Source organism: Methanoculleus thermophilus (genome assembly GCF_001571405.1).
Taxonomy (GTDB): domain Archaea; phylum Halobacteriota; class Methanomicrobia; order Methanomicrobiales; family Methanoculleaceae; genus Methanoculleus; species Methanoculleus thermophilus.
This window is the reverse complement of sequence record NZ_BCNX01000008.1, coordinates 55826-163231: the sequence shown is the minus strand read 5'-3', so window position 1 is coordinate 163231 and position 107406 is coordinate 55826. Positions and strand designations below refer to the sequence as shown.

Here is a 107406-nt window from a genome sequence, read left to right as displayed (position 1 = left end):
ACTCTTCCTCGACAGCTGGGAGGAGACACGGTGGATCGGGGAGTTGATGAGCGCCGGGAAAGGGGAGTAAGGGCCGGGTACCGCAGGTCTTATATACACTCCATCGTATCCCGGATGCGCCTCATGCAGGGGAGAATGGTATGAGTGACCTGATAGCCATCGCCTACGAGGGCGAGGATACCGCGTTCCGTGTCAGAGACCGGCTTGCCGATCTCTCAAAGGAGCACATCATCGAACTGGAGGACCTGGTGGTCGTCGTCCACCACCGGGACGGCAAGACCGAGATCAAGCAGGCTACGAACCTTGCCGGTATGGGAGCACTCTCGGGGGCATTCTGGGGGCTTCTCATCGGTCTGATCTTCTTTGCCCCGATCTTCGGGCTTGCCATCGGCGCGATCGCCGGGGCGCTCGCCGGGCGGTTCTCCGACTACGGCATCGACGATAAATTCATCAAAGAAGTCGCCGAGAGCGTCAGGCCGGGCAACTCCGCGGTCTTTCTGCTCGTCAAGAAGATGACGCCGGACAAGGTGGTCGACGCCATCAAGGAGTACGGCGGACACGTCATCCGGACGTCACTCTCGGAGAAGGAGGAGGCGAACCTCCGCGAAGCTTTCGGCGCCGGCACACCGGCAAAAATGGAAGTTCCGCCACCTGCCGCGTGAGCGTCAACACCCCACACTTTTCTACTGATGGCGCCAGATATCCCGGGACAGATCTTCATCGCACCGTAATACAAATCCGGAGGAAAACACAGAAAATGCGGGAAGTCAGGGTCACAGAGACCGAACAGGACGGGGCACTCGAGATCGAATTCCGATTCAAATCGCTGGATCAACTTCTCGACCCGGATGACCCGTCTCCCCTCCCCACGCGGGAGATCACTGAGTTCGCCGAAGAGTACATCGTAAGTTACCTCAACGGGTACAACGTCAAAAAGATCGCCGCCATCACCATAGGCCTTCCGCGGGGGTCGCTCTCCCCGGGGGAGGCCAAACTCCTTCCTGAGGCGATCCGGCGGCACTTCTCATTCCGGCTGGCCGATCCCGACAACGATATGCGGGTCTCTCGCCGGGAAGGATGGACCAGCATCACCGTTGCCCTATTCACCGTGCCGGTCGCCCTGGTGATTGCCGGCTTCGCTGCCATGTACCTCACTGACGCCCCCTTGACCATGCTCACCGGCCTTACCACCATCCTGATCTGGGTGACCGTCTGGGATACCTACGAGTATTTCCTCTACGACTACCGACGCAAGATGGAGAGGCGCCGGATCTACGAAAAACTCTCGGAGATCGAGATCCGGGTCAGGGAGTGATAATAGAGCAGAAGGTGTTTACGGACCGCTGCCCAATACTCCTTTATGAAGAGACCCCTCGGTCTCTACCTCGCCTACCTTTTCCAGTTCCTCATCGCCGGAAACGTCCTCCTTGCGCTCTCGCTCGGTGAATACTCGCAGGTCTTTACCGGTGTTGTCGCGCTCGGCCTGACACTCGTCCCGACCGTCCTCACCCGCCGGTTGAGCCTCACGCTCCCCTGGGAGGTCAACCTTCTTATCGCCCTCTCACTCTACTTCCATATCGCCGGCGAGATCCGGGGGTTCTACGATATCTACTACCCCTACTACGACAAGATCGCCCACCTCGTCTCCGGTATAACCGTCTCGGTGCTTGCCTTCGTCATTGTCCTCCTCCTCGACCGGTTCAGCCGGCTCAACCTCTCGAGGTGGATGATCGTCGGGTTCATCATCATAGCCGCGATGGCGATGGAGGGGTTCTGGGAGATCTACGAGTGGACCTTCGATACAATCCTAGGGACAAACCTCCAGCACGGCCTCGATGATACCATGCTCGATATGATCTTCGTCCTCATCGGGTCGATCGTCGTCGCGCTTGCCGGGAACCGCTACCTCTCCCGGTACTCGAAAGAGGAGATCACAGGCAGGATGGTGACCCCGGGGGAGGGGCAGGCCGGGTGAGAACCGGAACCTTTTTCTGATGCAGCCCGGAGAGGGAGCGCCATGCTTGAACGGATGGAGACGGGTGCGGGAGGCATCGTCGGGTTCCGGTTCGACGGTGAGATGACGGAGACCGACTATACCGGGACGCTGATCCCGGCGCTTGAGAAGGCACGAAAAGACCATCCGACGCTCCGGATACTCTTCCAGATCGTTGATTTTCACGGCTGGAGGGCACACGGGTACTGGGAGGCCCTCAAGGACTGGCCGGGGATGAGGATAGTCGACCGGATCGCGATCGTCGGCGGGGAGAAGTGGGAGGAATGGATGAACCACCTGCCCGGGCTCTTTGTCGGTTTTACCGGAATCGATGTCCGCTACTTCACAAACGACCACCTTGACGCCGCCATCGACTGGCTGCGGGAACCTATCACCCTGGAGGCGGAATAGAAGCCGTTTAGCCGATTTCAGAGATCAGGCAATTCTTTTTCATCCCGGGCGACCAACCGATGATCGACAGAACAGCGATCCCATGCACTATTATAAAGATATTATATTCCAAAAACCCCAACCAGAAGAGATCCGGCGCCTTGGGCTTCTCCCTGTAGACCTCCACTTCCATACGCGGCATTCCGACTCACCCACCCGCGTCCGGGACGCGCTGAAACTCGCGGCCCGGCAGGGGATCGGGCTTGCGATCACCGACCACAACCAGGCAAGCGGTGTCGTCGAGGCAAGGAGGCAGGGGATCCGGGTCCCCCTCGTCCCGGGGATCGAGGTCAGCGCGAACGATGGTCCGCACCTCCTCTTCTACTTCTACTCAGTCGCCGATCTTTTAGACTTCTACCGGCGCCACATCGAGAAGAACCGGAGGAACGGTCCGTTCACCGCCATACGCCTCGACACCCCCGATATCCTCGATCGCCGGGAGGATTACTCCTGCATCGCCGTCGAGGCGCACCCCTGCGGCTACGCCTTCTTGAACCGCGGGGTCGAGCGGTGCGTCGCAGGCAGGTGCATCGGAGAGGAGGTCTTCTCCCGCCTCGACGCTCTTGAGGTGATCTGCGGCGGGATGGCCCGTTCCCATAACCTGAAGGCCGCCCGGCTCGCTCTCGCCCACGACCTCGGGCGGACCGGCGGGACCGACGGCCACCTCCTCCACGAGCTCGGCGGGGTCGTCACCTGTGCCGAGGCGGAGACGGTGGACGAACTTCTCGATGCCATCCGTAAGAGGGAGACGGTCGTCATCGGCCGTGAGCGGCCGCTCGTCGAGAAAGCCGTGATGGGGACTGCAGTCCTCCCGCACCACATCATCTACACCGTCCCGATTCTTCAGGCGCGCTGGGAGCAGAGTATCCCCCGGATCCGGAAGTTTGTCGAGGAGCAACTGAACCGGTGAACGCTCTCAGCCGAGGGGCGAAAAAAGACGGGATATCGACTCTTTCATCCGGACCCGGATGGACCGCGCCCGGTAGCGCTCCGGGGTGATCTCGGTGGAGATGACGAGATCCTCTTCGAATCTCCGCGCAAACTCGGCCCCTATCCTCGCGTCATAAAAGAAGGCGTTCGCCTCGAAGTTCAACTGGAAACTCCGGATATCCCAGTTCGCGCTCCCAATTGACCCTGCTTTTCTATCGACGACGATCGTCTTTGCATGCAAAAACCCGTCATCGTATGTGTAGGCCCGGACACCGGAATCAAGGAGATCGCCGATGAACGAGAGGGTCGCCCAGTAGACGAACGGGTGGTCGGGTTTGCAGGGGATCATGATCCGGACATCGACCCCGGAGAGAGCGGCGAGCCGCAGGGCATCCATGACGCTCTCGTCCGGTATGAAGTAGGGCGTCTGGATGTAGACCGACTCCCGGGCGGAGTTGATCAGTTTGATGTAGCCTTCTTTTATCGGATTCCACCGGGTGCCCGGGCACCCGGAGACGATCTGAACGGGGGTCGTGCCGGTGGAGGATCCCGGGTCAGGGAAGTAAAGAGGTCCGGGCTCTAGGCGCTCACCGGTTGTGTAGTTCCAGTCGAGGAGGAACCGGTACTGGAGCATCCTGACGGCATCTCCCACGATCCGGACGGCCGCGTCGCGCCAGGTGCCGAGCGGCCCTCTTCCGAGATACTCGTCCCCGATGTTGAACCCGCCGATGAAGCCGAGCGTCCCGTCGACGACGACAATCTTTCGATGGTTGCGGTAGTTGAACCGGTAGATCGCCGGAAGGAAGACACCGATCTTCCCGCCGGCCTCCGTAAGCTCCGAGAACGCGGCCCGGGACCCTCCCCCGGCCCGGACCCCCATAGCGTCGATGAGGAGGCGGACCTCGACGCCTTCCCGGGCCTTCTCTGCGAGGGCACGGATGACCGACCGACCGAGGTCGTCGTTGTTGACGATGAAGTATTCCAGGTGAATGTGGTGGCGCGCCCCCCTGATTGCAGCAAAGAGCGCCTCGAACATATCCTCGCCGCGGGTGTAGAGATCGAGGTGGTTCTTCTCGGTCAGGCACGCCCGGTCGTTGCGAAGGAGGAGAAGGATCGTCTCGCGAAACTCGTCTGCCTCTGGTCTGGTGAACCGGTGACGGGGATCGGAAAACGTGCGCTCCTGCGCAAGGAGGAGATCCCGGAGGAGGTCTCTTCCCTCCATCATAGCACAGATCCTCCGCCGGGTGTAGTTCTGGCCGAAGAAGAGATAGAGGACGAACCCTATCGGAGGAATGAGGAAGAGGGCCATCAGCCAGGCCACCGCCGCTATCGGGTTTCTCCGCTCGTAAAAGACGATGATGACGGCGAATACGACATTGATGACCAGGATGACCGCAAGTAAGAACTCAGGTCCCATCGTGCCACTGTCTCCCTGCCGGAACCGGGCGCTACCAGAGGAATACTCGTATAGGGATATATCAGTGTTCCTTGCCGGAACGACACCCCTATCCGGCAGAGGTTTTTTCTCTCTGGAAGTTATAGGAGGACCCATGCTTGACCGGATGAGAGAGAGTTCAGGACGTGTGATCGGGTTCCGGTTCGATGGAAAAATGAGTGAGAGTGATTACGCCACCATCCTGATACCTGAACTTACACGAGCAATGGAAGACCACGACAACGTCCGGATTCTCTTTAAGATCGAGGGTTTCCGCAGCTGGAGACCGGGGGAGGGCTGGGACGCCTTCAGGCAGTGGCCGGGGCTCAAGAGTGTCGATCGGATCGCCGTCGTCGGCGGGGAACGGTGGCGGGAATGGATGAATCGATTACCGAGTCTCTTCGTCGGTTTCGTCGACGTCGATGTCCGTTACTTCCCTGAGGGGCGTCTTCGGGATGCCTGGGGCTGGCTCAGGGAGGGGCTCGTGGTCGTGCCGCGGGCCGCGTGATACACCTATATGCTGCGGGCCCCAACAGAATCGTGTATGCACTGTCCCGTCTGCGGGCACGACTGCCTCACCGAGGCCCGCAAACTCCTTGCCGATCTGCCGGAACGCTTCGCCCCCTGCCCGGACTGCATGGGGCTCGTCTACGACAAACAAAGCCCGCCGCCCGGTATCGATCCGGCAGAACCCTGTCCCACCTGCGGGAAACGGTTCATCGACGAGGTCTTTGCCGAGATCTACCGGGTGATGGTCGATGAAGGGGATCTTGCCGGGACCGAACCCCTCGCCGCCGTCGGGACACCGCTCGTCCATCCCGGCTACGCCATGCGGAGGCCTCCCTATCTCCCGCCGCGATCGCTCGTCCTTCTCTCCAGGGCAATAGGAGAGCGGGCGGCAGCACGCCTGATCGATACGGTCCCGGAGGTTAAGGGTGTCGTCAAAGCAGGCCCAGGGACACCGGGGATCAACGATACCGACGCGGCGCCCACGACCCATACCCTGCTTGCGGGCTGCGACGTCCGGGCCGATATCTTTCCGACGCGGGCAGGACCGATCGCCGTCTACAAGCAGCAATCGGTCCTGCATATCGAGTTCCCCCGGAACCGTGACGAAAAGATCCTCTCCCTCGAACGCCAGATCAGGGAGCACCGGCCCCGGGTCTTCGTCGACGCGTGCTCGGGGGCCGGAACCCTCGGGCTAGCCGCCGCACGCATGGGTGTCCCGCGCGTCATCTGCAACGACGCCTGGTACGCGGCCGCCTACTGGACCGCCTGCAACCTCCACCTGAACCGCGAGTTCCTCAAGATCGGGGAGGTGACGATGCACCGGTCCTACGACGACCTCCGGCGCAACCCGGTCGCGCGCGATCCCATCCTGATCGCCGATACAGAGGAGGCGGCGGTCTATCAGGGAGATCTGAGGCTGCTTTCGACCGTTCTTCCGCCAGAAGTCGACCTTACCGCTCTGGACCTCTTCGAGAAGCGAGATGCCGGGAAGGTCGCGCGGATCACCCGGGCCTGGCAGTCTTCCGTGGGCGGAGTTATTTTTATCCCTTAGAGCCCATTGTATACGGGGACTAGCCCGGGTGGCTCGGCGTCACCTGTCACCCGAAACCGTCGTCACGCGGGGGGCGAAGTCCAAGGAAGGCCGCAGCGGCTTGCAGAATCCGCTGCGCCCCGACGGAGAAACCTCGTCCTATGAGGTCGACGGAGAGGGATCAAAGCCCCGGAGGGGGCGGCGACCTCTTGCCGCGGGTACCGGTTCAGGCCCGGAAGGGAGCAGACTTACCGTGGACGTTCGGCGCCCATGGGGTTGCGGGGTGGAGGAGGGGTGCAGTGGTGCATGTTTGCGCGCACGGTCGACTGCGGACGTGTCCCCAACGGCGATCTTCATGGCAAAAGTAACGATTCTTGGGGCTACAGGGAACGTCGGCTTGTTTGCTGCCCACACTATCTCCGAGATCCCGTACGTCAGCGATATGCTGCTTGTCGGGAGACCTGGGCGCGAAGACTTTCTTGCAGGCTGCTGCCGTGATCTCTCGGATTCGTTCGCCGCACGAGGCACCGATGTCCGGCTGTCATACAGCACCAGCCTTGCCGATGCAAGAGACTCGGATATTATTGTCTGTACAGCAGGGGTGCCCCGCAAGCCGGGCCAGGACCGAAACGACCTCGCCTTCGAGAACGCAAAGATTGTCGCAGAGACCGCCAGAACCATCGGCCAGGTATCGCCCGATGCTATTCTCTTTGTCATCACAAACCCGGTCGACGTCATGACCGCCGTTGCCCTGAAGTATTCGGGGCTTGAGCCGAGGCAGGTCTTCGGCCTCGGGACGCACCTCGACTCGATGCGCTTAAAATCCCTCATCGCGCACTACTTCCGGGTCCACGTCAGCGAGGTGCATACCCGTATCATCGGCGAGCACGGCAAGAGCATGGTCCCGCTCTGGTCGGCGACGACGATCGGCGGCATCCGGATCCAGAATCTGCCCACGTTCTCAGGACTTCCCACACAGGAGATGATCGAGACCGTCAGGACCAGCGGCGAAGCGATCATCAGAGACAAGGGCGCTACCGTCTATGGACCGGGTGAAGCGATTGCAACCCTTGTCCGGACGATTCTCGGAAACGAGAACAGGATCCTCACCGTCTCCAGTTACATCAAGAGCGAGATCCACGGGATCGGTGATGTCTGCATTGGTGTTCCCGCTCGCATCAACCGCGAAGGGGTCTTCCCGGTTGCGATCCGTCTTGAAGACGATGAGATCGCGGGATTCAGCAGATCGGTCGCCAAGATCCAGAAGATCACTGCTAAAGTGATGGAGCGGCTGGAAAAGACCCAATAGAACGGGAAAAAGTGGTGCGAATCCACCTTACACGAGGGTGGACTCGAGGATCTCCGCGCTGCCAACACCCTCAAGGTTCTGGAGCGCCTTCTCAACCTCGTCAGGAGCCCCGGCTTTATCGGGGACGACGGAAACAACCTTCAGTGCCACAAGGCCAAAGCCGATCGGCTCTTCCTTGATGTCGTCGACCGGGACAGCTGCCCGGATCGCTGCTTTGAGCGCCTCACGGTCGACATCGGGCGACTCGGGCATGACCTTGACGATAATGGCTACGTTACCCATGGCTTATGGCCCCTGGAACCCGCACTTCGGGCATGTATAGGCTATGCTCTGCTCCCTGCACCGATAGCATCTGTAGATCGTGTTCGCACAGACCGGGCACGGGAACCCGGTCGAGCCTTCAACCGCCAGTGTGGCGTTGCAGGAGGTACATCGCTCTTTGGCTGTCATTATCGCTTCCTCGAAAGTTAACCTATTATATTGCCCTCGCAGGAGTTAAAATCTCGGTTCGAGAAGAGTCCCCGTTACCGCCTCATCCCGGAGAGCTCCACGGACCCGATCCTCGTGCCTGCCGTTCACCACCCGGGCCCGGAGACCGTGCTCGAAGACAAATCGGATGAACGTGGGATCGACCTCGTCGGAGATGAGGGAGGGATCCTCGATGCGTGAAAGAAGCCTTCGGTGATGGTGAATGCCGTCGACCGATTTTAAGAGGAGGAGATCCAGAGAGAGCTCGCGTGCGACCCAGGCGGCGATGGTATCGGATGTGACATCCCAGGAATGGGGAAGCGGGTCGGCCCGCCGGAGGGCACAATAGGGAAGGAGGACCGTCACCTCCTCTGGGAGCGCGATCTCGGAGGTTGCCGGGACGCCGTGCGAGGCGATATACCATCCGAACTGTTCCATACCGGCGATGGCCATCCAGTGGGCCGCGTTATCGGAGACGTTGAGGCGCCGGACGAGGTCGGCGAACTTCCCGCCGCCGGGCACGATCAGCACCGGGCGCCCGATCTCCTGAAAGATATCGATCAGAGACGCTGTCCGGTCAAAGAGGCTTCCACCCACCTTGACGACCAGCGGAAGTGCAGGCGAAGTCATTTCGTCTTGCTATTAAACCGGGACCTAGATAATCCTGCGTATGCGCCGGATCGCCGCAGCCATCCTGCTCGTATGCCTCCTTGTTGCCGCCGTCGATGCTGTCCAGATCGTTGAGTTCTGTCCTGATCCCTATCTTGCCGGGGATCTCGACGAGTACCTGGTGATTGAGGGGAGGGGGGTGCTCGACGGCTACGTCTTCTCGGATGGAGAGGGCGGGTTTCGGTTCCCCCCGGGCACGCGGATAGACGGGCGGGTGGTGGTCGCAAGGAGCGGTCCGGCCTTCGAGCAGACCCACGGGTACCTGCCCGACTTCGAGATCGAGGGGAGGACGCCGGCGGTGCCGGACGTGATCCAGAGCGGGAACCTTCAGATGGCGAACCAGGGCGACGAACTCTTCATCTACCATGGAACCACGCTCGTCCAGAAGGTGGCCTGGCCCGGGGACGTCCGTCCCCGCGAAGGGCAGATCCACTACCTTGAGAATGGCATCTGGGACCCGCGTCCGCTCGGTATCGGCCAGTCACGCTTTGGTCCGGAAACGTTCGAAGGCGTTGAGGTGACTGCGTTCGTCGCCCCGGACTGTTCACAGGAGGCCTTCCTCTCGGCGGTCTCGAGCGCCGAGCGCGAGATTCTCGCAAACGTCTACGAGTTCACCGACCCTACGATCGCAGACGCCCTCATCGGCGCCCGCGAACGCGGTGTTGAGGTGACCGTCCTCCTTGAGGGCGGGCCGGTGGGCGGCATCTCACCGGAAGAGCGGGCCGTCGCGGGCGCCCTCAACCGGAGCGGGATTGTGGTCCTCGCGATGGAGACGACGGATCTGGCCCATGCGAAGTACCGCTACAACCACGCGAAGTACCTCGTCATCGATGGCGAGACGGTCCTCCTCGGGAGCGAGAACTTCAAGCCCGGCGGTTACCCGGCACCGGGTCTGCAGGGCAACCGCGGGTGGGTAGTCATCCTCGAGGACCCCGACCTTGCGGCCTACTTCCGGGAGGTCTTCCTCATCGATGCCGCGGGCGGGGATATCGTGCCCCTGGAGGGAACCGCAGCCGAACTCTACACGCCCTGGGCACCCACATACGCCGTGGAGTTTGGGCCCTGCCGCGCGGAGGATGCGCGGGTGACGGTGGTCCTCTCCCCCGATACGAGCGCGCTCATCCTCGACCTGATCGAGGGGGCAGAAGAGAGCATCGCGATCGAGCAGGCCTACATCACAAACGAGACCCGGTACGAACTCAATCCCTACCTTGCGGCCGCGATCAACGCATCCCGGCGGGGTGTCGTGGTACAGATCCTCCTCGACTCCGCCTGGTTCAACACCGAGGACGATGCGGACAACGACGAGATGGTCGCGGTCATCAACCGGATTGCCGCGGCCGAAGGGCTACCGCTTGAGGCCAGGCTTGCGGATATCGAGGCGAATAATCTTGCAAAGATCCATAACAAAGGCGTCATCGTCGATGGGCGCGCGGTCCTTGTCAGCAGCATCAACTGGAATGCCAACTCCCCGGCGTTCAACCGGGAAGCGGGCGTGATCATCGAGCATCCGGCGATCGCCGCTTATTACACCGCGGTCTTTCTCGACGACTGGAATGCCTCAAAAGGGAGCGGGGCTGGCGCTGCCCCGGGGCCGGACCGGCTCAAGATTATTCTAGCAGCATGCATCCTGGTCTGGCTCATTGGGCTCTACCTCTACCGCCGACGGCGCACATAGCTTCACCGGCGTTCCGGAAGACCGGCCGACCGGCAGACGTCGCAGATGGTGATCGTCCCTTCACCCGAAGCGACGGCGGAGACCCAGCGCTCGATGACCCTATCGAGGTCTTCGGAGAAGTCCTGCCCGGCAAACCCGCGTTTCCGGCTCATATACTGGGATATTGCGGCTCTACTGACTCCGAGGCGCTTGGAGGCCTCGCTCTGGGTGATCCCGCGTTCGTTCACCAGGCGGTAGACCATCTCGGCGCGCATCCGGGGAAGGAGCACCCGTGCGAGGTTGTCGCAGCGCATGATGTCGCAGGAGAAAGGCTCCGTCATTGTGCAGACACCATCTGGGGGTCTTTATACTCGTAGAGGATCTGCCGGGCGTCCCGGAAGTTGAACTTCTCTACGATCATATCGTTATCTTTGAGCCGTTTTAGGGCATAGCGGACGGTGCGGGGGGCCAGACTGCTGCGGCGGACGAGTTCCTTATGGGTAAGGGCGCCCCCATCCTCAAGCAGCATCAATATCTTTCTGGAAGACGGGGGAAGGTTCACATCATCCATATATAGTAGTTAACGCTGTTAACATATCAAACTGACGGATCTTATAGCCCCGGGAGTTCTACAGAGATTTATGCTGGAACGGGAGGAGAAGACAGCACTCGTTATGCTTGTAGGCGTCGTCGGGATCGTGCTTGCCGTCCACCTCCTCTTTGGCGCCGTCGGTCGGCCGCTTCTCGTGGAACCTTACTCGGAAGAGGTTCCCGACGGGGCGCTGGTCCTCCTTGAGGGGAGGATCGAGGAGATCAGAGAGACCTCGAGTGGGGGGCACCTTATTCTTTCCGTCAACGGCACTACCGTCTTTCTGCCGCAAAATGTGGCAGCGGGGCTTGAACTCCACGAGAACGAGAGCGTGACGCTGTATGGGGTTGTCCAGACCTATCGTGGGGCGCGGGAGGTGGTGGTCTCCTCCGCCGCCGATATCCGGGTGCTCGTGTGACCTATTTCGTCCCTGTGTAGAATATATCGGCGCTTTCGTCGCCAGCGAACCGGGGCCCCCTTATCCGGGACTTCTCGTGGCTCCCCATCTTTTCGACCTCCGGCATGGGCTCCCGGGAGGTAGGGGTCTGCTGCTCGTCGGGTCGCTTCTTTCGCCCCCCCTCGACACCAGCACCCGAGGGGAGGACACCGTCATTGATCCGCACGCTCGGCATACAGGAGATTCGTCCCACCGCTATATGAGACCTTGGATCTCTTCGCCGGATGATGGTGGGCGGTTTTGGGGTAAGAGCATCCGACGCGGTCTTTTCAGAAGACGATCCGAAATGGATTAGTGCTCTATGGCGAAACTGTAACCTATTGCAGGAGCAGCAGTAATTCGAAGCGGTCAAGGCGGCCAGATGACGGATCGCAGTAATGCAGAGGACTATCCGCTCTCCGCCGTTCCGGACGAGGACCGATCCGGGTTCTGGCCGATCACCCTGGTGCTGCTCGGGTTCACCTTCTTCTCCGCCACGATGTGGGGCGGCGCGGAGATCGGGGTCGCGTTCCGGTTCTGGCCTGATCTTGCCCTGATCATCCTTTCCGGGAGTGCGATTCTTTCACTCTACGTCGCCGGTCTCGGCTACATCGGCTACAAGAGCGGGCTATCCACCGTCCTCTCCGCCCGGTTCGCCTTCGGCGATGCAGGCAGCCGGTGGTCCGACGCCCTCCTCGGACTCACCCAGATCGGGTGGTATGCCTGGGGAGCCGCGACGATCGCGATCGTCCTTGTTCGCCTCCTGAATCTCGGCGCAGGATGGGAGATTCCCCTGATCATAATCTTTGGCCTCGGGTTCTGTCTGACGGCGTACGTCGGCTGCCGGGGGCTTGCAGCGCTCTCGAAGGTCGCGGTCCCGGCGATGCTCCTTCTTGTCGCGATAAGCGGCGCGGTTGCCGTAAGAGACGGCGGGGGTCTCGACGGTCTTCTCATGGCAGGGTCGGCGGGCACCCTCACGGTCGCCGAAGCCCTCACCATCGTCGTCGGCACCTTCGTCGCCGGCGGGACGCAGGTTGCCAACTGGACGCGATTTGTCGGCTCAACCCGGGCCGCCGTCGGCTCTACGCTCCTTGCCTTCTTCTTCGGGAACGGACTGATGATCGCCGCAGGGGCCGTCTGTGCCGCCGTTTACGGTCTCTCCGACATCGTCGAGGTTCTGGCCGTCCAGGGGCTTCTCTCCGCCGGCGTCCTGATGCTCTTTCTAAACATCTGGACAACCCAGGACAACACCATCTACAACTTCTCGGTGGCCGGGTGCCACTTCTTTCGGACCGAACGGCGAAGGCTGGTCACCTTCGCCGGCGCCGTTGCAGGGACCGTCCTTGCTTTGCTAGGGATGTATGATATGCTGATCCCCTATATGGTCATGATGGGGGTCTTCATCCCCCCGCTCGGCGGGGTGATCATGGCCGACTTCTTCATCCATCACAAGGGGCACTACCCCGCGCTCGAGGAGGCAGCCCTCCCCCGATTCAACCTGCAGGGGCTCGCCGCCTACGCCGCAGGCTCCCTTGCCGCTCTCGTGGTCCCGGGGATCCCCCCGGCAAACGGGATCGTCGCCGCGTTCCTTCTCTATGCGTTCCTTGACCTGCTTCACATGAACCGCTCGAACCTGTCACGGGAAACCCTGCAGATCGGGCAGAACTCAGGCGGCTCATTCCGGGCGCAGAGGTAGCCGCAGACCCGGCACCGCCAGACCGGGTACTTCAGGGTCTCCGAGACTACGGTATGCTCAGCTTTCTGCCGCTTGCGCTCTGCCGGAGGCGGCCGGCGTTCCGGGACGGGATCGGGAACGCGCGCTCCCGCCGCGACCTCGGCGGAGACGTAGAGGGCGCAGTAACAGGCGCCGTACTCGGCGAGATCGGGGTCCCGGTAGTCACAGGGGCAGATGATATCGAGATCGTCCTCCCGGTTCCCTGAGGCAAGCCGGCAGGGGCAGGAGATGTAGCCGTAGCGCTCCCTATTCGCAAGCAGTCCCCGGACAAGACCGCGGGTGAACTCCCGGTCGGGATTGAGATGATACCCGCCGGCCTCCGCCTCGAGCTCGAGATCGCGCATGAACCGGTCGACAATCTCGTCGCCTGGGCTTTCAGGCACCGATCGCCTCCCGGATCTCCTGCTCCCGGAACCCCACGACCACTTTCGAGTCGTTGACGACGATCGTCGGGAACGAGAGTTGCGGGTTCCAGTGCTCGACCTCACGGACCACGCGGTCCCGCTCCTCGCCCGTGAGGAGGTCGACGTAGATGTACGAGAATCCGACACCGAGATCGGTGAGGAGGTCCTTTGTCCGGGCACACCAGCCGCAGGTACTCAGGGCATAGAGGATCACCCTGCCGCGGTCAGCGCCGGGCACGTGCTGCATCGTCATTACGATCACCTAGAGTCCGGGTGCCCGGAATAAGTAGTTTGCCCTGGAGATCCGGGTCAGGTGGGGGCGGGGCGGAGGAGGAGGTGAAGCCCCGCCCCATCCTCCGGAACCGCAAGCACCGCTCCCGAGAGCCCTAACTTCCGCCGGTAGAACCGGAGCCTTCTTGCCGGGAGGGGGCCGGATCCGCGGATCAAGAGCCCGACCGCATCCCCGCTCCGCCGGAGCGTGAGCCTGATCTTCTGGGTGCCGGAAGCCACCATATCCTCAAGAACCCCGGCGACCTCGTCGGAGAAGCGTTCCCGGTCGATCATCGCCAATGGAAGGGTCCCCTCTGCCTCGACGGAGATATCGACGTCCTCAAAGAGCGGGAGGTAGGCGAGCCGGGAGACAAGTTCCGCCCGGTAGGCCTCCGGGTCGTCGGCGGCCTCGATGAACGCCTCGTCCGAGAACGGTGGGTTTGAGAGATCGTCGATGAGGCTGGAAAGGACCGCCGGAAGGTCTTCCGGGGAGAGGTGGGGGGTCTCACGGTAGCCGAGGATTGTCTTCATAAAATCGGTGAGCAGCCGGTCGGTCCGGCGCAGGAGCGATGCGTCGACGACGTGGTTGAGCCGGTCCCCTGCAAAGTGGGCCTCAATCCGCTGGATAACCTGGACTGCCTTGAGGACGAGCTGGACATCGATTTTGGTCCCCGCCCGAAACTCATCGGCGAACTGTGCAAAATCGGCCAGGAACTCGTCGATCCGGTCTGCCTCAAGAAGCGTCAGGTAACGCTGGGCCTCTTCGGTCTCACCAAGGTCCTCGAGACGGTAGGCGAGGGCGTAAAGCCGCCCGCCAATCACCGCAAAGGTCCGGTTGGCCTCCAACAGCAGGTCGACGGCGTGCTCCAGGGAGTCGGCGAGCCGTTCTCTGTTGAAGACGCCGATATCCGCCATCCTCTTTGCATCGGCCTCGAGCCGGTCGAGGAGCGGCGGCATTGCAGCGGCCGGGATGCTCCTGCCGTGGCCCGGGCAGCAGAGGGTCACGGGTTCGTGAGCGAGGATCCAGCGGACGCGCCTGACGGACTCAAGCAGCGCCGGCTGGTCCCACCCGGAAAGTCCCGCAACTCCTGGGTTCGCTGAGAAAAGGAAGTCACCGATGAAGAGGTATTCCCCAAGCTGGATGCAGATGCTGTCGGGGGAGTGCCCAGGGGTATGGTAGACAAAGAGGTGATCCCCGGATTGGAGCGGGATCCTCTGCCGGTAGAGGAGGGTGCCGCCGTCCATCTCCAGGGTCTCGCGATCGGCGGCAAAGAGGTGGAGATTGACCGGGAGCGGCTCAATCTCCCTTCCCATCAGATCCGCAATTGTCAGGACTGCATCACCGGCCTCAAGCACCCGGGCACCCTCCTCCTCTGCGGCGACGGTGAGCATCGGGAGGGACCGGAACCGTCGGTCCCGGATGGCCTGGTAGCAGTGATCGACATGGCAATGAGTGAGGAAGAGGAGGACCCCACGCGGGCCTTCCTGGAGGCTCTCCTCGATGAGGGCCAAAATTCGGTTCATCTGGTCGGCGTCCGCCCCGGTATCGATGAGAAGAATCTCATCGGGCATCCGGATGACGTAGGCGTTCGAGCACGTGACGTCCGGTTTCCGGAGGAAGGGATATATCTCGGCGCCGGAGGTCCCCGGCACCGGCTGCCACTGTTGGTCCTCAAGCATTCTCTACACCTGAAAAGGAATGGTAAAGAGTGTTCGGCCGTACACGAGAAAAACTCGGCGGATTTTGTCGTGGGATGGAGGTTTCCGCCGAGATCCCCGGCAGGGGCGGGAGGGGATATGTTTATCTGGCGCTGCGGGAAGAGGGGTGCAGGTGAAGATGAGGATGAAGACCAGAATGGTTCTTTTGACCGCTCTCGTGCTCGCGGCATTGGCCTGCAGTATTGCCGCCGCTCAAGAGGTGACCATCAACGAGATCGGGGACGTCGCTGTTGGCGAGACGGTCGTCATCAACGGGACGACGAACATCGAGCCGGGCAACAGTCTGCTTGTCAATATAGCAGCGATCGGGTTTGCGCCGTCGAACGCGTCCGCACCGGGCGGAGTGGAAGGCACGTCCGGGACGGCCATCGTCGAGGAAGGAAACGCTACCGCAAACATCTGGTCGTTTGAGGCCGACACAACCGGGTTTGAACCGGGTGAGTATATCGTGACCGTCGAGTGGGTCGAAGGCGACGCCGTCGCAAGCGCGACCTTCAACATCACCGAGGGAGAGACCGCCACCCCGGGAGAGACCGAGACGAGCCCGGCGGCCACCCCCACCACACCGGCTACAGCGACGACTGAGCCGAGCCCCACACCGACCACGGCAGGGCCGGCTGCGCCGTTTGCGGCAGTCTTTGCGGCGGCAGCTTTCGGTTATCTGCTGAAGAGAAGGTAGGGAGATCAGAGCGCCCAGGCAGGGAGATCCAGGGGGACTCCGATCGCCCAGAGGACCAGGGTGAAGAGGAGGACAGTCCAGAGCACGACCCCGATCATATTGAGCGCCCAACCCGACCGGAGGAGGTCTCTTGCGGAGATATAGCCGCTTCCATAGGCGACGGCGTTCGGCGGCGTGGCGACCGGGAGCATGAAGGCTATCGAGGCGCAGACCGCCGCGGTCATCATCAGATAGATCGGGTTGACTCCCACGCTGACGGCCGTGGCGGCCATGATCGGCATCATGACGGCGGCCATGGCGGTGTTCGAGGTGACCTCCGTCGCAAGCGAGACTCCCAGAGCCACGATGAGGATCAGGAGGACGATCGGGAGGGCGTGGATGAGGGTGAGGGACTCGACGATCGTCGCGGCAAGCCCGCTCTGAATGAACCCGTTAGAGAGGGCGATGCCGCCACCGAAGAGGAGCAGGATACCCCAGGGGATCTTCACCGCCCACTCCCAGTCCATCGTGAAGACTCCCTTCTTCGCATCGACCGGGAGGAGGAAGAGGAGGAGCGCTCCAAAAATCGCGATGGTCGAGTCCTTGATCCCGGGTACGAGCATATCGAGACCAGGGATGATGAACCCGCCGATCTCTTTTGTCTGGGCAAATATCCAGCCAAGAGCGGTCAGGGCAAAGACAATGAGCGTCCACCGCTCACCCGACGAGATCGGACCGAGTTTTTCAAGTTCTTCCTGGATGATCCCCTTTGCGCTCGGGAGGGTCGTCACCATCCGCCGGTAGGGGACCTGGGTGAGCCAGAGCCAGGCAAGAAGGATGAATACGGCGGCGAACGGGACGCCGAACTTCATCCAGGTGAAAAAGTCGATGGTGGGCGCGTCGGGAAAGAGCGTCGCAAGCTGGGAGATGAAGATCCCGTTCGGGGGCGTCCCGATGATCGTGGCAATCCCCCCGATGCTTGCCGCATACGGGATGGAGATGATCAGGCACTTTGCAAGCGCTGCCTCCTTTCCTTCGAGGTTCTCGAGTGCGTGGTCGGTTCCGGGGAGAATTGTCAGGATGATCGCGACCGCGATCGGGATCATCATCATCGCAGTGGCGGTATTCGATATCCACATCGAGAGGAAACCGGTCGCGACCATGAATCCAAGTACCAGCCGCCGGGGGCTTGTCCCCACGATCCGGATGATATGCAGAGCGATCCGCCGGTGCAGGTTCCAGCGCTGCATCGACATCGCGATGATAAATCCGCCGAGGAAGAGGAAGATCACTTCGTTGCCGTAGGATTCCGCCACCTTCACCGGAGAGAGGATCCCGAGTACCGGGAAGAGGACCAGCGGGAGCAGCGCGGTTGCCTCAAGGGGGATGACGCCGGTGACCCAGAAGAGGACCATAAGGACGGTAACTGCAGCAACGGCCTTCGCCTCAGGCGAGAGGATGCCGGGATCGATAGGGATCGCCAAAATTGCGAAGAATATCAAGAACGATGCAATGATAAAGGCGACCTTATTCATCACCAGATTTTGGAGAATTGATTATTTAAGCATAGGGAACCGAATCGGATCGGTTTTTGTGGGCATCCACCGGCAAACGGCCACCACGTATCGCCGGATCATCGGTACTCGGGCCTCGCAGCCGGTCGGTCCGCCCTAGAGAGAGTTCCCGGGATAACGCCACAGATAAGGATCGGACGATACGGCGGATCCCGGGTCGCGTCACACCAACCTATATCTGTACAATAAGCACACGGGAGATCATGACGCCAGAGAGGAACCCCGGGCGAGCGATCATCATCCTGCTCGCCCTCTGCCTGCTTGCCCTCTGTGCAGGGCCGGCTGGTGCACGCGGACCGACGATCAGCGATATCCAGCCGTATGACACGATCTTCGTCTACGAAGAGGGGCTGAACCTCACGCAGCTCCGCGACCCGACCACGAAGAGCCCCATCACGGCGCTTCAGAAGTACCAGGACGACAACCCTGACCGAGGGGTCACGAGAAGCATCCCTGTCGCTGACGATACCAACTTCGACGTGCAGGAGTTCCTGGTGCGGGGGGATTACGGACCCTACTACGCCTTCAACCCCACCGACGGCAACACAGCGCTCGTCTTCATCCGCGAACCCGAGATCTTCCTTGACGTGGTGCTTGCAAACCCCAACCACAACGAGCCCCTGGCAGGGCTTACGGTCTCCCCGAACACGAGAATTGCCTTCCGGGTGGTCAGTCCCGATGTCGGGGCATTCTATCGGACGGACAATCTCTATCCGGCGACGATCGACCTCGTGCTCACCACGCCGGGCGGGGCTGAGACGACCAGGATCGGAGGTCTCAACTTCGCGGGGCTGAACGTCAGTTCGACCCGGTTCTACACCGACGATCCCGGAATGCCCGGGGCAATCCGGATCGGCGACCTCGGTGCGCCGGGGACCTACTCAGTCCGGGCTGTATGGAGTACACCGGCAGGATTCGAAGCGAACGCTCCCGACTCCGAACCGGTGACGTTCACGGTCGCCAACCGTGTCGGGGTCGATACCACCCCAACACCGGCACCCACCGTGACTCCGACTCCAACACCGACGGCAACCCCCACCCCGACGACACCGCCCACGACCGCCCCGACGGCAACAGAGACCGCCACACCACCGGCCCCGACCGGGACTGAGACGACGGTGCCGGCAACCACCACGCCGACCGAAGCGCCGCTCCCGGTAGGGCTTGCAGTCGTAGCGCTCGGTCTCGCGGTCCTCCTCGTCGGCAGGCGCCGCTGAGATACTCAACAGAACCGGCAGCCGCAGCACCCGGCCCCATCCCGGATCCGGCGCAGAGCAGCTGCCGCCCATTTTACAACACCAGGATCGGGATCATCGAGCGCCGCGGAGAGCGCCGGGACCGCGGCCGTATCCCCGTTCATCCCGAGGGTGTAGGCCGCCCACATCCGGAGTCGGGGGTCAGGGTCCTTGAGCGCGGCTAAAAGCGCCGGGAGGGCGGCCGGGCCCAGGGAGGCGAGGGATTTCGCCGCCTCCATCCGGTCAGCGCTTCCGCCGTCGCGTAAGGCGTCAATCAACTCTTCGATCACTGCGACTCTTTCTCCTTCTGCTCAAACTCGGCAAAGACCTCGTCCAGGCCCACGTAGACCGGGAAGAGCTCGTGGACGCCTGCAAGCAGGAAGACTCGCTGAACCTCGGGCGAGAGCGAGCAGAGCGCCATCTCACCATTCGTCTGGCGCAGGTCCCGAAGCTTTCCAATAAGCACGCGTAGACCGCTGCTGCTCATGTAGACAGCTTTCTCCAGGTTGACGAGCACCCGCCTCCCGCCCCGGGCCAGAACCTCAGAGAGAGCCGTATCCAGGCGACCCGCCGATTCTGCATCGATCCTCCCGTCCACCGATACGATTGCTGTACCGTCCTGTTCGCGGACTGTGACATCCATGATCCTTCTATCGGCGCGGGAAAGAAAAAGGCACTCGTTTTTGGGCGCGTGATTGGCGTGATTCAAAAAAGGTGAGTGGGTCTGCCGATCTCTCAGAGAACGGCGATGATCTCGACCGGGGTGCCCCACTGCTGGATGGTCACGGTATCGCGGGCGATCTCGCCTGCGAAGGTGATCCGAGTACCGTCGACGCGGTAGGTCTCGTTCAGGTTGAGCGGAAGGTAGTCTTCACCGTCATCGGCGACGATCCCGTAGAACCCACCCTCGAGGTCGACGTAAGTGACCGTCCCGGTTGTTGCAACGTAGGTGGCGTTCTCTGCTTCATCGATGGCGATGACCTCGACCGGCGTCCCCCACTGCTGGATGGTCACGGTACCCTCCCGGACCCGGGCAACGAACGTCACGTTCGCTCCGTCTTTCTGCCAGGTCTCGTTCAGGTTGAGCGGGAGATACCGCCGGCCGTCGTCGGTGATGATCCCGTAGAACCCACCCTCGAGATCGATGTAGGTGATTGTCGCGTTTCCGGCAATGAGCTGGACCCCCGCGATCCGCTCGATTGAGCGGATCTCGACCGGGGTGCCCCACATATGGAACCCTATAGCGTCCTTTGCCACGTCGGCGCTGAACGCCACCCGGATTCCGTCAACCTGGTACTCCTCCGGGAGGTTTGTGGGCAGATACTTCCCGCCGTCGTCGGTGATGAGGCCATAGAACCCGCCCTCAAGATCGATGTAGGTGACCGTGGCGTTGGCTGTAACCGTGCGGGGAGTATCGTCCGTCTCAATCTCGATTATCTCGACCGGCGTCCCCCACTGCTGGATGGTCGCCGTCTCGCCTGAAGGTTCAACGACAAACGTCACCCTGAGACCGTCCTGCTGGAACTCCGCCGGGAGGCTCGCAGGCAGATAGCGTTCGCCGTTATCGGCGACGATCCCGTAGAATCCGCCCTCAAGGTCGACATAGGTGATTGTCCCGTTCCCCGCGATGCGGTCGGCCGGACCACCGCCCGCCTTCTCGGCGGCCATGCACCCGCAGGCGATGATCGCACCAAGGAGAGCGAGGGCGATGACTAGGTAGCTTGGATGTGCTCGCGTCATAGGCTTCAACAACGAACTATTCTATCGCTGCAGGTAAGTAGGTTACCTTAACTACGAACGTATTCGAACCCATCCGCGCAGCGGGGCCGTATACATCGAGCGTAGAAAAAAGGAGTTATCTTCCCCCGACGCCGCCGCCGCCAAAACCGCCACCGCCGCCGAAGGACCCGCCACCGCCAAAACCGCCACCGCCGCCGGAAGAGGGCGGTGAGTAGAGGACGATGGGGGCAAAGATCACCGGCATGTTCGAGTAGAGCGGCATCCCGACGTCCGGGAGACTGATGTTTAAGTTCTTCATCGCCTCCTCGACCTTATCCCCAAGACCGAGCGCCGTTCCGTAGACCAGCCACTCTCCCCATATCGAGAGATCAGCAGGTGAGTACTGCCGGATCAGGGCAAGGTCCGAGAGGAAGTTGGCGAACGCGTCCCACTCGAGTTTCTCCTTGTAGTGGTCGTCCCTCCAGAAGCCGAAGAGCGGCGAGGGGAAGAGAGCCGCAATCCCGACCTGGACGGCGACGACGAAGGAGAGGAGGGCGGCCGGTATGAGGAGGTAGGCCGCTCCCGGCGCGAGGATGAAGAGGAGGATCGCAAGCGCACAGGGGATGGCGCCGAGGAAGATGAGCGGGAGGATGGTCTCCCGGCCATCACGGACGTACCGCCGCGAGAGGGTTGTGTCCACGTCGCGGGTCAGGGCGGCAAACGACTGCTGATACTGCAGGATCCGGTGCTGGTAGCCCGGGCTCCGCCGCGCGGTCTCGGCGAACGCCTCAAGTTCAGCGGTATCGACGATATGGTCGTCTGCGATGTGGCCCAGGAAGTTGAGCACCCGCTGCTCGTAGGGATCGTCCGACTCGTTTGAGATGATCCGGACCGTGACCCCGCCGCCCTCCGGTTTCTCCGCAACAACGATCTTCTTTTTCCGGTGAAGATCGAGGACCGTCGCATAGAACCCATTCTCGTCGAACTCAAAGGGATCTCCCTTGAAGAGGAGGTTCACCTGCCAGGGTTTGAGCGCGGTATTCGGGGTGAAACTCAGATACTCCGGCACGGTGAAGGGTTTCTCTCTGCCGTAGCGCAGATATATGCCCAGGAGGATGAACGGTGTTAGAAGTACAAGGATCGTCGCAAGGCCGTTGAGGATGCCTGCCGCGGCATAGAAGATCGGAGGCCACCGGTTGGCGTCGGCCGCCTGCTGCTGCACGTTCGGGACGAACTGCGGGAAGGCCTCGATCCCTTCCATGAAGGCGGGGTCGAGGAGCATCTCGACGTTCAGCGCGTCGTCCTGCGACGCACTCCCGGTGATGACGACGGCGTCATCCGTCCGCTCGACATTCAGGGTAGGGGGATGAGTGTAGACCTCCTCGATGCTCCCGGCGAACGGGAGGGTGATCCGGAGATCCCGGTAAGGGACGTGCTCGTCGACGAGCCGGAGGTTTAAGTGCGCCCACTGGTCATCGTACTCGATCGGCGGCCGGATCTGGTAGCGGTATTCCACCGTGTAGGTGCCCGGGGTGAAGTAGTCGGGGTTGTAGATACCAACCTCGCTTGTGAGCGCTAAATTACGGATCGTCGCTAGATCTGCGGAGCTCGGCATCCCGGAGGCGGTCCGCACCTCACCCTCGAAGTCCTTGATGTAGCCTATGGTCCCGGGCGGGGCGGTCATACCGAGAAACTCGATGTGCGGCTGGTCGATGGCCATGAAGGTGAGCGGGTCTGCCCAGTAGCGAAAGAGCATCCGATACTCCCCCGCCGCCCGTACATCATACGTGTAGCGCTCGATGAAGGTCCCGTTATCGTAAAAGACGGCATCGTAGTGCTGGACCTCCAGGTTCCCCTGGAAGAGGCCACCGAGAGCATTTACTCCTGCGACCGCCAGCACCCCGACAAGAAGGGTGATGGCAACAAGGATGGCGATCTGTTGCCGTTCGGTCATACCCATCGCAGATCAGAAGGCTATCTTCGGGGCTCGCTCAATCTCTTCGCCGAACTCAAGGTACTCGAGCTTCGTAAAGCCCATGATCCGGGCGACCAGGTTCGAGGGGATGGTGTCGGTCATGGTATTGTACTGCTGGGCGATGTTGTTGTAGGTGTAGCGGTGCCGGGCGATCTCATCCTCGACATCCTTGACCGCACTCATCAGGTTCTGGACCGTCTGGGAGGTCTTGAGGTCAGGGTAGTTCTCGGCAACCGCAAGCAGCCGCCCGAGGACCGACCGGGACTCACGCTCGAGTTCGTTCAAGTCACCGGGACCGGCGCTGCCGATACGGGCCCGCATCGCGGTCACTTCGGTCAGGGTCTCCTTCTCGAATGCCGCATAGCTCTTCACGGCGCCGAGGAGCTGTTCGATCATATCAAGCCGCTTCTTCATCGCGACCTTCACCTGGCCGACCGTGGCTTCCGCGGAGTTTTTGAGGGAGAAGAACCGGTTATAGATACCTATACCGGCCGCGACGATGCCGATGACGATCAGCACCACGACGACGATAAGGACAAGGGAGATGATGTCCACCAAGGTTGTCACCACTATTCTATGTGCCTTGCAGCGTATTTAAACTGCAGGGATGAGAAAATCTCACCTCAAAACCAAAAATAAAGGAATTCTTGCCCAGATTAATCGGATATAACCACCGCACCCATTCAAAGAGTGCCCTGGTTCAATTCAGGCAAGGATGGGTGAGGAGATCCGAAAAGGCTGGCTTTCACCTCGCCTTTTGGAGCCGGTGTGAATGGGTCGGGGGGAGGAAATCCGGCTACTCCGGGACAACCTCGCCGGAACTCACCATCGCCACGATCTTGCCCTCTTCGTCACGGAGAAGGGCATTGTGCCAGAGGATCGGCTGCTCCCGGCCGCTTCTGGTCAGAACCGGACTCTCCTCGAGGGGAGGAAGATCGTTTTTGCCCGCCATAACCTCAGCGAAATTCTGCGCAAGGCGGTCGCGCAGACGCTCAGGGACGACCGTCGTAAACCAGTTCTTCCCGGTGAGGTCCTTCTCGACATACCCAAGGATCTCACACCCCCGATGGTTGATGAGGTTGATGGTGCCGTCAGCCCCGATCACTGCTATCATTATGCCGGCGGCGTTCAGGTAACCCTGAACCCGGTCACGCTCGGCGACCAGGAGGCTCTCTGCTGCAGCGCGGTCGGTGACGTCCTCGGCGATTCCGAGCATGTAGCGCAGCCTGCCGTGGGAATTGAAGATCGGGATCTTCTTCACCGCAAGGATCCGCCCCTCCGGGAGGGTGATCTTCTCTTCCAGGGCGGTTGATCCCTCCAGCAGCTCCCGATCGCCGTCAACGAAGAAGGCAGCCATCTTCGGTGGGAAGAGGTCGATGGCCTGCTTACCGGCCATCTCCTCCTGTGTCAGTCCGAGGAAGACCTCTGAGGCCCGGTTCGCAAAGACAAAGGTGTTCTTTTCCACCTCCCAGACGAAGACCATGCTCGGGATGTTGTTGACGACCGAATAGAGGAACGACTTCCACTGGGCCACCCTCTTTGTGGCGCGCACCCGTTCGGTGACGTCACGACAGACCATCCGGTAGCCCGTAAAATCGCCGATGATATCGTAGACCGGGGTTCCGCTTACCTCGAGGATGACGGTGCTCCCGTCCCGGTGGTGCATCGTCCACTCAAAGAGGACTTTCTGCTCCGGGTCGGCAAAGAGGGCGGCAATCTGCTCCTTGACCCGCTCCGCCTTATCCGGCGGCATGAAGTCGCAGGGGGTCTTGTGAAGCATCTCCTCGGGAGAGTAACCGAGAATATCCTGGCTTTTTGGGCTGACATAGGTGAATGTGCATGTCTCGTCGACGTTCAGGATCAGGTCGTTGATATTCTCGACGAGGCTCCGGAAGAGGAATTCGCTCTCGCGCAGTGCCTCCTGTGCCCGCCGGCTCTCGGTGATGTCCTCAAGGATGATGGTGACCCCCGGGGCCCCGTCATTGAAGACGGTGGGAAGGAACTTGATCCGGAAGAAGAGTTCATCGTCGCGCCGCAGGAACCGGAGCTCTTCCGTGACTTCACGGCCGTTCAAGGCATCGGTGATCCGGCTCTGTATCAGCGGGTGATCGAACGCGGCAAGCGGGGACTCCTCGATACTTTTTCCGATGACATCGTCCCGTTCTCGCCCCGCAAACTTGCAGGCAGCATCGTTTGCCTGGACAATCCGGCGCTCGCGGTCGAGCACCAGCACGAGATCCGACGAGAAGTTGAGCATGGCAGCGATGGGAACCCTCTGAGAGAGGTAAAAGACCTTGGCCTTTCCGTAGGTCTCCATCTCCACCTGCCCCGATACGAGGAGGACATCCAGATACCGCGAGACCGTGTTTCGATTGATCCCGACGGCGGCGGCAAGATCAGAGACCGACATGCCCCGCGGGTGCTCTTTCAAGGCGCCAAGCAGGAGAGGGAGTGCGTCGGTAGTGCGATCCATGTGCAAACAGAATTTCGCGCCTGAGGATATAGTGCTTTGCAGTGTTGCATGTCATAGTGATTCGCACAATGCTACGCCATAATGCAAAGCAATAGGCGAAAATTATATAAATTAAACAGGGTAACATATGATCCCCCAGCGTCAGGAAACGGGGAATCTCCCTGACGACCCGGGCCACACGGGCACAAGTGGTCCGGACCGGCATTGGTCGGCTGGGCTCGGTGAACGGAACATTCACCACGCTGATTGCACCAACGTCACGATGCGCCAGCATCAGGTGCATCCACAGGCACACCTCAAAAGGCACACCTCTCTAAACACTTATACCGGCACGGTGGGGGGACCCGGGCGGGTGTAACACCCGCCCGGGATTTCCCGCAAACCCCACAATGGTTATCACACACCCGACAATATCCCTCATCTTTTTTGTCCCTCCCCTAAGAGGCCCAAGAATCAGAAAGCAACATCTATCATCCATCAGAATAAAATTTCGTTGAATGTGCGGGCATTTTGAGATCATCGAGAGAAGGATTGACACCGTCGATATCATCGCGGTGAGCGGCAGGCTTGATGCCGGAACTTCCGGACTGGCTGAGGAGCGGATCAACCGGGTGCTCGACGCCGGGGGAAAGTGCCTCCTCATCAACCTCTGCGATTTAGACTACATCAGCAGCTCCGGTCTTCGGGTGCTGCTTGCTGCGCTGAAACGGCTGAAGAAAGACGGCGGAACGCTCCGGATCGCCTGCGGGAATCCGCAGATCCTCGAGGTATTCACCATGGCCGGATTCCACCGGATCTTTTCCATATACAATGACGAGGCGGCGGCGCTCACCGAGCTTGAAGCGGGACCATAGGTAGACCTGTATGGCGTTCTCCGGCATTGGCGACATGTTTTACGTGCTTCTGGAGATGATCTGCGTCGTCATCGTGGTCGCCTACCTGATCACGCGGACGAAATCTTTTACAGAGGTGCTTGAAGGCGCCGTCACCTGGAAGGGCCAGGCGATACTCATCCTCCTGTTTGGAGCGCTCTCCATCTACGGTACCGAGAGCGGCATCACCATTGCCGGAGCCACGGCAAACGTCCGCGACCTCGGTCCCATGGTCGGGGGGCTCTCCTGCGGCCCGGTGGTTGGGCTCGGCGCCGGCCTGATCGGCGCTGCGTACCGCTTCTCCCTTGGAGGATTCACCGCCGTCCCGTGCACGGTGGCAACCATCCTCGCAGGCCTCCTTGGTGGGCTGATCTTCCTTGCCGCCGGCCGAAAGTTCATCGGGATGTACGGCGCGGTCCTCTTTGCCGCCGGCATGGAGATGCTTCATATGGGGCTCACTCTCCTCCTCTGCCAGCCGTTCGAGCAGGCGCTTGCGGTCGTCGAGGAGGTGGCCATCCCGATGATCGTCGCAAACACCATCGGGGTCTTCATCTTCTCGTTCATCATCGGAAACCTGATCACCGAGCGGCAGACGAAGGCCGAGCGCGATACCTACCTCCAGGAACTCGAGCGCAAAAAGGCCGAACTCCGGATCGCACGCGATATCCAGATGAGCTTCCTCCCCGATCGACTGCCGGAGATCCCCGGCCTCGAACTCGCCGCCCTCTCGCTCCCGGCAAAAGAGGTCGGAGGCGACTTCTACGACGCGATCCCGCTTTCCGGGAACCGGACGGCCTTTGTCATCGCCGATGTTGCGGGGAAGGGTGTTCCTGCAGCACTCTTCATGGCGCTCTCGCGGACGGTGCTGCGGGCGAACGCGCAGGTTCCCCGGAGCGCCCGCGAGGCCGTCAGCGAGGCGAACACCCTGATCGCCGAGGACGCGAAGTCCGGGATGTTCGTCACCCTCTTTTACGCGGTCGTCGATCCGGCAGAAAAAACGCTTGCTTACGTCAACGCAGGGCATAACCCGCCCCTCCTCTTTCGATCGGGCGGCGGTCGGCCGGTAAAGCTGAAAGGAACCGGGATCATCATCGGGGTGATGCCGGATGCCGAGTACCGGGAGGAAACAATCCGTCTTGAGAGCGGCGACCTCCTCCTCCTCTACACCGACGGCGTCACCGAGGCGATCAACTCCGCTGAAGAGCAGTTCGGGGAAGAGAGGCTGATCGAGACGGTCATGAGAAGTCGCGATCTCCCTCCAGCCGAGATCGTCGGCCGGGTCCGCGACGCGGTTATGCAGTTCTCAGGCGACGAGCCGCAGTTCGACGACCAGACCCTCATGGTCATCCGGGTGGTCTGATGCCGGAACTCACCGTGCAGGCGGATCTTGCGGCACTCCCGGTGATTGCCGACTTCCTCGCCGAGACCCTTGCGGGATGCGGCGACGACCTCATCTTTGCTGTCCAGCTCGCCGTCGACGAGGCCTGCAGCAACACCATCCTCTACGGTTACCCTGCCGGAGAGGCGGGTACGATCACGCTCACCTGTAGCGTCGATGCCGACGCAGTCCTCGTGACGATCACCGACGACGGCATTCCCTTCGATCCCCTTACCGCTCCGCCGCCACGCCTTGACGTCCCCGCAGAAGAGCGCCCGATCGGGGGGCTCGGGATCCACTTCATCCGGACGGTGATGGACAGCGTCACATACGCCCGAAGGGACGAGAGGAATATCCTCTCGATGGCAAAGAGGCGGAAAGCCTCACCTTGAGGCCAGAAGAAGCGATCCGAGCACCCGGGGGAGGTCCTCTTTCTTCGTGACGACCTCTGCCGACTCCTCAAGCATCAGGTTGACGAGTTCGTGCTGCCCGGCAATCCTGAAGTCGGTCCGGAGGGCGACGACTCTCTTTCCAAGTGCGTAGGCATACCCCATCTCCCAGGATGTCCCGGAATCGGCATCGGCGCCATCGACGACCGCGACGACGAGATCGACGTCCTGGAGAGCCGCAAGGTGCTGCGCAAAGATGGCCCGGTGCTCCTCCCGGCACCGGGTATGGCTTGTGTCCCCCACCTCCTGAGGGAGGTAGACATCAAAGAGGTGTGATTCGAGGAGGTCGTGGATGGCAAGGTTGTAGGTCCTCTCAGCCTCTGAGAAGAGTGGGCCTGCAAGGTAGACCCTGTAGCGGGCGAACTCCTTGACGTCGACCGCCGGGATCTCCGGGAACCGGGCAAGAAAGGCACCGCGTCCCGGCTGTTTCTCGGTCGAGTAGTAGGTGGCGTTCACCCCGCAGGTTGGTGAGGAGTCCACCCCAACGATCGCAAGCGGCGGCTCCCCGCGCTCCCGGATGATCTTTCGGACCTCCGCTTCGAGCCGATCGAGGAGAGCGGCAAATTCGTCGGTCGCAAGCCGCTCAAGATACGAGCCCGGCGGCCGGTCGCGGCCGAGGTAAATCGTCTCCGGGCAGGGGAGCGGGACCATCTCGATCGAGAAGCGCCGGCAGCGCTCTCTGGCCCGGCCAAAGCAGCGGAGATCCTCATCGGTCGTGATTCCGCGGGCGCGGCACGCGGGATCCTCTATGCAGGGAGCGATGAGCACGTACATTGATAGTACCTGGGCGGCGTACCATAACAAGACAGATGATACCGCTCTATGCTTACCGTGACAACACCTGCGATCCGCGGAAGTGTACGGTAAAGAAACTCGCACAGCGCGGGCTTCTCCGGATGGTCACAAGCATCGCAAAGATCCCCCGCTCGACCCTCCTCCTCGACCCGACTGCGGAGAAAGCGGTCTCCCCCGCCGACCGGAACCTCCCCTCGATAACCGCGCTCGACTGCTCCTGGGAGGTCCTCGATACCGGGGCCGTCGCTTCCTGGCGCAACCGCCGGGCGCTCCCCTTCCTTGTGGCCGCAAACCCGGTGAACTTCGGCAGGCCGTTCCGGCTCACCTCGGTGGAGGCGATGGCCGCGACGCTCTACATCCTCGGCGAGAAGGAGCAGGCTCACGATATCCTCGCCCCGTTTGGATGGGGGCTCCGGTTCCTCGAGGTGAACGCCGATCCCCTCGAGGACTACTCGCGGGCAAAGGACAGCGCCGAGGTCGTCGCCCTCCAGGCGCTGTATATGTAGCACCGGCCGAGCGTCATTCCGGTGATGGCGGCGGCCAGCGATGGGGACCATCTGATCCGCTGATGGAGAAGACCGGGAGACTCGGGGTGCAGGACCGGAAGAGAGTGCCGATCCGGTTCGGCGAAAAGGTGCATCCCGTCCGGGTGAAGACCTCGACCGTCAGGGCGCCTGATTGCGGAGAAACTCGAATGTGACGGCCTTGCTGGTGATTGCACGTGACCCGGGTATGCCTCCCAGATGCGTGACCGACGGAGGCTATCGGAGCGAGAAAGAGGGCGTACCAGCGCCGGAGGTGGTGCAGGGGGTGGGTACCCACCCGACCGCCCAAACACGGCAAACGCCGCACGCGACGTGTAAGTGCGAATACCTCCCACCGGGAGGTGTTCCACTCGCGTCTACAAGTTCTCTCATGTCACCGGGGTAATAGTTCCCCAAATTATTAGATGATCCGGGCGATATTTATACGATTCTATTTAATTCCGCCCATCAATCCTCATTTTCGCTTCAAATTACCGAAAGACTTTTTGAACATAGGATAGCTTCCCGAGCTATCGTAACTTTCCAGTCCATATGGGGAGAAAAAAGGACAGATTGACGACTTGAATCAGAAAGGATTCTTTCAAACTGTCTGACATGTGGCATACGGGGGAGGGTGCGCAGCCCCGCTCCCGCATCAGGGCTAGCGGCTGCTCACCAGAACCCGGGCACCAGGACATACATCGCCCAGCCCATGTACTCGCGGCCGTAACCGAAGTACTCGTCCTGGATACGGTGGAGGTAATCGATCATCCATTCGCGTTCGGGGTGATCGGGGTGCTCCGCGAGCCAGGAGAGGATCGCCTGCCAGATCCCGGACTCGTAGCGGTCCCAGTCCTCAGGGCTTGACCGAAAAACCGCGGCGATATCGAATCCGGCATCCCGGACGATGCCGAGGATCTCGTACTCCGTCAGGACGTCGGGCCATGCCCGGGCGAACTCGGGCGGAGTGCTGTCGGACCGCCAGCAACGGTCCCCGATGACGATGGTCCCCTCATCCGATACCATCCCCACAAGGGCGTCGAGCGTCGCGGCAAACCCGCCCCAGATATGGGAGGCCCCGATTGCTGCGGCACAGTCGAACGGCTCGTCGGGGACGTACTCCCGGGCGTCCATGCACCGGACAGCCATCCGATCGGTAAGTCCCGCCGCCTGGAACGTCTCCTCAGAGCGGCGGCAGGCATCCTCCCGGGCCTCAATCCCAAGGCCTGATATCCCGTACTCGCGCCCCCAGAGGGCGAGGATCGTTCCGTTCCCGCACCCGGGCTCGACGACGCGGGCCCCCTCCCGGAGCACGGCCGCCCGTCCGGCGGCAAGCACCTTCTCGGGCGTCGTGGGGTTCATGATCGCAAGCCCTCCCTGGGATATGCTGACGAGTTCGTTCTTCTCCATGAATAAGAGGCCTCCGGGCCTTCTCATACAGGGTAGGCGGTCCGGCCATATATCCATAACACCCCGTATCAGCCCATCGAGGCCTTTGTAGCGCCGTTTCTCTCCGAAGGGTACCCATATATACCAAGATCGTCACCGTCATGCTATGCCCCCGGACCATGATATCCCGGGGAGAGCCCTGCGGGCCCTCAAGTCCCGGCCGAAGGGCATGACGATCACCGAACTTGCAAAGGCCCTCGGTGTGAACCGGAACTCGGTCTCAAAGCACCTCGAGGTGCTGCAGGCCGCCGGCCAGGTCGATCTCCAACTCGTCGGGAATGCCAAGGTCTACTCCATCGCACAGCGCGTGCCCCTCTCGGCGTTTCTCTGCTTCACGAAGAACCTGATCCTGGTCCTCGATGCCGACCTCGTCATCGTTCAGGCCAACGACCAGTGCCTTGCGCGATTGGGACGCCCAAAAGAGGAGGTTGTAGGCCAAAACCTACGTGAGGCCAACCTCCCCATCGTCTCGTCCCCACAAGCCCTTGCGGTTGTCGAAAGCCTCGAACGGGAGCAGGTGATCACCGATATCCGCTACCGGCACGAGAACGGCAGGGAGGCCTTCTATCAGATGCAGGCGATCCCGACGACGTTCGAGGACGGGACGAAGGGGTGCACGATAGTCCTCGAGGATATCACCGACCGGAAGCGCTATACCCAGAACATGGCGTTCCTCGCCCGGACGGCGATCGACCTCGTCGACCTCCAGCCGGTGGAGGATATCTACCGCTACATCGCCGAAGGGCTTGCGGAACTCGTGCCGGGTGCGTATGCCTACATCTTCTCCTACGATGCGGCCGACCGGCAGTTCATCATCCGGGATCTCGCTGGCGAGGGGTTCCGGGAGGGGCTTACGGAACTCCTGGGAGAGGGCCCCGTCGGCCTCTCCCTCCCGATCGGCCGGATCTTTGATCCCCCATACAACCAGACCCCCCACTCGGTGCGCGGCATACAGGAGTTCGTCCTCCGTCCCGAACCCTCCTCGTGGTCGCTCTACGACCTCTGCTTTGAGGCGATCCCAAGAGAGGTCTGCGAGGCGATCCTTGCCCGGTTCGATATCCAGACGCTCTGGGTCATGGGGCTGGTCTGGCGCGATGAGGTCTTCGGCATGGCCGGGGTCTTTCTCTCCCCGGGAAAGGGACTTGAGAACCGGGAGACGGTGGAGTCGTTCGTCCGGCAGGCTTCCATATCCCTTGCGCGGCGCGAGGCCGCCGAGCACCTCCGGCAGAGCGAGGCGCGGTTCCGGGGCATGATCGATTCGTCCCCCTTCGGGGTCGCGCTCATCGACCAGGATGGCCGGTTTACCTACACAAACCGGAGGTTTTGGGAGATATTCGGCTACGAGCCGGAGAGCAAAACCACGGCCATCGAGTGGAGCCGCCGGATCTTCCCTGACGACAACGACCGGCTGGAGGCCATCAGGGCCTGGCAATCGGACCTCAAACGATCGGCTCCAGGCCGGATTCGCCCCCGGACATTCGTCATCCGATCCAGGGACGGACAGAAGAAGACGATCCTTTCGCGTGCCGTCACGCTCCCTGACGGGACGGAATATGTTACCTGCGAGGACATCACCGAAGAGGTGCAGACCTACCGCATCCTTCTTGCGGATATCGCCGACCTGCGACGGCGGGAACAGGAACTCCTCATCAAAGACCGTGCGATCGCCTGCACCCAGCGGGCGGTCGCCCTCCTCGACCCGGACGGGGTGGTGACCTATGCGAACGCCGCATACCTCGCCCTCTGGGGTTACCCGACCGCAGAGGAGGTGCAGGGGTCACACTTCTCCCGGTTCTGGGAGCGGTCCGACGAACTCCAAGATATCGTTCGGACAGTCCTCGACGGCGGGTCCTGTCAAGGCGAGCAGACAGGCATCCGGAGCGATGGTGAGGCGTTCCGGACCGACCTCCTCGGGACGCCGATCGTCAGCAACGACGGTAAGGTGATCGGCATGATGGCGGCAGTTACTGCCAGGTAGATGAAAGCGACGTTTCGCCAGGAAAAGAACTGGAGCACCACCAGGTGCTCCAGGCGACGGGGCCGACCGCCCCGGAGAGGACACATAAACCTATGCCCGGCAGAGCCGTTGCGCAGCACTGTACGGCGATTCTGGTTTGTAAAGGCTTATTTTAACCCCGGAACATCCAGCATTCGCACAGGAGGTGCAGAGATGCAGAAGACCATCGAGAAGAGAGAGGCAAAAGACGCAACACGGGTCCGGGAGTTGATACAGGTCATGCTGAACGCCGACACCTACACCAGCCTGAAGGCCATTGCCGACCTCGGGGAGATCGGGGCTCCGGCGGTTGGACCGTTGGTTCAGACCCTTCTCTCCACCGAGAGCAACGCACGCTGGACCGTTGCGATGGCGCTCGCGCGCCTCGGCGCTGAAGCGGTCGAGCAACTCGTCGGGGTTGTGCTCGTCACGGACGACGAGATCAAGAACCCCGCAATCTGGGCGCTTGCCGAGATCGGTGACCCTCGGGCGGTCAGCCCGCTGGTCGAGACCCTCCAGACCAGCAAGTCCGAGTGCTGCCGGGCCCTGACCGCCGCGGCCCTGCTGAAACTGGGAGACCCGGCCGGCATCGCCGAGGTGGAGAGGGCGTTTGAGCGCTTCGGCAGGCAGTTCGAAGACCATACTATGGAAGCCTTCGAGGGGACATGAAGCAGTCCCCCTTGAAACCACACCCTTTTTGATTCGCCGCTGGCCGGATAAATGAGTAACTACTAATAGGCTCTCCCAAAAAGAGATAACTATGCAAAGGCTCCACATCCTGCTCCTGATTCTCCTTGCGGCCGCTACGATCGCCGGAGGCTGCACGGAGACGGAGAGTACCGAAGCAGATATCCAGTCGCTCTCCCCAACCCCGTTGCCTGTGCCGACCGAGGTGGAGGCGGCGGTGGCAGGCCATCCGGCCCCCACGCCGCCCGTCCCGTCCCGCGATAAAGGGCCGCTGAGAGTGGAGTTCCTCGACCCGTGGATCTACCACACCCCGACCCCGACACCCACGATCGCGACGACGAAGCAGCCCGACGATATCCGGATCTCTGAAGGCATGACCGAGTACGCAGTGGTGGCCGCCTCGGATCTCTCCTTCACCCCACGGGACTTCATCACCGAGGCTTACCACATCCCCTTCCCTTACTGGGCAGTCAACGTGAGCGCGGTGCCGATAGACGACTTCCCCCTGATCACGGTGCAGATCCAAGATCCAGAGGACCCAAACCATATCATCGAGAGCATCAGATACACAAGGAACGAATTCCCGTTCCTAAACTCCACCACTTCCAGGGAATTTATCGAGAAGGACCAACGGTTCTTCATCAAGGAAGGATACAAGGACTACCGCTTTGTCATTCACACGGAGGCGGTACGATCGTTTAAGATCACCGTCTACGTCCCGACAAAGTATCTCGTTTAGGCGGGGGGAACCCTCCCCGCCCCTTCCGCGGCACGGAGTTCACGATTATAGTCCATGACCGCGACGATGTACTCCCGCCACGCCTGGTCAGCCTCGGCGAGGTTTCTGTCAGCCACCGTGTACTCCTTGAGATCGTAGGCGGTGGCAGCCGACGACCAGAGTGAAAACGCGCGGTTCAGGTTGTCGAGCGCCCGGATGTAAGCGGACTGCACCCCGGCGTACTCTTTCGGAAGACTATCCGCACTGATGACCTGCCGGTGGTAGGCCGTGACGGCCCTGCCATACTCTGCGATGGCTGCAAACTCCTGCGTATAGGCATCAGCCTCGGCGATTGAGGTATTGCGGGATTGCATATGGGCCGAGATCTTCTCATGGATTAAAGAGAGATCGGCCTCCGAAGCCGCCACATGGCCGGCGAAGATTGCAACCTCTCGGTCTTCATTGTAGTCATGAATAAGCGTCCATCCGACGAAGGCAATTGCTATAAGAGCAACCACCACCCACACAGCAACAAGTACTTTCCTCAGGCCGGCGGCGATCTTTGAGAGGCTGGGGACCTTAATGTTCTGGAGACCGGGGACCTTAAGGTCCTGGAGGCGAGGGATTTTAAGATCTTGAAGGGCAGGAATCTTCAGGTCCACGGCTCTCACGCTCCTCCTTTCGGCAGCCGGACCGGATAGATCTGGTACTCCTCAGGCGTGGGGATGTAGCAGATGGGGATGATCCGCGGGTTCTCGGATCTCACACTCGCGATCGAGGCATCCTGGGTGTCGCCGATGGCGAGCGGCTTCCCCCAGCGCGCAGTACTGTAGCGTGAGACGTAATTCCACTCGAAATCCGTCCCTTCGACGTAATAGTAGCGCTTTCCTTCGTGTGTGAAGTACCTCGGCAAGTATTTCGCATAGTAGGGGTTGAACGCATCCATCCGGATGCCGAGAGCCATGTGATCCGAGTACTCAAGCAGCACCGTATCATAGCCAAGAACGTCGAGGAGCCCGGCCATCAGGATAGCCGCATCCTCGCAGTCCCCCCTCCCGTCGACGAGGGTCTCGACGGGATACTTGGGGTATTCGATACTGCCTTTCACGGACAGGGTGTGTGGGGGGAGGGTGCCTTCGATATAGGATGTCGTGTTCCCGTCCGCATCGTAGGGGATCTGCTGGACGAAGAAGATGAGATTCATCAGCCGGAAGTACTCCTTGTCCGGGTTGTCGACCGGAGGCGCAATCTGCCGGGCGAGGTCCTCAAGGACCGGCCGGTCAGCATCCTCGAGGGCGTACCGGCCCCAGTAGAGATGATCGGCATAGCGCGGCGTCTCCCGGTGCTCATGGAAGAGCGCTTTTGGAACACTGATCTCTGTCGTATGGACACCGCCGTCGATCGACGTCCAGCGGAAACTCCGGGTATAGACCTCGCCGTCGTCCGGCAGGGGCGTCGCGGTCGCTACCGGCGTGGGCGGGCGATATTCAGGCAGTTCCGGGAGAGGTACCGTTTCACGGGAGCCCAAGCCGATCGGCTCCCCTAGAAGCATGGGCTTGACTACGAGGGCAATGACCAGGATCACGATCCCGCCCGCGAGGACGGGGAGAACGTCCTTTAACTCCATATCAAAACCTTAAACGTTGGCCTCAGGTAGAGATATTTGATCTCGTCTGTTAAAAAACGTTAACGGTTTCTATCAGTCGAATATTAATTCCGAAAAAATTAATATTCAGTATTATATTTAGATTCGAACATCCCCGACAACGTGGCGCCTTCCCACCAGCAGGCCGCATCATTCCTCCGCCTCCGCGACCAAGAAGAGGGGCGGGACGAACTCCGGTGACGCCAAAAGGGGATCAACCAGCCACGCCTCGTTCTCATGGCCGAACGCACGCGGGCCATGTCGTGGATCGCCGGGTAGTCGTCTTCCGCCGCGTGAGGTGCCTTTTATTGCAGGAATCCCTGTTACCCCCATACACCTGCGTGATTCCCAGTTGAAGTCGGGGGCATCCCGGGTCACCGGGGAAGGCAGACCTCCTCGAGCCCGGCCATCTGCCTCCCGGATCCGGTTGCATACGTGCAGACCGAAGGGTAGTACCTGGTGATATACTCCTTGAGCATCCGGATGGAACTGTACTGCGGCGCAATACTCTTTATCGACTCCTTCATCATCCGAACCCACTTATGCGGGATGTCGTCCATTGTTCGCGAGTAGTAGAGCGGTGCGATCTCGTTCTCGATGAGGTCGTAAAGCATCTCCGCATCGGGCTCGATCCCCTCCATCGTGGCGGGGCGGCCCTCGATGGCCCAGCCGTTCCTCCCGTTGTAACCTTCGATCCACCAGCCGTCGAGAACCGAGAGGTTTAAGACCCCGTTCATCCCCGCCTTCATGCCGCTCGTGCCGCTCGCCTCCATGAGCGGGACGGGGGTGTTCATCCAGACATCAACCCCGTGGACCATGTAGTGGGCAAGTTGCTCGTCGTAATCCTCGACGAACGCGATTCGGCCGCCGAACCGGGGATCCTGGGCATACAGGTAGATCCTCTGCAGGATCTGCTTGCCCCGCTCGTCGGCCGGATGGGCCTTCCCGGCGAAGATGAACTGCACGGGTCTCCAGCGGTTGTTCACGATCCGGTCGAGCCGGTCCAGGTCCTGGAAGATCAGGTCCGCCCGCTTGTACTCGGCAAACCGGCGGGCAAACCCGATCGTCAGCGCCGAGGTGTCGAGCATGAGCCCCTCGGCGGCGAGGTTTGCAGGCTCATCACGGTGCCCCGCCCACTTGAGACGTTTCCGCTCCCGGATTCGGGCAAAGAGTTTCATCTTCAGCCACTGGTGCTCACGCCAGAGTTCTTCGTCCGGGATCTCATCGATCACCTCCCATATGGTCGGATTATCGTAGTCCTCCCGCCAGTCCGGGTGAATCGGATCCATGTACCGGTCGATGAGCCACTCGATCCGGTGGTTCAGCCACGTGGGCACGTGCACACCGTTTGTGACATAGTCGATCGGCACCTTCTCGACCGGGTGCTCGGGCCAGAGGGGTTGCCACATCTCCCGGGCAACCTCGCCGTGTTTTTTAGAGACGCCGTTATGGAAGCGGCTCATTCGGAACGCAAACGCGGTCATGTTGAATCCGGCGCCCGGGTTATGCGGGTCCTCCCCGAGGGCCATGAACTCGTCCCAGGTAAGACCGAGCGAGGAGCAGTAATTGCGGAAGTACTTCGACATCAGGTCCTCGGGGAAGACGTCGTGAGCGGCGGGGACAGGGGTGTGGGTGGTGAAGATCGAGGTGCCCCGGACCTGCTCGCGCGCCTCCTCAAACGACATCCCGGCGACGATCCGCTCCCTGAGCCGCTCAAGCAGAGCGAACGCGGAATGGCCCTCGTTTAGGTGCATCGCCGAGTAGTCGATCCCGAGGGTATGAATGACCTTCCGCCCCCCGATGCCGAGCACCACCTCCTGCCGCAGCCGGCTCTCGATCTCCTTTAGGTAAAGGCGGTGGGAGATGCTCCGGTTCTCGGGAAGGTTCTCATCGATATGGGTATCGAGGAGGTAGAGAGGGACACGCCCCACCTGCACCTTCCAGACCGCAACGTGGATGGGAGGGTCGAGCAGAGGGACCTGGACCACGAGCTGGCGGCCGTTATCGTCGAGAACCCGGAGGACCGGGGCGGCATCGCGATCCAGGATCTCGGCGACGTTCTTCTGCCACCCGTTCGCCTCGATATGCTGGTGAAGATAACCCTCGGCATACATGAACCCGACAGCGACCGTCGGCACGCCGAGATCGCTCGCTGCTTTGATGTGATCCCCGGCGAGGACGCCAAGCCCCCCCGCGTAGAACGGAAGTGAGTGGTGCACTCCAAATTCGCTTGAGAGGTAGGCGATCGTCAGCGGCACCCGGCCGGGGTAGTGCTGCGCAAACCAGCTCGTCCTCGGCTCCATGTACTGCCGGAACCGGTGCATGATGATATCGTAACGGCGGAGAAATTCTGGATTCGTTGCCGCACGCTCGAAGTACCGGGGTGGTGTGTCCTGGAGCATCCTGACCGGGTTGTGGCGGCTCATCTTCCACTCCTCCCGGTTCAGCTGCTTAAAAAGGACGCTCGCCGAGGAATGCCAGCTCCACCAGAGGTTGTACGCGAGGTCGACCAGTCCGAAGATTCGCTCCGGGACATGGGCGAATCGGTCGTAGGGTATCTCCGTCTTCATCGTGCCGGGGCATTACCTGTCGCACCTGATAAGTGCTTCTGTCGGAGGGGCGGATCACCGCCGCCGATCGCGCTCCATGATCTCGCGGATCGTTCGCTCTTCCCCACGCCCTGCCAAAGACCCGGTCCCCGGCAAAGACGCCGATCGCGTGCAGCGCCAGGCCCACGCCCCAGAAGATGGTCACCCAGTAGAACCAGAGGCCCCCGGGATCGGTCAGGATGTTGAAGGCGAAGAGGAGGACGTTGACGATGATGTAGGCGGCAAGGTGCACATAGAAGCCCTGCAGCCCCTCGACATACTCCTTTGCACGCGCATACCGTTCCTGTTCGTCCATGAGGATGTGGTAAACAATCAGAGTAGATATTAATATCTGCTACCGGGCGGCCCGGGCCTGCAGGGAGCAGAACCTGCGCCTCTCTCCGTCGCCGGCAATATTCGGACAGTAGCGAGGTTCCTTCCGGGATAAAACCGGAAGCGTTCAGAAAGTTTTTGTTAAGTCACACGCAGTTCAGCCGAAATAGATCGAAAGGTATTATACTGGCCTTGTGCCGATGTTCATCCACCAAAGACCCGGAGGAGCATGACTACAATGCGGCAGATGATCGAGGCGGTCGACCTCACGAAGGACTACGGCAGCGTCACCGCGGTGAACAGGGTATCGTTCTCGGTCGCGGAAGGGGAACTCTTCGGCCTGCTCGGTCCGAACGGCTCGGGCAAGACGACGATGATCCGGATGCTGACCGGACAGGTCCGGCCGACCGCGGGATCGGCCCGGGTGATGGGGCTCGATGTGGCCGACGATCCCATCGCGGTCCGCAGACTCGTCGGGATCATCCCCGAGCAGGAGACCCCGCCGAGTTTCCTCACCGCCGAGGAGTACCTCCACTTCGTGGCCCGCATCCGCAACCTTGACGCCGTCGAGGAGCGGTGCGACCACTGGTTTGACCTGCTGGAGTTCGGAGAGAAGCGCAACGTCCTCTGCAAAGACCTCTCGCGGGGCACCCGGCAGAAACTGATGTTTGCGCAGGCCTTCCTCCACCGGCCCCGGCTCGCCCTCATCGACGAACCGCTGATCAACCTGGACCCGATCGTGCAGCGGACGGTCAAGGACTTCCTGGAGGACTACGTCCAGGACGGCGGGACCGTCTTCCTCTCCACCCACATCCTCGAGATCGCCGCCGAGATCTGCGACCGGATCGGGGTCATCCATAACGGCAGGCTCCTCTCCTGCGGCCGGACCGAGGACCTTGCCGGGTCCGGCCGCAGCCTTGAACGTTTCTTCCTCGACCTGGTGCGGGGCGATGCCGGTGCCTGACCTCTTCTTTACAATGATGAAGGAGGAGTGGCGGATGCACTCGACGGTCTTTGGGAGCCGGGGGTTTGCCCTCTTCCCGGTGGTGGTCGCCACGTTCGCCTTCCTCGGGTCGCTCACCCTCCCGGTCTTCTCGGACGTCCTCCCGCACCAAACGGCAGCCCTCCTGGCGCTGGTCCTCTTCCTCCTCATGGGCGTGATGGTCGGGTCGTTCGGGCTTATGGGCCGGGAGTTCATGAACCGCCGGTTCGGGCAGGCAAGCCTGATCGCCTACGCCTCCCGGAGCCTCCCGGTATCGGAGCGGCGGATATTTGCCGCCTTTTTCGCAAAAGATACCGTCTACTACATCCTGCTCTACGTCCTCCCCTTCGCGGCGGGGTTTACCGCAGCAACGCCGTTCGTCTCCCTTGACCCGATGTTGGGCCTCCTCGCGTTCGTCTCGCTCACGCTCGCCTTCCTCATGGGGCTCTCCGCCGTCTGCCTCCTCTCGACCCTCTACGCACGCTCCGTCCGGCTCCTCATAGGAGCGGCCGCAGTGCTCGCGGTATCCGGGATTGCGGTCTCACATTCCGGCATCCCCGTCTTCCCCCCATACGCCTTCCTCCTCGACCCGGCCCCCCGACCGCTCGTGCTCGCGCTCCTCCTCATCCTGGTCCCGGCCGCCGCCTCGGTCCTCCTCGTCACCGTCGACTACCCGGACCGGACGAAGCGGTTTAGAAACAGCCTCGACCCCATCGCCGGGAGGCTCCGCCGCCTCGGGAGCGCGCACTTCATCGCCAAAGACGCCCTCGACCTCCTCCGGAGCGAAGGCGGCGCCGGGAAGGTGATCTTCTCCTTCCTCCTCCCGCTCGGGTTGATCTGGGTCTGCCTCCGGATCCTGATCCGGTTCATCCCGGGGATCGACCCCCTGGTCGTCTTTGCGGTCCTCCTCGGTGTGATATCGGCCACCATCTACAACTGGCTGACGGAGTTCGACTCCTTCTCGGCCTACGCCTTCCTGCCGGTGGAGGTCGCCGGGGTGATCGACGCCAAACTGAAGAGTTACGCCCTCGCAAATCTCCTCCCGCTCGCGGTCCTCGTGCTTGCGGCGGCGACCTCCGCCGGCGGGGCGGGGTCGTTCCTCCCGGCCCTCGCGACCTTCCTCTCGGTCTCTGCCTACACCCTGGCAGTGACCGTCTACCTCACCGGCCTCTACCCGAACGTCATGCTCTACCATGCCGGGGTCTTCCTCCGCTACGTCCTCGCGACGAGCCCGGCGCTCCTTCTCCTGATCTTCGCGTCGCTCCTCAACCCCGCGTACGGGTTTTTAAGCCTCCTCCTCGTCCTGCCGGCGGCGCTCCTCATCGCCCGCGGGCGGACGAGGTGGCGGGCGTGGGAGATGCCGGGGTATTGACACTTTCACCCCGCGCACGGCGCGGGTTTTAGTCAGGTGCGGGAGACTCCCGGGTATGCTGAAAAGAGCAGGCTACCTCCAGAGGTGCAGGTGCGCCGCAGTCGATGAAGAGGGGAGAACCTGCCGGATCGTCGAGGTCGTGCTCCACGGCCGGCGGTTCGGGGTCAGGGTCGGGGAACTCCGGCAGGCGCTCGACGGCCGGCGCCCTGCCCGGGTCGGACCGCTCCGCGATGATTGGGGGATGGTCCTCGGGGGCACGGTCGGCCGCGCGGAGCGGTCTCGGTCGGGAGCGGCGATCGTCGTTGAACTCGTCACCGGGGAGCGCTACACTGTCCCGGCCGCGGCACTCCGGGCAGTCCTCGCCCGTGCCGCCGCCTTCGCGCCCATCGCCGCCGTCCTCCCTGCCGGCAGGCGGACTCCCGTCACCGGGTGACACCCGTCTTGTGGGACACACAGAAGGCGACCAATCACAGACATTGGTCCTGATCACGATGAGCAGCATCCAAGGAGATGCTCGATATGTTTGCGGGAAGCACAACAAATACTTTCAACCCACGTACCTAAACCTTAATAATATATGTGTCACCAGGTGATTATCGAGGATGATAAATAAAAGTCAACGAGCAGTTCTTTTTCTGATTGCTCGTTATGGAAAGATTTCAAAAATGAAGTTGGTCAAGTTGATGTTCTTGATCTCACAAGAGCGAAGCTTATACAATTTCGTTCCGTACAAGTATGGCCCCTTCTCATTTCAACTATATAGGGATCTGTTTAATCTCGAAAAATCAGGTAGCATATTAATAGATGAAAATGTCCAGATTCTCGACACCGTATTTCCGAAGCCGGATTTCTTTTTGCAGGAGATTATCTCGTCATATGCTCAAAAATTTCAGGCTTCTACAGACATGGATATTATTGACTATGTCTATGATCATTTCCCGGAATATACAATATTCAGTAAATTGAAGCCAAAAAAGGAGCAAATTTCCGAAGAGAAGGGCATTACAACAATAGGGTATGAGGGGAAAGACATCGATCAATTCTTCCAGACACTGATCGCCAATCGCGTTACCTTACTTGTGGATGTAAGGAGAAATGCGTTCAGCAGAAAGTACGGATACTCAAAAGAGGCATTATCAAGGAATTTACAGAACTTTTGTATCAAGTACGTTCACATCCCCGAACTTGGAATAGAATCAAGTCGAAGACGGGATATTACCCAAAATGGATATCAGGAGTTGTTTAAACAATATTCTTCCGAACTTGAATATAAAGGGGACCTGATCGAAAAAATAAAGGCTCTAGGGGGTCAAGAAAAAATTGCCCTGATGTGCTTTGAAAAAAACGCCAGCCACTGCCATAGAGGAGTCATTGCAGACCGATTACGCAAGGAGGGGTGGGAGATTGTTGACTTGTGAGCTGGGAGAAAAAACGTGTCTGGATTATAGTAAAAACCTACCCTGAATACAGCCGAAAATCTCGAAGTGAGGTCGCTTGTACAGCCGGAATTACTGAAGAAGGGGATTGGATCCGGCTGTATCCCATTCCAACTAAACATTATATTGGAAGTAATAAGATTCATAAGTTCGATCTTGTGGAAGTCACCTGCCAGAAAGCAAAGTCCGAAAAACTCCGGAGAAAAGAGAGTTACAAAGTCAAAGAAGGTTCAGATATTACTATTATAGATCGTAGTTTAAGTGGCACATCCAACAACAAAATTTGGGATAAACGCAACAAACTACTTCTCGATAAAGTTGATCTTTCTCTAAGTCAATTAGATTACAAATACAAGGAAGATAAGACCTCGCTTGGATTGATTAGACCTAAAGAAATTCTAAAATTTTATAGCCGGCGAGAACTTGAAATCTACATAGATCCAAACCAATATCGGCAAGGACTTGATGGATCAAAAACCCCCATAATCCAAAAAATTCCATACCCATTTGCATATCATTTTAAGTGCTCTGACAATTGCTTAACCTGCTCGAATAGTTATCATGACATTTTATGCGAAGATTGGGAGCTATTGGAGGCATATCGTAGATGGGGCCGAGAGTATGGAGACATCCAGATTCTGTGGGAAAAGTTATATGAAAAGTTTTACACTTGGATGATAAACGAGAGAGATCTCTATTTTGTCGTTGGTATGCATTCACTTCAGCCCACATGGTTGATAATAGGACTATATTATCCTCCAAAAAATGTCGAACCAAAACACCAAAACCAAACGCTGGATAAATGGTTTTAAACTGGTCTGCCTTACTCCTGGCTGTGTGGCTGCTCACATATAGCAACCATCTTTGATTCTTAAGCACAACAACCAGCACAATAACGATCCGTTCTCTAAGGGGGATCTCACGGAGCTGCCAAAGTCGCCCCCACCTCAACAACCACTCCCGGACGGTGGCTCGATCATACAGAGGCGGACTCCCGTCACCGGGTGAGCCCGGCCTCGCGGATCGCGGCCTCCCCGGCGTCGCGGAACGCCCTCCCGACGTTCCCGGGGCCGAGGAGCACTCCGCCGAAGATCCTCGAGACGACCAGCGCGTGGCTCTCGAGGGCGTGCCGCCGGAGGAGATCGAGGAGGATCCTCCCCGGCCGGCCGACCTCACCGTCGCTCCGAAACTCCTCGACGGTGCCGCACCGCCAGGCGGCGCAGTGGTGAGCGGCCTTCCGATAGGCCTCGTGGTGGCCGGCAAGAACCTGCGCGATATCCCCGGGCTCCTCGATCCGGTAGAGATGCGCGTAGAACCGCGACCGCCGGACCTCGATCACGGCGGCGCCGAGGGGTTTTGCACTCACGCCGCCACCCGTCTCTTCGTATACTCGTCCCAATGCGCCTCAAGGAACCCCCGCATCCCCCGGCCGGGTTTGTAGGGCGGGTATATCCGGCGATAGGCCTCCTCGGCCTCGGCAAGGCTCCCCGTCGGCAGGAGGTCGGTGTAGGCCGCAAGGTACAGAAGTCCGATCGCCGCCGAGCGGGAGACCCCAAAGCCGCAGTGGACCAGCACCTGCCGGCCTTTGCCAAGACACCCATCGATGAACCGAAGGGCTGCGTCGATCGCCTCTTTGGGGATATCGGCGGGGTCGCGGGCATCAACCAGGTTGAGCATCAGCCGGTTCCCCCGCCGGGCAACCAGGTACTCGGGGTGGTCCGGCGGCACCGTTGCGATCGGCGAGTACGTGACCGCGAGACAGTGGTAGGGGCTCCGGCAGGCGTGGACCACGCACCAGGTCTCGTGAGCCTCCACCATGACCTCGTAGTCCTCCTGCGTCCCGACATAAAGATTCGGATAGATCTCGATCATGGCTTTTGATCCTCCCGTCGCAGCGTTTCGAGTGCATAGACCGCCGCGCCGAGGAGCGGCGCCCGTCCATCGAGTTCGGAGACGACGATCCGGGGAAGGGCGAGGTAGCGGTCGATGTGGGGTTCCATGTGCGGGATCAGGATATCTGCGTGGTAACGGGCGAGTGGTCCGTCGAGGACGAGCACCTCGGGGTTGTAGGCGACGATGACGCTTGAGATTCCCCTGGCGTTCATCTCCCCGAGCGCCTCCATGAAGGCGAGGGCGACCGGGTCCCCCTCGCCGGCCGCCGCAAAGATCGCCTGACTAGAGGAGGCGTCGAAGGCGACCGGGCCGGGAGCCGCCTCCTTTCGCCACGCCGCAAAGAACTGCGGGATGTTCTTTGCAGAGGCGTAGGCCTCCCAGTGACCTGTATAGCCGCACCCGCAGACGAGGTTGTAGCGGGTATCGACCGTGATGTGCCCGATCTCGGCGGCATTTCCAGTCATCCCGAGAAGAAGGCGGCCGTTCACCACCGCACCGCCCCCGATCCCGGTCGAGAGGGTGACGTAGACGACGTTGTCGGAGCCGCGGGCGGCGCCTGCCCACCGCTCGCCGAGGACGCCGGCCCGGGCGTCGTTGATGAGCGCGACCGGCAACCCGAACCGCTCCCGGAGCGGGCCGGTGATCTCCACGACCGGAAATGCCATGTTCGGGGAGTGTACGACCCACCCGCGGCCGAGGTCCAGGGGCCCGGCCGACGCGACCCCGATCGCCGTGACGTCGCGCCCTTCGGGCAGGGCAAGGAGCGCCTCCACCTCTGCCATGATCGCGGCGGTGACCACCTCCCCGCCGGACCCCGCGGTCGGGGTCGGAACGGCATCATGGGCGAGAACGGTCGCATCGGGACCCACCAGGGCGGCGCGGAGGTTGGTCGCGCCGAGGTCAACGGCAATCACGGTCGTCATATGAGTCACCTCTCGTTCTCCTCGAATTACGCGGAGCCCGGGCATAAACCTACGCTTCCGTGCCGGAGCAAGGTATATCAACCCCCTGTGCCAACATTTAGGCATACCTAAATTAGGGAAACCTAAAATGATCGCCATGGAAGAGATGCTGCTTGATTTAGAACCGGGCACGCAGGGGACCGTCACCCGGTTTGTCGGAACTCCGAGCTTTATCCGGAAACTCAGAACCATCGGTATCAGGGAAGGCAAGACCCTCACCGTCGTCGCCCGCCACCCCCTCGGCGGCCCGGTTGTGGTCGATGTGGACGGACGGCAGATAACACTCGGCCGCGGGATGGCCCGGCGGGTCGGCGTGGAGGTTACCCTATGAAGACGATCGTCCTGATGGGCAACCCGAACGTCGGAAAGAGCGGGATCTTCTCGCGGCTGACGGGCACCCGGGTCATCGCCTCGAACTACCCCGGGACCACCGTCGACGTCTCCCGCGGGGAGATGCAGACCCCGACCGGGCCTGCCGAGGTGATCGACGCGCCCGGCACCTACTCCCTCTCCCCCTCAAACCCCGCAGAAGAGGTCGCTGCCGTAGTCCTTGATCAGGCGGACCTCGTCGTCAACGTCATCGATGCAACCAACCTGGAGCGGAACCTCTACCTGACCCTTGAACTCCTGGAACGCGGGGTCTCCGCAGTCGTTGCGCTCAACCTCCAGGACGAGGCGAAGCACCGGGGGATCGCGATCGACGCCGCCGAACTTGAGCGGCTCCTCGGGGTGCCGGTCGTCCCGACCGTGGGCCTCTTCGGGGAGGGGATACGGGAACTCGTCGAGCGGTTCCGCGAGGCCCGCCCCTCGGGGACGGTCCGGCCCATGAGCGAGGAGGAGCGGTGGGCGACGGTCGGCCGGATCACCGGGGCGGTCCAGGTGGTCACCCACCGCCACCCCACCCTCGGCGACCGGATCGCGGAGGCGAGCATCAAGCCGGTGACCGGAGGCCTGATCGCCGCAGCCGTCATCGCCGCCGCGTTTCTGGCGGTCAGGTGGATCGGGGAAGGGCTGATATCGTTCGTCTTCGAGCCGCTCTTCGACCTCTACACCCCGATCGCCATGCAGGCGAGCGACCTCCTCGGTCCCGGCCTCCTGCACGATATCCTGATCGGACGGTTCATTGAGGGCGGGATCGACTACGAGCAGTCGATGGGGCTTCTGACGACGGGGCTGTATGTCCCGTTCGCCATGATCCTCCCCTACATCGTGGCCTTCTACATTGTCCTCTCGATCCTCGAGGATACCGGCTACCTCCCCAGGCTCGCGACGCTGGCCGACACCTTCTTCCACCGGCTCGGCCTGCACGGCTACGGGATCGTCCCGGTCATCCTGGGGCTCGGGTGCAACGTGCCCGGAGTGCTGGCCAGCCGGGTGCTGGAGACGAAGAAGCAGCGGTTCATCGCCATAACCCTCGTCTCGATCTCGGTCCCCTGCATGGCCCAGACCGCGATGGTCTTCGGGGTGCTCGGGTCGTTCGGAATGGGCTACGTGGCGATCGTCTTTGGAACCCTCGCGCTCGTCTACGTCACCGTAGGCCTGCTCCTCGACCGGATGGTGCCGGGGCAGTGCCCGGAGATCTTCTTAGAGATCCCGCCCTACCGGATGCCGGATCCCCGGGCCACCGGCATGAAGGCCTGGATGCGGGTGCGCGGGTTTATCAGGGAGGCGGTCCCGTACCTCTTCATCGGCATCCTGCTCGTCAACCTCCTCTACGCGGTCGGGTTCTTCGACCTGCTCGCGGCCGTCTTCGCCCCGGTGATGCAGACCTGGCTCGGGCTCCCTGCCGAGGCGACCGCCGCCCTCCTGGTCGGGTTCCTCAGAAAGGACCTCGCGGTGGGGATGCTCGTCCCCCTCGGGATGACCCCCGAGCAGCTCGTCATCGCGGTGACGATGCTCACGATCTACTTCCCGTGCGTCGCGGCGTTCGTCGTCCTCCTGCGGGAGATGGGGATGCGGGGGATGCTCACCGCCGCAGGCGTGATGCTGACGGCGGCGCTCCTCGTCGGGGGTGCGCTGCGGCTGGTGCTGATTGGGTTTTAAGGAGAGGAAGATGCGCCAAAAGACCAAGGAAGAGTACATCGAGATCATCTGCTCCCTTGTGAGGGAGGAGGGGCGCGCCCAGACGGGGCGGATCGCGGAGGCGATCGACGTGAAACCTCCGTCGGTGACCGAGATGCTCCGGAAGCTGGAGCAGGAAGGGCTGATCGTCTATGAGTCCTATGCGGGCGCCACGCTGACCCCGGCAGGCGAGGAGATGGCCCGGGAACTCCAGAGAAGGCATCGGACGTTTGCGGACCTCCTGGAACTCCTCGGTGTCGCCGGCGATACCGCAGAGATCGACGCATGTCAGTTCGAGCACCACGTGAGCCCGGAGACGCTGAACCACCTCCGGCTCTTCCTCAAGTTCCTCAGGGAAACCCCCGAAGGCCAGCGCAGCCTTTCGGCATTCAGGGAGTTCCGAACGGAGCAGGAGTGAGCAGGGGTCAGACGTCCTCCCCCACCGCCATGCAGGGATACTTCTCCCGGGGATACCGGCCCTCTATGGACTCGCGGATGAACTGTTCCTTTGATGCCGCCGTGCGAAGATCGTCATAGACCTCTTTCGGCACGCCGGCGTAGCGGTAAGAGTTCCCGTTCTCGCAGTTGACAAGAAGCGCCTTCGTCGTCGGGTCGTAGCCGAAAGACCGTACACCTGACTCTTGTGGCATGGGAGCGTCTGTGGCAGGCGAAGATGATAGCGGTTGCGGCGGGGTGCCGCCGACGGGGGACCTGCCATCACCGAACCTTCTCGTAAGGATAGCGCAGCCGGATGAAATCGCCGAAGTACCGGCCCTTCGACCGGGCATTGAGAAGCCCTTCATAGACCTCGGCCGGCACCCCGACGTAGTGGTAGACCCCGCCGCTGTGGAACTCGACCTCCAGAACTTCGTCTTCCGGGTCGTATCCGACCGATTTGATGTTGGTAGACTCGACGGCCTGGCGCTGCATGGGGGAGGAGTAGAGGGGTGAGGATGGATAAGAGTTGTGGATGCTGGAGGCGAATAGCATGAGTGAAAGCCGGAAGAGAGACCGGGGCTACAGCCGGCGGGGAACCGTCACCGCCCCGCACCGGAGCGCCAGCTCCGACAGACTCATGACCTCAAGGCCCCATCCTGTTCGATGAGGGTACGGATATGGCACGAAGAGATGTGACCGCCGACGAGGCAAAGGCGATGGGCGAGCAGCTCGGGATCACATGGAAGGAGTTCGACGTCGACCAGTTCCGACGCGGGATGGTCGTGGAACTTGAGCACGGCCTCCATGATCCGGCGACGAACGTCACCGATGACGACCTTCTTCTGACGGCAAAGATTGCACTTGCGCACCTAAACGAGTTCCCGGACTACTACGACCGGCTCGAGAAGATGGAGAGGGAGGCGGAGGCCTACTGGGCGAAGCGGAAGGAAGCGGGGCGGTGACCGGGTCACCGCCATGATACTTACCCCGGGGCGGCAGAGAGGAGAAGAAGCCCGGCTACCCAGATCGCGGCGAAGAGGACGACGGCAATGATGCTGCTTTCGCGGTAGGGGACCTTTCCTTCGTTCATCTTCCGTGCGGTGATGTAAGCGTCGCAGGCACCGTAGAGCCAGATGGCAGCCCCAGCCGGGGCAAAACCGAGAATTCCGAGCAGTGTTCCGGCAAGGACGAGAAAACCGCGTGATAACTGCCCGTTATACGTCTGGCCGAGTCCGGCGAAGATGAACGAGAGGAGGGCTGAGAATCCCGGATTCTTTGGGCCGTATGTAATGGTACGGGTGACGCTTCCTGTCATGATATCGGCGCCCAAAAGGGCACCGAAAGCAGAAATACGTTGCGGGCGGTTGGGCCGACCACCTGCAGGGGGCGGTGAGGAGAGATGAGATTAACAATAACTATTGCCCCCTCGCTCCAATCAAGAGTATGCAACGGCGCCCGGAAGCAAACTGGATCAAGATACGGCAACGCCGCGTTATCGATGAGAAAGAGTATTACGCCGACCGACTCTACGCAACCCAGCAGGCTGCAGCCACCTATGCACGGCAGCTGGATCGCCAGGGAAAAGAGGTTCTCATCCTTCCGGTCACCCGGGAGGGGGGAGTTCGGGGTTACGCAGCCTTCGTCAGGAGGTAGAGGCTCTACACCGCAGAGGCAGCCGCCCGGCTCTCTATTTAGGTGGAGGTCTGACTGAGCACGGGCGAAAGCCCCGGGGCGGGGTCAACAATAGAGTGGGGGCGAACCCCATTCACATTCCCCATTCTCCTCTCGATCGGGAGGTTAATAAATTCCCCATACAGCGGAGGTTTGAAGGTTGAACCGCCCGGTTCAACGCACCCGCCACTCGTCGTGGAGGATCCCCCAGACGTCGATATCCTCATAGACCTCCCCCCTCCGGCCATGCTCCCTAAGATGCGCCTCGTGGACCATCCCGCACTTCTCCATCACACGCCCCGATGCAGGGTTGCGTGAGAGGTGCATGGCGTAGACCCGGTGCAGCCCGAGCGCGGAGAACCCATACTCAATCACCGCCCGGGCCGCCTCGGTGGCATACCCCCGATCCCAGTAGGGCCTCCCCACCCAGTAGCCGAGCTCAGCCCGTCCGTGACGGCGGTCGATCGCCACAAGCCCAACCGCGCCCACAAGATCCCCTTCCCGGATCCGGGTAACGGCGTAGACGGCGCTCTTTCCTTTCCTAAACTCAGACTTGTGGGTGGCAATCCAGGCCTCCGCCGCCCCGTCGGGGTAGGGGTATGGTATATCAAGTGTGCGAGACGCGACCTCGTAGTCGCCGGCGAGGCGCCGGACTACCGGGGCGTCCTTGAGGGTGAACGGCCGCAGGAGGAGACGATCGGTCATGAGGACGGGCTGTTCATTCATACGACCAATCCCGGCCCCAACGACGGGGAGACGATCCCCCAGACGTCGACGTCCTCATAGACACCCCATTTTCTGACATGCTCACGGAGCCGCCCTTCGTGCACCATCCCGCATTTCTCCATCACGCGCCCGGAGGCAGGGTTCCTGGAGAAGTGCATGGCATGGATCCGGTGCAGGCCAAGAGCGGAGAACCCGTAGCCGATCACCGCCCGGACCGCCTCGGTGGCATACCCCCGGCCCCAGCATGACCGCCCTATCCAGAACCCGAGTTCTCCGCGAACGTGGACGGGATCGATCTGCAGCCGGACACCGCCGATCAGCCTCTTTTCACGGGCAAGCGTGACGGCAAAGCCTGCGGCGTCGCCGCGCTCGATGCCCTCGGAGAGGGAGGCGATCCAGATCTCGGCAAGGCCTTCCGGGTAGGGGTAGGGGAGGAGGGTTGTCGCGGCAACGGCGTGGTCCCCGCAGAGCCGTTGAACCGTGGCGGCATCCGCAAGGTCGAATGGGCGCAGGAGGAGACGATCGGTCTCAATGATGGGCTGCTTCTCCATAGGTATGCAGATGGCGCCAGCCAATATAAGACCTGCCGCACCTCGCGCAAGATCGCTTCGGCTTTATAACATTATCTTCCAGTTCTTGAGATTACGCGGCATAGTGATGATAATGGGCCACTTGAAACCTCTAATCTTGATAAGAGCCCAGAATATCCTCGCTATCTGCAAACCAGCAACCTTTATTAATTTTTGTTCTGTATTCCAACATGCATGATCAAAGTCGCAATCAACGGATTTGGGACCATCGGCAAAAGGGTAGCCGATGCGGTCGCCGTTCAGCCCGATATGGAAGTAATAGGGGTTTCGAAGACCAGCGTCTCTGCTGAAGCGTTCGTCGCAAAAGAGCGCGGCTACCCGCTCTATATCGCGGACCTCTCAAAGAAGCCGGCATTCGAGAAGGTCGGTCTTGAGGTCGCCGGCGACGTAGAGGCGATGATCAAGGCCGCCGATATCGTCGTTGATGCCACACCGGGGGGTGTCGGGGAGAAGAACCGACCGATCTACGAGCGTCTCGGCAAGAAGGCAATCTTCCAGGGCGGCGAGGAACACGAGGTCGCCGGGTTCTCGTTCAATGCCCACGCAAACTACAGAGAGGCCGAAGGGCACCAGTTCGCCCGGGTCGTCTCGTGCAACACCACCGGACTCGTCCGGATCATCCACGCCATGGACCAGGCCTTCGGCGTCGAGCGGGTCCGGGCGGTGATGGTCCGGCGGGCAGCGGACCCCGATGACGTCAAGAGGGGGCCGGTGGACGCGATCGTCCTCAACCCGGCGACCATCCCGAGCCACCACGGGCCGGACGTCAACACCGTCCTCCCGCACATCAATATCGTCACCCTCGCGATGATCGTCCCGACGACGTTCATGCACATGCACTCTATCCAGATGGACCTAAAGAAGGAGACCACCCGCGAAGAGGTGCTGAAGGTCTTTGAGAACCACAGCCGGATTGGGCTCATCCGCAAGGCCACCGGGATCAAGAGCAACGCCCAGCTCCGGGAGTACACCCAGGATCTCGGCCGGCCGCGGACGGACCTCTGGGAGAACGGGGTCTTTGAGGAGTCGGTCTCGGTCCTGAACGGAAAGGAGTTCTACTGCTTCCAGGCCATCCACCAGGAGGCCGACGTCGTCCCCGAGAACATCGACTGCATCCGCGCCCTGATGGGAACCGTGAAGGATCCGGAAGAGTCCATCCGGATGACGAACAAAGCGCTCGGTCTCGTCGCGATCGGGTGAACGGCCGGACCGGGGGAGGAAGAAGGATTAACTCCCCGGCAAACCCACTATTTTTAATGGATCCGTATGAACTGGTGACCCGGAATACCGTTGAGGTTGTCACCGAAGAGGAGCTGCGTGCGCTCATTGACCGCCCGGTCAAACGGGTCTACACCGGCTACGAGCCGAGCGGTGAGATCCACCTCGGCCACATGGTGACGGTGAACAAGTTGATGGACTTGCAGCAGGCAGGGTTCGAGGTGACCGTGCTCATCGCCGATCTCCACGCCTTCTTGAACCGCAAGGGCACCATGGAGGAGATCCGGGAGATCGCCGAATACAACCGCCTCTGCTTCGAGGGGCTCGGCCTGCGCGGCGCAAAGTATGTCCTCGGTTCGGACGTCCAGCTTACGCCGGAGTACGAGCTTTCTGTCCTCAAACTCTCCCAGGCAATCACCCTCAACCGGGCGAAGAGGAGCATGGACGAGGTCGGGCGGCAGATGGAGAACCCGATGGTCTCGCAGATGGTCTATCCGATCATGCAGATGGTCGATATCGCGACCCTGCAGGTGGACGCCGCCGTCGGCGGAATCGACCAGCGAAAGATTCACATGCTTGCGCGGGAACACCTTCCCTCAATCGGATACCCGGCGCCGGTCTGCATCCACACGCCGATCATCAACGGCCTCGACGGGAAGAAGATGTCGTCATCGGCAGGAAACGTCATATCCGTCGCCGAATCTGAGGAGGAGATCAGGCGGAAGATGAAGAAGGCATTCTGCCCGCCCGAGATCGAGAACAACCCGGTGCTTGAGATCCTGCGCTACCACATCTTCCCCCGGACGGGTACGGTCACCATCCGCCGGCCCGCGAAGTTCGGCGGGGACCGGGAGTTCGATACCTACGAGGACTTGGAGCGTGCCTACGCTGCGGGCGAGATCCATCCCCTGGACTTAAAGACGGCAACCGCCGAACATCTCATCGATATCCTCGCTCCCGTACACGACTACGTCTGCAGCAGGTGATCCGATCATGGCCCGCGAAGACGAGTACGAACGGTTCGACCGCGAGATAGAGGCGATGGGTGTCCGAATAAAAGACGCCGATTCGGTGAAGGTACGCGACGATGTCTTTGACGAAGTCACCCTGATAGCACTCTACAAGCTCGTCCATAAGAGACTGATATCAGCCATCGGCGGGCCTATCAGCACCGGAAAAGAGGCGAACGTCTTTTATGGCGAGCGCGACGAAGACGAGATCGCGATCAAGATCTACCGCATCCAGACCGCGAACTTCAAGGCGATGACCGAGTATCTCGCGGGCGACCGCCGGTTCTCAAGCGTCCGCGGGACGCGGAAGGGTATCATCTTCGCCTGGACGAAGAAAGAGTACAGCAACCTCGCCCGGGCGTATGAGGTGGGGATTCCAGTCCCCGAGCCCCTCGCGTTCGACCGGAACATCCTCTTGATGCGATTCCTCGGCGAGGACGAATTACCGTATCCACAACTCCGGAACGCCGAGATCGAGGACTACGGAGCGGTGTATCGACAGATCCTCGACTATATCGAACGGCTCTACCGGGATGCGCGCCTGGTCCATGCCGACCTCTCCGAATACAATATCCTCTATCACGAGAAACCCTACCTGATCGATATGGGACAGGCGGTCACCCTGGATCACCCACGGGCGCCCGCGTTCCTGATACGGGATATCAAGAACCTTAATCGATATTTCTCCCGCTACTGCGATATCTTGGATGAACAGGAGATCATCAGCGCGATCACCGGGACCGAATATCGGGAGCCTTCAAGACCGGGAGAAGGGATGCAATCATGACCACACAGGAGATGAAAATTTCAACCGCGAGGATCGGTGTACTCATCGGAAAGAGCGGGTCCACAAAGCGCGAGATCGAAGAGAAGATTGGGATATCTCTCCGGATCGACAGCGAAGAAGGATTGGTGACGATCGAGGGGGAGGATCCCGTGAACGTGATGACGGCGACAAACGTCATCTCCGCGATCAACCGTGGATTCTCGCCGGAACGCGCGTTCCGGCTCCTCGATGACGAGGATATGATGCTCGATATCCTCGACCTCGCCGACCTCTCGGGGTCGAGTAGGCAGCTCGAGCGGCTCCGGGGCCGGATCATCGGAAAAGCAGGGACATCCCGCGCCCAGATCGAGGATATGACCGGCACGGAGATCTCGGTCCAGGGCAAGACCGTTGCGATCATCGGTCTTCCCGATCATGTCGAGATCGCACGAAAAGCAATCGAGATGCTGATCCAGGGCGTGCCTCACGAACATGTCTACGCTTTCCTCGATCGGAAGAAAAAGGAAGCCAAACGGGAGATGCTGGAGTATTATTCGTGATATTGCCGGGGCGAGCCGGTTCTGTCCATGGCCATAACAATACGCGCAGTATGGAGTCTGCAGTGGAAATGAAGGGGTATACATGGAGATAGCGGGTCTCCCCATCCCGCCGGATCTCGCGGCCAGTTACGCTCGCCGCGGGATCACCGAACTCTACCCGCCTCAGGCCGCGTGCGTCGAAGCGGGGCTTTTTTCGGGGAAGAACCTCCTCATCTCCATCCCAACCGCGAGCGGCAAGACCCTGGTCGCCGAGATGGCGATGCACCATCAGGTGGCGAGGGGCGGCAAGTGCCTCTACATCGTTCCTCTGCGAGCGCTCGCGAGCGAGAAGTTCCAGGAGTTCTCGGGGAAAGGGCTCCGGATCGGGATCGCGACCGGCGACTTCGACCGGAGGGACGACTACCTCGGACGAAACGATATCATCGTCGCGACGAGCGAGAAGGTGGACTCGCTCCTGCGGAACCGGACGCCGTGGCTTGCCGACATCACCCTCCTCGTCGTCGATGAGGCGCACCTGATCGACGACCCCTCTCGGGGGGCGACGCTTGAGATGGTGATCACGAAACTCCGCCACAGAAACCCGGATATGCAGATCATCGGTCTCTCGGCGACGATCGGGAACCCTGCCGACCTTGCGGGGTGGCTGGACGCCGAACTCATCGAGAGCGACTGGCGGCCGGTCGATCTCAGGGAGGGGGTCTTCTTCCAGGACAGCATCCAGTTCGCCGACCGCGTCCGGCAGATCGAACGAAAGAGCAAGTACGAGGACCTGGACCTCGTCCTCGACACGGTCGCGGAGGGAGGGCAGTGCCTGGTCTTTGTCAGCTCCCGCAAGAACGCCGAAGCGTTCGCGAAACGCGCGGCCTCGGGCTTGAAACTCGCAAACCCCGTCCTCGCCGGATATGCGGATCGGATCCGCTCGAACGCCGCGACCGATATGGGAAAGACTCTTGCGGCCTGTGTTGCGCAGGGCGCGGCGTTCCATCACGCCGGCCTCTCGCGGGAAGAGCGGCAGATTGTTGAGGCCGGATTCCGTGAGGGGGAGATCAAGGTGATCGCCTCGACACCGACCCTTGCGGCCGGCCTGAACCTTCCCGCCAGGCGGGTGATCATCCGCGACTACCTCCGGTTCAGCGCCGGGGAGGGGATGCTCCCGATCCCGGTCCGGGAGTACCGGCAGATGGCCGGGCGGGCCGGGCGGCCGCACCTCGACCCCTACGGCGAGGCGGTCCTGATCGCGAAGTCGGAGGAGATGGTCGAGGAGCTCTTCGACTGCTACATCGAGGCCCCGGCGGAGGACGTCCGGAGCCGGTGCGCAAACGAGGCGGTCCTCTGCACCCACATCCTCTCGCTCATCGCGACAGGCTTCGCCCGGGAGCGCGATGAGGTGCTCGGGTTCATGGACGGGACGTTCTACGCCCACCAGGGCGAGAGCCAGCGTGCGCTCTCGCGGGTTGTCCACCGGGTGCTTGAGTTCCTGCGCGAGGCGGAGATGATCACCGAGGTGGGGGACTGGCTCGAGCCGACGGAGTACGGGTCGCTCGTCTCCCGACTCTACATCGATCCGAGGAGCGCGGAGGTGATCGTGACGGCGATGGCGGATCAGAAGGACTACACCGATATTGGGCTCCTTCACCTCCTCTGCTCGACGCCGGATATGCCGACGCTCTTCGTTCGACGGGACGATATGTACCTCCTAGACCGGTTCCTCGCCGACCACCGTGACGATCTCTGGATGGAGATCCCCTGGGACGCCGACGAAGAGTTCGACCGGAGCCTCAAGACCGCGCTCCTCCTCGCCGACTGGGTGAACGAGATCGGCGAGGACGAGATCTGCCGGCGCTACAACGTCGGTCCCGGTGATGTCTACGGGATGGTCGAGAGCGTCGCCTGGCTGGTCCACGCGAGCCGGCACCTCGCCGGGCTCTTTGCCCCGCACCTCGTCCGCCCCATCGAGGAGATGGAACTCCGGACCAAGCACGGTATCAAGAAAGAGCTCCTGCCCCTCATCAGGCTGCGCGGGATCGGGCGCGTCAGGGCGCGCCGGCTCTTTGACAACGGCATCGACTCGATCGAGGCGCTCCGCGCCGCAGGACAGGAAAAGGTTTCCAGGATCCTCGGGCAGGGGATCGCCGCTCAGGTCTTTGAGCAGCTTGATGGCGTGCGGGAAGAGATCCAGGAGATCAGCGAGGAGCAGTCGACCCTCTCCCGGTTCGGGTGAACGAGAAAATGGCAGAAGTAGCATGCGATATCTATCAGGCGGTCGCTACGATCGAGAATAAGTTCAAACTCTTAAACGAGATCAGGACGATCGCCGACGAGTGCGGAACCCATATCATCCTCTTTGACGCCGACCGCCTGGCCGGGCGCGAGCACGTAAGAGCGGCGCTCCGGCATGCCTGGCGATCGTGGAATCGGGGCGACCCGATAGCGAACTCGATCGAGATGGAGGCGCTCCTCTACGCCGCGGGAACGCGGCAGTGCCATGTGGCCTCGTCCTTTGGGATCCACCCGGGGGAGAACCGCTTCTACATCGCGGTCTGTCCCCCTGCATCGGGCGTCCGCGACCGACTTGCCGGTCTTGTGCGGTTTGTCGACGAGGACTGGGAGACGATCGATCCCGCGAAGCGGGCGCGTCTTGCGGACCTCTACGATATCACGCCCGAGGAGGTCGCGGTCGTCGGCGAGGACCGGTTCCGCGACCTGGTCATCGAGCGGGTGGCGCTCCTCGACGTCTACCGCTGAGTCGGCCCGGCGTGAGAGAGGATATGCTGGATCTCGGGGATGATGATCTCCTTTGCAGCAAGCGTGACGGCCTTGGTTGAGCCCGGGATGCAGAAGACCGCCCGACCGCCGACGACCCCGGCGATCGCCCGGGAGAGGATGGCGGAGGTCCCGATCTCTTCGTAACTCTTGAGCCGGAAGAGTTCGCCGAATCCGTCGATCGTCTTCTCAAGCAGCGGCGCGACCGCCTCAATCGTCACATCGTCCGGTGTGAGCCCGGTCCCCCCGGTGACGACGACGCAGTTTGCGCGCGTAAGCGCCGTCCGGACCTCGGCACGGATCCGCTCAAGGTCGTCGGGGATAACGGCGTAGTGGGTCACCTCGATACCGGCGGCCGAAAAGAGGTCGATCAGGATCTTCCCGCTGGCATCGGTCTCCGGCTTCCGGGTCGATGAGACGGTGATGACGGCACCGGTCACAGTGATGGGTTTAAGATGGTTGCTCTCCATGAGATCATCCCGTACTCCTATACCGCGTATTTTACTTCTTTCTATCTTCCCGGAGGAGGTGGGGAATCCCTGACCCCTTTGTTTCCACTGGAACATATTCGGGACCACGAGGGCAAGGGCGAGGGCAGGTTGGAGGGGAATGGTGGGTGAGGGGATAAAACCGTGTTTTTACGTTAGATTCTGATTATACTGGCAGATAATCGAGTTTTTCATGATTCACTGATCCGGTCCGTCGTGGAAGAAGAAGAGAGAATTGCAGGAGAAGAGAATCGAGAGCGATCTTCCACAGGAACTTAGAGGTCTAATATGGGTCCCAAGAGCTATCGGCTCTCTGAGAATGAATCGTTTGGACTTAGGTCTGATATTATTGTCTATTTCAGTAAAAGAAGAGAATATAGGTCGATTATAAAACGATGTAGAGGTGCAGTCGATGAAGAGATCGGTGAAGAGGAGTAAAGAGCATCGGGGTAATCGAGAGTGATAAGGAGCAGAGAGATGAGACCCAAGGGATGATGAGAGCCACTGAGACGTACGGTGGTAAGAGGATCGTACTAGGGAAGCTCCTGGATCCTTTCTGCTCCTATCCTTCCTTCTCCTGCTCCACTTTCTATCGTTTCAGGTTTTCTCCTCTTCCCCGGTTATTTCATCCAGTTCTGGTCTCTCTCCATCCTACCTGGTTTCAACGTTCTACAAGTTTCAATTGTGTCATTTAGGCCTTAAAAAAACTTATTTCTGCTTTTAACTCTTTTTTTGCCTGTTTTCTTCACTCTGTACTTTAACGATTAATTTTTATATTTTGAGTTGCAGAGGTACACATGACTATCATCATCACTTTTGAATGTGATACACCAAGGGGGTGTATCATCATCACGTTCCACTGGAAACAAAGGGGTGGGGGTGATCCTGCGATCCTCTTCCTCAGATCACCTCTCACCTCGAGCTTCCCTGACCGGATCTGCCAAGGTTCTGCTGGCAACTAATCGGGTTCCACGTTCCACTGGAAACGAAGGGGTTATCAGTCTCCAGAACAACCATATTGTGGGCCCTCGACACGAAACTCTCCTGTCCGGGTAACCCCCTCCGGTGACACCATGTCGGACGATAAGAACAACTCAATGGGATTATTCAAAAAATACCTGACCAATAGACGTATATTTAAGAACAGGGAAGTTCTCCGCCACAGTTATCGTCCTCAGATCCTTCCTCACCGGAAACCGCAGATCGACGAGCTTGCCTCTATTCTTGCCCCCGCTCTCACAAACGAGACCCCGTCCAATATCCTCATCTACGGCAAGACCGGGACCGGGAAGACGGCATCGGTCCGGTACGTGGGAGCCGAGCTTGAGAATGCAAGTGCGCTCGCCGGGACCAAGTGCAAGGTCGTCCACCTCAACTGCGAGGTGATCGATACCCAGTACCGTGTCCTCGCCCAGATCGCGAACTGCCTCGACGAGGCCGATGCGCATCCGAGCGACAGCACCCGGGCCCATATCCCGATGACCGGGTGGCCGACCGACCAGGTTTATGCGGAACTCAAGAACCAGCTCGAGAGCAACGGCGGGGTCATGGTCATCATCCTCGACGAGATCGACAAACTCGTCAAGAAGAGCGGCGACGATACCCTCTACAACCTCACCCGGATCAACTCCGATCTCAAGTTTGCGAAGGTCAGCATCATCGGGATATCAAACGACCTCCGGTTCACCGACTTCCTGGACCCCCGGGTTCTCTCCTCGCTCTCCGAGGAGGAGATCGTCTTTCCCCCCTACAACGCCCCGCAGCTCTGCGATATCCTCCAGCAGAGGGCCGAGATGGCCTTCGTGGAGGGCGCGCTCGACGAGACGGTCATCCCGCTCTGCGCGGCGCTCGCGGCGCAGGAGCACGGCGACGCCCGGCGGGCGCTCGACCTTCTCCGGGTCTCGGGGGAGCTTGCCGATCGCGAGAATGCACCGGGCGTGACCGAGCGGCATGTCCGGATGGCGCAGGAGAAGATCGAGACCGACAGCATGGTGGAGTGCATCTCCACTCTCCCGACCCAGAGCAAGGCGGTCCTGTATGCGATGCTGATCCTTGAGCGGATGGGCAAGAGGATATTCACGAGCGGTGAGGTCACGGTGGTCTATCGGGAGATTGCCCGGATCATCGATCTCGACGTCCTGACGCACCGCCGGATCACGGACCTCATCTCCGAACTCAACATGCTCGGGGTCATCAACACCCGGGTCGTCTCGCGCGGCCGCTACGGCCGGACGAAGGAGATGTGGTTCGATGCAACGACAAGCAAGATCGAGGAAGTCGTCACGCGCGACCCAAGATTGGATGACCAGAGACTCAGAGATATTGATATCAATCGTTTAAGAGCAATGTTCAGGTGAGATTATGGACGAGAAGGACCGTACCCTCCTCCATCTCCTGGAGGAGAACTGCCGCACCCCGACAAGCGAACTTGCGGTGCTGGCCGAGATGAGCGAAGAGGAAGTAAAGAGCCGGATCAGCCGGCTCGAGTCGATCGGCGCCATCCGCCGCTACGGAGCGGTCGTCGACTGGGAGCGGGCCGGGGACGGCAACGTCGCCGCGGTGATCGAGCTCAAAGTCTCGCCTGAACGGGACTTCGGTTACGACCGGATCGCGGAGCGGATCGCCCGGTTCCCCCAGGTCCGGTCGCTCCGGCTGATGACCGGGGCTTACGACCTCCAGCTCCTGGTCACCGGGCCGAGCATGCATGAGATCGCCCGGTTCGTCGCCGAGCAGATCGCCCCGATGGACCGGATCCGTGAGACGGCGACGCACATCATCATGAAGACCTACAAGGAGAACGGCACCACCTTCGCCGAGCGCGAAGAGGTCGAACGTCTCCCGTACTCGTTCTGAGGTGAGGCGCGTTGAGGGATTTCGTCTCTGCCCGGGCCCGCGCCATACCTCCGTCGGGGATCCGGCGGTTCTTCGATATCGCCCAGACGATGGATGACGTCATATCCCTGGGTGTCGGTGAACCGGACTTCGTGACGCCTTGGTGCGTCTGCGAGGCCTCCATCTACTCGATCGAGCAGGGGTCGACCGCCTACACCTCAAACAAGGGGACTCCTCAGCTCCGGGGCGCCATCAGCCGCTACCTCGATACCCGTTTCGGCACCCGGTATGACCCCGAGAACGAGATCATCGTCACCTGCGGCGTCTCGGAAGCGGCCGATATCGCTATTAGGGCCATTACGGATCCGGGAGACGAGATCCTGGTCGCAGAGCCCTGTTACGTCTCCTATGTCCCATGCGTCTCCCTCGCAGGCGGCGTCCCGGTCACCGTCCCCTGCCGGGCGGAGGACGAGTTCCGGCTGACGCCCGAGGCGCTCGCGGAGAAGATCACCCCAAAGACAAAGGCGCTCATCGTAAACTTCCCGAACAACCCCACCGGCGGGGTGATGCAGGAGGCGGACTGGCATGGCATCGCCGATCTTTTGGTCGACCACGACCTCCTCCTCATCAGCGACGAGGTCTACGCCGAGCTCACCTACGAAGGCGACCACTTCTCTCCGGCACGGATCCCGGAACTCTATGAGCGGACGATCACCTTAAACGGGTTCTCGAAGGCCTTCGCCATGACCGGGTGGCGGATCGGCTACCTCTGCGCTCCGCCCGAGATCACCGCCGCGGCCTTGAAGATCCACCAGTACGTCGCGCTCTGCGCCCCGGTGATGGGACAGATCGCGGCGTATGAAGCGCTCCGGATCGGGGAGGCCGAGAAAGACGCCATGGTCAGGGAGTACCGTCTCCGGCGGAACCTCTTTGTCGACGGATTAAACAAGATCGGCCTTGCCTGCCACGTTCCGAAGGGCGCATTTTACGCCTTCCCCTCGGTGGAGAGCACCGGCATGAGCGATCTCGAGTTTGCCGAGAAACTCCTGCACGATCAGCATGTCGCGGTCGTCCCGGGGAGTGTCCTCGGGCCCTCCGGTGCCGGGCATGTGCGGTGCGCCTATGCGGTCTCGCGGGACGATCTCAGGGAGGCCCTCTCCCGCATGGCGGCCTTCCTGGAATCAAAAGAGTGAGAGCGCCCCAGGTCTTCTCAAGACCAAATCACAACTCTTTTATGCGGTATCCATGCTCAAATAACGGGCAATCCGGTGTCCGACAGAGGAATGACGATAGGAGAACCCCTTTGCTTCCACTGGAGATGTGGATTTATTCGGCGATTCCGAGGGGGTCGGGATCACTTTCCCACGCGTGCAGGATATGCATCCCCCTCTGGAAATGCCGGGCGGATCATTGGGTTCTCGTCCGCGCTCCAATGTTCTAAATTCGATCACAGATCGGCTCATCATTTCATAGAATGCTCGACGTGGCAGCCCTGGATGCAGAGAAGATGAAGTTTCCAGTGGAAATGAAGGGGTTTGGATCCGGCAGTGACCGACCGGGGAGCCAGGCTTCTGATCCACAAGACTGATATGCAATGCACTCCCCGCGGAAGGCCCCCAGTATTGGTACCGGGGCCAGACCCGGTTCCGCTCTTTGGGTACTGGATCTTATGGCCGATCGCTGCTCTTTTTGGCGCGAGGCCTTGCCAGGCAGAGATGGATGGGTTGTCCGGCGTCGTCTTCACATAAACAGGATGGCTGCTCTCCCGGTATCAGATTGTAACGTTTATCATTCAGTATCGCTCCATCCTACATGATAGAACAATGAGTTGTACTATTATCGTCGGCGGGTTCTTTGGTGACGAGGGAAAAGGAAAGATCGTAGCCCACATTGCTCACCAGGACAGACCATCCATCATCTCCAGGGGCGGCGTCGGCCCGAACGCAGGGCATACCGTCCGCATTGGTGAAAAAGAGTACGGTGTCAGGATGGTCCCCTCGGGGTTTGTCTACCCGGAAGCAACCCTCATGATCGGGAGCGGCGTCCTCGTTGATCCCCGGGTCTTCCTGCACGAGGTCGACCTGCTCGGCGTCCGGGAGAGGATCTTTGTCGACGGCAGGTGCGGTGTCATCGAAGAGGAGCATATCGCCCGGGACAGGGGGAGCGAGCATCTCAGAAAGAAGATCGGGAGCACCGGGACCGGGTGCGGCCCGGCGAACGCAGACCGTGTTCTCCGGACATCCCGGCAGGCAAAAGATGTTCCTGAGCTTGCCGACTTTGTCACCGACGTAGCACAGGATATCAACAGCGCTCTCGATAACGGCGAGATGGTCCTCCTCGAGGGGACCCAGGGCTTCGGGATCTCCCTCTACTTCGGAACCTACCCGTATGTGACGAGCAAAGATACCTCCGCCTCGCAGATCGCCGCCGATAACGGTGTCGGCCCGACCCGGATCGACGACGTCATCGTCGTCTTCAAGGCCTACCCGACCCGGGTCGGCGAGGGCCCCTTCTCGACCGAGATGACCGCGGAGCAGTCGCACAAGCTCGGTATCGAGGAGTTCGGGACCGTCACCCACCGGCAGCGCCGCATCGGCACCTGGGACGGGGAGATGGCGCGCTACTCGGCGATGATCAACGGCTGCACCCAGGCGGCGATCACCGGGATCGACCGGATCGACCCGGCCTGCTTCGGCGTCACCGAGTACGATCGGCTGACGAAGAAGGCAAAGGACTTCATTGCGCAGGCGGAAGAGGATATCGGCAAGCCCGTCACCCTGATCTCGACGGGCCCCGAGATCTCGCAGATCATCGATCTACGGAGTGAGCTATGAGAAGAGATCTTATGGAGATTCTCTGCTGCCCGGTCTGTAAGGGGGACCTGGAACTCCTGGTGACAGAAGAGCGCGGCGAGGAGGTGCTGGAGGGCACCCTTCGGTGCGCGGCATGCCGCGTTGACTACCCGATCAACGAGGGCATCCCAAACCTCCTCCCGCAGAACATCTGCGAGGACTGATCAGACCGTGCCGGAGATTCATCTCAATAGCCGCGGGATAAACGCGATAGCGGTTCCGGACGAGGTCGAGGTGACACCGGGCAGCGACCTCGTCCTCCATATCATCAACCACGGTTCGCCGCTCCATATCACCATCGCCTCCTCAAACTCCGCGGCCTTCACCGACTTCTTCCACGAGAATCTCTACGTAAACAAGATCGAGGAGTTTTCTATCCCCATCCGGGAGAACGCCTGCCCCGGAACCTTCTCTCTCGAGGTCATCGCCGGCTACGGCGCTAAGAGAGCGGAGTTCCGGGTCGTCGTCAAGGAGCGGCCCGATCCTGAGCCTGCTCCGGAGCCGGAGCCAGTCGTCCCGGAGGTCGCTAGACCGGGCATACCGCTCCCGCCGGCGACGGTCCTCGTCCCCTGTGTGATCGCCCTGCTCCTCTATGGGCTGTGGCTCATGCTTGGGATCGATCTCCTGAACGCCGCCGCGTTTGCGGCCCTCCTTCTCGGGGTCATTCTCACATGGTTGCGGCAGCGGTCGTAGTCGCTGCGTCGCTGCTGGTGGACCGGCTGATCGGGGACCCGCACTCCCGCTACCACCCGGTGGCTCTGCTTGGCCGGTTCATCGGGTGGTGGGGGGTCCCGGGCCGCTACCCGGCCCGCGTCGAGCGTTTTTTTGGGGTTTTGGGCGCTCTCGTGACGGTCGCCCTCTTTGCCGCGCCGTTTGCGCTCGTCGAGTATCTGGCCCCCTGGTACCTCTACCTCCTCCTCGCGCCCTTCCTCCTCAAGGTCTGTCTTGCCTGGCGGTCGCTTGAGGAGCACGTCGCCGCCGTCGTCCGGGCGCTCGAGGACGACGGGATCGGTGCGGGCCGCTCAACAGTCGGGATGATGGTGAGCCGGGATACGGGGGACCTCGATTCCGAGCACGTCCTCTCGGCGGCATACGAGTCGATGACCGAGAACCTGGTCGACAGCATCATCTCTCCGCTCTTCTACTATGGGCTCTTTGGACTCGTCGGAGCCGCAGGTTTTAGGGCGATCAACACCCTGGACGCGATGCTCGGCTACCGCGACGAGCGGGCCCGGATCGGGTGGTTTTCGGCCCGCGCCGACGACGTTGCAAACTTCATCCCGGCCCGGCTGACAGGTCTTATCCTCCTCGCCTACTTTGCGGCGAAGGGCCGGTTCACCCCGGCGTATGCGGCCCTCCGGCGCGATAGAAAGAAGCGGCCGGGGTTCAACGGCGGAATCCCGATGGCGGTCATCGCCGGCGGGGTAGGGATCCGGCTCGAGAAGCCCGGCGTCTATACGATCGGGGATCCGGAGCGGAGCCTTGCGGAGGGGGGAGCCGGAATTGTCCGGGCGGTCCGGGCGGCGACGGTCATCTTTGCGATTGGGGAGATCGCCGCACTATTTTTATTGTGGTCCATGTGCTATACATAGAAGTAATGAAACTCGAGGAACTGAGATTTGGCACCGAGCTGATCAAGCGCGGCTTTGCGTCGATGCAGAAAGGCGGCGTCATTATGGACGTCGTCAACGCAGAGCAGGCGCAGATTGCCGAAGAGGCCGGTGCCGTCGCCGTCATGGCGCTTGAGAGAGTCCCGGCCGATATCAGGGCAGCCGGGGGCGTGGCCCGTATGGCCGATCCACAGAAGATTATCGAGATCATCGATGCGGTCTCCATCCCGGTGATGGGGAAGGTTCGGATCGGCCACTTCGTCGAGGCGCAGATCCTGGAAGCGCTTGGTGTGGACATGATCGACGAGAGCGAGGTGTTGACCCCGGCGGACGAGCAGTTCCATATCGATAAAACCCGGTTCTCCGTGCCATTCGTCTGCGGCGCCCGGAACCTCGGGGAGGCGCTGCGCCGCATCAACGAGGGAGCGGCGATGATCCGGACAAAGGGCGAGGCCGGGACCGGCAACGTCGTCGAGGCGGTCCGCCACATGCGGGCGATCATGGGCGAGATCCGGAGCCTGCAGGGTCTCTCACGCCAGGAACTCGTCGACCGGGCCCGCGATATCGAGGCGCCGGCGGACCTGGTCATCGAGTGCGCAGAGCGCGGCCGGCTCCCCGTCGTGAACTTCTCCGCCGGCGGGATCGCGACGCCTGCCGACGCGGCGCTGATGATGCACCTTGGGGCCGACGGTGTCTTTGTCGGGTCGGGCATCTTCAAGTCCGCAAACCCCGAGGCGACCGCCCGGGCGATCGTCGAGGCGGTGAACCACTACGACGATCCAAAGGTCCTTGCCGAGGTGAGCAGGGGTCTTGGGGATGCGATGAAGGGCATCGATATCCGTACACTTCGTCCAGAAGAGGTGTTGCAGACCCGTGGGCGTTAAGGTCGGGGTTCTCGCGCTCCAGGGCGACGTCGCCGAGCATGCTGCGGCGTTCCGGGAGGCGCTCGCGGAGAGACCGGGCTCGGAGGTCGTTTTAGTCAGGAAGCCCACAGACCTTGCGGACCTCGACGCCCTTGCGATCCCGGGCGGGGAGTCGACGACGATCTCCCGGTTGATCGAGAAGAACGGGCTCTATGAGCCGATCGCGGAGTTCGAGGGCGGGATCTTCGCCACCTGCGCGGGAATGGTCCTTATCGCCGACCGGGTGGACGACCCCCGGGTCCGGCCCCTCTCTCTCGTCCCGATGCATGTGGCACGCAACGCCTTCGGCCGGCAGGTCGACTCCCGCGAGGCGATGCTCGAGGTTGCCGGGCTCACGGAGCCGTTCCGGGCAGTCTTCATCCGGGCCCCGGTGGCGACGGACGTTGACCCTCAGGTCCAGGTGCTCGCCCGGATACCGGAGGGGATCGTCGCTGTCCGGTATGGGCGGCATATGGCGTTTGCCTTCCATCCCGAGCTCGGCGGGGACTTACGCCTGCACCGGATGTTTTTAGAGGGGCTCGGGCTCTAGGCCCCGGCATCCACCTATCTTTCAACTTCCGTTATCATCCACGATCTGTTGCGCCCACGCCTCACCTTCGGCCGTCAGGCGGTAGATGATCCAGTTCCCCTGTGCCTCGCCGGCGATCAGGTTCGCTTTCTTCAGGACACCGAGGTGGTAGGAGAGCTTCGAGTCTGCGATGCCGAGCACCGCCTTGACGACGCAGACGCAGAGCGGTTGCACGGAGAGCATCGTGAGAATCTTGAGACGAAGCGGGTCGCCAAGCGCACGGTGGACGCTGCTCTCCCGCTCAAGCACTGCATCGGCCGGCAACTGTTCTATAAGCCCTGTAATCCCACCACACTGACAGAGCGACTCTTCGACTCCGGGAGGGAGGGGCAGGGATGTGTCCTGATACTCTTCGCCTCCTGCCATCCGATCATCACACTCTTCTTTCGAGACAATGCGAAACGAGAGTACCTATAATCTTTCGCTGCTACCGCACGAGGTACGAACTAACCGTTCGACAGCAGAGGAGAAAAAGCATGGACATCATAACCGCCGGTTTGTTCGTCTGTTCTCACGGTTCCGGGTCTGGGTCTCCACCGATACGGGCTCCTCGACCCTGCCCGGCCGGGGAACCTCACTGACGCCGTTGTGAATCCTGTCCCCGCCAGGCCCGTCGCCGCCGGTTGACCCCACTTCAACTCTTTTTGGAACCAGAACATTTATCGGTAGTGATGTCCACCTTATTTCAAATAATGTTGAAACAGCGCGGAGCGTAGCATCATGGCGGACGACACCAGCAAAAACCGGAAAGAAGGCATCGCCGGACGGATCAAGAACCTCCTTGCGCCGGAGAGCGACCGCGGCTGCTGCTGCGGCAACGTGAAGATTGTGCCGAAGAGGACAGACGAGAAGAAGGAGTGACCGGAAGCGGAGCATGGCAGGCGGATGGGGCGAGGAGTCCCGTACCCGGACGGCGTGCGGGTCTCAGAAGGAGGAACGGGGCAGGTGAGTGAACGACCATGGATGCCGCTTCGAACCTGACCACCGCCGGAGAGTTCTTCGTCGTCATCGCCGGAGAACTGGTCCTGCTCTTTGTGGGGATCACCTTCCTCGTCGGGCTCCTCCAGGCCTACATCCCCGAAGAACGGATCCGGGGCGTGCTTGCCGGGAGACGACAGGGCGTCGGGAACGTTATCGGGGCCGGGTTCGGTGCCCTCACCCCGTTCTGCTCCTGCTCGACGATCCCGATCCTGCTCGGCCTCCTCGACATCGGGGTTCCGTTCGGGGTCTGCATGTCGTTCCTGCTCGCATCCCCGCTCTTAAACCCGGTGATCCTTGCCCTCCTCGTCGCGCTCGTCGGGGTCGTCCCGACCGCCATCTACGCCGCCCTTACCTTCACGGCCGCCGTGGGGATAGGCTGGCTCCTCGGCCGGTTCGGGTACGAGCGCTATGTCAGGGACGTCATGGTCGAAGGGAGACCGGAACCCTGCAGTTGCGCTGCAACCCACGGCACCCGCATCCGGGGAGCGTTCTCTTTCGCGGTCGGTCTTTTCCGGCAGGTGCTCCCCTACCTCCTGCTCGGCGCCGGGATCGGTGCGTTCATCTACGGATTCGTCCCCGAAGACCTGATCGTTGCGGTCGCGGGGCCGGACAACCCCCTCGCCATCCCGGTTGCGGCGGTCATCGGCGTGCCGATGTACATCCGGGCGGAGACGCTCATCCCGATCAGCGCCGTCCTCCTCGATAAGGGAATGGGCATCGGTGCCGTGATGGCGCTGATCATCGGCGGCGCGGGCGCGAGCATCCCGGAGGTGACATTGCTTGCCGCGATCTTCGAGCGGCGCCTACTCGCCGCGTTCGTGGTGATCATCCTCGGGGTCGCCATCCTGGCCGGCGTGGCGTTCCAGGCCCTTGCGATGTTCTGACGGCCTGTTATGAGGTGATTGTAACATGGATTCCAGACGGGAGAAGATACCCTGCTGTGCCGCAGATGCCCTGCGGCAGATCCGACGGATCGACGTCGGCGGGACTATAATTGGGTTTACGATGCTTGATGCGGTCTTTGCGGAGGTCGCCGCGATGGGGATCGGTGACGATGCCGCCCTCGGCAAGGAGCTGGTCCGGCGGGTCCGCGAGCATAACTACGTTCCTCCGGGTGGGGAAACGCTGTATGCAGCCGCGCTCGTGAGGGAGTACCGGGCCGATCGGCGCCCCGGCAGCTGCGATTGCTGCAGGTGACCGGCGATGGGCACCATCGACCAGATTCATCCGAAGGCCCCCGGTTCCCGGCTCTCCTTCCTCGACCGCTACCTGACCCTCTGGATTGTCCTTGCGATGGCGGCCGGCGTCGCCATCGGCTACTTCCTCCCCGGCGTGCCGGAGGCGATTACGGGGTTCTCGATCGGCACCACATCCATCCCGATCGCGCTCGGGCTGATCCTGATGATGTACCCGCCGCTCGCGAAAGTCCGCTACGAGGAGCTCGGCCGGGTCTTCCGGGACACCCGGGTACTCGGCCTCTCCCTCGTCCAGAACTGGGTCGTCGGCCCGGTACTGATGTTCCTTCTCGCGGCGACCTTCCTCGCCGACCGGCCGGAGTTCATGTACGGCCTTATCCTGGTCGGCCTCGCCCGGTGCATCGCCATGGTCATCGTCTGGAACGATCTCGCGAAGGGCGACTGCGAGTACTGCGCCGCGATCGTCGGCGTCAATTCGATCTTCCAGGTGCTCTTCTATGCTCCCTACGCCTATGTCTTCATCACCGTCCTCCCGCCGCTCCTTGGCATCGGCGCCGGGACGGAGGTGCCGATCACCATCTCGGGCGTCGCCGTCACGGTCTTCATTTACCTGGGCATCCCGTTCATCGCCGGATTCCTGACCCGCTTTGCGCTCCTCCGGGTGAAGTCGAAGGAGTGGTATCATACCCGGTTCATCCCGAAGATCTCGCCGATCACGCTCGTCGCCCTGCTCTTCACGATCGTGGTGATGTTCTCGACGCAGGGCGGCAACATCGTGGCGCTGCCGCTCGACGTCGTCCGGATCGCCATCCCGCTCACCCTCTACTTCCTGATCATGTTCTTCGCAAGCTTCTGGATGAGCTGGAAGGTCGGCGTCGACTACGGGAGGTCAACGTCGCTTGCGTTCACCGCCGCGAGCAACAACTTCGAACTCGCCATCGCCGTTGCCATCGGGGTCTTCGGGATCGGCTCGGGCGTGGCGTTTGCCACCGTCGTCGGGCCGCTGCTCGAGGTGCCGGTGCTGATCTCGCTCGTGAACGTCGCCCTCCGGCTCCGGGACCGCTGGTACGGAGGAGTGGTCGAAGCACATTGTCCTGCGCCACGTGAGGGGCTACCATGAAGAACGAACTGGTCATCGAATGGAAACATGTCGGAAGAGACATCGAGAACACCTGCGAGCGCTGCGGCGCGACCGGCCGGGCGGTGATTGACGTCGTCGAGCAGATGCGCCCCATCCTCGAGGAAGAGGGAATCGCGGTCCGGTTCATCGAGACCGTCCTTGAAAACGAAGCGATAGCGGACTCAAACAGCATCCTCTTCAACGGCGTGCCGCTTGAGAACCTCATCGAAGACATGGAGGTTACAGCCACGCCCTGCGCCTCCTGCGCCTGCATCACCGGACAGGACGACGCCGAGTGCCGTGCGGTCGAGTACGACGGCAAGCGCTACGAGTCGATCCCGCCGGAGCTGATCGCCCGGGCGGCGCTGAAGGCGCTCGGACTGGAGTGATACCGTGAAGAAGAGGGTCCTCTTCGTCTGCACCCATAACGCCGCCCGGTCGCAGACGGCGGAGGGCTACATGAACGCCCGCTACGGCGACCGTTACCAGGCCTTCTCGGCCGGCATCGACGAGGAGGTCATGGCGGGCGTCCGGGGGATCCGGGACGAGATTACGAGCTGAATCGGCGCAAGGTTTGGAGAAGAATGAGTATGGCGTTCACCATCGTTGCCTGTTCGGGGCTCTCGAACACCGGGAAACTGACGGCCCAGACCGGTGCGATGCTCCTCCGCAGTTCCTGCGGGGCGGTCGAGACGTGCGTCGCGGCCACACGGCCGACGGCGTCGCTGGAGGTCGCGGTCCGGCACGCGGATCGGATCCTGGTGCTTGACGGGTGCGGCGACTGTTGCGGGAGGAAGAAGGTACAGGCGCTCGGGGTCGAGCCGGATCTGCATCTGGTCGCGACTGACTGCGGCATCGCAAAGAACGGGATGGCCGAACCCCGGTTCGACGAGATAGAACGCCTTTCGGCTGCCGTTATGGAGGCGATCAGGAGCTGAAGGCAGCGGAGATCTTCGAACAGTGGATGCGGCGCATTGTCGGGGTGCTCTTCGCCGGGATCGGGATAGACTTTCTCGCCGCAATGCTGCTCGCGTGTCCCACCTCCTGCCGGGCTCCAGTCTGTGCCTGCGCCCGGGATTCGAGAGTAATGAGACTAAAACCTTCATACGCCGGCACCGCAAACAGTTAGTCAGCGTAAAACACTCCGGCGCATCTGCTGGAGCGAGAGTGACGACATGACAGACAGCAATGAAAAGCATGAAGAAGGATGTGTCGGATCGCGGGTGAAAAAACTCTTCTCTTCCGGCTGCGGCTGCGGGAGCGGCGGCGGTTGCTGCGGGACAGGGATCGTCCCGAAGGAGAAGAAAGAAGAACCCGAGCCGGAAGATGAGTAGGTTGCCGGTGCGGTCTGTCGAGCCGATCTGTGTCGGGCGGCACGATCCTGATCCCGGTAGTAGCCCAGAGGGGCGGCAGAAGATCTCCCGCCGGTTACAGAGGAGATGGTATACATGAAGAAGGAACTCGTCATCGAATGGAAGCATATCGGAAACGAGATCGAGAAGACCCGCGAAGAGTTCGAGGAGACCGGGATGACCCTTGCGGCGGTCCTCGCGGAGATCCGCATGCTCCTCGAGATGGAGGGGGTCGCCGTCCGGATGGTCGAGACGGTCCTCCCCGATGAGGTGGCCATGGAGCCGGAGCGCCTCCTCTTCAACGGCGTCCCGGTCGAGGAACTCCTCGAAGGGGTCGAGGTGACCGCGACGTCCTGCTCCTGTGCATCCTGTGAATCCTGCGAGACCTGCGGGGAGGAGGAGGCGGAGTGCCGGACGCTCCGCTACAACGGCGAGGAGTACGAGGCGATCCCGCCGGAACTGATCGGGCGGGCCGCCGCAAAAGCGCTTGAGAAGGAGTGAGGCGCTGTCGGGCCCGTCACTCTTCCGGGCCGTAGCATCGCCGGAGGATCACCGGGGCGCTCCGGGCGGCCCCGGCGGCCGTATTCACGAAGGGTGTTGGAGCGCCGATGCACTCGCCCGGGATCGGAGGCGTCCGGGCCGCCGAGTAGGTCTGCGCTTCCCGCCACTCCCAGACGGCTTCCATCACCGCATCCGCCGTCGCCATGACGCTCGCCACCCCGACGTCCACCACGACGGCGTTTCTGATATTCCATCGCTCGACGACCGTATCAAGAAGCCGGCGCCGGACCGTCAGGATCATCGGCGGGTGCGGATGTGCGAACAGGCAGTCGAGCTGCTCCGCCCAGACCCCGCCCTGGAGCTCGAACCTCCCCACCTCATCGATGACCATAAGATCGGTCTCCCGCGGATCAGGCGGTGCGAGCGCCCGGCGGCCGAATGCCAACCCCTCGGGCCGGAAATAGAACCGGCCGTGGATCTCGCACCGGGGATCGGGATCGACCGAGCAGAGTACCTCGTGCTCGCCGGTGGCGAGGTCGACCAGGGTGAACCCGGACCTGCGGCCGTCCCGCACATGCCCGGGTGCGATGATCCCCTGGACACGCACGTTCAGCCCGACGATGAGTCCGAGGACCTGGTGCAGGAACGTCGTCTTGCACTGGCCTTGCCCGCCGGTGATGATGAAGACCGGCGCCCGGCGGCTCATAGGAGGGCCCCTCCGCTGCCGGAGGCCGGGTGGGGAATGGTGGATATATCCCGGCCGGGGTGAATCTTCGCTCCGGAGTACATACATATACTTCCGGGCTGTTCGTATAAATTATTTTTACTTTACTGATTTGTTTATGCTATATGGTTGACTCAGGGGACTGCGGTCCCGGTTGCCGGATCTTCCATCAGTATAAGTAGAGATGCGGGACAATACCATACGGAGTGAATGATTATGGCGGATAAGCGTGTCGTGCTCCATACGACGATGGGCGATATCACGATCCGGCTCTACGACGATATGCCGGTGACCGCGGGGAACTTTGAGAAACTGGTCCGGTCCGGGTTCTACGACGGGACGATCTTTCACCGGGTCATCGATGGCTTCATGATCCAGGGCGGCGACCCCACCGGCACCGGGATGGGCGGGCCGGGCTACACCATCCCCGACGAGTTCGTGAAGGGTCATTCGAACCTCCGGGGCACGATATCGATGGCGAACACCGGCCGCCCGAACTCCGGCGGGAGCCAGTTCTTCATCAACCTCGTCGACAACACCTATCTCGACTGGGACGACCCCCGGACGCCGAGCGCCCACCCGGTCTTCGGGGAGGTGGTGGAGGGGCTCGACGTCGTCGATAAGATCGGGAAGGTGAGGACGGACTCATCCGACAGGCCGAAGGTCCCCGTCCGGATCGAGAAGGCCGAAGTCCTCGAGTAACCTTTTTTATGAACGCGAGTGAGACCGGCGGGATGCGCCGGCTTGAGGAGGAGATCGGGTATGCCTTCACCGATCGAACGCTTCTCCTCCGGGCGCTTACCCGCCTCGCCTACGCCCTGGAGACGGGTCTTCCTCCTGCCGCCCACATGGACGCCCTCGCGACGCTCGGGGACGCGGTCATTAACGTCGTGGTCGTGGAGGCGGTGGTCGCGGGCGGAGCGCACGACAAAGGTGCGATAACCAACCGCAAGATGAACCTGGTGAACATGTCCCGGCTCCGCGCTCTTGCGGAAGGTATCGACCTTGCCGGTTACGTTCGCTGGGGAAAGGGCGAGGCCTCCCAGAGGGTCTGGACCTCCGGCCGTGTCCTCGCCGAGTGCCTGGAGGCCCTCATCGGCGCCGTCTACCTTGACGGCGGGATGGAGGCGGCCGCCGGGGTGCTCCGGCGGCTCGGGCTCACGGAGAAGGTGTAGCGCCTTCCTCTTCTCTCTCTTTTTCCGGTGCCGGAACGGTCTCCGGCGGGCGCACGAGAAGCCAGGCGGTGGCGAACCCCACGACGGCCAGGCCCGCGACGAGCGGGAAGACGCCGAGGTAGGTCCCGGTCGCTTCCCGGACGAAGCCTGCAAGCTGCGGCCCGGCGATCGCCCCCGCACCGTAGGCGAGGAAGACGACCCCGTAGCAGCGCGGGTAGTCGCACGTCCCGAAATACGAGGCCGTCGCCGCCGGAGCGATCGCAAGCCACCCTCCAAGGCAGCCCCAGAGGACGGCGAAGGCGACGATGTAGGCCGGCACCCCGGGGACAAGCCAGATCAGGATCGATGCCGCCGCGATCAGCGCGAACGAGAGCATCGCTGTCTTCTGCGGGGTTATCCGGTCGGTGAGGCTCCCGAACCCTGGCCTTCCTAGCCCGTTGAAGACGGCGAAGAACCCGACGAGGAGCGTCGCGAGCCCCGCGTCCACTCCGGCGACCTCGGTCCCGACCGGCTTTGCGATCGAGATCGCGGTAAGCCCCGCAAGGCAGCCTACGAAGTAGCAGGCAAAGAGCCCATAGAACGTCCCCGTCCGGAGCATCGCGCTTCGGTCGCACTCGCAGACCGGCGCCGTCCCGACCCCGGGCGCGGGAGGCGTCCAGCCCTTCGGCTGCCAGCCCTCCGGCGGGAACCGGAGCGGCAGGGCGGCGAGGAGCAGCACGGCGATGAAGGCGATCCCGAAGATCCGGAACGTCGCCATCACGCCGTAGGCGGCGATCAGGGCTCCTGCAGCGTTTGCGGTCACAAACGCCGAGAACCCGAAGCCGAGCAGGGCCAGCCCGACGGCAAACCCCCGCCGGTCCGGGAACCATCGGGCCGCGACGGCGACCGGCGCTCCATAGGCTATCCCGACGCCGAGCCCCCCGATGACCCCGTAGACGACGTAGAGCGCCTCGACCGACGTCGCCGTCGAGGCGAGCAGCCAGCCGAGGCCCGTAAGGAGCCCGCCGACGATCGTCACCTTTCGGGGGCCGTAGCGCTCGATGTACTTCCCGGCGAGCGGCATCGCTATCGCGAAGAAGGCGAGGAAGACCGAGAACGGGAGGAGGACCTCCCCGGCCGTCACCTCCCGGCCGAGCGTCTCAGAAAAGTACGCCGCAAGCGGCGCGACAAAGACGCTCCAGGAGTAGATGCTCCCGAGACAGAGGTTGATGAGGAGGCCGAGGGCGACAAGCCCCCACCGCCCCTTCTCCGCCGGCAGCCCAAAGACCGTCTGTGTGTCTGGCATGGACGATCACTCCTCAAGGGTGGATATGTCGCCCGGGTCCATGCCGAGCTCGCGGGCTTTTAAGACCCGACGCATGATCTTGCCGCTCCGGGTCTTCGGGAGCCGGTCCATATACTCGATCTCGGCCGGCACCGCGACGGGGCCGAGGCTCTTTTTGACGTGGTGGGCGAGGTCCTCGGTGAGGTCATCGCTTGGGCTTACCCCCACCCGGAGGGTGACGAAGGCCTTGATGACGTTTCCTTTCAAGGGGTCGGGTTTGCCGATGACGGCCGCCTCGGCCACCGCCTCGTGGGAGACGAGGGCGCTCTCGACCTCCGCGGTCCCGATGTTGTGCCCGGCGACGATGATCAGGTCGTCGGCCCGCCCGATGATCATGATGTAGCCGTCCTCGTCCTTCACCGCGAGGTCGCCTGCGGTGTAGCACCCCGGGATGGTGTTCCAGTACTTGCAGTAGCGCTCGTCGTTGCCGTGGACCGTCCGCATCATGGATGGCCAGGGCTCTCTGATGACCAGGAACCCTCCGGTTCCCGGCGGGACCGGGTTGCCCGATTTATCGACGACATCGACGACGGCGCCCGGGATGGGCTTTCCGGCAAACCCGGGCTTCATCGGTTCGCCGATCATCGTGGTCACCATATGCATCCCGGTCTCGGTCTGCCACCAGGTATCCACGATCGGGCACTGTCCGCCGCCGATCCGGTGGTAGTACCACTCGAACGCCTCGGGGTTGAGCGGTTCGCCGACGGAGCCGAGGACCCGGAGCGTCGAGAGGTCGTACTTCGCCGGCCACTCGTCGCCGTAGCGCATGAACATCCGGATCGCGGTCGGCGCGGTGTAGAAGATCGTCACCCCAAGGTCCTCGACCAGCCGCCAGTAGGCGCCCGGGTCCGGGTAGTCGGGCGTCCCCTCGGTTATGACGACCGTCGTCCCGACCGCGAGCGGGCCGTAGACGACGTAACTGTGCCCGGTGATCCAGCCGGGGTCGGCGGTGCACCAGTAGACGTCGTCTTCCCTGACGTCGAAGACGCACTTTGTGGTGTAGTAGGTTCCAACCGCGTAGCCGCCGCAGGTGTGCACGATTCCCTTCGGTGCCCCGGTCGAGCCGCTTGTATACAGGATGAAGAGCGGGTCCTCGGCGTCCATCACCTCCGCCGGGCAGTCAGGTGCGGCCTTTGCCGTGAGGCTGGCGTAATCGACCTCGAGGGCGGGGTCGATCTCGACTGCGGGCTCCTCACGCCGGAGGACGACGACCCTCTCTATGGACGGCGTCTGGCTGACGGCTTCTTTTGCGATCTCCCGGAGGGGGATGGTCTTTCCCCGGCGGTAGCCGACGTCCGCGGTGATGAGGATCTTCGCGTCTGCGTCGTTGATCCGCATCGCGAGCGCGTCCGCCCCGAACCCGCCGAAGACGACCGAGTGGACGGCCCCGATCCGGGCGCAGGCGAGCATCGCGACGACCAGCTCGGGGACGAGCGGCATGTAGATGCAGACCCGGTCGCCTTTTTCGACGCCGAGGGAGCGTAGACCGTTTGCGAACCGCATCACCTCGCGGTGGAGTTCGCCGTAGGTGTAGGTCCTCTCCTCCCCCTCTTCGCCGCGCCAGATGATCGCCGGTTTATCCCTCCGGGGGCCGGCGACGTGGCGGTCCAGGCAGTTTGTGGTGATGTTTAACTTCGCGCTGACAAACCACTTAGCATACGGGTAGTTCCACTCCCTGACCCTCTCCCAGGGCCCATACCACTCGAGTTCCTGGGCTATCCGGTCCCAGAAGGCCTCCGGATCGCGCACGAACTCGCTGTACTCTCGGGCGTAATCCGGCACCCTGGCATTCGCTCTGCACCGGGGATCGGGGAGGTAACATCTCTCCTCCAGTTTCACGGCAAACGATTCCGCCATCTTCCCAAATCCTACATGATTAATCGTGCCCAATTGCCCCGGTCAATCCCCCTCTGGGTCTCGAATCCGTGCAAAAGCGGCTGACTTCTACGGACCGGTCGCATCTCGATCGGCCCGTTCTCGTGTTGCCATACATGCGGCCGCCGAAAGGGGTTCGGTCTTCCCTCCCGGGCGCCATATTATACATGATTTATCATGTATAATTACGCATTCTGGTGATGTTATGATACTTAATAAATCTATCGGATTATGTGAAACCCTGCCGGGTCTTAGCGTAAAAACCGGAAACTTTGGATGAAAAAGCCTACCGGGGCGCTACTGCATCGCGCAAACCCCGGTGTGAAGAGTATGGTCCGGGCCTCACAGAGTCTTTGGTAACCTTTTTTTCCGGGGGCGCGAAGGGTGGGGGCATGAAAGAGAGGGTGCTCTTCATCGGCACGAACAACGCCGCCCGGACTCAGATGGCGGAGGGCTACCTCCGCGCCCGTTACGGCGACCGTTATGAAGTCTGCTCGGCCGGGATCGCCCCGACCGCCCTCGATCCGATGGCCGTCCGGGTGATGGCCGAGATCGGGATAGATATCTCGGGGCAGCGGGCGAAAGACCTCGGCCTTTTTGACGGAAAAGAGATGGACTACGTGATCGCACTCTGTAGCGGAGGCGTCTGCCCCATGTTTCCCTGGGCAAAAGAGACGATCCGCGTGGACTTCCCCGACCCGGCCAGGGTCACGGGACCGAAAGATCGGGTGCTTTCTGCCTACCGGAGGAGCCGGGACGCAATAATCGACTGGATCGACGGGGGCATTGCGAAAAGAAAGGTCGCTGGCGCGACCGCCCAAGCAAGGTGAGAGGGCCGGAGGCTCCTTCTACGGTTCCATCCGCTCCTCGGGCACCGGGAGGATCTCGCGCACCATCTTGATGGCGCAGAGATCGCCGCACATCGAGCAGGTCTCAATAACTCCGTCCCGCTCATGGATGCGCCGGGCCTCATCGGGTATGAGCGCCGCCTCGAACTGCTTCTCCCAGTCGAGCGACCGACGGGCCTCCGCCATCCGGATCTCGCGGTTCTTCGTCTGTCCTGCACCGCGAGAGAGGCTTCCTATGTGTGCCGCAACCTTTGCGACCCGCGTCCCCTCGACGATGTCGCGGACATCCGGCAGCGCCAGGTGCTCGGCCGGCGAGACCATGCAGAGGAAGTCCGCGCCGTTCATCGCGGCGATCACCCCGCCGATCGCCCCCACGACGTGGTCGTAACCCGGCGCCACGTCGGTGACGAGCGGCCCGAGCAGGTAGAGCGGGGCGCCGTCGGTCAGTTCCTTGATCGTCCGGACGTTGTAGCCGATCTGGTCGGCCGGGATATGCCCCGGTCCCTCGATCATCCGCTGCACCCCGGCGGCGAGCGCCCGTTTGGCGAGGTGGCCGAGCGCGAGATACTCGGTCGTCTTTGCCAGCCTCCCCGCGTCCACGAGCGCACCCGGGCGCATCCCGTCGCCGAGGCTCGCGACCACATCGTGCTCGGCCAGGATCTCAAGCAGGTAATCATACTCGGCATAGAGCGGATTCTCCTCACCGGTCGCAGCCATCATCGCGACGTGGAAGGCCCCGCCGCGCGAGACGACGCCCATCGTCCGGGGATCGGCCCGGAGCGACTCGAGCGCCTCTCGGTTCACACCGCAGTGCAGCGTCAGGAAGTCCACGCCCTGCTTGCAGTGCTCACGGATAACGGAGAAGAGCAGGTCGGCATCGACATCCGCGGCGCTCCCCGCCCGCCGGACCGCCTCGTAGATCGGGACGGTCCCGACGGGTACATCGAGTTCGAGGATCCGGCGCCGTATCCGGGCAAGATCGCCCCCGGTCGAGAGGTCCATCAGCGTGTCGGCCCCCTCCCGGAGGGCCGCCTTCGCCTTCTCGACCTCGAGATCCTCATCGCACCGGGCGCCTGACGTCCCGATATTCACGTTGACCCGCACCCTGCAGCCTTCACCGATGGCGCAGATCCGGTGCGGCCGTGCAGGGTTTGCCGGGATGACGATTCGTCCGCGGGCGACGGCCCGTGCGGCGGCATGGGAGGTTAGTCCCTCCTCCCGGGCGATCGCCTCCACCTCCGGGGGAACCCCGCGCAGGCACGCTTGAGCAAGGGTGTGCATAAGAACCATTTGTCCGGAGGCCATATTAGACTGCATGCACGTGCGGTGGATCCCGAGCGGCACAATCTACGCAAACTCGTTCGTTTACGAAAACGTCCTCGTCGACGCGGGTGTTCTCCCGATGGCGGTGGAGCCGTATGCCGGGGAGATTACCTCGATCGTCCTCACCCACGCCCACTACGACCATATTGCGTACGTCAAAGAGATCGCGCGGCTCTGCAACGACGCCGCAATCTGTATCCACGAAGCGGACGCCGTGGGCCTGGTCGACGACAGACGAAGCCTTGCGATGCACTTTGGGGCCCGGTCTCCCGGGGTCGCCCCCGACACCCTCCTTGCCGACGGCGACCGGGTAGGGAGCCTTCGCGTCATCCACACCCCCGGGCACACGCCGGGCGGGATCTGCCTCTACGACGAGCGGGCGAAGGTGCTCTTCTCGGGAGACACCGTCTTCACCGGGGGGTCCTTCGGGCGCTACGACTTCCCCGACGGCGACCGCACAGCCCTTGCGGCATCCATCGAGCGCCTGGTGGGGCTCGAGGTCGAGGGGCTCTACCCCGGCCACGGGGAGCCGGTCGAGTGCGGCGGCGGGAGGCATATCGCGGCCGCCCGGGAGGCGCTCAAGTATTATGGATAAGGGAGTCTACGCCCTCGTCCTCGAGAACCCCTCCTGCAGAGTCCGCATCGGCGCCCTCGGGGAGAGGGAGTTTGCCCGCGGCCGGCACATCTACGTCGGCTCCGCCCGGGGAAGCGGCGGGCTTGCCCGGGCAGACCGGCACCTGCGGCTTGCCGAAAGGCGCGACCGCCCTCCCCGATGGCACATCGACTACCTCCTCCTCGATCCTCACTTTGCCCCCGCCGCCCTTGTCACTGCCGCGACAGACCGGGACTGTGAGTGCGATCTCGCCCGTGCTCTTGCCGGAGCTTACGTCCCGGACTTTGGCTGCAGCGACTGCGCCTGCCCTTCGCACCTCTTCTACCGCCCCGGCGACCCGGTCGAGGAGATCCTTGCGGCCTTCCGCGGTCTTGATCTTGATGCCCGGATCGCAAGAATCAAAAACGAGAGGGGCGAGGACAGGGTATGAACGTTCTTGGTATCTCCGGAAGCATGCGCAGGAACGGCAACACCGCGATGCTCGTTGCTGCCATCCTCGACCGGGTGCGGGAGGCAGGCATCGAGACCGAGTACCTGACGCTTGCCGATATGGATATCCAGCCCTGCACCGGCTGCGAGGCCTGCAAGGATGCAAAGTGGTGCGTGCTGGAGGACGACGACTGGGGAGCCGTCGCGCAGAAGATGATCGACTGCGAGGTGCTCGTCATCGGCGCCCCGACCTACTACTACGACATCAACGGCCAGACAAAGAACCTCATCGATCGGACCTACTCACTCTACCACGACAGACGGCTTTCCGGTCGCGGAGGGGTCGCCGTCACCGTCTGCGCCGACCGGGGCTGTGAGCGGTCCCTCGAGACTCTCGAGGGTTTCCTGAACACCCACGGGTTCTCGTACCTCGGCTATGTCTGCGGCAGGGGGTATAATCCGGGGGACGTCCAGAAGGACAAGTGGGCGATGAAGAAGGCTTCAGCTGTTGCGAATGCAATCGTCAGGTACCTCCGGCCGGAGGACTGAGTGTGTCTCCCCTCAGAGCAGCAGCGATATGATCGCAAGAACGATGAAGATGATGACCAGCCACTTCGCTATCGACATCGATATCCCCGCAACCCCCCGTGCTCCTAGCAGAGCAAAGACAAGCGCCAGTACAAAGAAGAGGATTGCAAGGCCCACAAGACCGTTTACCATCCTGGCCTCCTCCCAATCGCCGGCTTTCAGCCGGCGTTGAGGGGCCGCGATTTATCCCATTATCATTTATAATTTTCCGGGATGTTTGGCGGCAGGCCGATCGGGTCCGCCCCGCCAACGGCATCACTCCGGGAGGAGGGCGTAGAGTGTCGTCCGCTGCCTAAGCGTCCTCCCGAGGTCCTCGGCGATCCTGCGCATCTCGATCGGATCGAGGTAACTCGTCCCCCGGGCCCCTGCCTCCCGGGAGATGCTCTCCTCATAGAGCGTCCCCCCGAGGTCGTCGGCGCCGGCAAGGAGGGCCATCTCGGCCATCTTCGTCCCCGTCTTCACCCACGAGACCTGGATGTGGTCGATGTTGTCGAGGAATAGCCGGGCTATCGCGACCATCAGGATATCCTCCCGCCCGGTCGCCCCGGCCCTGGCATGCCCCGCCCGGTAGAGCGGGGTGTTCGGGTGGACGAAGGAGAGGGGCACAAACTCGGTGAACCCGCCGGTCTCGTCCTGGATATCGCGGAGGATCGCAAGGTGCCGCACCCAGTCCGCTACGCCCTCATAGGCTCCGTACATGATCGTCGCCGTCGAGGGGATGCCCATCCCGTGCGCCTCTTTGATGATCCGGACCCAGGTTTCCGTATCGATCTTCTCCGGGCAGATGACCCGCCGGACGTCGTCGACCAGGATCTCGGCCGCTGTCCCGCAGAGGGTCGAGAGCCCCGCGCTCTTCATCATCCCGAGCACCTCCCGGGTGGAGATGCCGCTCTTTCTTGCGGCATACGCCACCTCCATCGGGTTGCTTGCGTGGATGTGAACCGTGGGCGCCTCGTCCCGGATCCAGGAGTAGATATTGACGTAGGAGCGAGCGTCAAATTCTGGATGGAGGCCGCTGACCGTGCAGATCTCGGTTACCGAGCGGTCTCGTGCGGCCCGGGCCTTCTCCCGGATGGTGGCTTCGTCGTAGCAGAAGACGTCGGGGTCACCGGGCTTACGCGAAAATCCGCAGAACCCGCAGGCGTTCACGCAGAGGTTGGTGACGTTGATGTTCTGGTTTCGGACATAGGTGACGCGATCGCCGACCTTCTCCTCACGGAGTTCATCCGCGGCAGCGGCGATCTTCCAGACGTCCCGCCCCCTCACCGAGAAGAGGCGAACGGCCTCCTCTTCCGTGAGCCGGTGACCGGCGAGCAGATCGCGAAGTAACAGTCGAAGCGTCGTCATACTCTAGGATAATCTCCCTGAGACGTTTGAGGGGAAGAATTTTCGGGCGCGCGGGAGCGGGCACAAGACTTATTATCCCTCGTGAGTATCCCGCCAGTCATGGCCCAAGAACAGATCCTCTGCCATCAACGCACAAGGCTCAGCTACAAGGACGCATACGGCTACGTCATCCCGGTCGGGAACACCAGCCTGATGGCCTGGGTGACCGACGAAGGGATGATCGGGACCGCCGGGTTCGATATCGAGGCGCTGGCGAACGCCGGCGTCCCTGCGGCGATCGTCGGGGTCTCGGAGGAGTCGACCCTTGAGAACCTGGACTCCCTGATGGACGCCGAGGTGAAGGCGGCAAACCTCCCGGCTGTGCAGCGCCGCGTCGAGATCGGGATGTCCGGCCGGGAGGCCTTAAACAGGATGTGAGATCGGTCTACACGAGCTCGTAGGTCGTCGTCCGCTGCCGGAGCGTCCGCCCGATGTCCTCGGCGAGCCGCTGCATATCGGCCGGGTCCAGGTAGTCGGCCCCCTCGCCGCCGGCGTCGACCGAGACGTCGTCGCAGAACATCGTCCCTCCAAGATCGTCGGCGCCGGCAAGGAGGGCCATCTCGGCCATCTTCGTCCCCACCTTCCCCCATGAAACCTGGATATGGTCGAAGTTGTCGAGGAAGAGCCGGGCGACCGCGACCATCAGGATATCCTCCCGTCCGGTTGCGCCGGGCGGGGCCCGCCCCGCCCGGTAGAGCGGGGTCTTTTGATAGATGAACGAGAGGGGTACGAACTCGGTGAACCCGCCGGTCTCGTCCTGGATATCGCGGAGGATTGCGAGGTGCCGGGCGCGGTCCGCCTCGCTCTCGCAGGACCCGTACATGATCGTCGCCGTCGAGCGGATGCCCATCCTGTGCGCCTCTTTGATGATCCGGACCCAGGTTTGCGTGTCGCACTTATTCGGGCAGATGACCTGTCGGACGTCGTCGACCAGGATCTCGGCCGCCGTCCCCTGGAGGGTTCCAAGGCCTGCCTCGCGGAACCGCTCGATGACCTCGACGGTCGATACCCCGCTCCGCTCCGAGGCCCAGGCGATCTCGTCGGGGCTTGCCGTATGGATGTCCACGCCGGGCGCGACCTCCCGGACGCAGGAGATGAGGTCGACGTAGGAGTCGAGCGTGTAGTCGGGATGAACCCCTGAGAGGAGACAGATCTCGGTGACGTCCCGGCTCACAGCAATTCTCGCCTTCTCCTGCACGGTTGCGATATCGTCGCAGAAGGCCTCGGGATCGTCTACCCGTCTCCCAAAGCCGCAGAATCCGCAGAGGTTCTTGCAGACGTTGGTGACGTGGATGTTCTGGTTACGGACGTAGGTGACGCGATCGCCGACCTTCTCCTCGCGGAGTTCGTCCGCGGCGGCGGCGATGGCAAGAACGTCACGGTCACGGGTCGAGAAGAGGCGGACGGCCTCTTCTTCCGTGAGCCGGTGGCCGGCGAGCACGTCGTCGAGCAGGTCATGCAGTGAGTGCGGCATCGTAAGTAGGTCTCCTGTACTGGATTATCACTCTTTTTTTCGGCGTGCAAGAACGAAGTCGTGGATGATGATGATGACGATGATGATGATGGCGAATTCGGCAAGGTGCAGGGGGAGGTAGCCGACGAGCGGCACCGCGATGAGGGCTTTGCCGACAATCCACTCCTTTTTGACCGGCTCAACAACCCCGACGCCCTCGATTCGGAGGTTCACCTGGTCGATGTAGGGGTTGTTGTCCCCCTTGGTGATGTAGCCGCCGTGCGGGTCGGCGTAGTACGCCCCGAGCTCTGAGTTCTTTACGGCTTCGGTATCGACGTAGGTCATCGCGCGGTGGATGATCGGGTGGACGGAGTCGACACCGTTCGGCCGGTAGATGATCACGTCGCCGTAGTTCCCAAAGGACGTATACCCGGTCAGTTGCCCCTCGGCCCAGGTCGTCAGGGGACCGAACCGGTCCTCGTCGACGACGAGGACCAGGTCGCCGACGTTCATGTTCGGGACCATGCTCTCGGACTCGATCGTGACCACCGCCGGCCAGGTGCCGGCGAAGAGGTAGAGGGCGAGGGCGATGCCCCCCACGACCGCGACGACCCAGAGTACGTCCCGGGCGAGAGAGACGGCCGGGTGATCGCTCTCCCGGAACGCTCGCACGGCCGATGCTGCACGCTGCAGCCAGGTGGTATTCGACATTTGTTCTAGAAAGAATGCTATCCCTTCATATACATAGATTCTCCGGGGTGGCCATGCCCGAGAAAAAGATAAACCAATATTGCCCGGGGGAGAATAACATGAGTCCATGCTCGCCAACGCTGAGATCGTACGCCGGTTCCTTGAGCTGAAGCACCAGGCTCACCCGGAGGTCGTGCAGTACATTCGCGAGCAGAACGATCCGACGCTGATCGACCGGATCGCGGCGGCGGTCCCCGACGACACCCTTGTCATCATGCCGGAGCATATCCCGGGCTTAAAGAAGGTCCGGGATGGGACCCGGTTCCTCGTCGACCCGGAACTCGAGGTGATCGTCGGGAGCGCCGGGACCACGGGAAGCGTCAGCGGCCACGAGGACGCCGTCCACTACTTCCGCGACCGCTACAACACCCTCTCCTCAATGCTCCGGAGCCGGATGACCGCGATGCCGATCGAGGCGCTGTTAAAGTCTCCCCACCGCTACCGTGACGAAGAGTGCAACATCATCGGGATGGTGGCCGATGTCCGGACGACCGGGAAGGGGCACCGGCTCGTCGAGTTGGAGGATCCCACAGGAGCGATTCAGGTCCTCTTCAACAAAGGGCGGGAGGAGACGTTTGTGGAGGCGGAGCGGATCCTCCCCGACGAGGTCCTCGGGGTCAAGGGAAAACTCTCAGGCGACGGCGGGCTCTTCTTTGCTGAGCAGCTCTTCCGCCCCGACATTCCCATCAATCACGCCCCGTTCAAGAGCGACCGGCCGGGGAAAGCGGTCCTCATATCCGATGTCCATGTGGGAAGCGATACCTTCCTCGACGACGCGTGGAACCGGTTCGCCGACTGGCTCCAGGACTCGGATGTCGGCTACCTCCTGATCGCCGGCGACCTTGTCGACGGTATCGGCATCTATCCCGGCCAGGACCAGGAACTGACGATCAAGAACATCTACGAGCAGTACGACCGTTTCGGCGAGATGCTCCGCGATCTCCCCTCACGGATCCGGATCGTCGCCGCTCCGGGGAACCACGACGTCGTCAGGATGGCCGAACCGCAGCCGGCCATTCCGCCGGAGTTCACCGCGAAGTTTCCGTCAAACTGCACCCTCGTCGAGAACCCCTGCCTCTTGAACCTCCAGGGTGTCAGGGTTCTGATGTATCACGGCCGATCGTTCGACGACATGATCGGGCTGATTCCGGGGGCAAGTTACGAGCGGCCCGGGGAGATCATGGACGAGATGCTGAAACGCCGGCTGCTTGCCCCCTCATACGGGATGCGGACGCCGATCGCCGCGATGAAGACCGACCGGCTCGTCATCAACCCCCTTCCTGAGATCCTCCTCACGGGCCACGTCCACATCTGCGGCGTCACCCGCTACCGCGGCGTCCTCGGGGTGAACGCCGGAACCTGGCAGTCCCAGACGTCGTTCCAGAAACAGATGAATATTCACCCCACGCCTGCGCGGGCGTTCGTCATCGATCTCCAGACGCTCCAGCCGGAAGTTCTGGATTTTTCTTAAATCCCCACCCGTTTTGACCATCACGGTTTACACATATTTAAAAGTGTGGAATCCCTTGTATAGTGTACCCAATTGGAGGAATGCAAAGAGATGGATCTGGTATACCTGGCACCCGTGGGTGCCGTCCTTGCTCTCCTGTTTGCAGGGTACTCGTACATGAGTATCAAGCGGGAGGGCATGGGTACCGATCTGATGCAGAAGATCGCTGCCGCCATTCACACGGGGGCAATGGTCTATCTGAACAGACAGTACCGTGCTATTGCAGTATTCGTCGTCGTGCTTGCCATCGTCCTTGCGGTCGCGATTGATCCCCTTACCGCGGCCTGTTTCGTGCTCGGCGCGGCGCTCTCGGCGACTGCCGGCTACATCGGCATGTACACCGCGACCGCTGCAAACGTCCGGACAACGAACGCCGCACGGCGCGGGATCGCGGATGCGTTCCGTGTCTCGTTCTCGAGCGGCTCGGTCATGGGCATGGCGGTCGTCGGGCTCGGGCTTCTCGGGCTCTCGATCGCGTATCTGGTCATCAGCACCGTAACGACGCTTTCCCAGGCTGAAGTCCTGACCGTCGTGACCGGGTTCGGTCTCGGTGCGAGTTCGATCGCCCTCTTCGCCCGAGTCGGCGGCGGTATCTTCACCAAGGCCGCGGACGTCGGTGCCGACCTCGTCGGGAAGGTCGAGGCGGGCATCCCGGAGGACGACCCCCGCAACCCCGCCGTCATCGCCGACAACGTCGGTGACAACGTCGGCGACGTCGCCGGCATGGGTGCCGACCTCTACGAGTCCTACGTCGGTGCAATCATATCGGCGATGGTCCTCGGTGTCGCCGTCGCGGCGACGCAGTTCCCGAACGCCGACGTCATGAACGTGATCGTCCTCCCGCTGCTCATCGCGGCAGTCGGTATCGTCGCGTCCATCATCGGGTCGTTCTTTGTGCGGACCAACAAGACCGAGAGCAGCGCCATCCACATGGCCTTCAACAAAGGTCTCCTCGCCGCAATCGTCGTGACCGTCGCCGCTACCTACTTCCTCGTGACACAGCTTCTCGGAGCTGAGTACATCGGGGTCTTTTATGCCACCGTCGCCGGTCTCGTCGCAGGGTTTGCCATCGGCCTGATCACGGAGTACTACACCTCCTTTGAGCGGAGCCCGACGCTCGCCATCGTCAAGGCAAGCGAGACCGGTTCGGCAACCACCATCATCACCGGGTTTGCGAAGGGTATGGAGAGCACCGTCTGGCCGGTCCTGATCATCGCTGTCGCGATCTTCATCTCCTACCAGGTTGCGGGTCTCTACGGTATCGCGATCGCCGCCGTCGGCATGCTTGCGACGCTCGGTATCTCCCTCTCCGTCGACGCTTACGGCCCTGTCGCCGACAACGCCGGCGGTATCGCCGAGATGTCCCACCAGAAACCTGAGGTCCGCGAGATCACCGATACGCTCGACGCCGTCGGGAACACCACCGCCGCCATCGGCAAGGGGTTCGCCATCGGCTCTGCAGCCTTGACTGCGCTCGCCCTCTTCGCCGCCTACACCCAGGCGGTCGGCCTCTCGGTCATCGACGTCTCGGTCCCGAATGTCTTCGTCGGTGTCCTGATCGGCGCGATGCTTCCGTTCCTCTTCTGTGCCATCACGATGATGGCGGTCGGAAAGGCGGCATACAGCATCGTCCACGAAGTCCGCCGCCAGTTCAAGGAGATCACCGGTCTCATGGAGGGGAAGGCCGACCCGGACTACGCCTCCTGCATCGCCATCTCCACTCACGCTGCGCTGCGTGAGATGATCCCGCCCGGCGTCCTCGCCGTCGCCGCGCCGCTCGTCGTCGGGTTCCTCCTCGGCACGGAAGCGCTCGGCGGCCTGCTCGTCGGTTCGCTTGCATCCGGGTTCCTCCTCGCCGTCACGATGGCGAACGCCGGCGGAGCCTGGGACAACGCGAAGAAGTACATCGAGCAGGGCCACCTCGGTGGAAAGGGCTCGGACGCCCACAAGGCAACCGTCGTCGGCGACACCGTCGGCGACCCCTTCAAGGACACATCGGGCCCGTCCATCAACATTCTGCTGAAGCTGATGTCCATGGTCGCGCTGGTCTTTGCGCCGCTGATCCTGGTCATCTAACCCCTTTTTTCCTAATCGTGCCTGCCGGGGAGCATTTTCTCCAAAAGCCGCGCAGAAAAATCACTTTTGATAGAAGAGAATCTTTCAAAAAAGAGTGGTTTAGGCGCTCCTCGCGTTGAGGATGCGGATTGCGAGGTGCGCTGCGTTCTCGCCGTTATCCACCCCGACACAGGCCACCGGGACGCCTCTCGGCATCTGGACGATCGAGAGGAGGGCGTCAAGCCCCATCAGTTTGCCGCTCACGGGAACGCCGATCACCGGGCGCGCCGTTTTTGAGGCGATAACCCCGGGGAGGGCCGCCGAGAGCCCGGCGATCGCGATGAAGACCCTGGCATCGCTCCCTTTAATATACTCGTCGAGCCGTTCCGGGTCCCGATGCGCCGAGATCACCTGGTAGTCGTAGGAGACGCCATGTTCCCGTAAAACTCCAAAGACCTTCTCTGCGATCTGGCTGTCTGAGGCCGAACCGCAGATCACCGCGACATCTACCATATCTTCCTTTGGTTTGCTCCTGCCCCCCTATCTCTCTGTCGATATCGCCCGTGGAGAGGTTGATAAGAGTCTACATCCAAGTTCCTTGAAGGAACTTGCGTCTGGATTTGACGAGACGACATGGACTGATCCATATGGAAAATGAACCACTCCTTATGATCCCCGGCCCTGTACCCATTCCGCAGCGGGTACGCGCCGCAATGACGCGGCAGGCCATCAACCATCGCGGACCCGAGTTCGGTGCCGCGTATGCGGATACTGTCCGGGTCCTAAAGACCCTCTTTGGCACTGAAAGCGACCTTTATATCATCAGCGGCTCGGGAAGCGCCGGCATGGAGGCCGCGGTCGCAAACTTCGGGCGGGACAAGCGGATCGTCTCGCTCGTGAACGGCAAGTTCGGCGAACGTTTTGCAAAGATCGGTGCGCGCTACGGCACCGTCACCGCCCTTGAGTCCGAGTGGGGCACTCCGCTCGACCTTGCGGCCCTCGAGCAGGAACTCGAGGCCGGGGCCGAGATCGTCACGATGGTCCACAACGAGACGAGCGCCGGGATCAAGAACCCGGCTCCTGAAGTCGGAAAGCTCGCCCGGAAGTACGACGCGCTCTTTGTCATGGACGGGATCACCTCCATCGGCGGCGATGAGGTCCTGATGGACAAGTGGGGCGTCGATGTTGCGGTCGTCGGGTCGCAGAAGTGTCTTGCAGCCCCGGCGGGCCTTGCGGCCATCGCCATCGGGGAGCGCGCCTGGGACCGGATCTGCGATAAGCGCCCCTTCTACCTCGATCTCGCCGCCTACAAAAAGAGCGGGAGCAGCACCCCGATGGAGACTCCCTACACCCCGGCGGTTCCGCTCTTCCTCGCGCTGCACGAGGCCTGCAAGATGATCGAGGAGGAGGGCATCGCCGCCCGGATTGCCCGGCACCGCAGGATGGCCGAGTCCGTCCGCGCCGCGGCGAAGGCCTGGGGCGTCGAGCTCTTCCCGAAGATCGATGAGCACCATGCCTACTCGAACACCGCAACCGCGATGCGCATCCCGGACGGCGTCACCGACAAGGACCTTCGCGGGACCGTCAAGAAGTTCGGGATCGAGATCGCCGGCGGCCAGGACCACCTCAAGGGCAAGATCTTCCGGATCGGCACCATGGGCAGTGTCGGAGCGCAGGAGATTCTCGCAACCCTTGCGGCCGTCCAGTTCGCCCTGAGGAAGTCCGGGTTTGCGGCCGGCGACGGTCTTGAGGCAGCCGCCGAGGTGCTCCTCGGATGAAGATCGGGATCGCCGATACGACGTTTGCCCGGATTGACATGGGCAGAGCCGCTATCGATGAGATCCGCAAGCACGCAAGTGTGGGGATCGAGCGCTACGTCGTCCCCGGCATCAAGGACCTCCCGGTAGCCTGCAAGAAACTGATCGAGGAGCGGGGGTGCGACCTCGTGATGGCGCTCGGGATGCCCGGCGGGGCCGAGAAGGACAAGGTCTGCGCCCACGAGGCCTCCCAGGGCCTCATCCTCTGCCAGCTCATGACCAACAAGCATATCATCGAGGTCTTCGTCCACGAGGACGAGGCAAAAGATGAAAAAGAACTCGCCTGGCTGATGGAGCAGCGAACCCGCGAGCACGCCGTGAACGCCGTGCGGCTCCTCCTCCGGCCGAAGGAGCTGGAGAAACTCGCCGGGACCGGCCAGCGGCAGGGGTTCGAGGATGTCGGGCCCGCACGCATCTGATCCAAAAAGTGATGATTATCTGGCGTGAGTAATACCACAGGAAGGATTGGAATGACAATACGACTTGGATTCGTCGTCGCGGAGTTCAACCGCGACATCACCTATATGATGGAGATCGAGGCCCGGGAGCATGCCAATTTCCTCGGTGCGGAAGTGGCTGAGACGATCTACGTCCCGGGCGCCTACGATATGCCGCTTGCGATCAAGAAACTCCTGACCGACGGGAACGTTGATGCCGTCGTCACCATCGGGTGCGTCATCGAGGGCGCGACCCAGCACGACGAGATCGTCGTCCAGCACGCGGCACGTAAGATCATCGACCTCTCCCTTGAGTTTAACAAGCCCGTCACGCTCGGCATCTCCGGACCGGGGATGACCCGGATGGAGGCGACCGAGCGTATCGACTACGCGAAGCGCGCCGTTGAGTCGGCCGTGAAGATGGTCCAGCGATTGAGATGAAGAGCCTCTCAGAGAAGGTTGGGGCAATCGCCCCTTCGGCGACGATCGAGATCTCGAACGCCGCAAAGAGAATGGCCGCCGAGGGTATCGACGTCATCAGCCTCTCGATTGGTGAGCCGGACTTTGATACCCCGCAGCATATCAAAGACGCCTGCATCGAGGCCATCCAGCGCGGCGAGACGCACTACGCCCCGAGCGCCGGGATCCCGGCGCTTACCGCCGCAATCGCCGAGAAACTCACCCGCGAGAACGGCATCCCCGCAAAGCCCGACGAGGTGCTCGTCACCTGCGGCGCCAAGGACGCCATCTACGAGGCGATGGAAGCCGTCCTGAACCCGGGCGACGAAGCGATCATCCTTGATCCCGCCTGGGTCTCCTACGAGCCCTGCGTACAGCTCGCGGGCGCCGCCGCCCGGCATCATCCGCTCTCTATGGAGACCTTCCAGGTCGACGACTCCCTTCTAGAGGCCGTCGGTCCCCGGACGAAGATGATCGTGGTCAACTCGCCGTCGAACCCCTCCGGCGCGGTGCTTGATGCGTCCTCGCTCCGGCTCATCGCCGATATCTGCCTAGACCACGACCTCTACGCGCTCTCGGACGAGATCTACGAGAAGTTGATATACGGCGGCAAAGAGCACATATCGCTCGCCTCCCTCCCCGGGATGGCAGAGCGGACGATCACCATCAACGGGTTCTCGAAGGCCTACGCGATGACCGGGTGGCGGATCGGCTACGCGGTCGCTCCCCGCCCGATCATCCGGCAGATGGAGAAGGTGCAGCAGCACACCATCTCCCACCCGACGACGTTTGCGATGTTTGGGGCTGTTGCGGCGCTCAAAGGCCCGCAGGACTGTGTTGAGTCGATGCGCCGCGAGTTCGAGCGCCGGCGGGACTTCCTCGTCCCGGCGCTCCACGACCTCGGCTACGCGACCGCTCCCGCCGACGGTGCATTCTACGCCTACGTCAAGGTCGGGGGGGACGATATGGCGGTCGCCCGCTCGTGGCTTCGGGACATCCATGTGGCGGTCACCCCGGGGACGGCGTTCGGCACTCCCGGCTGGCTCCGCCTCTCCTACGCGACCTCGATGCAGAAGTTGAGAGAGGCCGTCGAGCGGATCGGCCGGATCTAAGACCTCATTCTCCCTTTTTGCTGAATCTCCTGCTTTCGGGGCAGCCGTGAAAGTCTCTCGTAGCACCGGATCGCCTCGGCCGGGCGGTCGAGGTAGACAAGCGCCGTCGCTCTCCCTTTGAGCGCCTCGACGTCGTCGGGGTCGGCGGCGAGCGCCCGGTCGTAGCAGGCGAGGGCCTCCTCACAGCGATTCTGGATCACGAGGACGTTTCCCTGTGCAACCCAGATATCCATCCTTGCAGGGTCGATCGCGAGCGCCTGTGCATAACAGGCGGCGGCCTCCTCGTAGCGCCCGAGGATGAAGAGAGTGAGACCCTTGTTGTACCGGGCGTCCACGTTCTCCGGGTTGGCCCGGACCTCCTGGTCGAAGCACTCGAGCGCTTTATCGTAGTCGGAGAGGGTCGAGAGGACGCTTGCCTTGTTCTTCTGGATCTGCTGGTTGTTAGGCTCGATCTCGAGTGCTCGCTCGTAGCATCCAAGTGCGTCCTCGTAGCGCCCGAGTTCGTGGAGCGCGTTTCCGCAGTTGTTCAAGGCGGCTATGTTCTCCGGCTCTCTCCGGAGCACTGCCTGGTAGCAGATGACCGCCCTGCTGTAGTCGCCGAGAGCGTAGTAACTCTCGCCACGGTGGTAGTCTGCGCCCGTATGATCGGCCTTGAGCCTGAGCGTCTGGTCGAAGCACTCGATCGCCTCTTCGTAGCGCCTTTTGGCGAATTGGACGAGTCCTTTCTGGTACCAGACCTCCGGGTCGGCCGCGTTCTCCCTGAGCGCCCGATCAAGTGAGGCGAGCGCAAGGTCGTAACGCTTCAGCCTCCTGAGCGCCATGCCTTTCTCACGCCAGATCCCGGGGCGGTCGGGGCTGATCCGGTATGCCCGGTTGTAGGACTCGATCGCCTCTTCGTAGCGCTCCAAGAGGCGGTGCGCCCGGCCCCGGTTGTACCAGGCGTCGGCATCGTCGGGACGGAGGGCGAGTGTCCGGTCGAATGACAGGATGGCCTCCTCGTAGCGCTCAAGCGTCATGAGGGTGCACCCCCGGTTGTACCAGGCGTCGGCACGGTCGGGACTGATAGCGATAATGCGGTCGAAGCACTCGATCGCCGTATCATAGCGGGCGAGGAGGAGATAGATCGTCCCCTTCGCGTACCAGGCCTCTGTGTCCTCGGGGTCGATGGCGATGATGCGGTCGTAACATTCGAGCGCCGCATCGTACCGGCGTTCGGCGGCAAACGCCGCACCCCGCCCTCTCCAGCCCTCAATCCGGGTCGGGTCGATGGCAATGACCCGGTCATAACAGGCGAGTGCGTCAGACGTCCGCCCGAGCTTTCGGAGAGCGTGCCCTCGGATGAGCCAGGCGCCCGTGGAGTCGGGTGCAAGTTCCACGGCCCGGCCACAGTACTCGGCCGCCTCCCGGTACCGCCCAAGGCTGTAGAGCGCCTCTCCCCCGGCATACCAGAAGCGGGCAGAGGTCGGGTCGATCCTGACGGTCTGGTCGAAACAATTGACTGCTTCCCGGTAACGCCCGATCGCCATGAGGGCCCGTCCCTTGCAGTAACGGGCAATGGCGGCGCCGAGATCCAGGGCGATTGCCCGGTTGTAGCACTCGATGGCCCGATCGTACTGCCCCTGCTCGCAGTAGGTCCGCCCCCGCCTGCACCAGACATCCACGCTGTTCTTCCAGGGAAGCTCCATTGGGTGATGAATAGCAGTCCATAAGAAAAAGCGTTTCGATCGTATCGGTGGCCTTTCTTTCGTCCTGGCGAAAAACCGATCGCTTCAGTTCATTCGCGGTCGAGCCAGAACTCTCTCGTCCTCCCGGATCCGTATGGCAACCTATACATGCTCCCGGGAGCAAAACGGGATTTACAACCCTCCCGGACCTGAGTACCATGAGGAAGATGCGCGATATACCGGACCGCGATCGTCCCCGCGAGAAACTGGCCAAACGGGGACCGCAGGCGCTCACCGATACCGAACTGATCGCCCTCCTCCTTGGGCGTGGCACGAAGGGGCGGGACGTCTCGGAGGTTGCGGGCGACGTCGAGCGTTACCTCCGGGGGACCGGGGGCAAGCCGTCGTACGAGGCCCTCCTTGCGATCGGCGGGATCGGATCAGCAAAGGCATGTGAGATCATGGCCTGCTTCGAGCTCGGGCGGCGCTATTTCGGCGACGACGACGTCACCGGAACCCGGATCACCCGCCCCGAAGACGTCATCCCGCTCGTTTCCGAGTGGCGGGATAAGAAGCAGGAGTACTTCATCTCTCTTACTCTCAACGGTGCCGGAGAGGTGATCGAGCGCCGGATCGTCACCGTCGGGATCTTAAACCAGAGCCTCGTCCATCCCCGGGAGGTCTTTGCCGACGCAATCACCGACCGGGCCGCCTCGGTCATCCTGGTCCACAATCACCCGTCCGGCACGCTCGATCCCTCTGTCCAGGATCTCGGGATCACCCGGCAGCTCGTCGAGGCGGGGTCGATCCTCGGCATCCGGGTCCTCGACCACATCATCGTCACGAAAGGGGGCTACGTGAGCTTGAAAGAACTCGGGCACCTCTAACCTTTACGCCGCCCCATCCCCTCCCCGACCGTTCCTGCACGGGATTGGATGACCTTTTGCCCGAATTTTCTTAAATCATGGTAATTTTTCTGAAATTTCGAAGATAATCTATCTTCCTTCCCCTCGGGATCCAATAAGGTTTATCTCCCCTCGTCAGCCAAAAGTATGTGAGGCAGACATACATGGACAGTGGTTTTCTCCGGGTGCTGCTCGAACCCGGACGTTTCTTTCAAGAGCGTATGCGGGGTGAGCCGGGCCTGAAGATACCGGCATTGATCGCGCTTGTCATCGGGATTATCGGTGCGGTCAGCGCTGCCATCTCGGCAAACGCGCTGACCGAGGGCCTCCCCCCGGACATGCAGGTCTTCGGGTTGGCGGGGGTTGCCTTCGCTGTGGCCAGCGGCATCATCGGGGGACTCATCACCTGGGTTGCCTTCGGTATCGTCTTCTATATCATCTCGATGGTCTTTATGGGGGATGGAGACTTTAAGCGGACGCTGGAGTTCACGGGCTACGGGCTCATCCCCCAGGTCTTTGGGGGCATCATCGGGGCGATCTTCTCCTACCAGATCGTATCGAATCTCTCGGTCCCGATTATCTCGAGACCCGAGGATATCGCGGTGCTTGTGGAGAGCGTCACAACCGGCATGCTGAGCGACCCCCTCACGCCGATCTCCGGGATCGTCGGCATCCTCTTTTTGATCTGGAGCGCAAACATCTGGATCTTCGGCATGAAGTACGCACGGAATCTCTCCACGCGAAACGCGGTCCTCACCGTCGGGATACCCATCGGGCTCTATATCCTCGTCAACCTTGTCACGCTCATCGGATAGGTGTACTATGAAACCTCTCTACATCGCAATTATCTCAATCTTCTGCATCGTCGCAGCACTCACCGGACCGGCCGGCGCCGCTTCGGCAGATGTCACCGTGGTCTCCTCCACGCTCGACCCGCAGGTCCTGATGAAAGGGGATACCGGGACGCTCACGATCGTGATCCAGAACACCGGTTCCGAGACAGTCTCCATCAAGAGCGCCCGGCTCTACGGCAACGGTGTCGTGCCCTTAAGCGAGCCTTACCTCGCGGTCGGGGACCTCGGCGCCGGGAACAGCAAGACGTTCACCTTCACCGTCCGGGCGGACGGGGGCGAGGGAACGTTCTACCCGCAGTTCGTCCTTGACTTCCGCAACGAGGGCAACCTGCGCTATCCGGTCCCCGTCCAGGTCGAGAATACGCCGCTCAGCGTATCCGTGGTCGAAAGACCGGACGCCTTCTCCGAGTCCCGGACGGCCGATATCACCGTCCGGGTCGGGAACCCCCGCCCGAACGCCGCCTCCGGCGTCCAGGTGATCCCGCTGGGAACGGGCTTTACCGTCACCCCGACCAGCGGGTTCATCGGGACCCTCGCCTCTGACGCCTCCGGGACGGTCACGTTCAACCTGACCCCGACTGCCGAGATGGACGTCACGTTCCAGGTGGTCTGGCGCAACGGCATCAACACCCACACGACAGATCTCGTGCTCCCGGTGGTCTTTGGCGAGGACAAGAGACAGGCGGACCCGATCATCACGAACGTCGAGGTCAAGTCCGAGTTCGGCAGGTACCGGGTCATCGGCGATATCTCGAACGCCGGCCTCGAGTCCGCCCGGTCGGTGATCATCGCCCCCGGCGCCCCGGCAACGCCCACCGATCCCTTCCGGGTCTACGTTGTCGGGACCCTCGACCCAGACGACATCTCCTCGTTTGAGGTGACGTTTGCGGCCGATCGGAACGTGACCGAGGTCCCGATCGTCGTCGAGTACCGCGACGACGACGGTAACCGCTACACTTCGACGACGATGATCGGTCTCGGCAGCGGCGCCGGGGTGTCCGTAGCGTCCGCGGCGCCCGCGGAGAATTCGAGCGGCGAGTTCCCGATCGTCGGGGCCATCGTCGCCGTGCTGGTCGCGCTCGGGGTCGCCGGAGCAATCTACTACTCGTGGAGACGGGCGTAACGACGATGCCGGTCATCAGCTTCGATGCGGTCCGGAAGGTCTACCCCCTCCCGGGGGGCGACGTTGTGGCGCTGGACGGCGTCGATCTCGCGATCGAGAAGGGCGAGTTCGTCCTGATCATGGGCCCCTCGGGGTCGGGGAAGTCGACGCTCTTAAACATCATGGGCTCGCTCGATGTCCCGACCTCAGGAGAGGTCACCATCGCCGGAAAGAAGATCAGCAGGATGAGCGACGATGAACTGACCCTTCTTCGGCGGGATCACATAGGGTTCGTCTTCCAGCAGTTCAACCTCATCCCGCTCCTCACCGTGGTCGAGAACGTCGAGTATCCCCTGATCCTGAAAGGCCGACAGAACGGGGCCCGCAAGCGTGCAGAAGAGGTCCTGCGTGCCGTGGAGCTCGCCGAGACCCACTTCACCCACAAGCCGAATGAACTCTCCGGCGGGCAGCAGCAGCGGGTCGCGATCGCCCGGGCGCTCGTCAACGACCCCGACTTCCTCCTCTGCGACGAACCCACCGGGAACCTGGACTCGAAGACCGGGACCGCGATCATGGCCCTCCTTACCCGGATGAACCGTGAGGAGGGCAAGACCGTCGTCATGGTCACCCACGACCCCCGCATGACGAAGTATGCAGACCGGACGATCCAGCTCATTGACGGGAGGGTGGTGGAATGACCTTCTTTGACCTCGCCCGCCGGAACGTCACCCGCCACTGGCTCAGGTCGACCCTTGCGGTCGTCGGGGTCGTCATAGGCGTCCTCGCGATCGCGTCCCTCGGGATCATGGGCACCAGCATCGGCCTGATGCTTGACGATATGATCTCGGATGTCGGGGATACCGTCATTGTCTCCCCGGCGATGGGCGTGAGCGGGGGCAAACTCACCGAACGGCAGGTCTCCGATATTACCCGGGCGGTCGGCTCGAACGCCGTCGTACCGTACTCATACACCTTCGAGAAGATCTCGGTGGGCGATAAGGAGAGCGCCGTGATGCTGTATGCGATCCCTGCCGAGGATATTCCCTCCCTCCTTGAGGTGAAGTCGGGGGGCTATCCGAAGGATACGGGCGCCGGCTGCCTGATCGGGAGCAACCTTGCTGCAAACAGCAAGGAGAACGGTCTGAAACTCGGTTCCCGGGTCAGGATCGGCGACGAGTACCTCCGTGTGGTCGGCGTGCTTGAGGAGCGGGGGCTCGCGCTCGACATCAGCCCCGACGACGCCATCGTCGTGCCCTATACCTGGTACTCAAGTCATTACGACGAAGAGGATTACGATCAGGTCATCGTGAAGGTCCGCGACGTCGACGATATCGATGCGGTCAAAGCGTCGATCGAGCAGAAATTGAACCGGCGGGAGGAGGTCGTCTCCGTCTCGGATTCAAGGCAGTTCCTCGAGAGCATCACCTCGGCCACCAGTTCGATTGCGGTCTTCCTTGCCGGGATCGGCGCGATATCGCTCCTCGTCGCCGGTGTCTCGATCCTGAACGTGATGCTGATGTCGGTCACGGAGCGGACCAAGGAGATCGGGATCCTCCGGAGCATCGGCACCCGGCGCGGCGAGGTGATGCGGATGTTCATCTATGAGGCCCTCATCCTCGGGCTTGCGGGCTCTCTCATCGGAGGTGCGCTCAGTTTCTGTGCCGGATTCCTGTTGACGGCGGTCTTCGCCGGGAACTCGGCATACCTCTTCAACCCGGCAAGCCTCCTTTACATCGCCTTCGGGATGGGATTCGGCGTCTTTACAAGCGTCGCTTCCGGTCTCTACCCGGCCTGGAAGGCGGCGCAGCTAAACCCCATCCAGGCCCTGCGCCACGAGTGACGGGGGCTACCCGAGACACTCCTCTTTTTGACGCTCAATTCCGTCGCGAAGCGTCTTGATTGCATCTTTAGTCCCCGGGGGCGCACCCGGGAGGAGGGCGAGGTACTCATGCTCCCCCTCGGCGATGAGGAGGGCAACCGGGCTTAAACTGAGCATGGCGCACCCTCCTGCATGGATCACATGTTCCCTGATGACGGGGATGATGCACCGGTCGCCGACCTTCCGCCCGCCGCCGACGACGAGTTCTGTCCTCTCACCCACCCGGAGCACCTCTTCCCGAGAATTGACGGAGCCGGTCCCTGACCGGTCTATCCAGGAGAGCCTGGACGACCGGGATGAGGATCAGGAGCGGGTGGCGGATCTGCGTCCGGAGGGTGAAGGTTCCCGCAAAGACCCTTCGGTTAAAGACCGGGGTCATCACGAAGTCGATCGCCTCGGCCGGCCAGAGGGCGTAGCGGGCGGCGGTGCAGTAGCCGTATATGATCCCGGTATCGGCCGGACTCTCAAGACCGAGGATGATATCGCCCCTGAGCGTCTCTAGATAGAGTGACCGGTAGACTGCGGCGAGGATCTTCTCGAGGTGGGGCCAGAGGTCGGTTGCGGCGCCGAGGTAGTCCGGGATCGGACGCCTCTCCTCGACCTTCTTCTCTTCCTCCTCCGGGGCCTCCGCCGCAAGCTCGCCAAGATCCCGGCTCATCACCCGGCGGCCGAAGAGAAGGATCTCAAGCACCTGCACTTCGTCGTCCACCCGGACCCTCCCGTCCAAAAAGCACCAGGCTACGTCGGCCGTCGCCCGGGCACTCTCCTCACTGCAGTCGGCAACCATCGAGACGGTCACCGGGACCAGGTATAGGGCAAGCAGGACGAGGATGAGGATGACGGCGACGGCAAGCAGGACCAAAAAGAGGAGCGTCGCTGCCATGGAGTGGAGGGGGAGCGGACTTTACGCTCCTTCTTCCCCGGTTACCGGGATCTCTCTTCCTTCTCCCTGGGCTCTCCCCATCCCCCCTCTCTGCTGCATCATCTCCGAGCCCTTCTCAAGGACCTTCTCGACGTGCGGGCCGACGGCCTCGCCGATCGCCGTGACGACCTCGGCGATCTCGCTCTTCTTCTTTAACGAGATCACCTGGACCCCCTCAGGCCCCGGAACGCCCTTGGTGATGATGATCAGGGCAACAGCCGATATGCCGCCGCCTCCCCCGGTCCCGGCTCCACCGTGCTGCTTCCCCTCTCTGAACCCACCGGACCCTTCGCCTGCGCCGAACCCCAATCCGAACTCGGCGACCGGTATGATCACCCGCTCACCTGCATCGACCGGGGCACCGAGGATTGCGCTTGCGCAGAGCGTTCTTGCCAGCTGATCGACGGTTATCTGGAGCATTGATTCGCCAGTCACTCAGTTCACCACAAGCATTTCAGTAACCAGTCTCGTATATAAGGGTTGGGGTTTCCCGCCCTGGATGGATTTGCGCCGAACCAATCGGCCCCGGTGGAGCGGGATGACGGGCCTGCTTTAGAGGAGGTTCCTCCCGCCCACGGCGAGTGCGGCGAGGATGGCGAGACCTAAGATGACCACGAGCAGCCGGCGGATCGTGGGGCCGGAGAGCCGGGCAAGGGCGCCTTTGAGTTCCCCCCGGTAGAGGTAGGCGAAGAGTCCGGTGATCAGGAGGAAGAAGAGCCATTCGCTCGGCTGAGAGAGTTCCCGCATGAGGGCGTCCCACAAAAAGTCATCCGGGGTGCGAAGCAGTGGGATCGGTCCGAGGAACGGCCAGAGCCATCCTGCTGGCCGCAGCCACATCCCATCGAGGATCTGGTGGCTCAGCATCCCTGCTGCCAGTACAAGGAGGCCGATGCTTCGGCGATGGTAGTAGATGAAGAGGCCGGCGATGGCGATGAGCGTGACGATCGTAAGGCCATGGAAGTAGAGCCGGCCGTAGCCCACGGTCTCGGCGAGGATGATATGCCCGAGCGGCTTATCGATCAGGTCGGGGAGGACGCCGCCCAGTGCGCCGAGCAGGACGACCCGCCGGTCTCGGACGATCGCCGCGAGGATGAGCCCTATGAGGACGCCGGCCATGGCATGGGCGAGGAGATACATCGCTCTCCAGTGGCGGGGTGATTATATACTCTTTTTCGTCGGAGATGCTCCGGGGCGGGGCGTGCCCCCTGGTAACTCGATGACCTTTGTTGAACTAAAAAGATCCACAATGTATATATTTGTTCAGAGTACACCAGAATGGCATGCAGACGAAGATCCTCCTTGACGAGGGAGAGATGCCGAAGCGGTGGTACAACATCCAGGCGGATCTCTCCACGCCCCTGGACCCGCCTCTTCACCCGGCCACCGGAAAGCCGGTGACCCCTGATGACCTCCGTCAGATCTTCCCGATGGAGCTCATCCGGCAGGAGATGAGCACGGAGCGCTATATCGATATTCCGACCGAGGTCCGCGATATCCTCACCCTCTGGAGACCGAGCCCACTCTATCGGGCGCGGCGGCTCGAGGCGGCCCTAAAGACCCCGGCAAAGATCTACTACAAGTGGGAGGGTGTCAGCCCCCCGGGCTCGCATAAGCCGAACTCGGCCATCCCGCAGGCCTACTACAACCGCGAGGCGGGAATCGAGCGGCTCGCGACCGAGACCGGGGCGGGGCAGTGGGGATCGTCGCTTGCGTTTGCAACGAGCCTCTTTGATATGGAGTGCACCATCTACATGGTCCGGGCCTCCTACGAGCAGAAGCCCTACCGCAAGGTTATGATGCAGGTCTACGGGGCCGAGTGCATCCCAAGCCCCTCCCCGAGGACCCAGTCTGGCCGGGCGATCCTCGAGCGCGACCCGGATACGCCCGGCTCCCTCGGGATCGCGATCTCCGAAGCGGTCGAGGATGCCGTAAGCCACGAGAACACCAACTACTCGCTCGGCTCCGTCCTCAACCACGTCTGCCTCCACCAGACGGTCATCGGCCAGGAGGCGAGGGAGCAGCTTGCGGCCGTCGAGGCCTACCCCGACGTCGTGATCGGGTGCGTCGGCGGCGGCACCAACTTTGCCGGGCTCTCCTTCCCGTTTGCGGGCGACAAACTGACCGGGAAGCACCCCGAGACAGAGATCGTCGCGGTCGAGCCCGCCGCCTGCCCGTCCCTGACGAAGGGGCTCTACGCCTACGACTTCGGGGACGTTGCGGGGCTGACACCGCTTCTTCGGATGTTCACCCTCGGCCACGACTTCGTCCCGCCCTCGATCCATGCAGGGGGCTTGCGCTACCACGGGATGTCCCCGCTCGTCTCCCGGCTCGTCCAGGACGGAGTCGTGCGGCCGGTCGCCTACCACCAGAACGACGTCTTCTCGGCCGCCGTGCAGTTCGCCCGGACGGAGGGGATCATCGTCGCCCCCGAGGCGGCCCACGCGGTGAAGGCCGCGATCGACGAGGCCCTCAGGTGCCGCAAGACCGGTGAGGCAAAGACGATCCTCTTTAGCTGCTCCGGGCACGGCAACTTCGACCTCTCCTCCTACGAGGCCTACTTTGCCGGGAGCCTCGTCGACTACGAGTACCCGGCGGAGCTGATCAAAGAGTCGCTCTCGCGGCTCCCGGTGACGGGGTGATGCCGGTGGAATGGACTCTGCTTTAAGGGAACTGATCAGGATCCCGGGATACGAGGAGGCCATTGCCGCGGCTGACGCGGCCGACCGGCCCCTCGTCGTCCCGGTCTACGGGGAGATCCCGATCCCCCCGTCTTCACCGGCCGACCTCTACGCCTCTCTCCGGGACGGCCCCGGGTTCCTGCTCGAGTCTCTCGAGGGGAGCGAGAAGACCGCCAGATACTCGTTCATCTGCACCGCCCCCGCCGCGACCGTCTCCGTGGCCTCCGACGGCACGCTGACGGTCTCCGGGGACCCACGGTTCCAGGAGATCGCCGCCGGGATCGAGGCCGCCGACCCCATCGACGCCGTCCGGGCGTTCATGGGCCGATTCAGGGTCGCTCATCCTGATCTTTTGGGGTTCTCCGGCGGGCTTGCCGGCTACTTTGCTTACGACCTCGTCTCCTCCATCTACCCGGTACGTCGGGCAGGAGAGATCGACGAACCCGTCGCCCGGTTCGTGCTGGCGCAAGACTGCCTCGCCCTCGATCATAGGAGAGGGCGGCTTGCGGTCATCGCAAACGTGCTTCTTGCCGGTGGTACCGACGTGGAATCGGAACTCGCCCGGGCCCGGACGGCGGTTGCCAAGGAGATTGCCCGGATCCGCGATCTCCCTCCGCCGCCTCCGGGCGAGCCGTGCCGGGCCGACGCCCCGATCTCGTCCTTGACACAGAACGAGTTCTCGGACGCGGTCCTCCGGATAAAGGAGCATATCGCGGCGGGGGATATCTTCCAGGCTGTCCTCTCCCGACGGCTTGCCTGCCGGGTCGAGGGCGATCCGTTCTCCGTCTACCGGCGCCTCCGGGAAGCAAACCCGAGCCCCTACATGTACTACCTGGACTTTGGGGACAGCCAGATCGCCGGGAGCAGCCCCGAGATGCTCGTCCGGGTGGACGGCGGTCGGGTGACGACCGTCCCGATCGCCGGCACCCGGCCGCGGGGGCGGACGGCGGCAGAGGACGATCGGCTCGCCGCCGATCTCCTCGCCGACGAGAAGGAGCGGGCGGAGCACGTCATGCTCGTCGACCTTGCCCGAAACGACATCGGGGCGGTCTCGGCCTTCGGAACCGTCGCGGTGGAGGATTTCATGAGCATCGAGCGGTTCTCGCACGTCCAGCACATCGTCTCGACGGTCACGGGCTCGCTCCGCGATGGATGCGACCGGTTCGACGCCCTCCGCTCCTGCTTCCCCGCGGGAACCGTCTCGGGCGCCCCGAAGATCCGCGCGATGCAGATCATCGCCGAGACGGAAAAGGCCCGGCGCGGGCTCTACGCCGGGGCCGTCGGCTATATCGGATTCTCCGGGTCGATGGATTTTGCGATTGCCATCCGGACGGTCCTGGTTCGGGACGGCGTCGCGTCCGTCCAGGTGGGGGCCGGGATCGTGGCCGACTCCGACCCCGGCAGGGAGTGGACCGAGACCGAGAACAAAGGGCGGGCGATGCTTGCGGCGCTCGGCGCGGAGGTGGAGTGATGCGGGTGCTCGTCATCGACAGCTACGACAGTTTCACCTTCAACCTCTGCCAGCAGATCGGGATGCTCGGGGCAGAGCCGGTCATGGCAAAGAGCGATACGCCGTTTGAGGTGCTCCGGTCCGGGTCCTTCGACCGGATCGTCCTCTCGCCCGGCCCGGGGCATCCCCGGGACTCCGTTCTCTACCGCGAGGTCCTCTGCTCCCTTAGCCGGACTGTCCCGACACTCGGGGTCTGCCTCGGCCACCAGGCGATCGGGCTTGCTTTCGGGGCTAGAATCGTCCGGGCGGACCGGCTGATGCACGGGAAGTGGTCAATCATCCGGCACGACGGTGCGGGGATCTATGCGGGTGTGCCCGATCCCTTCGTCGCGGCCCGCTACCACTCGCTCGTCATCGACCCGGCATCCGTCCCGGACTGCCTTGCAGTGACCGCTCGCAGCAATGACGGGGTGATCATGGGCGTCCGGCACCGGGAGTATCCCATCGAGGGGGTGCAGTTCCACCCGGAGAGCATCCTCACCACCGAGGGAACCCGGATGGTGGCAAACTTCCTCTTCGGTCCGGGGGGTGCGGCATGATCCGCGAGGCGATCGCCCGGGTCTCCTCGGGCGCGGACCTCTCCCCGGCCGAGGCGGAAGGGGTGATGGGGGAGATCGTGCGGGGCGCAGCGACACCCGCCCAGATCGGCGGTCTCCTGACGGCGCTCCGGATGAAGGGGGAGACCGTTGCCGAGATCGCGGCGTTCGCCCGGGCGATGCGGGCGGCCGCGGTCCCGGTCTCCCTCCCGGGTCCGGCGGCGCGGGTGGACACCTGCGGGACCGGGGGCGACGGTGCGGGGACGTTCAACATCAGTACCGCCGCGGCATTCGTCGCGGCCGGGGCGGGCGTCCCGGTCGTGAAGCACGGGAACCGCGGGGTCTCGAGCCGGTGCGGGTCGGCGGACGTCCTCGAGGCGCTCGGGGTCAACGTCGCGATCCCGCCAAAGAAGGTGGCGGACGTCCTTGCATCCGCCGGGATCGCGTTCCTCTTCGCCCCGGCATACCACCCGGCAATGGAGTATGCCCGGCTTGTTAGGCGCGAGATCGGGATACGGACGGTCTTTAACCTCCTCGGCCCCCTCACGAACCCGGCTGGCGCGAGAGCCCACCTCCTCGGCGTCTACGACCCCCGCCTGGCCCTCCCGGTCGCCCGGGTGCTCGCGGATCTCGGGGCGGAGCGGGCGATGGTCGTCCACGGGGCAGGCCTCGACGAGATCGCGACGGCAGGCCCGACGACGGTTGCGGAGCTGCGGGACGGCGAGGTTGAGACGTATACGCTCGACTGCACGGAGTTCGGGATCCCGCGCTCGCCCATCTCTGCCATCCGGGGCGGCGGGCCGGAGGAGAACGCCGCGATCCTCCTCTCCGTCCTCTCGGGAAAGGAGGGCCCCACCCGCGATATCGTCCTCCTCAATGCCGGGGCGGCGATCTACCTCGGCGGGAAGGCCGACGACCTTGCGGGCGGGATCGCCCGCGCCGAGGTCTCGATCGACTCGGGAGCCGCGCTCGACCGGCTCGACCGCCTGGTCCAGGCGACCGGAGGAGGGACGGCATGATTCTCGACGATATCGTCCAATCGACCCGCGAGCGTCTTTTGGACCTTCCGGAGTTCGGGACGGGGGGCGGTACGGGGGCGCCCTGCAGGAGCCTTGCGGCCGCCATCCGGGCCTGCCGGGAGAGACGCGCGATTATCGCCGAGGTGAAGTACGCCTCCCCGTCGCGGGGGCGGATCCACGACGGCTGCACCCCCGAGGCGATTGCACGGGAGTTCGCCGCCGCCGGGGCCGCCGGGATCTCGGTCCTGACCGAGCCCGCCTACTTTGGGGGGAGCACCGACCACCTCGTCCGGGTGCGGCGTGCGGTCTCTCTCCCCATCCTCAGGAAGGACTTCATCATCGACGAACGCCAGCTCGCCGAGACCCGGGCGCTCGGCGCCGACGCCGTCCTCCTGATCGCCCGCCTCCTTGGGGATCGCCTCCCCCCGTTCGTCGACCGGGCGCTCGCGCTCGGGCTTGAGCCGCTCGTCGAGGTCCATGACCGGAGCGATATGGAGCGGGCCCTCGCCACGAACGCACCCCTCATCGGGATCAACAACCGCGACCTTTCTACGATGACGATCGACCTCTCGACGACCGTTCGCCTCGCGCAGGCGGCCCGCGACGTCGGGAGGATCGTGGTCTCGGAGAGCGGCATCATGTGGCCCTACGACGTCCGGCGCCTCTCCCGGCACTGCGACGCGTTCCTGATCGGTTCCGCCCTGATGTCGGCGCGGGACCGGCGCAGAAGGCTGGAGGGGTTCGTATTCGCGTAAAGATCTGCGGCATGACCAGTGTACACGACGCGCTTCTTGCCGTGGCGGCCGGGGCCGATGCGATCGGCGTGGTGCTTGCAAGCCCTTCGCCGCGATCCGTGAGTCTGGACGTGGCGCGGGAGATCTTTGTGGCGGTCTCGCCGTTCGCGACGACGGTGGCGGTCACCTCGTCCGACCGGCCAGACGATCTCCGAAAGATCCTCACTCTGCGGCCGGACGCGGTCCAGGTCCCGGGCGATCTCCCGGTCCCCCGGGACGCCGGGGTCCGGGTCATCCGGATGCTTGCTCCCGTCGATCCTCTCCGGGGCGACTGCGACGCGGTGATCGTCGATAACAGTCACGGGACAGGGCGGGCGTTCGACCTGGAGTATGCCCGGCGATGTGTGGCCGCCTCCCCGGTCCCGGTCATCCTCGCGGGAGGGCTTGATCCCGGGAACGTGGCGGAGGCGATCCGTTCCGTCCGGCCGCACGCCGTCGACGTCTGCTCGGGCGTCGAGGCGGCGCCGGGAGTCAAGGACGAGCGCCTCATGCGGGCGTTCGTGAAGGCGTGCAGGACGGTAGACCCATGAAAGCAGGACGATACGGTGTATACGGCGGGCAGTACGTGCCCGAAACCCTGATGAGCGCGCTGATCGAACTCGAGGAGACCTACGAGCGGATCCGCCAGGACCCGGAGTTCTCCCGCCGGTTCTCCTGGTACCTCCACGAGTACGCCGGGCGGGAGACGCCGCTCACCTACTGCGAGAACCTCTCCCGCGACCTCGGCTGCCGGGTCTATCTGAAGCGGGAAGACCTCCTCCACGGCGGTGCGCACAAGTTGAACAACACCCTCGGGCAGGCGCTCATGGCAAAGTTCATGGGTAAGCGCCGGCTGATCGCCGAGACCGGCGCCGGGCAGCACGGCGTCGCGACGGCGATCGCGGGCGCGGTCCTCGGCCTCCCGGTCGAGGTCTACATGGGCGAGGTGGACACCCGGCGCCAGGCGCTCAACGTCGCCCGGATGGAGCTCCTTGGCGCCCGGATCATTCCGGTCGCCTCCGGGACGCGGACGCTGAAAGATGCCATCAATGCCGCGATGCGCGACTGGGTGGAGAACCTCCGGGAGACCCACTACCTGCTCGGCTCCTGCGTCGGCCCGCATCCCTTCCCCCAGATCGTCCGCGATTTCCAGTCGGTCATCGGGAGGGAGGTGCGGCGGCAGATCCTCGAGCGGGAAGGGCGGCTCCCCGACACCATCGTCGCCTGCGTCGGCGGGGGCTCGAACGCGATCGGCATCTTCCACCCGTTCCTCGACGACGACGTGCGCCTCGTCGGGGTCGAGGCCGGCGGCGAGGGGCTTGCGTCCGGCCGCCACAGCGCTTCGCTCACGGCAGGTTCGGTCGGGGTCTTCCAGGGAGCGCTCTCCTACCTCCTCCAGGACGGCGACGGCCAGGTTCTTGAGACGCATTCCGTCGCCGCCGGCCTCGATCACCCTTCCGTCGGGCCGGAGCATGCCATGCTGAAGGACACCGGGCGGGTCCGCTACGAGGCGGTCACCGACGCCGAGGCGCTCCACGCCTTCCGCTACCTCTCCCGGACCGAGGGGATCATCCCGGCGCTCGAGTCCGCCCATGCGGTCGCCTACGCCCTCCGGGCGGCAGACGACCTGGATAAGGACGGTATCATCGTCGTCAACCTCTCCGGCAGGGGCGACAAGGACGTCGCGGACGTCGCAAACCTTTGCGGGGGCGCGGCATGAGCCGGATCGAGGCGCTCTTTGCCAAAAAGAGCCCGGTCCTCATAGGGTTTACCGTCGCCGGGGACCCGGGCATCGAGGCGTCATTCCGGGTGGCAAAGACGATGATCGATGCGAGGGTTGACCTCCTCGAGATCGCGATCCCCTACTCCGACCCGGTGGCGGACGGCCCCGTGATCGAGCGGGCACACGTCCGCGCCCTCCGGGCGGGGGCCACCCCAGAGACCGCCTTTGCCCTCGTCCGGGAGGTCAGGGAGTATGCGCCGGCGCTCCCCGTCGTCCTCTTTACCTACTACAACATCATCCACCGCCGGGGGGGCGACCGGTTCTTCGCCGAGGCTGCGGCCGCCGGTGCGGACGGCGTCCTCGTCGTCGACCTTCCCGTCGAGGAGTCGGACGAGGTCGCGCCGTTTGCCGCCCGGTACG

At 62.3% G+C, this 107406-nt stretch carries 127 protein-coding genes, 1 other RNA gene and 1 pseudogene (2 of these 129 only partly in view); 82 read left to right on the top strand and 47 right to left on the bottom strand.

What is annotated here, in order from left to right; translation table 11 throughout:
* The 6 genes from MCUTH_RS08560 to MCUTH_RS08535 form a co-directional block, all read left to right on the top strand.
* Nucleotides 1–70: the end of an AI-2E family transporter gene (locus MCUTH_RS08560; protein WP_066958075.1), read on the top strand. It extends 956 nt beyond the left edge of the window; the window shows 70 of its 1026 coding nt (coding positions 957–1026); the start codon falls outside the window, past its left edge; it ends in the stop codon at nt 68–70.
* A 70-nt stretch (nt 71–140) separates the two neighbouring features.
* Nucleotides 141–662: a DUF1269 domain-containing protein gene (locus MCUTH_RS08555; protein WP_066958073.1), complete on the top strand. Its 522-nt coding sequence runs from the start codon at nt 141–143 to the stop codon at nt 660–662.
* Between the two features lie 95 nt (nt 663–757).
* Nucleotides 758–1315 (top strand): hypothetical protein, encoded by a 558-nt coding sequence (locus MCUTH_RS08550; RefSeq protein WP_066958071.1) that lies wholly within the window; start codon nt 758–760, stop codon nt 1313–1315.
* A gap of 45 nt (nt 1316–1360) precedes the next feature.
* Nucleotides 1361–1975, top strand: a complete 615-nt coding sequence (locus MCUTH_RS08545) for a hypothetical protein (RefSeq protein ID WP_066958068.1) — start codon at nt 1361–1363, stop codon at nt 1973–1975.
* A 42-nt stretch (nt 1976–2017) separates the two neighbouring features.
* The gene (locus MCUTH_RS08540) at nt 2018–2404 is read left to right on the top strand and encodes a SpoIIAA family protein (protein WP_066958066.1); all 387 of its coding nucleotides are present in this window, start codon (nt 2018–2020) and stop codon (nt 2402–2404) included.
* Nucleotides 2405–2486: 82 nt separating this feature from the next.
* The gene (locus tag MCUTH_RS08535) at nt 2487–3353 is read left to right on the top strand and encodes a PHP domain-containing protein (protein ID WP_066958064.1); all 867 of its coding nucleotides are present in this window, start codon (nt 2487–2489) and stop codon (nt 3351–3353) included.
* 6 nt (nt 3354–3359) lie between these two features.
* Here the strand turns inward: MCUTH_RS08535 and cls are convergent, their stop codons facing one another.
* The gene (gene cls / locus MCUTH_RS08530) at nt 3360–4790 is read right to left on the bottom strand and encodes a cardiolipin synthase (RefSeq protein ID WP_066958062.1); all 1431 of its coding nucleotides are present in this window, start codon (nt 4788–4790) and stop codon (nt 3360–3362) included.
* A 133-nt stretch (nt 4791–4923) separates the two neighbouring features.
* Here cls and MCUTH_RS08525 point away from each other — a divergent pair, with 133 nt between their 5' ends.
* The 4 genes from MCUTH_RS08525 to MCUTH_RS08510 all read left to right on the top strand — a co-directional run bounded on the left by MCUTH_RS08525 (nt 4924) and on the right by MCUTH_RS08510 (nt 7657).
* A complete protein-coding gene (locus MCUTH_RS08525; RefSeq protein ID WP_066958060.1) occupies nt 4924–5316 on the top strand; it encodes a SpoIIAA family protein in 393 nt (130 codons plus the stop codon).
* 36 nt (nt 5317–5352) lie between these two features.
* A complete protein-coding gene (locus MCUTH_RS08520; RefSeq protein WP_066958058.1) occupies nt 5353–6369 on the top strand; it encodes a hypothetical protein in 1017 nt (338 codons plus the stop codon).
* Nucleotides 6370–6381: 12 nt separating this feature from the next.
* Nucleotides 6382–6692, top strand: an RNA gene (gene ffs, locus MCUTH_RS08515) — signal recognition particle sRNA.
* Nucleotides 6693–6703: 11 nt separating this feature from the next.
* Nucleotides 6704–7657, top strand: a complete 954-nt coding sequence (locus MCUTH_RS08510) for a malate dehydrogenase (RefSeq protein ID WP_066958183.1) — start codon at nt 6704–6706, stop codon at nt 7655–7657.
* A gap of 27 nt (nt 7658–7684) precedes the next feature.
* Here the strand turns inward: MCUTH_RS08510 and MCUTH_RS08505 are convergent, their stop codons facing one another.
* From MCUTH_RS08505 to MCUTH_RS08500, 3 genes are read right to left on the bottom strand one after another with little or no spacing between them, the layout of a single operon-like run.
* A complete protein-coding gene (locus MCUTH_RS08505) occupies nt 7685–7939 on the bottom strand; it encodes an elongation factor 1-beta (RefSeq protein ID WP_066958057.1) in 255 nt (84 codons plus the stop codon).
* Between the two features lie 3 nt (nt 7940–7942).
* Nucleotides 7943–8107, bottom strand: a complete 165-nt coding sequence (locus tag MCUTH_RS11415; protein WP_083524832.1) for a zinc finger domain-containing protein — start codon at nt 8105–8107, stop codon at nt 7943–7945.
* 45 nt (nt 8108–8152) lie between these two features.
* Entirely contained in the window at nt 8153–8755 is a 603-nt protein-coding gene (locus tag MCUTH_RS08500) for an amino acid kinase family protein (protein ID WP_066958055.1), read from the bottom strand.
* Nucleotides 8756–8795: 40 nt separating this feature from the next.
* Between MCUTH_RS08500 and MCUTH_RS08495 the strand changes: the two genes are divergently transcribed.
* The gene (locus MCUTH_RS08495) at nt 8796–10472 is read left to right on the top strand and encodes a phospholipase D-like domain-containing protein (protein WP_066958053.1); all 1677 of its coding nucleotides are present in this window, start codon (nt 8796–8798) and stop codon (nt 10470–10472) included.
* 2 nt (nt 10473–10474) lie between these two features.
* Here the strand turns inward: MCUTH_RS08495 and MCUTH_RS08490 are convergent, their stop codons facing one another.
* Together MCUTH_RS08490 and MCUTH_RS08485 are read right to left on the bottom strand one after the other, a co-directional pair.
* Entirely contained in the window at nt 10475–10792 is a 318-nt protein-coding gene (locus MCUTH_RS08490) for a transcriptional regulator (RefSeq protein ID WP_066958051.1), read from the bottom strand.
* Complete coding sequence (locus MCUTH_RS08485) at nt 10789–11022, bottom strand: winged helix-turn-helix domain-containing protein (RefSeq protein ID WP_066958049.1); 234 nt, start codon at nt 11020–11022, stop codon at nt 10789–10791. Before MCUTH_RS08485 ends, MCUTH_RS08490 begins: the two co-directional genes overlap by 4 nt.
* Nucleotides 11023–11092: 70 nt before the next feature.
* On the opposite strand from MCUTH_RS08485, the gene MCUTH_RS08480 reads away from it, so the two are divergent.
* Complete coding sequence (locus tag MCUTH_RS08480) at nt 11093–11458, top strand: hypothetical protein (protein ID WP_066958047.1); 366 nt, start codon at nt 11093–11095, stop codon at nt 11456–11458.
* A gap of 1 nt (nt 11459) precedes the next feature.
* On the opposite strand, the gene MCUTH_RS08475 is transcribed toward MCUTH_RS08480, so the two are convergent.
* A complete protein-coding gene (locus tag MCUTH_RS08475) occupies nt 11460–11672 on the bottom strand; it encodes a hypothetical protein (protein ID WP_066958045.1) in 213 nt (70 codons plus the stop codon).
* Nucleotides 11673–11858: 186 nt separating this feature from the next.
* Between MCUTH_RS08475 and codB the strand changes: the two genes are divergently transcribed.
* Nucleotides 11859–13172 carry a cytosine permease gene (codB, locus tag MCUTH_RS08470; protein WP_066958043.1) on the top strand — a complete coding sequence of 438 codons (1314 nt, stop codon included), beginning with the start codon at nt 11859–11861 and terminating at the stop codon, nt 13170–13172.
* Here the strand turns inward: codB and MCUTH_RS08465 are convergent.
* The 3 genes from MCUTH_RS08465 to MCUTH_RS08455 all read right to left on the bottom strand — a co-directional run bounded on the left by MCUTH_RS08465 (nt 13091) and on the right by MCUTH_RS08455 (nt 15565).
* Nucleotides 13091–13555: a ferredoxin-thioredoxin reductase catalytic domain-containing protein gene (locus MCUTH_RS08465; protein ID WP_066958181.1), complete on the bottom strand. Its 465-nt coding sequence runs from the start codon at nt 13553–13555 to the stop codon at nt 13091–13093. The genes codB and MCUTH_RS08465 overlap by 82 nt on opposite strands.
* A gap of 31 nt (nt 13556–13586) precedes the next feature.
* The gene (locus MCUTH_RS08460) at nt 13587–13862 is read right to left on the bottom strand and encodes a glutaredoxin family protein (RefSeq protein WP_201784942.1); all 276 of its coding nucleotides are present in this window, start codon (nt 13860–13862) and stop codon (nt 13587–13589) included.
* Nucleotides 13863–13924: 62 nt separating this feature from the next.
* Nucleotides 13925–15565: an MBL fold metallo-hydrolase gene (locus MCUTH_RS08455; RefSeq protein WP_066958039.1), complete on the bottom strand. Its 1641-nt coding sequence runs from the start codon at nt 15563–15565 to the stop codon at nt 13925–13927.
* Between the two features lie 151 nt (nt 15566–15716).
* On the opposite strand from MCUTH_RS08455, the gene MCUTH_RS08450 reads away from it, so the two are divergent.
* Nucleotides 15717–16283 carry a hypothetical protein gene (locus MCUTH_RS08450; RefSeq protein WP_150468726.1) on the top strand — a complete coding sequence of 189 codons (567 nt, stop codon included), beginning with the start codon at nt 15717–15719 and terminating at the stop codon, nt 16281–16283.
* Nucleotides 16284–16288: 5 nt separating this feature from the next.
* Here the strand turns inward: MCUTH_RS08450 and MCUTH_RS08445 are convergent, their stop codons facing one another.
* Complete coding sequence (locus MCUTH_RS08445; RefSeq protein WP_066958035.1) at nt 16289–17797, bottom strand: SLC13 family permease; 1509 nt, start codon at nt 17795–17797, stop codon at nt 16289–16291.
* A 242-nt stretch (nt 17798–18039) separates the two neighbouring features.
* Between MCUTH_RS08445 and MCUTH_RS08440 the strand changes: the two genes are divergently transcribed.
* Nucleotides 18040–19053, top strand: coding sequence for a DUF3821 domain-containing protein (locus tag MCUTH_RS08440; RefSeq protein WP_066958033.1), 1014 nt, complete (start codon nt 18040–18042; stop codon nt 19051–19053).
* A 5-nt stretch (nt 19054–19058) separates the two neighbouring features.
* Here MCUTH_RS08440 and MCUTH_RS08435 read toward each other — a convergent pair whose 3' ends face one another.
* From MCUTH_RS08435 to MCUTH_RS08410, 6 genes are all read right to left on the bottom strand, one after another.
* Entirely contained in the window at nt 19059–19361 is a 303-nt protein-coding gene (locus MCUTH_RS08435; protein ID WP_066958031.1) for a HEAT repeat domain-containing protein, read from the bottom strand.
* Entirely contained in the window at nt 19358–19714 is a 357-nt protein-coding gene (locus MCUTH_RS08430) for an STAS domain-containing protein (RefSeq protein WP_066958029.1), read from the bottom strand. Before MCUTH_RS08430 ends, MCUTH_RS08435 begins: the two co-directional genes overlap by 4 nt.
* Nucleotides 19715–19806: 92 nt before the next feature.
* Nucleotides 19807–20811 (bottom strand): DUF333 domain-containing protein, encoded by a 1005-nt coding sequence (locus tag MCUTH_RS08425; protein WP_224732789.1) that lies wholly within the window; start codon nt 20809–20811, stop codon nt 19807–19809.
* 115 nt (nt 20812–20926) lie between these two features.
* Nucleotides 20927–22744: a DUF2207 domain-containing protein gene (locus MCUTH_RS08420; RefSeq protein ID WP_224732784.1), complete on the bottom strand. Its 1818-nt coding sequence runs from the start codon at nt 22742–22744 to the stop codon at nt 20927–20929.
* 12 nt (nt 22745–22756) lie between these two features.
* Nucleotides 22757–23332 carry a LemA family protein gene (locus tag MCUTH_RS08415; protein WP_394326389.1) on the bottom strand — a complete coding sequence of 192 codons (576 nt, stop codon included), beginning with the start codon at nt 23330–23332 and terminating at the stop codon, nt 22757–22759.
* Between the two features lie 229 nt (nt 23333–23561).
* A complete protein-coding gene (locus tag MCUTH_RS08410) occupies nt 23562–25238 on the bottom strand; it encodes a PAS domain S-box protein (protein WP_066958027.1) in 1677 nt (558 codons plus the stop codon).
* Nucleotides 25239–25735: 497 nt separating this feature from the next.
* Between MCUTH_RS08410 and MCUTH_RS08405 the strand changes: the two genes are divergently transcribed.
* The 3 genes from MCUTH_RS08405 to MCUTH_RS08395 are packed head-to-tail and all read left to right on the top strand — an operon-like array spanning nt 25736 to nt 27880.
* Nucleotides 25736–26092: an STAS domain-containing protein gene (locus tag MCUTH_RS08405; protein ID WP_066958026.1), complete on the top strand. Its 357-nt coding sequence runs from the start codon at nt 25736–25738 to the stop codon at nt 26090–26092.
* Between the two features lie 10 nt (nt 26093–26102).
* A complete protein-coding gene (locus MCUTH_RS08400; protein ID WP_066958024.1) occupies nt 26103–27470 on the top strand; it encodes a PP2C family protein-serine/threonine phosphatase in 1368 nt (455 codons plus the stop codon).
* On the top strand, nt 27470–27880 hold the full coding sequence (locus MCUTH_RS08395) for an ATP-binding protein (protein WP_066958022.1): 411 nt from the start codon (nt 27470–27472) through the stop codon (nt 27878–27880). Before MCUTH_RS08400 ends, MCUTH_RS08395 begins: the two co-directional genes overlap by 1 nt.
* Here the strand turns inward: MCUTH_RS08395 and MCUTH_RS08390 are convergent.
* The gene (locus tag MCUTH_RS08390) at nt 27872–28711 is read right to left on the bottom strand and encodes a nucleoside 2-deoxyribosyltransferase (RefSeq protein ID WP_066958020.1); all 840 of its coding nucleotides are present in this window, start codon (nt 28709–28711) and stop codon (nt 27872–27874) included. The two genes, MCUTH_RS08395 and MCUTH_RS08390, sit on opposite strands and share 9 nt — an antisense overlap.
* A 35-nt stretch (nt 28712–28746) precedes the next feature.
* Here MCUTH_RS08390 and MCUTH_RS08385 point away from each other — a divergent pair, with 35 nt between their 5' ends.
* The gene (locus MCUTH_RS08385) at nt 28747–29238 is read left to right on the top strand and encodes a DUF367 family protein (RefSeq protein WP_066958018.1); all 492 of its coding nucleotides are present in this window, start codon (nt 28747–28749) and stop codon (nt 29236–29238) included.
* A gap of 690 nt (nt 29239–29928) precedes the next feature.
* Here MCUTH_RS08385 and MCUTH_RS08380 read toward each other — a convergent pair.
* Entirely contained in the window at nt 29929–30666 is a 738-nt protein-coding gene (locus MCUTH_RS08380) for an SAM-dependent methyltransferase (protein WP_066958016.1), read from the bottom strand.
* 145 nt (nt 30667–30811) lie between these two features.
* Here MCUTH_RS08380 and MCUTH_RS08375 point away from each other — a divergent pair, with 145 nt between their 5' ends.
* From MCUTH_RS08375 to MCUTH_RS08365, 3 genes are all read left to right on the top strand, one after another.
* Nucleotides 30812–32683 (top strand): PAS domain-containing protein, encoded by a 1872-nt coding sequence (locus MCUTH_RS08375; protein ID WP_066958014.1) that lies wholly within the window; start codon nt 30812–30814, stop codon nt 32681–32683.
* 192 nt (nt 32684–32875) lie between these two features.
* Nucleotides 32876–33370, top strand: coding sequence for a HEAT repeat domain-containing protein (locus tag MCUTH_RS08370; RefSeq protein WP_066958011.1), 495 nt, complete (start codon nt 32876–32878; stop codon nt 33368–33370).
* A 91-nt stretch (nt 33371–33461) separates the two neighbouring features.
* Complete coding sequence (locus MCUTH_RS08365; protein ID WP_066958009.1) at nt 33462–34127, top strand: hypothetical protein; 666 nt, start codon at nt 33462–33464, stop codon at nt 34125–34127.
* Here MCUTH_RS08365 and MCUTH_RS08360 read toward each other — a convergent pair.
* From MCUTH_RS08360 to MCUTH_RS11975, 4 genes are all read right to left on the bottom strand, one after another.
* Entirely contained in the window at nt 34124–34768 is a 645-nt protein-coding gene (locus MCUTH_RS08360) for a hypothetical protein (RefSeq protein ID WP_236707444.1), read from the bottom strand. The genes MCUTH_RS08365 and MCUTH_RS08360 overlap by 4 nt on opposite strands.
* Before the next feature lie 5 nt (nt 34769–34773).
* The gene (locus MCUTH_RS08355) at nt 34774–35733 is read right to left on the bottom strand and encodes a hypothetical protein (RefSeq protein ID WP_066958007.1); all 960 of its coding nucleotides are present in this window, start codon (nt 35731–35733) and stop codon (nt 34774–34776) included.
* Between the two features lie 392 nt (nt 35734–36125).
* Nucleotides 36126–38321 (bottom strand): alpha-glucan family phosphorylase, encoded by a 2196-nt coding sequence (gene glgP / locus MCUTH_RS08350; protein WP_066958001.1) that lies wholly within the window; start codon nt 38319–38321, stop codon nt 36126–36128.
* The gene (locus MCUTH_RS11975) at nt 38203–38655 is read right to left on the bottom strand and encodes a 2TM domain-containing protein (RefSeq protein ID WP_224732782.1); all 453 of its coding nucleotides are present in this window, start codon (nt 38653–38655) and stop codon (nt 38203–38205) included. Before MCUTH_RS11975 ends, glgP begins: the two co-directional genes overlap by 119 nt.
* A 255-nt stretch (nt 38656–38910) precedes the next feature.
* Here MCUTH_RS11975 and MCUTH_RS08340 point away from each other — a divergent pair, with 255 nt between their 5' ends.
* The 5 genes from MCUTH_RS08340 (at nt 38911) to MCUTH_RS11600 (ending at nt 43274) form a co-directional block, all read left to right on the top strand.
* The gene (locus tag MCUTH_RS08340) at nt 38911–39636 is read left to right on the top strand and encodes an ABC transporter ATP-binding protein (protein ID WP_066957997.1); all 726 of its coding nucleotides are present in this window, start codon (nt 38911–38913) and stop codon (nt 39634–39636) included.
* Nucleotides 39623–41026 carry a hypothetical protein gene (locus MCUTH_RS08335; protein WP_066957996.1) on the top strand — a complete coding sequence of 468 codons (1404 nt, stop codon included), beginning with the start codon at nt 39623–39625 and terminating at the stop codon, nt 41024–41026. The genes MCUTH_RS08340 and MCUTH_RS08335 overlap by 14 nt, the downstream gene beginning before the upstream one ends.
* Before the next feature lie 55 nt (nt 41027–41081).
* Nucleotides 41082–41459 (top strand): hypothetical protein, encoded by a 378-nt coding sequence (locus tag MCUTH_RS08330; protein WP_066957994.1) that lies wholly within the window; start codon nt 41082–41084, stop codon nt 41457–41459.
* Nucleotides 41460–41628: 169 nt separating this feature from the next.
* Nucleotides 41629–42444, top strand: coding sequence for a DUF488 domain-containing protein (locus MCUTH_RS08325; RefSeq protein ID WP_066957992.1), 816 nt, complete (start codon nt 41629–41631; stop codon nt 42442–42444).
* A complete protein-coding gene (locus MCUTH_RS11600) occupies nt 42441–43274 on the top strand; it encodes a hypothetical protein (protein ID WP_150468725.1) in 834 nt (277 codons plus the stop codon). Before MCUTH_RS08325 ends, MCUTH_RS11600 begins: the two co-directional genes overlap by 4 nt.
* A 185-nt stretch (nt 43275–43459) precedes the next feature.
* Here the strand turns inward: MCUTH_RS11600 and MCUTH_RS08320 are convergent, their stop codons facing one another.
* From MCUTH_RS08320 to MCUTH_RS08310, 3 genes are read right to left on the bottom strand one after another with little or no spacing between them, the layout of a single operon-like run.
* A complete protein-coding gene (locus MCUTH_RS08320) occupies nt 43460–43828 on the bottom strand; it encodes a YigZ family protein (RefSeq protein WP_066957990.1) in 369 nt (122 codons plus the stop codon).
* Nucleotides 43825–44334: a dual specificity protein phosphatase family protein gene (locus MCUTH_RS08315; RefSeq protein WP_066957988.1), complete on the bottom strand. Its 510-nt coding sequence runs from the start codon at nt 44332–44334 to the stop codon at nt 43825–43827. Before MCUTH_RS08315 ends, MCUTH_RS08320 begins: the two co-directional genes overlap by 4 nt.
* The gene (locus tag MCUTH_RS08310; RefSeq protein ID WP_066957986.1) at nt 44331–45278 is read right to left on the bottom strand and encodes an ROK family protein; all 948 of its coding nucleotides are present in this window, start codon (nt 45276–45278) and stop codon (nt 44331–44333) included. The genes MCUTH_RS08315 and MCUTH_RS08310 overlap by 4 nt, the downstream gene beginning before the upstream one ends.
* 127 nt (nt 45279–45405) lie before the next feature.
* Between MCUTH_RS08310 and MCUTH_RS08305 the strand changes: the two genes are divergently transcribed.
* The 3 genes from MCUTH_RS08305 to MCUTH_RS08295 are packed head-to-tail and all read left to right on the top strand — an operon-like array spanning nt 45406 to nt 47796.
* The gene (locus MCUTH_RS08305; RefSeq protein WP_066957984.1) at nt 45406–45648 is read left to right on the top strand and encodes a FeoA family protein; all 243 of its coding nucleotides are present in this window, start codon (nt 45406–45408) and stop codon (nt 45646–45648) included.
* Nucleotides 45645–47360, top strand: a complete 1716-nt coding sequence (locus tag MCUTH_RS08300; RefSeq protein WP_066957982.1) for a ferrous iron transporter B — start codon at nt 45645–45647, stop codon at nt 47358–47360. The genes MCUTH_RS08305 and MCUTH_RS08300 overlap by 4 nt, the downstream gene beginning before the upstream one ends.
* A 10-nt stretch (nt 47361–47370) precedes the next feature.
* Nucleotides 47371–47796, top strand: coding sequence for a metal-dependent transcriptional regulator (locus tag MCUTH_RS08295; RefSeq protein WP_066957980.1), 426 nt, complete (start codon nt 47371–47373; stop codon nt 47794–47796).
* Nucleotides 47797–47803: 7 nt separating this feature from the next.
* Here MCUTH_RS08295 and MCUTH_RS08290 read toward each other — a convergent pair whose 3' ends face one another.
* Both MCUTH_RS08290 and MCUTH_RS08285 read right to left on the bottom strand, forming a co-directional pair.
* Nucleotides 47804–48028 carry a KTSC domain-containing protein gene (locus tag MCUTH_RS08290; RefSeq protein WP_066957978.1) on the bottom strand — a complete coding sequence of 75 codons (225 nt, stop codon included), beginning with the start codon at nt 48026–48028 and terminating at the stop codon, nt 47804–47806.
* 67 nt (nt 48029–48095) lie between these two features.
* A complete protein-coding gene (locus MCUTH_RS08285) occupies nt 48096–48308 on the bottom strand; it encodes a KTSC domain-containing protein (protein ID WP_066958176.1) in 213 nt (70 codons plus the stop codon).
* 185 nt (nt 48309–48493) lie between these two features.
* On the opposite strand from MCUTH_RS08285, the gene MCUTH_RS08280 reads away from it, so the two are divergent.
* Nucleotides 48494–48778, top strand: a complete 285-nt coding sequence (locus MCUTH_RS08280) for a DUF5661 family protein (protein WP_066957976.1) — start codon at nt 48494–48496, stop codon at nt 48776–48778.
* Between the two features lie 20 nt (nt 48779–48798).
* On the opposite strand, the gene MCUTH_RS08275 is transcribed toward MCUTH_RS08280, so the two are convergent.
* Nucleotides 48799–49131, bottom strand: a complete 333-nt coding sequence (locus tag MCUTH_RS08275) for a hypothetical protein (protein WP_066957974.1) — start codon at nt 49129–49131, stop codon at nt 48799–48801.
* Between the two features lie 128 nt (nt 49132–49259).
* Between MCUTH_RS08275 and MCUTH_RS08270 the strand changes: the two genes are divergently transcribed.
* Complete coding sequence (locus MCUTH_RS08270) at nt 49260–49469, top strand: hypothetical protein (protein ID WP_066957972.1); 210 nt, start codon at nt 49260–49262, stop codon at nt 49467–49469.
* 192 nt (nt 49470–49661) lie between these two features.
* Here the strand turns inward: MCUTH_RS08270 and MCUTH_RS08265 are convergent, their stop codons facing one another.
* Both MCUTH_RS08265 and MCUTH_RS08260 read right to left on the bottom strand, forming a co-directional pair.
* On the bottom strand, nt 49662–50213 hold the full coding sequence (locus tag MCUTH_RS08265; protein WP_066957970.1) for a GNAT family N-acetyltransferase: 552 nt from the start codon (nt 50211–50213) through the stop codon (nt 49662–49664).
* Complete coding sequence (locus tag MCUTH_RS08260; protein WP_066957968.1) at nt 50210–50764, bottom strand: GNAT family N-acetyltransferase; 555 nt, start codon at nt 50762–50764, stop codon at nt 50210–50212. The genes MCUTH_RS08265 and MCUTH_RS08260 overlap by 4 nt, the downstream gene beginning before the upstream one ends.
* Nucleotides 50765–50977: 213 nt before the next feature.
* Here MCUTH_RS08260 and MCUTH_RS08255 point away from each other — a divergent pair, with 213 nt between their 5' ends.
* From MCUTH_RS08255 to cgi121, 6 genes are all read left to right on the top strand, one after another.
* Nucleotides 50978–52003, top strand: coding sequence for a type II glyceraldehyde-3-phosphate dehydrogenase (locus MCUTH_RS08255; protein ID WP_066957966.1), 1026 nt, complete (start codon nt 50978–50980; stop codon nt 52001–52003).
* A 56-nt stretch (nt 52004–52059) separates the two neighbouring features.
* Complete coding sequence (locus MCUTH_RS08250; protein WP_066957964.1) at nt 52060–53007, top strand: tyrosine--tRNA ligase; 948 nt, start codon at nt 52060–52062, stop codon at nt 53005–53007.
* A 7-nt stretch (nt 53008–53014) separates the two neighbouring features.
* On the top strand, nt 53015–53818 hold the full coding sequence (locus tag MCUTH_RS08245; protein ID WP_066957962.1) for a serine protein kinase RIO: 804 nt from the start codon (nt 53015–53017) through the stop codon (nt 53816–53818).
* On the top strand, nt 53815–54357 hold the full coding sequence (locus MCUTH_RS08240; protein ID WP_066957960.1) for a KH domain-containing protein: 543 nt from the start codon (nt 53815–53817) through the stop codon (nt 54355–54357). Before MCUTH_RS08245 ends, MCUTH_RS08240 begins: the two co-directional genes overlap by 4 nt.
* Nucleotides 54358–54439: 82 nt before the next feature.
* A complete protein-coding gene (locus tag MCUTH_RS08235; protein WP_066957958.1) occupies nt 54440–56578 on the top strand; it encodes an ATP-dependent DNA helicase in 2139 nt (712 codons plus the stop codon).
* 8 nt (nt 56579–56586) lie between these two features.
* Nucleotides 56587–57102 (top strand): KEOPS complex subunit Cgi121, encoded by a 516-nt coding sequence (cgi121, locus tag MCUTH_RS08230; protein WP_066958174.1) that lies wholly within the window; start codon nt 56587–56589, stop codon nt 57100–57102.
* Here cgi121 and MCUTH_RS08225 read toward each other — a convergent pair.
* Nucleotides 57093–57590 carry a MogA/MoaB family molybdenum cofactor biosynthesis protein gene (locus MCUTH_RS08225; RefSeq protein WP_066957955.1) on the bottom strand — a complete coding sequence of 166 codons (498 nt, stop codon included), beginning with the start codon at nt 57588–57590 and terminating at the stop codon, nt 57093–57095. The genes cgi121 and MCUTH_RS08225 overlap by 10 nt on opposite strands.
* A 1091-nt stretch (nt 57591–58681) precedes the next feature.
* Between MCUTH_RS08225 and MCUTH_RS08220 the strand changes: the two genes are divergently transcribed.
* The 9 genes from MCUTH_RS08220 to pdxT all read left to right on the top strand — a co-directional run bounded on the left by MCUTH_RS08220 (nt 58682) and on the right by pdxT (nt 66354).
* Complete coding sequence (locus MCUTH_RS08220; RefSeq protein ID WP_066957953.1) at nt 58682–59965, top strand: ORC1-type DNA replication protein; 1284 nt, start codon at nt 58682–58684, stop codon at nt 59963–59965.
* Between the two features lie 4 nt (nt 59966–59969).
* A complete protein-coding gene (locus tag MCUTH_RS08215) occupies nt 59970–60461 on the top strand; it encodes an Lrp/AsnC family transcriptional regulator (RefSeq protein WP_066957951.1) in 492 nt (163 codons plus the stop codon).
* A gap of 11 nt (nt 60462–60472) precedes the next feature.
* Entirely contained in the window at nt 60473–61633 is a 1161-nt protein-coding gene (locus MCUTH_RS08210; protein WP_066957949.1) for an aminotransferase class I/II-fold pyridoxal phosphate-dependent enzyme, read from the top strand.
* Nucleotides 61634–62263: 630 nt separating this feature from the next.
* Nucleotides 62264–63274 (top strand): adenylosuccinate synthetase, encoded by a 1011-nt coding sequence (locus tag MCUTH_RS08205; protein ID WP_066957947.1) that lies wholly within the window; start codon nt 62264–62266, stop codon nt 63272–63274.
* Nucleotides 63271–63456 carry a methytransferase partner Trm112 gene (locus MCUTH_RS08200; protein ID WP_066957945.1) on the top strand — a complete coding sequence of 62 codons (186 nt, stop codon included), beginning with the start codon at nt 63271–63273 and terminating at the stop codon, nt 63454–63456. Before MCUTH_RS08205 ends, MCUTH_RS08200 begins: the two co-directional genes overlap by 4 nt.
* 7 nt (nt 63457–63463) lie before the next feature.
* Nucleotides 63464–63985 carry a DUF7524 family protein gene (locus MCUTH_RS08195; protein ID WP_066957943.1) on the top strand — a complete coding sequence of 174 codons (522 nt, stop codon included), beginning with the start codon at nt 63464–63466 and terminating at the stop codon, nt 63983–63985.
* On the top strand, nt 63964–64884 hold the full coding sequence (gene cbiB / locus MCUTH_RS08190) for an adenosylcobinamide-phosphate synthase CbiB (RefSeq protein ID WP_066957942.1): 921 nt from the start codon (nt 63964–63966) through the stop codon (nt 64882–64884). Before MCUTH_RS08195 ends, cbiB begins: the two co-directional genes overlap by 22 nt.
* 5 nt (nt 64885–64889) lie before the next feature.
* The gene (pdxS, locus tag MCUTH_RS08185) at nt 64890–65786 is read left to right on the top strand and encodes a pyridoxal 5'-phosphate synthase lyase subunit PdxS (RefSeq protein ID WP_066957940.1); all 897 of its coding nucleotides are present in this window, start codon (nt 64890–64892) and stop codon (nt 65784–65786) included.
* On the top strand, nt 65776–66354 hold the full coding sequence (pdxT, locus tag MCUTH_RS08180; protein ID WP_066957938.1) for a pyridoxal 5'-phosphate synthase glutaminase subunit PdxT: 579 nt from the start codon (nt 65776–65778) through the stop codon (nt 66352–66354). The genes pdxS and pdxT overlap by 11 nt, the downstream gene beginning before the upstream one ends.
* A 21-nt stretch (nt 66355–66375) precedes the next feature.
* Here the strand turns inward: pdxT and MCUTH_RS08175 are convergent, their stop codons facing one another.
* Nucleotides 66376–66759: an ArsR/SmtB family transcription factor gene (locus MCUTH_RS08175; protein ID WP_066957936.1), complete on the bottom strand. Its 384-nt coding sequence runs from the start codon at nt 66757–66759 to the stop codon at nt 66376–66378.
* Between the two features lie 354 nt (nt 66760–67113).
* Here MCUTH_RS08175 and MCUTH_RS11760 point away from each other — a divergent pair, with 354 nt between their 5' ends.
* From MCUTH_RS11760 to MCUTH_RS08145, 9 genes and pseudogenes are all read left to right on the top strand, one after another.
* Nucleotides 67114–67254 carry a hypothetical protein gene (locus tag MCUTH_RS11760; RefSeq protein WP_161937585.1) on the top strand — a complete coding sequence of 47 codons (141 nt, stop codon included), beginning with the start codon at nt 67114–67116 and terminating at the stop codon, nt 67252–67254.
* 98 nt (nt 67255–67352) lie between these two features.
* Nucleotides 67353–68258, top strand: coding sequence for a permease (locus MCUTH_RS08170; protein WP_066957934.1), 906 nt, complete (start codon nt 67353–67355; stop codon nt 68256–68258).
* 25 nt (nt 68259–68283) lie between these two features.
* On the top strand, nt 68284–68571 hold the full coding sequence (locus MCUTH_RS08165) for a hypothetical protein (protein ID WP_066957932.1): 288 nt from the start codon (nt 68284–68286) through the stop codon (nt 68569–68571).
* Nucleotides 68572–68577: 6 nt separating this feature from the next.
* Complete coding sequence (gene arsB, locus MCUTH_RS08160; RefSeq protein ID WP_066957930.1) at nt 68578–69690, top strand: ACR3 family arsenite efflux transporter; 1113 nt, start codon at nt 68578–68580, stop codon at nt 69688–69690.
* Nucleotides 69687–70079 carry a DUF2703 domain-containing protein gene (locus MCUTH_RS08155; RefSeq protein WP_066957928.1) on the top strand — a complete coding sequence of 131 codons (393 nt, stop codon included), beginning with the start codon at nt 69687–69689 and terminating at the stop codon, nt 70077–70079. The genes arsB and MCUTH_RS08155 overlap by 4 nt, the downstream gene beginning before the upstream one ends.
* Nucleotides 70080–70083: 4 nt before the next feature.
* Nucleotides 70084–70200 (top strand): annotated as a pseudogene (locus MCUTH_RS11405) (arsenate reductase/protein-tyrosine-phosphatase family protein); the annotation flags it as partial.
* Between the two features lie 80 nt (nt 70201–70280).
* Nucleotides 70281–70628: a putative zinc-binding protein gene (locus MCUTH_RS08150; RefSeq protein WP_066957926.1), complete on the top strand. Its 348-nt coding sequence runs from the start codon at nt 70281–70283 to the stop codon at nt 70626–70628.
* A 237-nt stretch (nt 70629–70865) separates the two neighbouring features.
* Nucleotides 70866–71024 carry a hypothetical protein gene (locus MCUTH_RS11755; RefSeq protein ID WP_161937584.1) on the top strand — a complete coding sequence of 53 codons (159 nt, stop codon included), beginning with the start codon at nt 70866–70868 and terminating at the stop codon, nt 71022–71024.
* Nucleotides 71025–71138: 114 nt separating this feature from the next.
* Nucleotides 71139–71543, top strand: a complete 405-nt coding sequence (locus tag MCUTH_RS08145; protein WP_066957924.1) for a DUF2703 domain-containing protein — start codon at nt 71139–71141, stop codon at nt 71541–71543.
* A 16-nt stretch (nt 71544–71559) separates the two neighbouring features.
* Here the strand turns inward: MCUTH_RS08145 and MCUTH_RS08140 are convergent, their stop codons facing one another.
* Nucleotides 71560–72249 (bottom strand): nucleoside-triphosphatase, encoded by a 690-nt coding sequence (locus tag MCUTH_RS08140; RefSeq protein WP_066957922.1) that lies wholly within the window; start codon nt 72247–72249, stop codon nt 71560–71562.
* 234 nt (nt 72250–72483) lie between these two features.
* On the opposite strand from MCUTH_RS08140, the gene MCUTH_RS08135 reads away from it, so the two are divergent.
* Nucleotides 72484–72969 carry a peptidylprolyl isomerase gene (locus MCUTH_RS08135; protein WP_066957920.1) on the top strand — a complete coding sequence of 162 codons (486 nt, stop codon included), beginning with the start codon at nt 72484–72486 and terminating at the stop codon, nt 72967–72969.
* A gap of 8 nt (nt 72970–72977) precedes the next feature.
* The gene (locus tag MCUTH_RS08130) at nt 72978–73442 is read left to right on the top strand and encodes a ribonuclease III domain-containing protein (RefSeq protein ID WP_066957918.1); all 465 of its coding nucleotides are present in this window, start codon (nt 72978–72980) and stop codon (nt 73440–73442) included.
* On the opposite strand, the gene MCUTH_RS08125 is transcribed toward MCUTH_RS08130, so the two are convergent.
* Nucleotides 73426–74727, bottom strand: coding sequence for an L-lactate MFS transporter (locus tag MCUTH_RS08125; RefSeq protein WP_066957916.1), 1302 nt, complete (start codon nt 74725–74727; stop codon nt 73426–73428). The genes MCUTH_RS08130 and MCUTH_RS08125 overlap by 17 nt on opposite strands.
* A gap of 6 nt (nt 74728–74733) precedes the next feature.
* A complete protein-coding gene (gene acs / locus MCUTH_RS08120; protein WP_066957914.1) occupies nt 74734–76623 on the bottom strand; it encodes an acetate--CoA ligase in 1890 nt (629 codons plus the stop codon).
* Between the two features lie 410 nt (nt 76624–77033).
* Between acs and MCUTH_RS08115 the strand changes: the two genes are divergently transcribed.
* Entirely contained in the window at nt 77034–77471 is a 438-nt protein-coding gene (locus MCUTH_RS08115) for an arsenate reductase ArsC (protein ID WP_066957913.1), read from the top strand.
* An 18-nt stretch (nt 77472–77489) separates the two neighbouring features.
* On the opposite strand, the gene thiC is transcribed toward MCUTH_RS08115, so the two are convergent.
* Entirely contained in the window at nt 77490–78779 is a 1290-nt protein-coding gene (gene thiC / locus MCUTH_RS08110) for a phosphomethylpyrimidine synthase ThiC (RefSeq protein ID WP_169795899.1), read from the bottom strand.
* A gap of 25 nt (nt 78780–78804) precedes the next feature.
* Here thiC and MCUTH_RS08105 point away from each other — a divergent pair, with 25 nt between their 5' ends.
* From MCUTH_RS08105 to MCUTH_RS08095, 3 genes are read left to right on the top strand one after another with little or no spacing between them, the layout of a single operon-like run.
* On the top strand, nt 78805–79407 hold the full coding sequence (locus MCUTH_RS08105) for an MBL fold metallo-hydrolase (RefSeq protein WP_066957911.1): 603 nt from the start codon (nt 78805–78807) through the stop codon (nt 79405–79407).
* Nucleotides 79400–79855: a GIY-YIG nuclease family protein gene (locus tag MCUTH_RS08100; protein WP_066957909.1), complete on the top strand. Its 456-nt coding sequence runs from the start codon at nt 79400–79402 to the stop codon at nt 79853–79855. Before MCUTH_RS08105 ends, MCUTH_RS08100 begins: the two co-directional genes overlap by 8 nt.
* The gene (locus MCUTH_RS08095) at nt 79852–80403 is read left to right on the top strand and encodes a flavodoxin family protein (protein ID WP_066957907.1); all 552 of its coding nucleotides are present in this window, start codon (nt 79852–79854) and stop codon (nt 80401–80403) included. The genes MCUTH_RS08100 and MCUTH_RS08095 overlap by 4 nt, the downstream gene beginning before the upstream one ends.
* Before the next feature lie 12 nt (nt 80404–80415).
* On the opposite strand, the gene MCUTH_RS11400 is transcribed toward MCUTH_RS08095, so the two are convergent.
* Together MCUTH_RS11400 and cofH (MCUTH_RS08090) are read right to left on the bottom strand one after the other, a co-directional pair.
* Nucleotides 80416–80574, bottom strand: coding sequence for a DUF1328 domain-containing protein (locus MCUTH_RS11400; RefSeq protein WP_083524829.1), 159 nt, complete (start codon nt 80572–80574; stop codon nt 80416–80418).
* 123 nt (nt 80575–80697) lie between these two features.
* Nucleotides 80698–81789: a 5-amino-6-(D-ribitylamino)uracil--L-tyrosine 4-hydroxyphenyl transferase CofH gene (gene cofH, locus MCUTH_RS08090; RefSeq protein WP_066957905.1), complete on the bottom strand. Its 1092-nt coding sequence runs from the start codon at nt 81787–81789 to the stop codon at nt 80698–80700.
* A gap of 99 nt (nt 81790–81888) precedes the next feature.
* On the opposite strand from cofH (MCUTH_RS08090), the gene MCUTH_RS08085 reads away from it, so the two are divergent.
* Nucleotides 81889–82206, top strand: a complete 318-nt coding sequence (locus MCUTH_RS08085) for a YunC family protein (protein ID WP_066957903.1) — start codon at nt 81889–81891, stop codon at nt 82204–82206.
* 7 nt (nt 82207–82213) lie between these two features.
* Here the strand turns inward: MCUTH_RS08085 and cofH (MCUTH_RS08080) are convergent, their stop codons facing one another.
* Together cofH (MCUTH_RS08080) and MCUTH_RS08075 are read right to left on the bottom strand one after the other, a co-directional pair.
* The gene (gene cofH, locus MCUTH_RS08080; protein ID WP_066957901.1) at nt 82214–83302 is read right to left on the bottom strand and encodes a 5-amino-6-(D-ribitylamino)uracil--L-tyrosine 4-hydroxyphenyl transferase CofH; all 1089 of its coding nucleotides are present in this window, start codon (nt 83300–83302) and stop codon (nt 82214–82216) included.
* A 27-nt stretch (nt 83303–83329) separates the two neighbouring features.
* The gene (locus MCUTH_RS08075; protein WP_066957899.1) at nt 83330–83992 is read right to left on the bottom strand and encodes a S24/S26 family peptidase; all 663 of its coding nucleotides are present in this window, start codon (nt 83990–83992) and stop codon (nt 83330–83332) included.
* A 106-nt stretch (nt 83993–84098) separates the two neighbouring features.
* Here MCUTH_RS08075 and MCUTH_RS08070 point away from each other — a divergent pair, with 106 nt between their 5' ends.
* Entirely contained in the window at nt 84099–85502 is a 1404-nt protein-coding gene (locus MCUTH_RS08070) for a DNA-directed DNA polymerase II small subunit (protein WP_066957897.1), read from the top strand.
* Between the two features lie 90 nt (nt 85503–85592).
* Nucleotides 85593–87617, top strand: a complete 2025-nt coding sequence (locus tag MCUTH_RS08065; RefSeq protein WP_066957895.1) for a sodium-translocating pyrophosphatase — start codon at nt 85593–85595, stop codon at nt 87615–87617.
* 99 nt (nt 87618–87716) lie between these two features.
* Here MCUTH_RS08065 and purE read toward each other — a convergent pair whose 3' ends face one another.
* Nucleotides 87717–88109, bottom strand: a complete 393-nt coding sequence (gene purE, locus MCUTH_RS08060) for a 5-(carboxyamino)imidazole ribonucleotide mutase (RefSeq protein WP_066957894.1) — start codon at nt 88107–88109, stop codon at nt 87717–87719.
* 134 nt (nt 88110–88243) lie between these two features.
* Here purE and MCUTH_RS08055 point away from each other — a divergent pair, with 134 nt between their 5' ends.
* From MCUTH_RS08055 to MCUTH_RS08040, 4 genes are read left to right on the top strand one after another with little or no spacing between them, the layout of a single operon-like run.
* Nucleotides 88244–89374 carry a pyridoxal-phosphate-dependent aminotransferase family protein gene (locus tag MCUTH_RS08055; RefSeq protein ID WP_066957892.1) on the top strand — a complete coding sequence of 377 codons (1131 nt, stop codon included), beginning with the start codon at nt 88244–88246 and terminating at the stop codon, nt 89372–89374.
* On the top strand, nt 89371–89832 hold the full coding sequence (ribC, locus tag MCUTH_RS08050) for a riboflavin synthase (RefSeq protein ID WP_066957890.1): 462 nt from the start codon (nt 89371–89373) through the stop codon (nt 89830–89832). Before MCUTH_RS08055 ends, ribC begins: the two co-directional genes overlap by 4 nt.
* 51 nt (nt 89833–89883) lie before the next feature.
* Nucleotides 89884–90291 carry a 6,7-dimethyl-8-ribityllumazine synthase gene (ribH, locus tag MCUTH_RS08045; protein WP_066957888.1) on the top strand — a complete coding sequence of 136 codons (408 nt, stop codon included), beginning with the start codon at nt 89884–89886 and terminating at the stop codon, nt 90289–90291.
* The gene (locus MCUTH_RS08040) at nt 90288–91421 is read left to right on the top strand and encodes a pyridoxal phosphate-dependent aminotransferase (protein WP_066957886.1); all 1134 of its coding nucleotides are present in this window, start codon (nt 90288–90290) and stop codon (nt 91419–91421) included. The genes ribH and MCUTH_RS08040 overlap by 4 nt, the downstream gene beginning before the upstream one ends.
* On the opposite strand, the gene MCUTH_RS08035 is transcribed toward MCUTH_RS08040, so the two are convergent.
* Nucleotides 91418–93106: a tetratricopeptide repeat protein gene (locus tag MCUTH_RS08035; RefSeq protein WP_066957884.1), complete on the bottom strand. Its 1689-nt coding sequence runs from the start codon at nt 93104–93106 to the stop codon at nt 91418–91420. The genes MCUTH_RS08040 and MCUTH_RS08035 overlap by 4 nt on opposite strands.
* A 197-nt stretch (nt 93107–93303) precedes the next feature.
* On the opposite strand from MCUTH_RS08035, the gene radC reads away from it, so the two are divergent.
* The 5 genes from radC to MCUTH_RS08010 all read left to right on the top strand — a co-directional run bounded on the left by radC (nt 93304) and on the right by MCUTH_RS08010 (nt 97786).
* Entirely contained in the window at nt 93304–93972 is a 669-nt protein-coding gene (gene radC, locus MCUTH_RS08030) for a RadC family protein (protein ID WP_066957882.1), read from the top strand.
* Nucleotides 93973–94139: 167 nt separating this feature from the next.
* Nucleotides 94140–94805: a YIP1 family protein gene (locus MCUTH_RS08025; protein WP_224732781.1), complete on the top strand. Its 666-nt coding sequence runs from the start codon at nt 94140–94142 to the stop codon at nt 94803–94805.
* A 7-nt stretch (nt 94806–94812) separates the two neighbouring features.
* A complete protein-coding gene (locus MCUTH_RS08020) occupies nt 94813–95967 on the top strand; it encodes a COG1361 S-layer family protein (RefSeq protein WP_066957876.1) in 1155 nt (384 codons plus the stop codon).
* A gap of 5 nt (nt 95968–95972) precedes the next feature.
* On the top strand, nt 95973–96644 hold the full coding sequence (locus MCUTH_RS08015; RefSeq protein WP_066958170.1) for an ABC transporter ATP-binding protein: 672 nt from the start codon (nt 95973–95975) through the stop codon (nt 96642–96644).
* Nucleotides 96641–97786, top strand: coding sequence for an ABC transporter permease (locus tag MCUTH_RS08010; protein ID WP_066957874.1), 1146 nt, complete (start codon nt 96641–96643; stop codon nt 97784–97786). Before MCUTH_RS08015 ends, MCUTH_RS08010 begins: the two co-directional genes overlap by 4 nt.
* A gap of 6 nt (nt 97787–97792) precedes the next feature.
* Here MCUTH_RS08010 and MCUTH_RS08005 read toward each other — a convergent pair whose 3' ends face one another.
* From MCUTH_RS08005 to MCUTH_RS07990, 4 genes are all read right to left on the bottom strand, one after another.
* Nucleotides 97793–98047, bottom strand: coding sequence for a hypothetical protein (locus MCUTH_RS08005; RefSeq protein WP_150468724.1), 255 nt, complete (start codon nt 98045–98047; stop codon nt 97793–97795).
* Nucleotides 98040–98708 carry a DUF2953 domain-containing protein gene (locus MCUTH_RS08000; protein ID WP_066957870.1) on the bottom strand — a complete coding sequence of 223 codons (669 nt, stop codon included), beginning with the start codon at nt 98706–98708 and terminating at the stop codon, nt 98040–98042. Before MCUTH_RS08000 ends, MCUTH_RS08005 begins: the two co-directional genes overlap by 8 nt.
* A gap of 21 nt (nt 98709–98729) precedes the next feature.
* Nucleotides 98730–99182 carry a spore germination protein GerW family protein gene (locus MCUTH_RS07995; protein WP_224732780.1) on the bottom strand — a complete coding sequence of 151 codons (453 nt, stop codon included), beginning with the start codon at nt 99180–99182 and terminating at the stop codon, nt 98730–98732.
* Nucleotides 99183–99299: 117 nt separating this feature from the next.
* Nucleotides 99300–99884, bottom strand: a complete 585-nt coding sequence (locus tag MCUTH_RS07990; RefSeq protein WP_066957865.1) for a metal-dependent hydrolase — start codon at nt 99882–99884, stop codon at nt 99300–99302.
* 143 nt (nt 99885–100027) lie between these two features.
* Between MCUTH_RS07990 and MCUTH_RS07985 the strand changes: the two genes are divergently transcribed.
* The 8 genes in view from MCUTH_RS07985 to trpA are tightly spaced (at most 11 nt apart) and all read left to right on the top strand, a layout consistent with a single transcriptional unit that may run on beyond the window.
* Nucleotides 100028–101386: a TrpB-like pyridoxal phosphate-dependent enzyme gene (locus tag MCUTH_RS07985; protein WP_066957863.1), complete on the top strand. Its 1359-nt coding sequence runs from the start codon at nt 100028–100030 to the stop codon at nt 101384–101386.
* 10 nt (nt 101387–101396) lie between these two features.
* Nucleotides 101397–102896 (top strand): anthranilate synthase component I family protein, encoded by a 1500-nt coding sequence (locus MCUTH_RS07980; protein ID WP_083524828.1) that lies wholly within the window; start codon nt 101397–101399, stop codon nt 102894–102896.
* Nucleotides 102896–103474, top strand: coding sequence for an anthranilate synthase component II (locus MCUTH_RS07975; RefSeq protein ID WP_066957862.1), 579 nt, complete (start codon nt 102896–102898; stop codon nt 103472–103474). Before MCUTH_RS07980 ends, MCUTH_RS07975 begins: the two co-directional genes overlap by 1 nt.
* Complete coding sequence (gene trpD, locus MCUTH_RS07970) at nt 103471–104490, top strand: anthranilate phosphoribosyltransferase (protein WP_066957860.1); 1020 nt, start codon at nt 103471–103473, stop codon at nt 104488–104490. The genes MCUTH_RS07975 and trpD overlap by 4 nt, the downstream gene beginning before the upstream one ends.
* Entirely contained in the window at nt 104487–105245 is a 759-nt protein-coding gene (locus MCUTH_RS07965; RefSeq protein WP_066957858.1) for an indole-3-glycerol-phosphate synthase, read from the top strand. Before trpD ends, MCUTH_RS07965 begins: the two co-directional genes overlap by 4 nt.
* An 11-nt stretch (nt 105246–105256) precedes the next feature.
* Nucleotides 105257–105814: a phosphoribosylanthranilate isomerase gene (locus MCUTH_RS07960; protein ID WP_083524827.1), complete on the top strand. Its 558-nt coding sequence runs from the start codon at nt 105257–105259 to the stop codon at nt 105812–105814.
* Entirely contained in the window at nt 105811–106983 is a 1173-nt protein-coding gene (gene trpB, locus MCUTH_RS07955) for a tryptophan synthase subunit beta (RefSeq protein ID WP_066957857.1), read from the top strand. The genes MCUTH_RS07960 and trpB overlap by 4 nt, the downstream gene beginning before the upstream one ends.
* A protein-coding gene (gene trpA, locus MCUTH_RS07950) for a tryptophan synthase subunit alpha (RefSeq protein ID WP_066957855.1) crosses the window boundary here: on the top strand, nt 106980–107406 show its 5' portion. It continues 410 nt past the right edge of the window; the window shows 427 of its 837 coding nt (coding positions 1–427); the start codon lies at nt 106980–106982; its stop codon lies beyond the right edge, outside the window. Before trpB ends, trpA begins: the two co-directional genes overlap by 4 nt.

Excerpts from the sequence above, each read along its gene's own strand:
- MCUTH_RS08255 (WP_066957966.1), top strand. The coding sequence starts at position 50,978 with ATGATCAAAGTCGCAATCAACGGATTTGGGACCATCGGCAAAAGGGTA.
- MCUTH_RS08490 (WP_066958051.1), bottom strand. The coding sequence starts at position 10,792 with ATGACGGAGCCTTTCTCCTGCGACATCATGCGCTGCGACAACCTCGCA.
- MCUTH_RS08135 (WP_066957920.1), top strand. The coding sequence starts at position 72,484 with ATGGCGGATAAGCGTGTCGTGCTCCATACGACGATGGGCGATATCACG.
- MCUTH_RS08315 (WP_066957988.1), bottom strand. The coding sequence starts at position 44,334 with ATGATCGAGATCTATCCGAATCTTTATGTCGGGACGCAGGAGGACTAC.
- MCUTH_RS08305 (WP_066957984.1), top strand. The coding sequence starts at position 45,406 with ATGATCGCCATGGAAGAGATGCTGCTTGATTTAGAACCGGGCACGCAG.
- MCUTH_RS08220 (WP_066957953.1), top strand. The coding sequence starts at position 58,682 with ATGTCGGACGATAAGAACAACTCAATGGGATTATTCAAAAAATACCTG.
- MCUTH_RS08200 (WP_066957945.1), top strand. The coding sequence starts at position 63,271 with ATGAGAAGAGATCTTATGGAGATTCTCTGCTGCCCGGTCTGTAAGGGG.
- MCUTH_RS08365 (WP_066958009.1), top strand. The coding sequence starts at position 33,462 with ATGCAAAGGCTCCACATCCTGCTCCTGATTCTCCTTGCGGCCGCTACG.
- glgP (WP_066958001.1), bottom strand. The coding sequence starts at position 38,321 with ATGAAGACGGAGATACCCTACGACCGATTCGCCCATGTCCCGGAGCGA.
- MCUTH_RS08480 (WP_066958047.1), top strand. The coding sequence starts at position 11,093 with ATGCTGGAACGGGAGGAGAAGACAGCACTCGTTATGCTTGTAGGCGTC.
- MCUTH_RS08100 (WP_066957909.1), top strand. The coding sequence starts at position 79,400 with ATGGATAAGGGAGTCTACGCCCTCGTCCTCGAGAACCCCTCCTGCAGA.
- pdxS (WP_066957940.1), top strand. The coding sequence starts at position 64,890 with ATGAAACTCGAGGAACTGAGATTTGGCACCGAGCTGATCAAGCGCGGC.
- acs (WP_066957914.1), bottom strand. The coding sequence starts at position 76,623 with ATGGCGGAATCGTTTGCCGTGAAACTGGAGGAGAGATGTTACCTCCCC.
- MCUTH_RS08065 (WP_066957895.1), top strand. The coding sequence starts at position 85,593 with ATGGATCTGGTATACCTGGCACCCGTGGGTGCCGTCCTTGCTCTCCTG.
- MCUTH_RS08380 (WP_066958016.1), bottom strand. The coding sequence starts at position 30,666 with ATGGAGAAGAACGAACTCGTCAGCATATCCCAGGGAGGGCTTGCGATC.
- MCUTH_RS08070 (WP_066957897.1), top strand. The coding sequence starts at position 84,099 with ATGCTCGCCAACGCTGAGATCGTACGCCGGTTCCTTGAGCTGAAGCAC.
- MCUTH_RS08175 (WP_066957936.1), bottom strand. The coding sequence starts at position 66,759 with ATGGCAGGAGGCGAAGAGTATCAGGACACATCCCTGCCCCTCCCTCCC.
- cofH (WP_066957905.1), bottom strand. The coding sequence starts at position 81,789 with ATGACGACGCTTCGACTGTTACTTCGCGATCTGCTCGCCGGTCACCGG.
- MCUTH_RS08505 (WP_066958057.1), bottom strand. The coding sequence starts at position 7,939 with ATGGGTAACGTAGCCATTATCGTCAAGGTCATGCCCGAGTCGCCCGAT.
- MCUTH_RS08465 (WP_066958181.1), bottom strand. The coding sequence starts at position 13,555 with ATGCGCGATCTCGAGCTCGAGGCGGAGGCCGGCGGGTATCATCTCAAT.
- MCUTH_RS08275 (WP_066957974.1), bottom strand. The coding sequence starts at position 49,131 with ATGACAGGAAGCGTCACCCGTACCATTACATACGGCCCAAAGAATCCG.
- MCUTH_RS08355 (WP_066958007.1), bottom strand. The coding sequence starts at position 35,733 with ATGGAGTTAAAGGACGTTCTCCCCGTCCTCGCGGGCGGGATCGTGATC.
- MCUTH_RS08445 (WP_066958035.1), bottom strand. The coding sequence starts at position 17,797 with ATGAATAAGGTCGCCTTTATCATTGCATCGTTCTTGATATTCTTCGCA.
- MCUTH_RS08170 (WP_066957934.1), top strand. The coding sequence starts at position 67,353 with ATGGATGCCGCTTCGAACCTGACCACCGCCGGAGAGTTCTTCGTCGTC.
- MCUTH_RS08330 (WP_066957994.1), top strand. The coding sequence starts at position 41,082 with ATGCTGAAAAGAGCAGGCTACCTCCAGAGGTGCAGGTGCGCCGCAGTC.
- MCUTH_RS08165 (WP_066957932.1), top strand. The coding sequence starts at position 68,284 with ATGGATTCCAGACGGGAGAAGATACCCTGCTGTGCCGCAGATGCCCTG.
- MCUTH_RS08075 (WP_066957899.1), bottom strand. The coding sequence starts at position 83,992 with ATGTCGAATACCACCTGGCTGCAGCGTGCAGCATCGGCCGTGCGAGCG.
- MCUTH_RS08140 (WP_066957922.1), bottom strand. The coding sequence starts at position 72,249 with ATGAGCCGCCGGGCGCCGGTCTTCATCATCACCGGCGGGCAAGGCCAG.
- MCUTH_RS07980 (WP_083524828.1), top strand. The coding sequence starts at position 101,397 with ATGGACTCTGCTTTAAGGGAACTGATCAGGATCCCGGGATACGAGGAG.
- MCUTH_RS08300 (WP_066957982.1), top strand. The coding sequence starts at position 45,645 with ATGAAGACGATCGTCCTGATGGGCAACCCGAACGTCGGAAAGAGCGGG.
- MCUTH_RS08400 (WP_066958024.1), top strand. The coding sequence starts at position 26,103 with ATGGCGTTCTCCGGCATTGGCGACATGTTTTACGTGCTTCTGGAGATG.
- MCUTH_RS08555 (WP_066958073.1), top strand. The coding sequence starts at position 141 with ATGAGTGACCTGATAGCCATCGCCTACGAGGGCGAGGATACCGCGTTC.
- radC (WP_066957882.1), top strand. The coding sequence starts at position 93,304 with ATGAGGAAGATGCGCGATATACCGGACCGCGATCGTCCCCGCGAGAAA.
- MCUTH_RS08150 (WP_066957926.1), top strand. The coding sequence starts at position 70,281 with ATGGCGTTCACCATCGTTGCCTGTTCGGGGCTCTCGAACACCGGGAAA.
- MCUTH_RS08540 (WP_066958066.1), top strand. The coding sequence starts at position 2,018 with ATGCTTGAACGGATGGAGACGGGTGCGGGAGGCATCGTCGGGTTCCGG.
- MCUTH_RS08260 (WP_066957968.1), bottom strand. The coding sequence starts at position 50,764 with ATGGAGAAGCAGCCCATCATTGAGACCGATCGTCTCCTCCTGCGCCCA.
- MCUTH_RS08385 (WP_066958018.1), top strand. The coding sequence starts at position 28,747 with ATGATACCGCTCTATGCTTACCGTGACAACACCTGCGATCCGCGGAAG.
- MCUTH_RS08085 (WP_066957903.1), top strand. The coding sequence starts at position 81,889 with ATGGCCCAAGAACAGATCCTCTGCCATCAACGCACAAGGCTCAGCTAC.
- MCUTH_RS08510 (WP_066958183.1), top strand. The coding sequence starts at position 6,704 with ATGGCAAAAGTAACGATTCTTGGGGCTACAGGGAACGTCGGCTTGTTT.
- codB (WP_066958043.1), top strand. The coding sequence starts at position 11,859 with ATGACGGATCGCAGTAATGCAGAGGACTATCCGCTCTCCGCCGTTCCG.
- MCUTH_RS08395 (WP_066958022.1), top strand. The coding sequence starts at position 27,470 with ATGCCGGAACTCACCGTGCAGGCGGATCTTGCGGCACTCCCGGTGATT.
- MCUTH_RS08205 (WP_066957947.1), top strand. The coding sequence starts at position 62,264 with ATGAGTTGTACTATTATCGTCGGCGGGTTCTTTGGTGACGAGGGAAAA.
- MCUTH_RS08460 (WP_201784942.1), bottom strand. The coding sequence starts at position 13,862 with ATGCAGCACGTGCCCGGCGCTGACCGCGGCAGGGTGATCCTCTATGCC.
- cgi121 (WP_066958174.1), top strand. The coding sequence starts at position 56,587 with ATGGCAGAAGTAGCATGCGATATCTATCAGGCGGTCGCTACGATCGAG.
- MCUTH_RS08500 (WP_066958055.1), bottom strand. The coding sequence starts at position 8,755 with ATGACTTCGCCTGCACTTCCGCTGGTCGTCAAGGTGGGTGGAAGCCTC.
- MCUTH_RS08325 (WP_066957992.1), top strand. The coding sequence starts at position 41,629 with ATGATAAATAAAAGTCAACGAGCAGTTCTTTTTCTGATTGCTCGTTAT.
- thiC (WP_169795899.1), bottom strand. The coding sequence starts at position 78,779 with ATGGTTCTTATGCACACCCTTGCTCAAGCGTGCCTGCGCGGGGTTCCC.
- MCUTH_RS08115 (WP_066957913.1), top strand. The coding sequence starts at position 77,034 with ATGAAAGAGAGGGTGCTCTTCATCGGCACGAACAACGCCGCCCGGACT.
- MCUTH_RS08265 (WP_066957970.1), bottom strand. The coding sequence starts at position 50,213 with ATGAATGAACAGCCCGTCCTCATGACCGATCGTCTCCTCCTGCGGCCG.
- MCUTH_RS08420 (WP_224732784.1), bottom strand. The coding sequence starts at position 22,744 with ATGACCGAACGGCAACAGATCGCCATCCTTGTTGCCATCACCCTTCTT.
- MCUTH_RS08525 (WP_066958060.1), top strand. The coding sequence starts at position 4,924 with ATGCTTGACCGGATGAGAGAGAGTTCAGGACGTGTGATCGGGTTCCGG.
- MCUTH_RS08285 (WP_066958176.1), bottom strand. The coding sequence starts at position 48,308 with ATGCAGCGCCAGGCCGTCGAGTCTACCAACATCAAATCGGTCGGATAC.
- MCUTH_RS08040 (WP_066957886.1), top strand. The coding sequence starts at position 90,288 with ATGAAGAGCCTCTCAGAGAAGGTTGGGGCAATCGCCCCTTCGGCGACG.
- arsB (WP_066957930.1), top strand. The coding sequence starts at position 68,578 with ATGGGCACCATCGACCAGATTCATCCGAAGGCCCCCGGTTCCCGGCTC.
- MCUTH_RS08535 (WP_066958064.1), top strand. The coding sequence starts at position 2,487 with ATGCACTATTATAAAGATATTATATTCCAAAAACCCCAACCAGAAGAG.
- MCUTH_RS08520 (WP_066958058.1), top strand. The coding sequence starts at position 5,353 with ATGCACTGTCCCGTCTGCGGGCACGACTGCCTCACCGAGGCCCGCAAA.
- MCUTH_RS08495 (WP_066958053.1), top strand. The coding sequence starts at position 8,796 with ATGCGCCGGATCGCCGCAGCCATCCTGCTCGTATGCCTCCTTGTTGCC.
- MCUTH_RS08425 (WP_224732789.1), bottom strand. The coding sequence starts at position 20,811 with ATGACGCGAGCACATCCAAGCTACCTAGTCATCGCCCTCGCTCTCCTT.
- MCUTH_RS08245 (WP_066957962.1), top strand. The coding sequence starts at position 53,015 with ATGGCCCGCGAAGACGAGTACGAACGGTTCGACCGCGAGATAGAGGCG.
- MCUTH_RS07965 (WP_066957858.1), top strand. The coding sequence starts at position 104,487 with ATGATTCTCGACGATATCGTCCAATCGACCCGCGAGCGTCTTTTGGAC.
- trpD (WP_066957860.1), top strand. The coding sequence starts at position 103,471 with ATGATCCGCGAGGCGATCGCCCGGGTCTCCTCGGGCGCGGACCTCTCC.
- MCUTH_RS07960 (WP_083524827.1), top strand. The coding sequence starts at position 105,257 with ATGACCAGTGTACACGACGCGCTTCTTGCCGTGGCGGCCGGGGCCGAT.
- MCUTH_RS08250 (WP_066957964.1), top strand. The coding sequence starts at position 52,060 with ATGGATCCGTATGAACTGGTGACCCGGAATACCGTTGAGGTTGTCACC.
- MCUTH_RS08375 (WP_066958014.1), top strand. The coding sequence starts at position 30,812 with ATGCCCCCGGACCATGATATCCCGGGGAGAGCCCTGCGGGCCCTCAAG.
- cbiB (WP_066957942.1), top strand. The coding sequence starts at position 63,964 with ATGGTTGCGGCAGCGGTCGTAGTCGCTGCGTCGCTGCTGGTGGACCGG.
- MCUTH_RS08455 (WP_066958039.1), bottom strand. The coding sequence starts at position 15,565 with ATGCTTGAGGACCAACAGTGGCAGCCGGTGCCGGGGACCTCCGGCGCC.
- MCUTH_RS08475 (WP_066958045.1), bottom strand. The coding sequence starts at position 11,672 with ATGCCGAGCGTGCGGATCAATGACGGTGTCCTCCCCTCGGGTGCTGGT.
- MCUTH_RS07975 (WP_066957862.1), top strand. The coding sequence starts at position 102,896 with ATGCGGGTGCTCGTCATCGACAGCTACGACAGTTTCACCTTCAACCTC.
- MCUTH_RS08340 (WP_066957997.1), top strand. The coding sequence starts at position 38,911 with ATGCGGCAGATGATCGAGGCGGTCGACCTCACGAAGGACTACGGCAGC.
- MCUTH_RS08485 (WP_066958049.1), bottom strand. The coding sequence starts at position 11,022 with ATGGATGATGTGAACCTTCCCCCGTCTTCCAGAAAGATATTGATGCTG.
- ribH (WP_066957888.1), top strand. The coding sequence starts at position 89,884 with ATGACAATACGACTTGGATTCGTCGTCGCGGAGTTCAACCGCGACATC.
- MCUTH_RS08225 (WP_066957955.1), bottom strand. The coding sequence starts at position 57,590 with ATGGAGAGCAACCATCTTAAACCCATCACTGTGACCGGTGCCGTCATC.
- MCUTH_RS07985 (WP_066957863.1), top strand. The coding sequence starts at position 100,028 with ATGCAGACGAAGATCCTCCTTGACGAGGGAGAGATGCCGAAGCGGTGG.
- MCUTH_RS08430 (WP_066958029.1), bottom strand. The coding sequence starts at position 19,714 with ATGGATGTCACAGTCCGCGAACAGGACGGTACAGCAATCGTATCGGTG.
- MCUTH_RS08010 (WP_066957874.1), top strand. The coding sequence starts at position 96,641 with ATGACCTTCTTTGACCTCGCCCGCCGGAACGTCACCCGCCACTGGCTC.
- MCUTH_RS08215 (WP_066957951.1), top strand. The coding sequence starts at position 59,970 with ATGGACGAGAAGGACCGTACCCTCCTCCATCTCCTGGAGGAGAACTGC.
- MCUTH_RS11415 (WP_083524832.1), bottom strand. The coding sequence starts at position 8,107 with ATGACAGCCAAAGAGCGATGTACCTCCTGCAACGCCACACTGGCGGTT.
- MCUTH_RS08405 (WP_066958026.1), top strand. The coding sequence starts at position 25,736 with ATGTGCGGGCATTTTGAGATCATCGAGAGAAGGATTGACACCGTCGAT.
- ribC (WP_066957890.1), top strand. The coding sequence starts at position 89,371 with ATGAAGATCGGGATCGCCGATACGACGTTTGCCCGGATTGACATGGGC.
- trpB (WP_066957857.1), top strand. The coding sequence starts at position 105,811 with ATGAAAGCAGGACGATACGGTGTATACGGCGGGCAGTACGTGCCCGAA.
- MCUTH_RS08240 (WP_066957960.1), top strand. The coding sequence starts at position 53,815 with ATGACCACACAGGAGATGAAAATTTCAACCGCGAGGATCGGTGTACTC.
- purE (WP_066957894.1), bottom strand. The coding sequence starts at position 88,109 with ATGGTAGATGTCGCGGTGATCTGCGGTTCGGCCTCAGACAGCCAGATC.
- MCUTH_RS08290 (WP_066957978.1), bottom strand. The coding sequence starts at position 48,028 with ATGCCACAAGAGTCAGGTGTACGGTCTTTCGGCTACGACCCGACGACG.
- cls (WP_066958062.1), bottom strand. The coding sequence starts at position 4,790 with ATGGGACCTGAGTTCTTACTTGCGGTCATCCTGGTCATCAATGTCGTA.
- MCUTH_RS08020 (WP_066957876.1), top strand. The coding sequence starts at position 94,813 with ATGAAACCTCTCTACATCGCAATTATCTCAATCTTCTGCATCGTCGCA.
- MCUTH_RS11755 (WP_161937584.1), top strand. The coding sequence starts at position 70,866 with ATGACAGACAGCAATGAAAAGCATGAAGAAGGATGTGTCGGATCGCGG.
- MCUTH_RS11400 (WP_083524829.1), bottom strand. The coding sequence starts at position 80,574 with ATGGTAAACGGTCTTGTGGGCCTTGCAATCCTCTTCTTTGTACTGGCG.
- MCUTH_RS08235 (WP_066957958.1), top strand. The coding sequence starts at position 54,440 with ATGGAGATAGCGGGTCTCCCCATCCCGCCGGATCTCGCGGCCAGTTAC.
- MCUTH_RS08155 (WP_066957928.1), top strand. The coding sequence starts at position 69,687 with ATGAAGAACGAACTGGTCATCGAATGGAAACATGTCGGAAGAGACATC.
- cofH (WP_066957901.1), bottom strand. The coding sequence starts at position 83,302 with ATGCCGCACTCACTGCATGACCTGCTCGACGACGTGCTCGCCGGCCAC.
- MCUTH_RS08015 (WP_066958170.1), top strand. The coding sequence starts at position 95,973 with ATGCCGGTCATCAGCTTCGATGCGGTCCGGAAGGTCTACCCCCTCCCG.
- MCUTH_RS08125 (WP_066957916.1), bottom strand. The coding sequence starts at position 74,727 with ATGCCAGACACACAGACGGTCTTTGGGCTGCCGGCGGAGAAGGGGCGG.
- MCUTH_RS08000 (WP_066957870.1), bottom strand. The coding sequence starts at position 98,708 with ATGGCAGCGACGCTCCTCTTTTTGGTCCTGCTTGCCGTCGCCGTCATC.
- MCUTH_RS08335 (WP_066957996.1), top strand. The coding sequence starts at position 39,623 with ATGCCGGTGCCTGACCTCTTCTTTACAATGATGAAGGAGGAGTGGCGG.
- MCUTH_RS08035 (WP_066957884.1), bottom strand. The coding sequence starts at position 93,106 with ATGGAGCTTCCCTGGAAGAACAGCGTGGATGTCTGGTGCAGGCGGGGG.
- MCUTH_RS11760 (WP_161937585.1), top strand. The coding sequence starts at position 67,114 with ATGGCGGACGACACCAGCAAAAACCGGAAAGAAGGCATCGCCGGACGG.
- MCUTH_RS08105 (WP_066957911.1), top strand. The coding sequence starts at position 78,805 with ATGCACGTGCGGTGGATCCCGAGCGGCACAATCTACGCAAACTCGTTC.
- MCUTH_RS08410 (WP_066958027.1), bottom strand. The coding sequence starts at position 25,238 with ATGGATCGCACTACCGACGCACTCCCTCTCCTGCTTGGCGCCTTGAAA.
- MCUTH_RS08055 (WP_066957892.1), top strand. The coding sequence starts at position 88,244 with ATGGAAAATGAACCACTCCTTATGATCCCCGGCCCTGTACCCATTCCG.
- MCUTH_RS11975 (WP_224732782.1), bottom strand. The coding sequence starts at position 38,655 with ATGGACGAACAGGAACGGTATGCGCGTGCAAAGGAGTATGTCGAGGGG.
- MCUTH_RS08095 (WP_066957907.1), top strand. The coding sequence starts at position 79,852 with ATGAACGTTCTTGGTATCTCCGGAAGCATGCGCAGGAACGGCAACACC.
- MCUTH_RS08310 (WP_066957986.1), bottom strand. The coding sequence starts at position 45,278 with ATGACGACCGTGATTGCCGTTGACCTCGGCGCGACCAACCTCCGCGCC.
- MCUTH_RS08145 (WP_066957924.1), top strand. The coding sequence starts at position 71,139 with ATGAAGAAGGAACTCGTCATCGAATGGAAGCATATCGGAAACGAGATC.
- MCUTH_RS08270 (WP_066957972.1), top strand. The coding sequence starts at position 49,260 with ATGCAACGGCGCCCGGAAGCAAACTGGATCAAGATACGGCAACGCCGC.
- MCUTH_RS08280 (WP_066957976.1), top strand. The coding sequence starts at position 48,494 with ATGGCACGAAGAGATGTGACCGCCGACGAGGCAAAGGCGATGGGCGAG.
- MCUTH_RS07990 (WP_066957865.1), bottom strand. The coding sequence starts at position 99,884 with ATGTATCTCCTCGCCCATGCCATGGCCGGCGTCCTCATAGGGCTCATC.
- MCUTH_RS08370 (WP_066958011.1), top strand. The coding sequence starts at position 32,876 with ATGCAGAAGACCATCGAGAAGAGAGAGGCAAAAGACGCAACACGGGTC.
- MCUTH_RS08130 (WP_066957918.1), top strand. The coding sequence starts at position 72,978 with ATGAACGCGAGTGAGACCGGCGGGATGCGCCGGCTTGAGGAGGAGATC.
- MCUTH_RS08390 (WP_066958020.1), bottom strand. The coding sequence starts at position 28,711 with ATGTACGTGCTCATCGCTCCCTGCATAGAGGATCCCGCGTGCCGCGCC.
- MCUTH_RS08545 (WP_066958068.1), top strand. The coding sequence starts at position 1,361 with ATGAAGAGACCCCTCGGTCTCTACCTCGCCTACCTTTTCCAGTTCCTC.
- MCUTH_RS08295 (WP_066957980.1), top strand. The coding sequence starts at position 47,371 with ATGCGCCAAAAGACCAAGGAAGAGTACATCGAGATCATCTGCTCCCTT.
- MCUTH_RS08550 (WP_066958071.1), top strand. The coding sequence starts at position 758 with ATGCGGGAAGTCAGGGTCACAGAGACCGAACAGGACGGGGCACTCGAG.
- MCUTH_RS08440 (WP_066958033.1), top strand. The coding sequence starts at position 18,040 with ATGACGCCAGAGAGGAACCCCGGGCGAGCGATCATCATCCTGCTCGCC.